The 115,343-nt window shown below is 54.4% G+C and carries 96 protein-coding genes and 2 pseudogenes; 53 read left to right on the top strand and 45 right to left on the bottom strand.

All coding sequences use genetic code 11. From position 1 onward, the window contains the following. Positions 1 to 119: 119 nt before the first annotated feature. Positions 120 to 1,235: a PQQ-dependent sugar dehydrogenase gene (locus COO59_RS01875; RefSeq protein WP_103058129.1), complete on the top strand. Its 1,116-nt coding sequence runs from the start codon at positions 120 to 122 to the stop codon at positions 1,233 to 1,235. Positions 1,236 to 1,289: 54 nt separating this feature from the next. Here COO59_RS01875 and COO59_RS01870 read toward each other — a convergent pair whose 3' ends face one another. After that, positions 1,290 to 1,946, bottom strand: a complete 657-nt coding sequence (locus COO59_RS01870; RefSeq protein WP_103058128.1) for an HAD family hydrolase — start codon at positions 1,944 to 1,946, stop codon at positions 1,290 to 1,292. Between the two features lie 252 nt (positions 1,947 to 2,198). Between COO59_RS01870 and COO59_RS01865 the strand changes: the two genes are divergently transcribed. Next, positions 2,199 to 3,401 carry a serine hydrolase gene (locus COO59_RS01865; protein ID WP_103058127.1) on the top strand — a complete coding sequence of 401 codons (1,203 nt, stop codon included), beginning with the start codon at positions 2,199 to 2,201 and terminating at the stop codon, positions 3,399 to 3,401. A 246-nt stretch (positions 3,402 to 3,647) separates the two neighbouring features. Here the strand turns inward: COO59_RS01865 and COO59_RS01860 are convergent, their stop codons facing one another. The 4 genes from COO59_RS01860 to COO59_RS01845 all read right to left on the bottom strand — a co-directional run bounded on the left by COO59_RS01860 (position 3,648) and on the right by COO59_RS01845 (position 8,678). Further along, positions 3,648 to 4,934 (bottom strand): HAAAP family serine/threonine permease, encoded by a 1,287-nt coding sequence (locus COO59_RS01860; protein ID WP_103058126.1) that lies wholly within the window; start codon positions 4,932 to 4,934, stop codon positions 3,648 to 3,650. Between the two features lie 518 nt (positions 4,935 to 5,452). Beyond that, complete coding sequence (gene ybjG / locus COO59_RS01855) at positions 5,453 to 6,049, bottom strand: undecaprenyl-diphosphate phosphatase (protein ID WP_103058266.1); 597 nt, start codon at positions 6,047 to 6,049, stop codon at positions 5,453 to 5,455. 2 nt (positions 6,050 to 6,051) lie between these two features. Further along, positions 6,052 to 6,789, bottom strand: coding sequence for a phosphatase PAP2 family protein (locus COO59_RS01850; RefSeq protein WP_103058125.1), 738 nt, complete (start codon positions 6,787 to 6,789; stop codon positions 6,052 to 6,054). Between the two features lie 200 nt (positions 6,790 to 6,989). Beyond that, on the bottom strand, positions 6,990 to 8,678 hold the full coding sequence (locus COO59_RS01845) for an aspartate:alanine antiporter (RefSeq protein WP_103058124.1): 1,689 nt from the start codon (positions 8,676 to 8,678) through the stop codon (positions 6,990 to 6,992). Between the two features lie 289 nt (positions 8,679 to 8,967). On the opposite strand from COO59_RS01845, the gene ybjM reads away from it, so the two are divergent. Beyond that, positions 8,968 to 9,342, top strand: coding sequence for an inner membrane protein YbjM (gene ybjM / locus COO59_RS01840; RefSeq protein WP_103058123.1), 375 nt, complete (start codon positions 8,968 to 8,970; stop codon positions 9,340 to 9,342). Positions 9,343 to 9,398: 56 nt separating this feature from the next. Here the strand turns inward: ybjM and COO59_RS01835 are convergent, their stop codons facing one another. Beyond that, entirely contained in the window at positions 9,399 to 9,662 is a 264-nt protein-coding gene (locus COO59_RS01835) for a GrxA family glutaredoxin (protein WP_103058122.1), read from the bottom strand. Positions 9,663 to 9,866: 204 nt separating this feature from the next. Between COO59_RS01835 and COO59_RS01830 the strand changes: the two genes are divergently transcribed. The 10 genes from COO59_RS01830 (at position 9,867) to rlmC (ending at position 18,899) form a co-directional block, all read left to right on the top strand. Further along, positions 9,867 to 10,157 (top strand): YbjC family protein, encoded by a 291-nt coding sequence (locus COO59_RS01830; RefSeq protein ID WP_103058121.1) that lies wholly within the window; start codon positions 9,867 to 9,869, stop codon positions 10,155 to 10,157. Continuing rightward, complete coding sequence (gene nfsA, locus COO59_RS01825; protein ID WP_103058120.1) at positions 10,141 to 10,863, top strand: oxygen-insensitive NADPH nitroreductase; 723 nt, start codon at positions 10,141 to 10,143, stop codon at positions 10,861 to 10,863. The genes COO59_RS01830 and nfsA overlap by 17 nt, the downstream gene beginning before the upstream one ends. A gap of 20 nt (positions 10,864 to 10,883) precedes the next feature. Continuing rightward, entirely contained in the window at positions 10,884 to 11,786 is a 903-nt protein-coding gene (rimK, locus tag COO59_RS01820) for a 30S ribosomal protein S6--L-glutamate ligase (protein ID WP_103058119.1), read from the top strand. Between the two features lie 89 nt (positions 11,787 to 11,875). Further along, complete coding sequence (locus tag COO59_RS01815; RefSeq protein ID WP_103058118.1) at positions 11,876 to 12,361, top strand: YbjN domain-containing protein; 486 nt, start codon at positions 11,876 to 11,878, stop codon at positions 12,359 to 12,361. A 584-nt stretch (positions 12,362 to 12,945) separates the two neighbouring features. Further along, entirely contained in the window at positions 12,946 to 14,058 is a 1,113-nt protein-coding gene (potF, locus tag COO59_RS01810; RefSeq protein ID WP_103058117.1) for a spermidine/putrescine ABC transporter substrate-binding protein PotF, read from the top strand. A 121-nt stretch (positions 14,059 to 14,179) separates the two neighbouring features. Beyond that, entirely contained in the window at positions 14,180 to 15,313 is a 1,134-nt protein-coding gene (potG, locus tag COO59_RS01805; protein WP_103058265.1) for a putrescine ABC transporter ATP-binding subunit PotG, read from the top strand. A 10-nt stretch (positions 15,314 to 15,323) separates the two neighbouring features. Further along, positions 15,324 to 16,268 carry a putrescine ABC transporter permease PotH gene (gene potH, locus COO59_RS01800; protein WP_103058116.1) on the top strand — a complete coding sequence of 315 codons (945 nt, stop codon included), beginning with the start codon at positions 15,324 to 15,326 and terminating at the stop codon, positions 16,266 to 16,268. After that, entirely contained in the window at positions 16,265 to 17,110 is an 846-nt protein-coding gene (gene potI, locus COO59_RS01795; RefSeq protein ID WP_103058115.1) for a putrescine ABC transporter permease PotI, read from the top strand. Before potH ends, potI begins: the two co-directional genes overlap by 4 nt. Before the next feature lie 122 nt (positions 17,111 to 17,232). Then, positions 17,233 to 17,709 (top strand): YbjO family protein, encoded by a 477-nt coding sequence (locus COO59_RS01790; RefSeq protein ID WP_103058114.1) that lies wholly within the window; start codon positions 17,233 to 17,235, stop codon positions 17,707 to 17,709. Positions 17,710 to 17,768: 59 nt separating this feature from the next. Next, entirely contained in the window at positions 17,769 to 18,899 is a 1,131-nt protein-coding gene (rlmC, locus tag COO59_RS01785; protein WP_103058113.1) for a 23S rRNA (uracil(747)-C(5))-methyltransferase RlmC, read from the top strand. Between the two features lie 79 nt (positions 18,900 to 18,978). Here the strand turns inward: rlmC and COO59_RS01780 are convergent, their stop codons facing one another. The 6 genes from COO59_RS01780 to COO59_RS01755 all read right to left on the bottom strand — a co-directional run bounded on the left by COO59_RS01780 (position 18,979) and on the right by COO59_RS01755 (position 23,510). Next, positions 18,979 to 19,710: an arginine ABC transporter substrate-binding protein gene (locus COO59_RS01780; RefSeq protein ID WP_103058112.1), complete on the bottom strand. Its 732-nt coding sequence runs from the start codon at positions 19,708 to 19,710 to the stop codon at positions 18,979 to 18,981. A 150-nt stretch (positions 19,711 to 19,860) separates the two neighbouring features. After that, positions 19,861 to 20,529, bottom strand: coding sequence for an arginine ABC transporter permease ArtM (gene artM / locus COO59_RS01775; RefSeq protein WP_103058111.1), 669 nt, complete (start codon positions 20,527 to 20,529; stop codon positions 19,861 to 19,863). Then, on the bottom strand, positions 20,529 to 21,245 hold the full coding sequence (artQ, locus tag COO59_RS01770; protein WP_103058110.1) for an arginine ABC transporter permease ArtQ: 717 nt from the start codon (positions 21,243 to 21,245) through the stop codon (positions 20,529 to 20,531). Before artQ ends, artM begins: the two co-directional genes overlap by 1 nt. A gap of 4 nt (positions 21,246 to 21,249) precedes the next feature. After that, complete coding sequence (gene artJ, locus COO59_RS01765) at positions 21,250 to 21,981, bottom strand: arginine ABC transporter substrate-binding protein (RefSeq protein WP_103058109.1); 732 nt, start codon at positions 21,979 to 21,981, stop codon at positions 21,250 to 21,252. Between the two features lie 14 nt (positions 21,982 to 21,995). Next, positions 21,996 to 22,724, bottom strand: a complete 729-nt coding sequence (artP, locus tag COO59_RS01760; RefSeq protein WP_103058108.1) for an arginine ABC transporter ATP-binding protein ArtP — start codon at positions 22,722 to 22,724, stop codon at positions 21,996 to 21,998. 243 nt (positions 22,725 to 22,967) lie between these two features. Next, the gene (locus COO59_RS01755) at positions 22,968 to 23,510 is read right to left on the bottom strand and encodes a lipoprotein (RefSeq protein WP_103058107.1); all 543 of its coding nucleotides are present in this window, start codon (positions 23,508 to 23,510) and stop codon (positions 22,968 to 22,970) included. A 108-nt stretch (positions 23,511 to 23,618) separates the two neighbouring features. On the opposite strand from COO59_RS01755, the gene COO59_RS01750 reads away from it, so the two are divergent. Continuing rightward, entirely contained in the window at positions 23,619 to 23,939 is a 321-nt protein-coding gene (locus COO59_RS01750; protein WP_103058106.1) for a heavy metal-binding domain-containing protein, read from the top strand. After that, positions 23,936 to 24,757, top strand: a complete 822-nt coding sequence (locus tag COO59_RS01745; protein ID WP_103058105.1) for an N-acetylmuramoyl-L-alanine amidase — start codon at positions 23,936 to 23,938, stop codon at positions 24,755 to 24,757. Before COO59_RS01750 ends, COO59_RS01745 begins: the two co-directional genes overlap by 4 nt. Before the next feature lie 25 nt (positions 24,758 to 24,782). Here the strand turns inward: COO59_RS01745 and ltaE are convergent, their stop codons facing one another. From ltaE to COO59_RS01710, 7 genes are all read right to left on the bottom strand, one after another. Continuing rightward, positions 24,783 to 25,784, bottom strand: a complete 1,002-nt coding sequence (gene ltaE, locus COO59_RS01740) for a low-specificity L-threonine aldolase (protein ID WP_103058104.1) — start codon at positions 25,782 to 25,784, stop codon at positions 24,783 to 24,785. A 109-nt stretch (positions 25,785 to 25,893) separates the two neighbouring features. Next, entirely contained in the window at positions 25,894 to 27,564 is a 1,671-nt protein-coding gene (locus COO59_RS01735; RefSeq protein ID WP_103058103.1) for a glycoside hydrolase family 13 protein, read from the bottom strand. A 147-nt stretch (positions 27,565 to 27,711) separates the two neighbouring features. Continuing rightward, on the bottom strand, positions 27,712 to 29,367 hold the full coding sequence (locus COO59_RS01730; protein ID WP_103058102.1) for a glycoside hydrolase family 13 protein: 1,656 nt from the start codon (positions 29,365 to 29,367) through the stop codon (positions 27,712 to 27,714). Positions 29,368 to 29,396: 29 nt separating this feature from the next. Further along, positions 29,397 to 30,512: an ABC transporter ATP-binding protein gene (locus COO59_RS01725; RefSeq protein WP_103058101.1), complete on the bottom strand. Its 1,116-nt coding sequence runs from the start codon at positions 30,510 to 30,512 to the stop codon at positions 29,397 to 29,399. Positions 30,513 to 30,605: 93 nt separating this feature from the next. Further along, on the bottom strand, positions 30,606 to 31,451 hold the full coding sequence (locus COO59_RS01720) for a carbohydrate ABC transporter permease (RefSeq protein WP_103058100.1): 846 nt from the start codon (positions 31,449 to 31,451) through the stop codon (positions 30,606 to 30,608). Beyond that, positions 31,451 to 32,455: a carbohydrate ABC transporter permease gene (locus COO59_RS01715; protein WP_103058099.1), complete on the bottom strand. Its 1,005-nt coding sequence runs from the start codon at positions 32,453 to 32,455 to the stop codon at positions 31,451 to 31,453. Before COO59_RS01715 ends, COO59_RS01720 begins: the two co-directional genes overlap by 1 nt. An 89-nt stretch (positions 32,456 to 32,544) precedes the next feature. Then, positions 32,545 to 33,813 carry an ABC transporter substrate-binding protein gene (locus COO59_RS01710; RefSeq protein WP_103058098.1) on the bottom strand — a complete coding sequence of 423 codons (1,269 nt, stop codon included), beginning with the start codon at positions 33,811 to 33,813 and terminating at the stop codon, positions 32,545 to 32,547. Between the two features lie 184 nt (positions 33,814 to 33,997). On the opposite strand from COO59_RS01710, the gene COO59_RS01705 reads away from it, so the two are divergent. Then, the gene (locus COO59_RS01705; protein ID WP_103058097.1) at positions 33,998 to 34,930 is read left to right on the top strand and encodes a LysR family transcriptional regulator; all 933 of its coding nucleotides are present in this window, start codon (positions 33,998 to 34,000) and stop codon (positions 34,928 to 34,930) included. A gap of 33 nt (positions 34,931 to 34,963) precedes the next feature. Here COO59_RS01705 and COO59_RS01700 read toward each other — a convergent pair whose 3' ends face one another. The 4 genes from COO59_RS01700 to COO59_RS01685 form a co-directional block, all read right to left on the bottom strand. Next, a complete protein-coding gene (locus COO59_RS01700; protein ID WP_103058096.1) occupies positions 34,964 to 35,248 on the bottom strand; it encodes a PTS transporter subunit EIIB in 285 nt (94 codons plus the stop codon). 319 nt (positions 35,249 to 35,567) lie between these two features. Then, positions 35,568 to 36,557 (bottom strand): NADH oxidoreductase, encoded by a 990-nt coding sequence (hcr, locus tag COO59_RS01695; RefSeq protein ID WP_103058095.1) that lies wholly within the window; start codon positions 36,555 to 36,557, stop codon positions 35,568 to 35,570. A gap of 3 nt (positions 36,558 to 36,560) precedes the next feature. Next, complete coding sequence (hcp, locus tag COO59_RS01690) at positions 36,561 to 38,210, bottom strand: hydroxylamine reductase (RefSeq protein WP_103058094.1); 1,650 nt, start codon at positions 38,208 to 38,210, stop codon at positions 36,561 to 36,563. Between the two features lie 147 nt (positions 38,211 to 38,357). Next, positions 38,358 to 39,257 carry a LysO family transporter gene (locus COO59_RS01685; protein ID WP_103058093.1) on the bottom strand — a complete coding sequence of 300 codons (900 nt, stop codon included), beginning with the start codon at positions 39,255 to 39,257 and terminating at the stop codon, positions 38,358 to 38,360. Between the two features lie 241 nt (positions 39,258 to 39,498). Here COO59_RS01685 and ytfE point away from each other — a divergent pair, with 241 nt between their 5' ends. Next, the gene (gene ytfE / locus COO59_RS01680; protein WP_103058092.1) at positions 39,499 to 40,164 is read left to right on the top strand and encodes an iron-sulfur cluster repair protein YtfE; all 666 of its coding nucleotides are present in this window, start codon (positions 39,499 to 39,501) and stop codon (positions 40,162 to 40,164) included. 335 nt (positions 40,165 to 40,499) lie between these two features. Here the strand turns inward: ytfE and cspD are convergent, their stop codons facing one another. Next, a complete protein-coding gene (cspD, locus tag COO59_RS01675; protein WP_103058091.1) occupies positions 40,500 to 40,760 on the bottom strand; it encodes a cold shock-like protein CspD in 261 nt (86 codons plus the stop codon). Positions 40,761 to 41,084: 324 nt separating this feature from the next. Between cspD and clpS the strand changes: the two genes are divergently transcribed. Together clpS and clpA are read left to right on the top strand one after the other, a co-directional pair. Continuing rightward, positions 41,085 to 41,405 carry an ATP-dependent Clp protease adapter ClpS gene (gene clpS, locus COO59_RS01670; protein WP_038627080.1) on the top strand — a complete coding sequence of 107 codons (321 nt, stop codon included), beginning with the start codon at positions 41,085 to 41,087 and terminating at the stop codon, positions 41,403 to 41,405. 56 nt (positions 41,406 to 41,461) lie between these two features. Then, positions 41,462 to 43,738 carry an ATP-dependent Clp protease ATP-binding subunit ClpA gene (clpA, locus tag COO59_RS01665; RefSeq protein ID WP_103058090.1) on the top strand — a complete coding sequence of 759 codons (2,277 nt, stop codon included), beginning with the start codon at positions 41,462 to 41,464 and terminating at the stop codon, positions 43,736 to 43,738. Between the two features lie 163 nt (positions 43,739 to 43,901). Here clpA and infA read toward each other — a convergent pair whose 3' ends face one another. The 5 genes from infA to trxB form a co-directional block, all read right to left on the bottom strand. Continuing rightward, positions 43,902 to 44,120 carry a translation initiation factor IF-1 gene (gene infA / locus COO59_RS01660; RefSeq protein WP_002211347.1) on the bottom strand — a complete coding sequence of 73 codons (219 nt, stop codon included), beginning with the start codon at positions 44,118 to 44,120 and terminating at the stop codon, positions 43,902 to 43,904. A gap of 305 nt (positions 44,121 to 44,425) precedes the next feature. Then, positions 44,426 to 45,148, bottom strand: coding sequence for a leucyl/phenylalanyl-tRNA--protein transferase (gene aat / locus COO59_RS01655; RefSeq protein WP_103058089.1), 723 nt, complete (start codon positions 45,146 to 45,148; stop codon positions 44,426 to 44,428). A gap of 33 nt (positions 45,149 to 45,181) precedes the next feature. Continuing rightward, positions 45,182 to 46,912 carry a heme ABC transporter ATP-binding protein/permease CydC gene (cydC, locus tag COO59_RS01650; protein WP_103058088.1) on the bottom strand — a complete coding sequence of 577 codons (1,731 nt, stop codon included), beginning with the start codon at positions 46,910 to 46,912 and terminating at the stop codon, positions 45,182 to 45,184. Next, positions 46,912 to 48,681: a heme ABC transporter permease/ATP-binding protein CydD gene (gene cydD, locus COO59_RS01645; protein ID WP_103058087.1), complete on the bottom strand. Its 1,770-nt coding sequence runs from the start codon at positions 48,679 to 48,681 to the stop codon at positions 46,912 to 46,914. The genes cydC and cydD overlap by 1 nt, the downstream gene beginning before the upstream one ends. A 145-nt stretch (positions 48,682 to 48,826) precedes the next feature. Then, positions 48,827 to 49,795, bottom strand: a complete 969-nt coding sequence (trxB, locus tag COO59_RS01640; protein WP_103058086.1) for a thioredoxin-disulfide reductase — start codon at positions 49,793 to 49,795, stop codon at positions 48,827 to 48,829. 522 nt (positions 49,796 to 50,317) lie between these two features. On the opposite strand from trxB, the gene lrp reads away from it, so the two are divergent. From lrp to COO59_RS01610, 7 genes and pseudogenes are all read left to right on the top strand, one after another. Then, a complete protein-coding gene (gene lrp / locus COO59_RS01635) occupies positions 50,318 to 50,812 on the top strand; it encodes a leucine-responsive transcriptional regulator Lrp (RefSeq protein WP_017347019.1) in 495 nt (164 codons plus the stop codon). A gap of 118 nt (positions 50,813 to 50,930) precedes the next feature. Further along, positions 50,931 to 51,575: pseudogene (locus tag COO59_RS21585) on the top strand (DNA translocase FtsK 4TM domain-containing protein); the annotation flags it as partial. A 1,077-nt stretch (positions 51,576 to 52,652) separates the two neighbouring features. Then, positions 52,653 to 54,530, top strand: a pseudogene (locus COO59_RS21580) (DNA translocase FtsK); the annotation flags it as partial. A gap of 189 nt (positions 54,531 to 54,719) precedes the next feature. Continuing rightward, positions 54,720 to 55,331: an outer membrane lipoprotein periplasmic chaperone LolA gene (gene lolA, locus COO59_RS01625; protein WP_103058084.1), complete on the top strand. Its 612-nt coding sequence runs from the start codon at positions 54,720 to 54,722 to the stop codon at positions 55,329 to 55,331. Positions 55,332 to 55,338: 7 nt separating this feature from the next. Beyond that, positions 55,339 to 56,682, top strand: a complete 1,344-nt coding sequence (locus COO59_RS01620) for a replication-associated recombination protein A (protein ID WP_103058083.1) — start codon at positions 55,339 to 55,341, stop codon at positions 56,680 to 56,682. A 98-nt stretch (positions 56,683 to 56,780) separates the two neighbouring features. Then, the gene (gene serS, locus COO59_RS01615) at positions 56,781 to 58,073 is read left to right on the top strand and encodes a serine--tRNA ligase (protein WP_103058082.1); all 1,293 of its coding nucleotides are present in this window, start codon (positions 56,781 to 56,783) and stop codon (positions 58,071 to 58,073) included. A 277-nt stretch (positions 58,074 to 58,350) separates the two neighbouring features. Continuing rightward, positions 58,351 to 59,502, top strand: coding sequence for an MFS transporter (locus tag COO59_RS01610; RefSeq protein WP_103058081.1), 1,152 nt, complete (start codon positions 58,351 to 58,353; stop codon positions 59,500 to 59,502). 49 nt (positions 59,503 to 59,551) lie between these two features. Here the strand turns inward: COO59_RS01610 and pflA are convergent, their stop codons facing one another. From pflA to ycaO, 4 genes are all read right to left on the bottom strand, one after another. Next, on the bottom strand, positions 59,552 to 60,295 hold the full coding sequence (pflA, locus tag COO59_RS01605; RefSeq protein ID WP_103058080.1) for a pyruvate formate lyase 1-activating protein: 744 nt from the start codon (positions 60,293 to 60,295) through the stop codon (positions 59,552 to 59,554). Between the two features lie 167 nt (positions 60,296 to 60,462). Beyond that, positions 60,463 to 62,745 (bottom strand): formate C-acetyltransferase, encoded by a 2,283-nt coding sequence (gene pflB, locus COO59_RS01600; RefSeq protein ID WP_103058079.1) that lies wholly within the window; start codon positions 62,743 to 62,745, stop codon positions 60,463 to 60,465. 82 nt (positions 62,746 to 62,827) lie between these two features. Then, positions 62,828 to 63,688: a formate transporter FocA gene (gene focA / locus COO59_RS01595; RefSeq protein WP_103058078.1), complete on the bottom strand. Its 861-nt coding sequence runs from the start codon at positions 63,686 to 63,688 to the stop codon at positions 62,828 to 62,830. Between the two features lie 346 nt (positions 63,689 to 64,034). Continuing rightward, the gene (ycaO, locus tag COO59_RS01590; RefSeq protein WP_103058077.1) at positions 64,035 to 65,792 is read right to left on the bottom strand and encodes a 30S ribosomal protein S12 methylthiotransferase accessory factor YcaO; all 1,758 of its coding nucleotides are present in this window, start codon (positions 65,790 to 65,792) and stop codon (positions 64,035 to 64,037) included. Between the two features lie 312 nt (positions 65,793 to 66,104). Here ycaO and serC point away from each other — a divergent pair, with 312 nt between their 5' ends. The 11 genes from serC to kdsB all read left to right on the top strand — a co-directional run bounded on the left by serC (position 66,105) and on the right by kdsB (position 79,108). Continuing rightward, positions 66,105 to 67,190, top strand: a complete 1,086-nt coding sequence (gene serC, locus COO59_RS01585; protein ID WP_103058076.1) for a 3-phosphoserine/phosphohydroxythreonine transaminase — start codon at positions 66,105 to 66,107, stop codon at positions 67,188 to 67,190. Between the two features lie 79 nt (positions 67,191 to 67,269). Next, complete coding sequence (gene aroA, locus COO59_RS01580) at positions 67,270 to 68,556, top strand: 3-phosphoshikimate 1-carboxyvinyltransferase (RefSeq protein ID WP_103058075.1); 1,287 nt, start codon at positions 67,270 to 67,272, stop codon at positions 68,554 to 68,556. A gap of 206 nt (positions 68,557 to 68,762) precedes the next feature. Further along, complete coding sequence (cmk, locus tag COO59_RS01575) at positions 68,763 to 69,446, top strand: (d)CMP kinase (protein WP_103058074.1); 684 nt, start codon at positions 68,763 to 68,765, stop codon at positions 69,444 to 69,446. A 117-nt stretch (positions 69,447 to 69,563) separates the two neighbouring features. Continuing rightward, positions 69,564 to 71,237: a 30S ribosomal protein S1 gene (gene rpsA, locus COO59_RS01570; protein WP_103058073.1), complete on the top strand. Its 1,674-nt coding sequence runs from the start codon at positions 69,564 to 69,566 to the stop codon at positions 71,235 to 71,237. Between the two features lie 87 nt (positions 71,238 to 71,324). Then, on the top strand, positions 71,325 to 71,609 hold the full coding sequence (ihfB, locus tag COO59_RS01565) for an integration host factor subunit beta (RefSeq protein ID WP_038627039.1): 285 nt from the start codon (positions 71,325 to 71,327) through the stop codon (positions 71,607 to 71,609). A gap of 206 nt (positions 71,610 to 71,815) precedes the next feature. Next, positions 71,816 to 74,077, top strand: coding sequence for a ComEC family protein (locus COO59_RS01560; protein ID WP_103058072.1), 2,262 nt, complete (start codon positions 71,816 to 71,818; stop codon positions 74,075 to 74,077). Between the two features lie 35 nt (positions 74,078 to 74,112). Then, positions 74,113 to 75,861 (top strand): lipid A ABC transporter ATP-binding protein/permease MsbA, encoded by a 1,749-nt coding sequence (gene msbA, locus COO59_RS01555; RefSeq protein WP_103058071.1) that lies wholly within the window; start codon positions 74,113 to 74,115, stop codon positions 75,859 to 75,861. Continuing rightward, positions 75,858 to 76,832: a tetraacyldisaccharide 4'-kinase gene (gene lpxK / locus COO59_RS01550; RefSeq protein ID WP_103058070.1), complete on the top strand. Its 975-nt coding sequence runs from the start codon at positions 75,858 to 75,860 to the stop codon at positions 76,830 to 76,832. The genes msbA and lpxK overlap by 4 nt, the downstream gene beginning before the upstream one ends. Before the next feature lie 61 nt (positions 76,833 to 76,893). Continuing rightward, positions 76,894 to 78,114 (top strand): winged helix-turn-helix domain-containing protein, encoded by a 1,221-nt coding sequence (locus COO59_RS01545; RefSeq protein ID WP_103058069.1) that lies wholly within the window; start codon positions 76,894 to 76,896, stop codon positions 78,112 to 78,114. A 68-nt stretch (positions 78,115 to 78,182) separates the two neighbouring features. Beyond that, positions 78,183 to 78,365, top strand: coding sequence for a Trm112 family protein (locus tag COO59_RS01540; protein ID WP_038627028.1), 183 nt, complete (start codon positions 78,183 to 78,185; stop codon positions 78,363 to 78,365). After that, positions 78,362 to 79,108, top strand: a complete 747-nt coding sequence (gene kdsB / locus COO59_RS01535; RefSeq protein WP_103058068.1) for a 3-deoxy-manno-octulosonate cytidylyltransferase — start codon at positions 78,362 to 78,364, stop codon at positions 79,106 to 79,108. The genes COO59_RS01540 and kdsB overlap by 4 nt, the downstream gene beginning before the upstream one ends. Positions 79,109 to 79,223: 115 nt before the next feature. On the opposite strand, the gene elyC is transcribed toward kdsB, so the two are convergent. Then, positions 79,224 to 80,024 (bottom strand): envelope biogenesis factor ElyC, encoded by an 801-nt coding sequence (gene elyC, locus COO59_RS01530; protein WP_103058067.1) that lies wholly within the window; start codon positions 80,022 to 80,024, stop codon positions 79,224 to 79,226. 123 nt (positions 80,025 to 80,147) lie between these two features. Here elyC and cmoM point away from each other — a divergent pair, with 123 nt between their 5' ends. The 7 genes from cmoM to COO59_RS01495 all read left to right on the top strand — a co-directional run bounded on the left by cmoM (position 80,148) and on the right by COO59_RS01495 (position 90,779). Beyond that, positions 80,148 to 80,933, top strand: coding sequence for a tRNA uridine 5-oxyacetic acid(34) methyltransferase CmoM (gene cmoM / locus COO59_RS01525; RefSeq protein WP_103058066.1), 786 nt, complete (start codon positions 80,148 to 80,150; stop codon positions 80,931 to 80,933). Continuing rightward, complete coding sequence (mukF, locus tag COO59_RS01520) at positions 80,930 to 82,252, top strand: chromosome partition protein MukF (RefSeq protein WP_103058065.1); 1,323 nt, start codon at positions 80,930 to 80,932, stop codon at positions 82,250 to 82,252. The genes cmoM and mukF overlap by 4 nt, the downstream gene beginning before the upstream one ends. Then, the gene (gene mukE / locus COO59_RS01515; protein WP_103058064.1) at positions 82,233 to 82,949 is read left to right on the top strand and encodes a chromosome partition protein MukE; all 717 of its coding nucleotides are present in this window, start codon (positions 82,233 to 82,235) and stop codon (positions 82,947 to 82,949) included. Before mukF ends, mukE begins: the two co-directional genes overlap by 20 nt. Next, positions 82,946 to 87,424 carry a chromosome partition protein MukB gene (mukB, locus tag COO59_RS01510; RefSeq protein WP_103058063.1) on the top strand — a complete coding sequence of 1,493 codons (4,479 nt, stop codon included), beginning with the start codon at positions 82,946 to 82,948 and terminating at the stop codon, positions 87,422 to 87,424. The genes mukE and mukB overlap by 4 nt, the downstream gene beginning before the upstream one ends. 146 nt (positions 87,425 to 87,570) lie before the next feature. Next, the gene (ldtD, locus tag COO59_RS01505; protein ID WP_103058062.1) at positions 87,571 to 89,376 is read left to right on the top strand and encodes a L,D-transpeptidase; all 1,806 of its coding nucleotides are present in this window, start codon (positions 87,571 to 87,573) and stop codon (positions 89,374 to 89,376) included. A gap of 184 nt (positions 89,377 to 89,560) precedes the next feature. Continuing rightward, positions 89,561 to 90,109: a peptidoglycan L,D-endopeptidase MepK gene (gene mepK / locus COO59_RS01500; RefSeq protein ID WP_103058061.1), complete on the top strand. Its 549-nt coding sequence runs from the start codon at positions 89,561 to 89,563 to the stop codon at positions 90,107 to 90,109. Between the two features lie 40 nt (positions 90,110 to 90,149). Then, the gene (locus tag COO59_RS01495; protein ID WP_103058060.1) at positions 90,150 to 90,779 is read left to right on the top strand and encodes an MBL fold metallo-hydrolase; all 630 of its coding nucleotides are present in this window, start codon (positions 90,150 to 90,152) and stop codon (positions 90,777 to 90,779) included. Between the two features lie 47 nt (positions 90,780 to 90,826). Here the strand turns inward: COO59_RS01495 and COO59_RS01490 are convergent, their stop codons facing one another. The 4 genes from COO59_RS01490 to pncB all read right to left on the bottom strand — a co-directional run bounded on the left by COO59_RS01490 (position 90,827) and on the right by pncB (position 96,427). Next, positions 90,827 to 92,017: an amino acid aminotransferase gene (locus COO59_RS01490; protein ID WP_103058059.1), complete on the bottom strand. Its 1,191-nt coding sequence runs from the start codon at positions 92,015 to 92,017 to the stop codon at positions 90,827 to 90,829. Between the two features lie 186 nt (positions 92,018 to 92,203). Next, positions 92,204 to 93,325 (bottom strand): porin OmpF, encoded by a 1,122-nt coding sequence (gene ompF / locus COO59_RS01485; RefSeq protein ID WP_276308249.1) that lies wholly within the window; start codon positions 93,323 to 93,325, stop codon positions 92,204 to 92,206. A gap of 300 nt (positions 93,326 to 93,625) precedes the next feature. Next, the gene (asnS, locus tag COO59_RS01480) at positions 93,626 to 95,026 is read right to left on the bottom strand and encodes an asparagine--tRNA ligase (RefSeq protein WP_103058058.1); all 1,401 of its coding nucleotides are present in this window, start codon (positions 95,024 to 95,026) and stop codon (positions 93,626 to 93,628) included. Positions 95,027 to 95,221: 195 nt separating this feature from the next. After that, positions 95,222 to 96,427 carry a nicotinate phosphoribosyltransferase gene (gene pncB / locus COO59_RS01475; protein ID WP_103058263.1) on the bottom strand — a complete coding sequence of 402 codons (1,206 nt, stop codon included), beginning with the start codon at positions 96,425 to 96,427 and terminating at the stop codon, positions 95,222 to 95,224. Between the two features lie 252 nt (positions 96,428 to 96,679). Between pncB and pepN the strand changes: the two genes are divergently transcribed. Next, positions 96,680 to 99,295 carry an aminopeptidase N gene (pepN, locus tag COO59_RS01470; protein WP_103058057.1) on the top strand — a complete coding sequence of 872 codons (2,616 nt, stop codon included), beginning with the start codon at positions 96,680 to 96,682 and terminating at the stop codon, positions 99,293 to 99,295. A gap of 66 nt (positions 99,296 to 99,361) precedes the next feature. Here pepN and ssuB read toward each other — a convergent pair whose 3' ends face one another. Genes ssuB through ssuE form a run of 5 tightly spaced genes read right to left on the bottom strand, consistent with a single transcriptional unit; the run spans position 99,362 to position 103,626 of the window. After that, positions 99,362 to 100,147 (bottom strand): aliphatic sulfonates ABC transporter ATP-binding protein, encoded by a 786-nt coding sequence (gene ssuB / locus COO59_RS01465; RefSeq protein WP_103058056.1) that lies wholly within the window; start codon positions 100,145 to 100,147, stop codon positions 99,362 to 99,364. Continuing rightward, positions 100,144 to 100,932, bottom strand: coding sequence for an aliphatic sulfonate ABC transporter permease SsuC (gene ssuC, locus COO59_RS01460; RefSeq protein ID WP_103058055.1), 789 nt, complete (start codon positions 100,930 to 100,932; stop codon positions 100,144 to 100,146). The genes ssuB and ssuC overlap by 4 nt, the downstream gene beginning before the upstream one ends. An 11-nt stretch (positions 100,933 to 100,943) precedes the next feature. After that, on the bottom strand, positions 100,944 to 102,089 hold the full coding sequence (gene ssuD, locus COO59_RS01455) for an FMNH2-dependent alkanesulfonate monooxygenase (protein WP_103058054.1): 1,146 nt from the start codon (positions 102,087 to 102,089) through the stop codon (positions 100,944 to 100,946). Between the two features lie 15 nt (positions 102,090 to 102,104). Beyond that, complete coding sequence (locus COO59_RS01450) at positions 102,105 to 103,064, bottom strand: sulfonate ABC transporter substrate-binding protein (RefSeq protein ID WP_103058053.1); 960 nt, start codon at positions 103,062 to 103,064, stop codon at positions 102,105 to 102,107. Between the two features lie 10 nt (positions 103,065 to 103,074). Further along, positions 103,075 to 103,626, bottom strand: coding sequence for an NADPH-dependent FMN reductase (gene ssuE / locus COO59_RS01445; RefSeq protein WP_103058052.1), 552 nt, complete (start codon positions 103,624 to 103,626; stop codon positions 103,075 to 103,077). A gap of 244 nt (positions 103,627 to 103,870) precedes the next feature. Between ssuE and pyrD the strand changes: the two genes are divergently transcribed. Continuing rightward, positions 103,871 to 104,881 (top strand): quinone-dependent dihydroorotate dehydrogenase, encoded by a 1,011-nt coding sequence (gene pyrD / locus COO59_RS01440; RefSeq protein ID WP_103058051.1) that lies wholly within the window; start codon positions 103,871 to 103,873, stop codon positions 104,879 to 104,881. Positions 104,882 to 105,077: 196 nt separating this feature from the next. Continuing rightward, complete coding sequence (locus COO59_RS01435; RefSeq protein ID WP_103058050.1) at positions 105,078 to 105,632, top strand: cell division protein ZapC; 555 nt, start codon at positions 105,078 to 105,080, stop codon at positions 105,630 to 105,632. A gap of 13 nt (positions 105,633 to 105,645) precedes the next feature. On the opposite strand, the gene COO59_RS01430 is transcribed toward COO59_RS01435, so the two are convergent. Then, entirely contained in the window at positions 105,646 to 106,755 is a 1,110-nt protein-coding gene (locus tag COO59_RS01430) for a YcbX family protein (RefSeq protein ID WP_103058049.1), read from the bottom strand. 136 nt (positions 106,756 to 106,891) lie between these two features. On the opposite strand from COO59_RS01430, the gene rlmKL reads away from it, so the two are divergent. The 5 genes from rlmKL to pqiC are packed head-to-tail and all read left to right on the top strand — an operon-like array spanning position 106,892 to position 114,408. Further along, positions 106,892 to 109,003, top strand: a complete 2,112-nt coding sequence (gene rlmKL, locus COO59_RS01425; protein ID WP_103058262.1) for a bifunctional 23S rRNA (guanine(2069)-N(7))-methyltransferase RlmK/23S rRNA (guanine(2445)-N(2))-methyltransferase RlmL — start codon at positions 106,892 to 106,894, stop codon at positions 109,001 to 109,003. Positions 109,004 to 109,008: 5 nt separating this feature from the next. Continuing rightward, positions 109,009 to 110,931: an ABC transporter ATP-binding protein gene (locus COO59_RS01420; RefSeq protein ID WP_103058048.1), complete on the top strand. Its 1,923-nt coding sequence runs from the start codon at positions 109,009 to 109,011 to the stop codon at positions 110,929 to 110,931. A gap of 15 nt (positions 110,932 to 110,946) precedes the next feature. Next, positions 110,947 to 112,215, top strand: a complete 1,269-nt coding sequence (gene pqiA / locus COO59_RS01415; protein WP_103058047.1) for a membrane integrity-associated transporter subunit PqiA — start codon at positions 110,947 to 110,949, stop codon at positions 112,213 to 112,215. After that, the gene (gene pqiB, locus COO59_RS01410) at positions 112,202 to 113,842 is read left to right on the top strand and encodes an intermembrane transport protein PqiB (protein ID WP_103058046.1); all 1,641 of its coding nucleotides are present in this window, start codon (positions 112,202 to 112,204) and stop codon (positions 113,840 to 113,842) included. Before pqiA ends, pqiB begins: the two co-directional genes overlap by 14 nt. Further along, the gene (gene pqiC, locus COO59_RS01405) at positions 113,842 to 114,408 is read left to right on the top strand and encodes a membrane integrity-associated transporter subunit PqiC (RefSeq protein WP_103058045.1); all 567 of its coding nucleotides are present in this window, start codon (positions 113,842 to 113,844) and stop codon (positions 114,406 to 114,408) included. Before pqiB ends, pqiC begins: the two co-directional genes overlap by 1 nt. 53 nt (positions 114,409 to 114,461) lie before the next feature. Here the strand turns inward: pqiC and COO59_RS20760 are convergent, their stop codons facing one another. Further along, positions 114,462 to 114,632, bottom strand: a complete 171-nt coding sequence (locus tag COO59_RS20760; RefSeq protein WP_165786471.1) for a hypothetical protein — start codon at positions 114,630 to 114,632, stop codon at positions 114,462 to 114,464. A gap of 34 nt (positions 114,633 to 114,666) precedes the next feature. Between COO59_RS20760 and rmf the strand changes: the two genes are divergently transcribed. Further along, on the top strand, positions 114,667 to 114,849 hold the full coding sequence (gene rmf / locus COO59_RS01400) for a ribosome modulation factor (RefSeq protein ID WP_103058044.1): 183 nt from the start codon (positions 114,667 to 114,669) through the stop codon (positions 114,847 to 114,849). The last annotated feature ends 494 nt before the right edge of the window (positions 114,850 to 115,343 follow it).

The following is a 115,343-nucleotide window of genomic DNA, read 5'->3' as shown; positions in this document are numbered from 1 at the left end:
GGGAAAAGCGCCTTGCCTGGCTTATCCACCTGACGGCTTAAAACATTCACCCACGCGCCTGGCCGCGTAACCTGCTGCTTACTGCTACATTTACTCTGTGTTTGCTGAAGGAGTGTGTGATGTCTCGTTCATTAATTTCTCTGGCATTAAGCGGGGCGCTGCTGTTTTCAGCCCCGCTGCTGGCGGCGCAGGTTACGGTGCAGCAGCTGCAGGATAAGCTCGATCATCCCTGGTCACTGGCTTTCTTACCGGATAATAAAACGATTTTGCTTACCGAGCGGGCGGGTGCGCTGCGCCTGTGGCAGCCGGACAAAGGGCTGTCGCAGCCCATTGAGGGCGTGCCGGAGGTGTGGCATCAGCGTCAGGGCGGCCTGCTGGATGTCGCGCTGGCGCCTGATTTTACGCAAAGCCGCCGCGTCTGGCTCAGCTATAGCGAAGCGGATAAAAATGGCCGTGCCGGGGCGGCGGTGGGTTACGGCAGGCTGAGCGAAGACGGGCGGCGGCTGGCGGATTTCAGGGTGGTGCTGCGCCAGCAGCCGAAGCTTTCCGGCGGCGCTAATCTTGGTACTCGTCTCGCCTTCGATCGCCAGGGCTATCTGTGGATCGCCTTTGGCGATAACTTCCAGAGCGCTACCGCGCAGGATCTGGATAAGCTGCAGGGCAAGCTGGTGCGTCTGAAAAGCGATGGCTCGGTGCCGGAGGATAACCCTTTTATCAAACGTCAAAATGCGCGCCCGGAGATTTGGGCCTATGGCCTGCGCAATCCGCAGGGGCTGGCGCTTAATCCCTGGACGCAGCAAATATGGGAGAGCGAGCATGGGCCACGCGGCGGCGATGAGGTCAATATTCCGCAGCAAGGAAAAAACTACGGCTGGCCGCTGGCAACCTGGGGCATCGACTATAGCGGCGGCAAGGTGCCGGAGTCGAAGGGCGGCGAAGTGCCGGGTACTGAACAGCCGGTTTACTGGTGGAAAAACTCACCCGCTATCAGCGGCATGGCCTTTTATAACAGCGCACGTTTTCAGCCGTGGAAAAACTCGCTGTTTATCGGCGCGCTGAAGGAGAAGAGTCTGATTCGCCTGAGTCTTAACGGCGATAAGGTGATTAAGGAAGAGCGACTGTTGCAGGATCGCGGCGAGCGAATTCGTGATGTGCGCCAGGGGCCGGACGGTTATCTGTATGTGCTGACGGATGAACACAACGGTAAACTGCTGAAAGTGGGTCTGCAGCCCTGAGCCGGGCTGCGACGGGCCAGCCTGAGCCCATGCTGGCGGGCTCAGGCAAGCGGATTATTTCACCCAGTGGGAAACTTCCCAGCCGCGCTGCCGCGCTTCCTGCAGCAGCTGGGTATCAGGATTGATTACGCAGGCGTGATCCGCCTGTGCCAGCAGCGGTAAATCCGTAATTGAATCGCTGTAGGCCCAGGTATGGTGAAAACGTTTTTCCTGCTGCAGCGACTGCCAGTCGGCGAGATGCGTCGCTTTGCCCGCTTGCCCGCTTACGGGACTACACGGCTGACCGCTGTAGCGATCGTTAATAATTTCCACGCTAACCGCCAGCGCGCCGTGCAGGCCAAGCCGTTGCGCAATAGGCGTTAACAGGTGATCGCCCCCGGCGGAAATCAGCATAATGGTGTCGCCGCGCTGCTGATGCCAGGCAAGTTGTTTGCGGGCGGCAGGATAGACGCGCGGCACAATATCGCGCTGAATAAAACGGCGCACCCAGCCGCTGACCGTCAGGGTAGCCATACCGGCCAGCGGCGCCAGCGTCCTGTTCATATAGGCTTCCAGCGAGATCTCTCCCTGACGATACTGCGCCATTAACGCCTGTTCCTCGGCGATTAACGTCTCCGGCGCGTAGCCCTGCGATACCAGCCAGCGCATCCACAGGCTGTTGCTGTCTGCACAAATCAGCGTTTCATCAAGATCGAAAAGCGCTAAATCCATGGTGATTCTCCTCGGAACGGATTTATTCAGATTAGCGGAGTTTTGTGATCGTCTTAATTGATTTATGCAAAATCAGAATCAGCCGCCCTCTCTATGATTTGGGTTAAGGCGCAGGCTAAGATTTATCTAATAAACTCTAATAAACTTTACGAAGCAGCCATTTTAATCAGTGCGCCGACAGGTTAGCGTAGGACGCTGCTTTTCTTATCTTTATGAAACTTATGCTTTTTCCACGGGTTATCTGATTCCAATATGAAAAAATTGCGCCTTCACGCCGGCGTTGGTTCGCTGGCGTTATGCGGCACGCTGCTGCTGCTTCCCGTTGCTGTTAATGCTGTAGAGGCGCCCGCCGCGCCGCAAATTGACGCCAAAGCCTGGGTGCTGATGGATTACGCCAGCGGTCATGTGCTGGCGGAGGCCGAGGCCGATCGGCGTCTCGATCCCGCCAGCCTGACAAAAATCATGTCCAGCTATGTGATTGGTCAGGCGCTAAAAAGCGGCAAAATCACCCGCGACGATATGGTTACCGTGGGCCACGATGCCTGGGCGACCGGCAATCCCATTCTCCAGGGCTCCTCGCTGATGTTTCTCAAGCCCGGCGACCGCATTCCGGTATCGGAGCTGAATAAAGGCATAGTGATTCAGTCAGGTAACGATGCCAGTATTGCGCTGGCCGATTACGTGGCGGGCAGTCAGGATGCCTTTGTCGGGCTGATGAATAATTACGCCAATGCGCTGGGGCTGAAAAATACCCATTTCAAAACCGTTCACGGGCTGGATGCGCAGGGGCAGTACAGCACCGCGCGCGATATGGCGCTGCTCGGTCAGGCGCTGATCCGCGACGTGCCGGAAGAGTACGCGCTGAATAAAGAGAAGTCGTTTACCTTTAATAATATTACCCAGCGCAACCGCAACCGCCTGCTGTGGAGCAGCAATCTGAACGTGGACGGGATTAAAACCGGCCACACCTCAGGTGCGGGCAATAATCTGGTGGCCTCGGCAACCGAAGGGAATATGCGCCTGATCTCAGTAGTGCTGGGCGCAGAGACCGACAGCATCCGCTTCCGTGAAAGCGAAAAGCTGCTGACGTGGGGCTTCCGTTTTTATGAAACGGTTACGCCGCTGAAGGCCGATGCGTCTTTTACCCAGCAGCGCGTTTGGTTTGGCGATCGCAATGAGGTCTCGCTTGGCGTGGCGAAAGATGCCGCCCTGACCATCCCGAAAGGGCAGATGAAAAATCTGAAGGCCAGTTTTACCCTCAGTTCGCCGCAGCTGCAGGCGCCGCTGAAAAAGTATCAGCCGGTGGGGACGATTAGCTTTCAGCTGGACGGGAAAACTATTGCGCAACGGCCGTTGGTAGTGCTGGAGCCGGTACAGGAGGGCAGTTTCTTCAGCCGGATGTTTGATTTTATTATGATGAAGCTGAACGGCTGGTTTGGTCAGTGGCTCTCGTAGGCGCACAGAGGCAGTGAGGCCAGCGGTTTGCCACAAATTATCGCTCAACCTGAAGTGCGGGAAGCCCGGGCAGAAGAGTAAAGCGTCCCGCGCAGGGAAGGCGCGGGCCGAGCTGTCAGGGATGACGCTTTTTGCGTCTTTACGATCGGACTGGACTTCCCGCGCAGGCACCGATTGGTTTGGACCGCCCGCACCCTGAGTTTAGGGAATAGCTGAGGCCAGCGGTTTGCTGGCCTTGATTGCAGATTAGCCCAGCAGGGAAAAGACGATAGCGGAAATGGAAATCAACCCGATGAGTGCCACAAAGATATTGCTCAGCGCACCGCTGTAGCGACGCATCGCCGGAACTTTATTGATGGCGTACATCGGCATCAGGAACAGCAGCACCGCAATAATCGGGCCGCCCAGCGTTTCAATCATGCCGAGGATGCTGGGGTTCCAGGTAGCGACCAGCCAGGTGGTCAGCAGCATAAACAGGGCGGTAAAGCGGTTCAGCTTTTTCTCGTCCATGCTTTTGCCGCGTCCGCGCAACGATTTGATAATCAGACCATTAAAGCCTTCGCGCGCGCCAAGATAGTGGCCAAGAAACGATTTAGTGATCGCGACGATAGCCACAATCGGCGCCATCCACGCCATCATCGGCGTATTAAAGTGGTTGGCCAGATAGGAAAGAATCGAGATATTTTGCGCTTTGGCTTCCGCCAGGTTGGCTGGCGACAGCGACAGCACGCAGCTGAAGACGAAAAACATGACCGTCAGCACCATCATGATATGGCTGAGCGCCAGGATGCGTGAGCATTTTGCTTCAGCCTCTTCGCCATATTCCTGACGTTTGGCTACCGCGAAGGCGGAAATGATCGGCGAATGGTTAAAAGAGAAAACCATCACCGGCAGCGCCAGCCACAGGGTCAGCATCAGGCCGTTACCGCTGCCGCTTAACGAGGCGTGCTGGAAAATCGCCGTAGTCCAGTTAGGGATCAGCCACAGCGCCAGCAGCATCAGCACCGCCACAAACGGAAACACCAGCAGGCTCATGGTCTTCACGATCGCCTCTTTACCAAAGCGCACGATCATCATCAGGCCAACAATCAGCAGCAGCGCCAGCAGCGCGCGCGGCGGTGCCTGCATATGCAGCTGGTGGGTGAGGAAGCTTTCCACCGTATTGGTGATCGCCACGCTGTAAACCAGCAGGATAGGATAAATCGCGAAAAAATAGAGCAGGGTGATGATTTTACCTGCGCCAACGCCGAAATGTTCTTCCACTACTTCGGTAATATCTTCGCCCGGTTTGCTGCCGGAGAGCACAAAGCGGCACAGGCCACGGTGCGCATAATAGGTCATCGGAAAGGCCAGCAGGGCCATAATAATCAGCGGGATCAGCCCACCGATGCCGGCGTTGATCGGTAAAAACAGTACGCCTGCGCCAATGGCCGTGCCGTAAAGTCCTAACATCCACATGGTATCGGTTTTACGCCAGGTGCTAACGCGTGTTGCCGCCTGCCCGTTCTGGATTGCGGTTTGCTGTGAAGCCATTACCATCTCCATGAATAACGTATGAATATAAAACCGTCAGCGCTCAGTTAAAGCCTGCTAAATTTCCGCCGTCGGTAATCAGAATGAATATTGGAATTTTCCATTTTCGCGGCACACTCTACCACCATCTAAATAAGTTAAAAGTGCCAGGAGAGTTCTGTCAGGTGATAACGATCACAATACAAAGAATAAATCAGGGATGATAAGCTGGATGTTTAATTATTTTTAATTTATTTCTCTGGCTTTGTTGTAAAACGTAGAGGATAGGGCTGATATTTCCGTTGTTTAGCGGTTGTAAATAGTGTGGTTTGTTGTCTGTTTTTTAATCGCGTCCGTTTTTATTGCTATTAAAATCAGGCAGTTGCATCTGAGGTGCTTTTTATTTATACCGCTTGCGCAACCTCATTAATTAAAAAGCGCGCCGTTTGCGCAATAAAGCAGGATGGAGATGCAGCAGGCAATAAATAAAAGGGAATAAAAAAACAGGCCTGATAAACAGGCCTGTCAGAGAAGGGAAATTAATTACGTACCCAGCCTTTTCTGATTGGCAGGGAAAAAAGCAGGCGATAAATCTGATGCAGCAGTTTCATTAACGGCTCGCCGTACCACGGCCAGGCCACCTGAGAGAACAGACAGCCCAGTAAGCCTACCAGCAGGCCGCCCAGCATATCCATCGGCCAGTGTACGCCAAGATATATCCGTGACCAGGCAATGGCCGTGCCGATCGCCAGCAGTAAAATGCCAGACCAGATCCGATGCCAAAAGATAAACGCCAGCGCAAAGGTAAAAATAGCGGTGCCGTGGTCGCTGGGGTAAGAGCTATCCGACGCATGCGACAGAAACTGATGGCCCAGCCCAATGGCGAAAGGACGCGAGTGTGGATACAGCTGGCCCACGCACCAGGAAATCGCCAGCGCGTAGAGCAGGGCGATGCCGGTTTTCAACACCAGCACCCGAATCCCGCTATGCGGTCCCCACAGCCAGAGCGCGACGATCAGCAGCGGGACGATGGCGATTAAATCTTTGGCGATAAAGGTCGCCAGTTCCAGTAACCAGGCCGCTGACTGCGGCGTGGCGTTGATCCAGAGAAACAGCGACCGGTTCAACTCTTCCATCATTACTTCTTCCTCGTCTTATTCATCAGGTGCGTTACGCACCCGTAAGTCAACAGCTGCGACAGCCAAACCCACCAGCCTGCCCATAAATTATGAGAAAGAAAGTGCGCGCCGCGCATCATCTGCCCATAACCCATCACTAAGCCCAGCACCATTGCTCCGCTCCAGCACAGCCAGGCAAGGCGGCGGCGCGTCGGCCAGTAAAGAAAAAACAGCGCCATTAAACTGAAGCCGCTTGAGGCATGGCCGCCGGGAAAGCAGCGGCCAGGACCGCTCTCCGCCGGCGTATTGCCCAGCAGCGGCCAGGCAAAGGCTTTGCCGCCGAACTCCACCAGATCCCACGGGCACGAGTGCGCGCTGGTTGCCTTGAGCACGCCTACCACCAGCGGACCGATACCCGTCAGCAACGCCACCAGAACCCAGCGAGGCTGACGACGCAGCAGCCCGGCGAACAGCAGCGTAACGCCGGTGACGATCACCAAATCCTTCAGCAGCCGGTGATTAATTAGATCCAGCCAACGATTATCTTTCCACGGAAAGCGCTGGGTCAGCGGATCGAACCAGTAACCGGTTAGCGCGTTGTCCAGGCTGCCGTCACGAGCGAGCCATAGAAACAGCAGGCCAAAAACCGCCAGTAAAACAGTATGGATAGCGTAAAAGCGCCTGGATAAAGGGTAAAGCGTGTTAATCCTAATTGACGGTAATGTTTCGTGCTGGTTTAACTTTGAAGACAGTTGCATGACCGTGCCCGTGGCTGATTACAGACGGGCTATAGTGCAGAGTGGTGCTTAAGAAAACATTAAGAGGCAGAGAGCAGGCATAAAAAAACCCGCTAATCATCGATTAACGGGCTCCACAATTTGGGATTTCAAAGAAAAGCAGTGGCACTTATTCAGACTGCCCGTCCGTACAGAAGTTCGACGACTGATTAAAATATTTTTTAACCGCCCAGCGCCGGCCAGATAATCACAATAAGCGTCCCCGCCAGCGTCAGCAGAACGTTGGCGATGGCGTAGGTGCCGGCATAGCCAAGCGCCGGGATATTGCTGCGCGCCGTATCGCTGATAATTTCCATCGCTGGCGCACAGGTTCGCGCGCCCATAATCGCCCCGAACAGCAGCGCGCGGTTCATCCGCAACACGTAAGCGCCAAACAGGTAACAGAGCACTACCGGCAGCAGGCTGACCGCCAGGCCGCTCAGCAGCATCAATAAGCCCGTTTCGCCCAGCCCTTTGCCCAGGCCGCTGCCCGCGCTCAGGCCAACGCCCGCCATAAATACCATCAGGCCGAACTCTTTTACCATGGTTAACGCGCCCTGCGGGATATAGCCGAAGGTGGGATGGTTGGCGCGTAAAAAGCCCAGCATAATGCCAGCGAACAGCAGGCCCGCCGCGTTACCAATACCAAAACTGAAGGCGCTGAACTGAAAGCTCACCATCCCGATCATCAGGCCGATAATGAAAAAGGCGCAGAAGGCCAGCAGATCGGTGACCTGACTGTGAATAGAGATAAAGCCGATGCGATCCGCCAGGCTTTTAACGCGCCTGGCTTCGCCGCTTACCTGCAGCACGTCGCCTTTGTTCAGCATAATGCTTTCATCAATCGGCATTTCAATCTGGCTACGGATAACGCGGTTAAGAAAACAGCCGTGATCGGTCAGCTTCAGGTGGCTCAGGCGGCGGTTTACCGCATTGTTATTCTTGACCACGATCTCTTCCGTCACGATGCGCATATCCAGCAGGTCGCGATCGAAAACTTCTTTACCGTTACGGAAGCTGGGATCGAGGCGCGCATGGGCATCGGGATAACCCACCAGTGAAATTTCATCGCCCAGCTGCAGCACCGCGTCGCCGTCGGGACTGGCCAGAATACCGTTACGACGAATGCGTTCGATATAGCAGCCGGTCTGACGGTAAATACCCAGCTCACGCAGGTTTTTTCCGTCGGCCCACGCCACCAGTTCCGGGCCAACGCGATAGGCGCGAATAACCGGCAGATAAACTTTGCGCTGGCTGTCGGCATCCAGACCGCGCTCACGCGCAATTTGCTGGGCGCAGGTCGGCAGATCCTGATGCTGCAGGCGCGGCAGATAGCGCGCGCCAAAAATCAGGCTAACCAGGCCAACCAGATAGGTCAGGGCATAGCCAAGGCTGAGGTGATCCTGCATCTGGCCAAGCAGATGACTGTCGTTCATCGACTGTCGCAGCGTATCGCCCGCGCCGACCAGTACCGGGGTGGAGGTCATCGCACCTGCCAGCATACCCGCCGTCAGCCCAATATCCCAGCCGAACGCTTTACCTAACGCCAGCGCTAATAGCATAGCGCTGGTCACCATTACCAGCGCCAGCATCAGGTAATTTTTACCGTCGCGGAAAAAGATAGAAAAGAAATTGGGACCGGCTTCTACGCCGACGCAAAAAATAAAAAGCATAAAACCCAGGCTAAGCGCATCGGTATTAATTGAGAAATGCTGCTGGCCCAGTAATAGGGAAACCACTAAAACACCAATAGAATTACCCAGTTGCACCGAACCCAGCCGTAATTTGCCCAGGCAAAGTCCTAAGGCCAGTACAACGAATAATAACAATATATCATTCCGGCTTAACAAATCTGCGACGTTTATATTCACGTATTAACTTCTTGTTTACCAGTAACTTGTTGAAAGAACTGAAATTCCAGGCTAACGTTTATCCCTGTAATCGCTATGGTAAGCTGGTCAGGTTACAGTCTGGAAAGGTTTATTCAGGAGTAAGTATAAAGCGGACTTCATTTTATTCATTTATTCCGTATAGCTCCAGCAGAAAGCCTTAGTAAAAAGAAAATATTTATTAACTTTTATCAGTTAATTGCTTAACAGCCCTGGCGGAAATAGTTATTTTTTAACGATCCTGGTTAACAGAAATAAACGAGGAAAAATTATGCTGTTGTATAGCGTCCGCTGGCCGGGCGTAGTTTTTTGTATGACGCTTTACTGCGCAACATTTTTCCTGACTCGTTACGGCGGCGCTGAAGATGCGCCGGGGAACACCTCTGAGCAAACCGGCCTGCTGCTGTTTATGCTGCCGGGCCTGGTGGCGGCGCTGATTAACCGTTATACGCCGCTGGCGCAGGCTTTGCTGGCTGCGGTAGCCGCAACTCCTTGCTGCCTGCTGATCGGCATGAGCGGCGGGTTGATTTCTTCTGCGCCGTTGCAGGAGCTGGCCTGGATGACCAGCGCCATCTTCTGGTGCGGCTTTGGCGCGCTGCTGGTGATGCTGTGGCGCACCCTGGCCGCATCGCATATTACGCGCTAGCAGCCGTAAAAAAACCGGCCCGCTCTGCAGCGCGCCGGTTTTTTTACGCCGGTAATTTACAGCGCGACGCCCAGGTTCGCTTTGCTCCAGGCGTTGAAATCGGTAAAGCCGCCGAGATGTTGCCGATCAACAAAAATCTGGGGAACGGTTTCTACCGGCTTGCCCACGGTTTTTTCCAGATCCGCTTTGGTAATACCTTCCGCCTGAATATCAACGTAGCGGAAAGTAAAATCGTCACGCTCTGCGCTCAGCTTCTCCGCCAGTTCTTTTGCACGCACACAGTAGGGGCAGCTTGGGCGGCCAAAAATAACTGCAAGCATCGTTAACTCCTTTATGTCACATTTTTGTGTGAATTATGTCACACTTTTACGCTCAGTAAACGCATCATGGACCGCAGCCTTCACCATTGTAAAGAAGGCTTTGCCTGTTGGTACAATCTATACAGGCTATGCGCCAGGGTGCCAGCTACGTTTTACTATACAACCCCCGTTACTGCTGCGGGGAGGCCAGAAGGAAACGCTCCGGTGAAATCATTTGTCCGGTTACCAAAACCGCTGCTGATACTGGAAACTATCGGTATTCTCTTGTTGCTAACGGCGTTTTTAGTGGTACAGCAGCTGATACCGCTGCCCGCCGGCTGGTCCGGTCGGCAGGCAGCGACGGCGCTTATTTTTACCGGTATCGTCCTGATGTTGCCCGCCGCCGTTGCGCTGATGTGGCGCACGGCGCAGGCGATAGCGCCTGAACTTTTTGGCCGCCGCCGTGGCGATACTTCATCAAAAACTTCCGGAGATTCACATGACGCCGACCATTGAGCTGTTGCGTACGCATCGTTCGATTCGTGCCTTTACCGATCAACCGATTAGCGATGAACAGCGTGAGGCGATTATCGCCGCCGCGCAGTCGGCTTCCACCTCCAGTTTTTTACAGTGCTCTTCTGTTATCCGCATTACCGATAAAGCGCTACGCGAACAGCTGGTGACGCTTAGCGGCGGCCAGCAGCATGTGGCGCAGGCGGCGGAATTTTGGGTTTTCTGCGCGGATTTTCAGCGCAATCTGCAAATTTGTCCACAGGCGCAGCTGGGGCTGGCGGAGCAGCTGCTGTTAGGCTGCGTCGATACGGCGATTATGGGCCAGAATGCGATGGTGGCCGCCGAGTCGCTTGGGCTGGGCGGCGTGTATATCGGCGGGATCCGTAACAGCATTGAGCAGGTGACCGAGCTGCTGGGCCTGCCGCAACACGTGTTGCCGCTGTTTGGTATGTGCCTGGGCTGGCCGCAGCAGGAACCCGATCTTAAACCGCGCATGCCCGCCACGATGCTGGTGCATGAAAATCGCTACCAGCCGCTGGATCGCCAACAGCTGGATGAATACGATCGCCAGCTGGAAGCTTACTATCAGCAGCGCGACAGCAATCAACGCAGCGATAATTTCAGCAATCATATTCGCCGTACTATCGTACGCGAAAATCGTCCTTTTATTCTTGATTACCTGCACAAGCAGGGCTGGGCAACACGATAATTGGGTGCGGAGACCGTTGGGTGAAAATTGCCATCCTTTCCCGTGACGCAACGCTTTACTCCTGTAGGCGTCTGCATGAGGCCGCGCTGGCGCGCGGCCATCAGGTTGATATTATCGACCCGCTTTCCTGTTATATGAATATCAATCCAGCATCGGCGGCGGTGCATTACCGTGGAGAACCGCTGCCGCATTTCGATGCGGTAATCCCCCGTATCGGCCCGGCAACGACGTTTTACGGCACGGCGGTGCTGCGCCAGTTTGAAATGTGCGGCAGCTATCCGCTGAATGAGTCGGTGGCGATTACCCGCGCGCGCGACAAGCTGCGTTCGCTGCAGCTGCTGGCGCGTCAGGGCATCGATATGCCGGTCACCGGCTTTGCCCATTCGCCTGACGATACCCACGATCTGATTGAGATGGTCGGCGGTGCGCCGCTGGTCGTTAAGCTGGTGGAGGGGACGCAGGGCATCGGCGTAGTGCTGGCGGAAACGCGGCAGGCGGCGGAAAGCGTAATTGACGCCTTTCGCGGGCTGAATGCGCATATTCTGGTGCAGGAGTTTATTAAAGAGGCGCAGGGGCGTGATATTCGCTGTCTGGTGATTGGCAATGAAGTGGTGGCAGCCATTGAGCGCGAAGCGAAAGAGGGCGATTTCCGCTCTAATTTGCATCGTGGCGGCCGCGCCCGTCGCGTCGTGATTACGCCGCGCGAGCGGGAGATGGCGGTCAGGGCGGCCGCCACGCTTGGGCTGGACGTGGCGGGGGTGGATATTTTGCGCGCCCGGCGCGGCCCGCTGGTGATGGAGGTGAATGCGTCGCCGGGTCTGGAAGGCATTGAAAAAACTACCGGCTTAAATATCGCGGCGATGATGATTGACTGGATTGAGCAACATGCTCGCCCCGGTTTCAGTCTGAAAACCGGCGGTTAACCCGCCTTTTTGCTCTGCGGACGTGGTTTTCAGCTTGCTTTTTCCGTAAGCTATTGCGCTTATTTCATCGCGGTATAAGGCAGCAGCATATGGATTCACTCGTCGTTCCAGACTTAGACGTATTACGACGTTGGCTGGATCAGCAAAGCATTACCTGGTTTGAATGTGACGCCTGTCAGGCGCTGCATTTGCCGCACATGCAGAATTTCGATGGCGTTTTCGATGCCAAAATCGATCTGGTCGATAACGTCATCCTTTTCTCCGCCCTCGCCGAGGTTAAGCCGACGGCACTGATCTCGCTGGTGGGCGATCTTTCACAAATCAATGCCGCCTCGCTGACGGTAAAAGCCTTTCTCGATATTCAGGACGATAATCTGCCAAAGCTGATTGTCTGCCAGTCGTTAATGACCAATGCGGGCGTTACCTATGGTCAGTTTGTGCATTTCCTGCGCCAGAGCGAAGAGCAGATCTCTATGGTTATTATGGAAGCCTTCGCCAGTAATCTGTTGATGACAGGTGAAGCCGAAGAAGAAGAGCCGATCGTTCACGATAGCCGCCTGCCTGTTCTGCACTGAGTCTTATTCACGCGCTCCCTTTCGGGGGCGGTGCCACAGCCACCTGCTATGCAGGTGGATGATTTTTATTCAGCTTTCTCTCTATAACCCCGCCGGGACACGTCTCGCTTCCATTAACTCTCACCGCAAACCGAAGGCCAGCTGAGTTCCCTGAAGCAGGCATCAGAGCAGGAAGAAATCGCTTAACGTGCGTTTTCGTTCCGCTGCGCGTCAGCTCCTTTTTTGCGCTTCTTCCCGATATTCTTACCGGGCAAGCGGCGCAATTCACATTTTTATTCTGCATATTGCCCTTTAATGCCAGATATTTCTCGCCGTTTATGCCCTGTCTGGCGTATCACATAGATGAAACATGCATAAATAATCGATAAAAGGCGTTTTTTACTCTAAGGTATGGCCTGTTTGCCACGCTGCGGCTATGCTTGCGGAGCTGCATGAAGTATGCGGTAAACGCCGCAGAGCTGGCAGTTTTTCTGTTATGCCTGCGATGAATAATGATTCACTGTTTCTTTTTACACGCAGGAAACCGTTCGGTTTCTTTTGTTCTGCATCGTTAAGATTGACCCCGTTTCTGGAGGAAGGAAAACATGTTAAACAACCACGGCAAAAAATGGTTGTCTGGTGTGATAGCTGGTGTGCTGATGGCGGTTTCCGCCGGCACGATGGCGGAACAGAAAACCCTGCACGTGTATAACTGGTCGGATTATATTTCGCCGGATACCGTACCGGACTTTGAAAAGCAGACCGGCATTAAAGTGATTTACGACGTTTTCGATTCCAACGAAGTGCTGGAAGGCAAACTGATGGCGGGCAGCACCGGCTACGACGTCGTGGTGCCATCGTCCAGCTTTCTGGCGCGTCAGCTGCAGTCTGGCGTGTTTCAGGAGCTGGATAAAAGCAAACTGCCAAACTATAAAAACCTCGATCCTGAGCTGCTGAAAAAAGTCGAGCAGCACGATCCGGGTAATAAATACGCTATTCCTTATCTCTGGGCGACCACCGGGATCGGCTACAACGTCGAAAAAGTTAAAGCCGTGCTGGGCAAAGACGCGCCGGTCGATAGCTGGGATCTGATACTGAAACCGGAGAATCTTGAGAAGCTGAAAAGCTGCGGCGTCTCTTTCCTCGATGCGCCAGAAGAGATTTTCGCTACCGTGCTGAACTACCTCGGCAAAGATCCGAACAGCAGCGATGCGAAAGATTATTCGGGCGCGGCGACCGATCTGCTGTTAAAACTGCGGCCCAATATCCGTTATTTCCACTCCTCGCAGTACATTAACGATCTGGCCAACGGCAATATCTGCGTGGCGATCGGCTGGGCCGGGGATATTCTGCAGGCGAAAAGCCGCGCGGCGGAAGCGAAGAACGGCGTCAATATCGCCTACAGCATTCCGAAAGAGGGCGCGCTGGCCTTCTTCGATATGATGGCGATTCCAAAAGATGCGAAAAACCTGGATGCAGCCTATCAATGGCTGAACTACATCATGGATCCGAAAGTGATTGCGCACATTTCCGATAAGATGTTCTACGCTAACGGTAACAAGGCCTCGCTGCCGCTGATTAGCCAAGAAGTCCGCAATAACCCAGGCATTTTCCCTGGACCGGAAACCATGTCCAAACTGTTTGTACTGAAAGTACAGGAACCTAAACTTGATCGTGTGCGTACCCGTGCATGGACCAAAGTGAAAAGCGGTAAATAATTCGTCTAACGCGAATCACCATCGCAGGTTAACGACAACAGAGGCGCGGTATCGGCCTCTGTTGTCTCATTTGTGCGGCCGCGTGCCGCGAGTTTCCGCTCAGTGCCGGAGAGAGATGTTAGTGAACGATGCGATCCCCCGTCATCCCCAAAAAGCGGCAAAGGCCCTCACGCCGCTGCTGGAAATCCGTAACCTGACCAAGTCATTTGACGGGCAGCACGCCGTCGATGATGTCAGTCTGACCATCTATAAAGGCGAAATTTTTGCTCTGCTTGGCGCGTCGGGCTGCGGTAAATCAACCCTGCTGCGTATGCTGGCGGGATTTGAAGCGCCTACCCACGGGCAGATCCTGCTGGACGGACAGGATCTCTCCCACGTGCCGCCTTATCAGCGCCCGATTAATATGATGTTTCAGTCCTATGCGCTGTTCCCCCATATGACGGTGGAGCAGAACATCGCCTTTGGCCTGAAACAGGATAAGCTCTCCAGGAGCGATATTGCCGAACGCGTGGCGGAGATGCTGGCGCTGGTGCATATGCAGGAGTTCGCCAAACGTAAGCCGCATCAGCTTTCCGGCGGCCAGCGTCAGCGTGTGGCGCTGGCGCGCAGCCTGGCGAAACGACCGAAGCTGCTGCTGCTGGATGAGCCGATGGGCGCGCTGGATAAAAAGCTGCGCGATCGGATGCAGCTGGAAGTGGTGGATATTCTGGAGCGCGTCGGCGCTACCTGCGTGATGGTGACACACGATCAGGAAGAGGCGATGACGATGGCGGGCCGTATCGCTATTATGAACCGCGGTAAGTTTGTGCAAATCGGCGAGCCGGAAGAGATCTATGAACATCCGACCAGCCGCTACAGCGCTGAGTTTATCGGCTCGGTGAACGTCTTTGAAGGTCTGCTGCGCGAACGCCGCGCGGATGGGCTGGTGATCGACAGCCCTGGGCTGGTGCATCCGCTGAAGGTAGCGTCTGACATCTCCATTATGGATAACGTCCCGGTCTCTATCGCCCTGCGTCCGGAGAAGGTGATGCTGTGTGAACAGGTGCCGGCGGACGGCTGCAACTTTGCCGTCGGTGAAGTGGTGCATATCGCCTATCTGGGCGATCTGTCGATTTATCATGTGCGGTTGCATAGCGGACAGATGATCAGCGCGCAGCTGCAAAACGCGCATCGCTTCCGCGAAGGCGCGCCGACCTGGGGCGATGAAGTTCGCCTCAGCTGGGACGCCAGCAGCTGCGTCGTGCTGACCGTATAAGAGGGCAGATATGAAACAACCCGCTGCCGCTGCGCATTCCGGCAATCTTAGCCGTACGCTGACCCGGCTAAAAACCGCTCACGGGCGCAAACTGATCATCGCGCTGCCTTATCTTTGGCTGGCGCTGTTTTTCCTGCTGCCGTTTCTGATCGTATTGAAAATCAGCTTTGCTGAAATCGCACGCGCCATTCCGCCCTATACCGAGCTGATCTCCTGGGCGGACGATCAGTTGACGCTGGTGTTTAATCTGGCGAATTACCTGCAGCTGACGGACGATCCGCTCTATATCGATGCCTATTTGCAGTCGCTGAAGGTGGCGGCGATTTCCACGCTTATCTGCCTGCTGGTGGGTTATCCGCTGGCCTGGGCGGTGGCGCACAGTAAACCATCGGTGCGCAATATTTTGCTGCTGCTGGTGCTGCTGCCGTCGTGGACTTCGTTCCTGGTGCGCGTTTACGCCTGGATGGGGCTGCTGAACAGCAACGGTATTCTTAACCGTTTTCTGCTGTGGCTGGGAGTGATCGATCATCCGCTGGCGATCCTCTACACCAATACGGCAGTCTATATCGGTATCGTTTACTGCTATCTGCCGTTTATGGTGCTGCCGATCTATACCGCGCTGACGCGCATCGACTATTCGCTGGTGGAAGCTTCGCTCGATCTGGGCGCGCGCCCGCTAAAAACTTTTTTTAGCGTGATTGTGCCGCTGACCAAAAACGGCATTATTGCCGGTTCGATGCTGGTGTTTATTCCGGCGGTGGGGGAGTACGTGATCCCTGAGCTGCTGGGCGGGCCGGACAGCATTATGATTGGCCGTATTCTGTGGCAGGAGTTTTTCAATAACCGCGACTGGCCGGTGGCTTCGGCGCTGGCGGTGATTATCCTGCTGATCCTGATCCTGCCGATTATCTGGTTCCATAAGCATCAAAATAAGACTCTGGGAGAAAAGGCATGAGTAATCTGCCCGCGGTTCGCTCTCCGTGGCGGCTGGTCATCCTGCTGCTCTGCTTCAGCTTTCTCTATGCGCCGATGCTGTTGCTGGTGGCCTATTCCTTTAACAGCTCGCAGCTGGTTACCGTCTGGGAAAGCTTTTCGCTGCACTGGTATAGGGTGCTGTTTCAGGATAGCGCGATGATTAGCGCGGTCACGCTCAGCCTGACCATCGCCGCGCTCAGCGCGACCGCCGCTATGATACTGGGCACCATTGCGGCGGTGGTGATTGTGCGCTTTGGCCGCTTCAAAGGATCAACCGGCTTCGCCTTTATGCTGACCGCGCCGCTGGTCATGCCGGATGTGATCACCGGCCTGTCGCTGCTGCTGCTGTTTGTGGCGATGGGACACGCTATCGGCTGGCCCAGCGATCGCGGCATGCTCACCATCTGGCTGGCGCACGTTACCTTCTGTACCGCTTACGTTGCGGTGGTGATTAATTCGCGCCTGCGCGAGCTGGATCGTTCCATTGAGGAAGCCGCGATGGATCTCGGCGCGACGCCGCTGAAGGTTTTTTTCGTGATTACCGTACCGATGATCGCGCCAGCGCTGGTTACCGGCTGGCTGCTGGCGTTTACGCTGTCGCTGGATGACCTGGTGATCGCCAGCTTTGTTACCGGGCCTGGCGCCACCACGTTGCCGATGGCGATTTTCGCTACCGTGCGTCGCGGTGTGAACCCGGAAATTAACGCGCTGGCGTCGCTGATTTTGTTTGTCGTCGGGCTGGTGGGCTTTATCGCCTGGCGCTTTATGGCGCACGAGGAGAAGCAGCGAGTGCGGGATATTCAGAAAGCGAAACGTAGCTAAAATCCGAAACCTTTGCCACTATAATAACAAGGCTTCACAGGCGGTTAGCCCGGCCCGGTTCTGTTTCCGGGCTGGTCTGCCGCCGTTTTAGTCGCCTTGTCGCAACGGGAGGAGTTCGGTGAATGTCAGAAGTGTTCAGATTCGGTAAGACGGCGGTTCGTCCTCAGCAGGCGCCGGTGCCGGTAATGATTGCCGGCCAGGCGATTATTGCCACCCGCTGTATTAGCGTGCTGCTGCTGATTAATGAACTGGGCTATGACGGCATAGCCGATTTTATTCACCGTAGCGCTCAGGCGTGGGATTCCACGCTCATTTTTATCGCCAGCCAGCTCCTGTTCTTTATCGAGCTGCGCTGCGCGCTGACGCTGATGCGCGGCTCGCGCCGTGGCCGCCTGCTGTATGCGCTAACCCAGGCGATCGTACTGTTCTATCTGTGGGCCGCTTCTGTCGGCTGGATCTATCCGGAGATTTTCAGCATTAGCGGCGCCAGTAATGGAGAAATCTTTCATCGTCTGATTATGCATAAGTCGCCCGATCTGCTGGTGCTGCTGCTGCTGTTTTTTCCTGCCAGCAGTCGGCAATTTTTCCAGCGCCGCTGAGCGACGAGTGCTACAATTCAGCCCCGCATCTGGCATCACCATTCATCACAGGCTAAATCATGCATTGCGCACTTTACGATGCAGACCGCTGTCGTTCCTGTCAGTGGCTGACAACTCCCTATCCTCAACAGCTGCAGATAAAACAGACGCATTTGCAGGCGCTGCTGCAGGAATTCCCCGTTGACGACTGGCAGCCGCCGGTTGATTCGTCGCAGTTCTCCTTTCGCAATAAAGCCAAAATGGTGGTCAGCGGCAGCGTTGAGCGGCCGGTGCTGGGTATTATGCATCGTGACGGCAGCCCGGTGGATTTAACCGCCTGTCCGCTTTATCCTGCCAGCTTCGCGCCGGTTTTTGCCGTGCTGAAGCCGTTTATCGCCCGCGCCGGCCTGACGCCTTATAACGTGGCGCGCCGGCGCGGTGAGTTAAAATTTCTGTTGCTCAGCGAAAGTTCGCTGGACGGCAAGCTGATGCTGCGCTTTGTGCTGCGCTCCACCGCTAAACTTGAGCAGCTGCGCGCCGCGCTGCCGTGGCTACAGCAACAGCTGCCGCAGCTGTCGGTGATCTCTGCCAATATCCAGCCGGTGCCGATGGCGATCCTTGAAGGGGAAGAAGAGATTGCGCTGACGGAAAATCAGCTACTGGCGGAACAGCTTAACCATGTTCCGCTCTATATTCGGCCGCGCAGTTTCTTTCAGACCAACCCCGAAGTGGCGGCGCGGCTGTATGATACCGCGCGCCGCTGGGTCAGCGAGCTGCAGGTTAAATCGATGTGGGATCTGTTTTGCGGCGTGGGTGGCTTTGGCCTGCACTGCGCGACGCCAGAGATGCAGCTGACCGGCATTGAGATCGGCGCAGAGGCGATCGCCTGCGCGCAGCGTTCGGCACAGCAGATTGGGCTGGAAAACGTGCGGTTTGCGGCGCTGGATTCAACGCGCTTTGCCACTGAAGAAGGAGAGGTGCCGGAGCTGGTGTTGGTTAATCCGCCGCGCCGTGGAATTGGCGCTGAGCTGTGTGATTACCTGAGCCGCATGGCGCCGTCATGGCTGCTCTATTCCAGCTGTAACGCCGAAAGTATGGCGCAGGATATTGCGCGACTTGAGCATTACCATATTCGTCGGGTGCAGCTGTTTGATATGTTCCCGCATACCGCGCATTACGAAGTGCTGACGCTGTTACAGCGACGCCAGTAGCAGATCGGAGAAGTCATTTCCCCTCCCGGAGCATGCAGAACCCACGGCAAAGACGCTCTCCGATCCGCCTATTTTACGCTTAGTGGGCAAACCACTTGTCGTTAATTTTTTGCAGCGTGCCGTCCGCTTTAACCGCCGCCAGCGCCGCGTTCAGTTTGGTCAGCAGCGCCTGGTTATCCGGGCGCACCGCGATACCCAGACCGGTGCCGAAATATTGCGGATCGGTTACGGCTTTGCCCACGGTTCCCAGCTGCGGGTTGGCCTTCAGCCACTCATTGACCACCGCCGTATCGCCAAAGACGCCATCGAGACGACCATTTTTCAGATCGAGTATCGCATTCTGATAGCTGTCGTAAGCCACGGTTTTTATTTCAGGATGCTTATCCTGGAGATAACGCTGATGCGTGGTGCCGTTTTCCATACCGATGCGTTTTCCTTTCAGCGCCGCGAGATCCGCATATTTCCCTTTTTCCGCGATCACCACCGCCGAGTTGGCGTAGTAGGGCTGGGTAAAGGCAACCTGCTTGCTGCGCTCTGGCGTAATATCCATGCCGGAAATCACCGCATCATAGCGGCGAAACTTCAGGGCCGGGATCAGGCTATCGAAAGGATTATTGGTAAAGGTACACTCCGCTTTCATTTGCTGGCAGAGCGCCTGCGCCAAATCCATATCGAAGCCGACGATTTTGTTTTCGCTATTCAGGGATTCAAACGGCGGATAGGTGGCTGAAGAGGCGAAACGAATTTTTTCCGCTGCGCCAGCGTTAAGCGCTACGCCTGCCAGCGCGGCGGCCAGTAACCATTTTTTCATCGGGAATGCTCCTGTTTCTCATTATGATTTTTTGCCCAGCGGCGAGAAACAAGATGCCATCGAATGCATTGTTATGCAACATAAGTGGATAAATAATGAAAAAAGGTGGGTTTCCCCACCTTTTTAATGCGCTATCGCTGTTGTTGGCCGCTAGTTGCGGCGCTCAAAGGCCAGCGCGCGATGCTCAATCAGGCGCATCAGCAGCGTGAGCAGGCCGTTGACGCACAGGTAAATCAGACCGGCGGCGGCAAAGACCATAACGTCATAGGTACGGCCATATAGCAGTTGGCCGTGGCCCATCACTTCCATTAGCGTAATGGTGTAAGCCAGCGAGGTGCTTTTAAACACCAGCACCACCTCATTGGAATAGGAGGAGAGGGCGCGCTTAAAGGCGTAGGGCAGCAGAATACGCAAGGTATCACGGCGCGTCATGCCGAGCGCCGCGCAGGATTGCCACTGACCGGCAGGGATGGCGCGTACCGCGCCGTAAAACAGCTGAGTGGTATAGGCGGCGCTGTTTAACGACAGGGCCAGCAGGGCGCACAGCCAGGGCTCGGAAAGCAGATGCCACAGCCAGTCAATTTTCTGCAGGGCGGGAAACTGCCCCGGACCGTAATAAATCAAAAAGATTTGCACCAGCAGCGGCGTGCCGGTAAACAGCGTGATATAGCCTTTCACCAGCTGACTGACCACCGGCGTTTTCAGCGCCAGCACCATAGTAAACAGCAGGGAAAGGATCAGTGCCGCCACCAGCGAAGCGAGCGTTAGCGTCAGGCTGGTCTGTAACCCTTTCAACAGTTCAGGAAGATAGGCCAGCATTAGCTGTTCCCTCGTTCAAAACGCGTGGTGCGCAATTCGATACGTTTCAACACCATCTGGCTCAGCAACGTGATAATCAGATAGATGGCCGCCGCCAGCAGATACCAGGTAAACGGCTCCTGCGTGCGGGTGGCGATACTGCGGGTTTGCAGCATCAGATCGTTTACGCTAATCAGCGAGACCAGCGCGGTATCTTTGAGCAGCACCAGCCACTGGTTGCCCAGTCCAGGCAGGGCGTGACGCCACATCTGCGGCATAATCAGACGGAAGAAGATCGCTGATTTTTTCATGCCCAGCGCCTGGCCTGATTCCCACTGGCCGACCGGCACCGCCTTCAGCGCGCCGCGTAGCGTTTGCGAGGCGTAAGCGGAGTAGAGGAACGACAGCGCAATCACGCCGCACAGGAAAGGGCTGACGTCAAAATTCTCGATCTGCATCTGTACCGGCAGCGTAACCAGGCCCAGGTTAATCACAAAGCCGTCAGAGAGCGTAAGCAGCAGCTGGGAAGCGCCGAAATAGATAAACAGCACCACCAGAATTTCCGGCAGGCCACGGATCAGCGTTACCAGCGCCGTGCCAGCCCAGGCGATCGGACGCCAGCGCACCGATTCCCAACCGGCAAACAGCATCGCCAGGGTCAGACCCACCAGCAGCGCACAGACGGCAAGGCCGACGGTCATCCCGGCGGCGCTTGCAAGAGGAAAGAATTCGTTCATTTAATTACTGCTGGAACCATTTGCTGTAGATGGTCTTGTAAGTGCCGTCAGCTTTGACTTTATCCAGCGCGGCGTTGAATTTCTCCTGCAGCGCGCTGTTGCCCTGACGTACCGCAATGCCCAGACCGGTGCCGAAATAGGCTTTATCGGTGACTTTCTCGCCAACCGCCGCCAGGTTCTGGTTCTGCTTCAGCCATTCGTTGACCACCGCCGTATCGCCAAATACCGCATCAATACGACCATTCTTCAGATCGAGAATCGCATTCTGATAGCTGTCGTAAGGCACGGTGGTGATCTCGCTGTGCTTATCCGTCAGGTATTTCTGGTGCGTGGTGCCGTTCTGAACGCCAACGCGCTTGCCGTTCAGCGCGGCGATATCCGCCACTTTGCCTTTCTGGGTAATAAACAGCGCCGAGTTTTCATAGTAAGGCTTGCTGAACAGCACCTGTTTTTCACGCTCAGGCGTAATATCCATCCCGGCCATTACCGCATCGAAACGGCGAAATTTCAGGCTGGGGATCAGACTATCAAACGCCTGATTGGTAAAGGTACAGGTGGCGTTCATCTCTTTGCACAGCGCGTTAGCCAGATCAACGTCAAAGCCCATAATTTTATTATTGGCATCGACAAATTCAAACGGAGGGTAGGAGGCTTCCGTGGCAAAGCGAATGGTGTCGGCAGCGGAAGCGCTCAGGCTGATACCGGCTAACAGAGCAGCAAGAACAATTTTTTTCATCTTTATGGCCTTACTCAGTGCGAGAGATAATTAGCAAACGCGTCGGTTTGCGGCTGTGTAAATCGGCTGGCATCACCCTGTTCAACAATATAGCCATTTTCCATATACACCACGCGGCTGGCCGTTTTACGGGCGACTTCAACCTCATGGGTAACGATGACCTGAGTGATATTGGTTTGTGCCAGCTCACGAATAATGCTGACGATCTGCGCGGTAATTTCCGGATCGAGCGCGGCGGTAGGCTCATCGAACAGCAGCACCGCGGGCTCCATCATCAGCGCACGGGCAATCGCTACGCGCTGTTGCTGACCGCCGGAAAGCTGCAGCGGAAAACGATCGGCGTGCGGCGTCAGACGCAGACGCTCCAGCAGCTTATCGGCGCGTTGGTGGGCGCGCTCTTTCGACAGCCCCAGCACGCGACAGGGCGCTTCGATCAGGTTCTGCTTAACCGTCAGGTGCGGCCAGAGATTATATTGCTGAAATACCATGCCCACGTTCTGTCGCAGCTCGCGGATCGCGTCATCGCCGGGTTTTTTGCTGAAGTCAAAATCATGACCGGCGATGCTGAGCGTACCGGAACGCGGCATTTCAAGCAGATTTAATACGCGCAGGAGCGAGCTTTTACCGGCACCGCTGGGGCCCAACAGCACCAGCGTTTCGCCTTCCGGGCACGTTAGCTGAATATCGAACAGCGCCTGCTGGGCGCCATAAAAACAATTTATACCGTTAAGTTGAATACTCATGCGCCAAAAATGAATAGCAATTGATGCCGCAAATCTTAACGCCCACAGAATAGTTATGCAATCATTGCGCGTTTAAATTTATTAATGAGTAGCGGAATGGCTAAAGCGTAGCATATGAACCTGGCATGTAGCGCAGCAGAGGTGAATAAGAAGGAAGATGGTATTCTTATCGGATAACCATAGCGCCGCGCGCATGCGGCGCTATGGCTAAACGAGGGTTGATAAGCGCCTGGCCGGAGAGCGTTATTTTTCCAGAAGCTGGCTCAACGCACCGCCGCCAGGACGCTGCCAGTTAGCCACATAACGTACGTCGTCTACCGTCCAGCAGACGCCTTCGCGCACCATTAATACCTCATCCTGCCAGCTAACGCTTTTATCGCCTTCGCGCGTCAGCTCAACGCGCAGCGGAATATTGCGCGCGTCGGTATTGGGAATTTTCGACGCATCGGCCACTTTCGCGCCGGTGGGGCCCTGCGCCAGGCTGGAGAAGAGATCGCCCTGACGCCATTCGGCAGGCTTATCGCTTTGCGCATTGGCTTTCAGCAGGCTTTGATAAAGCTTTTCACTCAGGTAAGGACGGTAGCGCGCCAGCAGCTGGCTGTCCGGTAGGCCCTGGGTTGGCTGAGCGGTGCGTAAATCATAGAATTTTTGCGCTACCGTATCCGGTCCGCCATCCACACAAGGGGCTACGCGCGTACCGATATCTTTATAGGCAGGCTCCACGGTAGTACAGGCGCTCAGCAGCAGAACAGCCGGCAGCAGGGCGGCAATCGCTTTGTTTTTCATCTCATTTTCCTTATGGTCAACGGGTAACGCTTTGTTTTAGCATAAAGTATAGCCGTGCTTTTTAGCCGCACGGACTAAACTGTCGCTGAATCAGAAAAGGAGAAGAGAATGAAATTAACCACTACGCCAACGCTGGAAGGACAAACGATTACCGAATATTGCGGCGTCGTCACCGGCGAGGCGATTCTCGGCGCGAATATTTTCCGCGATTTCTTTGCCGGGATCCGCGACATTGTCGGCGGCCGTTCCGGCGCGTATGAAAAAGAGCTGCGTAAGGCGCGTGAGATTGCGTTTGCCGAGCTGGAGCAGCAGGCGAAAGCGCTGGGCGCAAATGCGGTAGTCGGTATCGATATTGACTATGAAACCGTGGGCAAGGAGAGCAGTATGCTGATGGTCAGCGTGAGCGGCACGGCAGTTAAAATACGATGAACGCACGTTTAGGGCTGAGCCTGCTGCTGTTGCTGTTAGCAGGCTGTACGCCGGGGCTGGAGCAGCGTCAGGGCTATAGCGTTGATACCCGGCTGGCGGCGCAGGGCGCCAGGCCCCGCGTGAAGACGATTGTTATTCATTATACCGCGGAAGATTTCTCTTCCTCGCTGGCAACGCTTATTGATAAAGATGTGAGCGTGCATTATCTGATCCCCACGCAGCCGCCGCAGCATCGCGGCACGCCGCTTATCTGGCAGCTGGTGCCGGAAAAGGAGCTGGCGTGGCACGCGGGAGCGAGCTACTGGCGCGGCGCCACGCGGCTCAACGATACCTCAGTAGGGATTGAACTGGTAAATCCTGGCTACCGCACAACGGCGCAGGGACGGCAGTTTTATCCCTTTGCGCCCGCACAGATTGCCGCGCTGCTGCCGCTGCTGCGCGATTTAATCAGCCGTTACCATATTCAGCCGCAAAATATTGTCGGGCACAGCGATATTGCGCCGCAGCGTAAGCAGGATCCGGGAGCGCGTTTTCCCTGGGCGCAGCTTGCCGTACAGGGAATTGGCGCCTGGCCGGAGCCCGCGCGGGTAGAAGAACTATTGCAGGGGCGCGATCGCCTGCAGCCGGTGGCGCAGGAGGCATTGCTCAGTCTGCTGGCGCGCTATGGCTATGAGGTTAACGCGGCGGTAACGCCTGCGCAGCAGCAGAAGCTGATTGCAGCTTTTCAGATGCATTTTCGGCCCGCCAGCTATTCCGGGCGGGCTGATGCAGAAACGTGGGCTATTGCCCAGGCGCTGGTGGAAAAGTATGGGCGCTGAGGCGATCGGCGCCGGTTATTAATCTCTACTGGGCGGCGAGAAACGCTTTCCATTGGTTCACCACCTGCTGCAGGGCGGCGCGATCAACGTCCAGATGGGTGACCAGCCGCGTGACCGGCCCCACCGACAGCAGAATATTGCGCGCCTGCATCCAGGCCTTTAACGGCGCGACCTGTTCCGGCGGCAGCCGGGCGAAAACCATATTGGTATGCTGACTGACGTTAATATCCAGCTCGCCGAGCTGCTCCGCCAGCCAGCGGGCGTTATCGTGATCCTCTTTAAGGCGCATCACATTATTCTCCAGCGCATACAGCCCGGCCGCCGCCAGAATACCCGCCTGGCGCATACCGCCGCCGGTCATTTTACGCCAGCGCCGCGCGCGCTGAATATATTCCGCATCGCCGCACAACAGCGAACCCACCGGCGTGCCTAACCCCTTCGACAGGCAGATTGTCAGCGTATCGCAATAACGGGTAAGGGAGCCCAGCGGCAGCTCAAGCGCTACGGCGGCGTTGAAAATGCGCGCGCCGTCAATATGCAGCGCCAGCTGATGTTCGCGCGTAAAGCGCCAGGCGTCAGCCAGATACGCCACGGGCAATACTTTGCCGCCAATGGTGTTTTCCAGGCTTAACAGGCGTGTGCGGGCAAAGTGAATATCGTCAGGCTTAATCACCGCCGCGACCTTATCCAGCGGCAGCGAGCCATCTTCCGCCGCCTCTATCGGCTGGGGCTGAATGCTGCCCAGCACCGCCGCGCCGCCCGCTTCGTACTTATAGTTATGCGCCAGCTGACCAACAATATATTCCTCGCCGCGCTGGCAATGGGTCAGCAGGGCGACCAGGTTGGCCTGCGTGCCGGTAGGCAAAAACAGCGCGGCCTGTTTGCCGCTCAGCCGTGCGGCTTCCGCCTCCAGCGCGTTAACGGTAGGATCGTCACCGTAAACGTCGTCGCCCGTACGGGCAGAAACTATTGCCGACAGCATCGCCGGCGACGGGCGGGTGACGGTATCACTGCGTAGATCTATCACTTAGACGCTCCTCAAAAAAAAACGGGCAGCAGCGCCGCCCGTGATAATAGCTTAAGGATGTTTTACCGCAGCCGGTCATTTTATGCCAGACCGATGGCCGCGCCGCCCGTTAAAAGCGGTATACCCGCGCCTCCCAGGGCCGTAAGCGGAGAGGATCCGCAGCAGAAGGGTAGTTCGCCAGCAACGGCGCCGGCCCGTTCGACGGCATCTCCTGTGCGTCACACTCCGCATCTTCGCCGCTCAGGTTGCATACTACCAGCAGCCGATCCTCATCCAGCGTGCGGGTATAGGCATAGATTTGCGGATGCGCCGCCATCAGCAGCTGATAGCGGCCATAGACCAATGTCGGTTCACTTTTGCGCAGGCGGATAAGCGCGCGGTAAAAGTTCAGTACCGAATCTGGCTCCTGCTGCTGGCGTGCTACGTTGATGCGTTCATAGTTAGGGTTCACTTTCAGCCACGGCGTCGCGTTGCTGAAACCGGCATGCTGTCCGGCATCCCACTGCATTGGCGTGCGCGAATTGTCCCGGCCGATGCTGCTCAGAAAAGAGAGGATCTCCGCCTCTTCCATTCCCTGCTGCCGTAGCTGAACGGCGTAATTACGCGCCGAAACATCGTCAAAATCGTCAAGGTTGTCGAAGCGGGTATTGGTCATGCCGATTTCCTGCCCCTGATAGATAAAAGGCGTGCCCTGCATCAGAAAGTACATTGCGGCAATGGCGGTGGCGCTTTCGCGCCAGTAGCGTCCGGTATCGCCCCATTTGGAGATAACGCGCGGCACATCATGGTTTTCCACATACAGCGCGTTCCAGCCACGGTTTTCCAGGGCGTGTTGCCAGCGGGTAAAAATCGCTTTAAGCGCGCCGAGATCGAGCTTATCGACGCTGGTGGTTTCCCACAGCCTGACGTGCTCAAACTGAAAAATCATATTCAGCCGCTCACGATGTTCTCCCACCCATTCTTCGGCCTGTTCTGCGGATGCGCCGTTCACTTCGCCGACCGTCATGATGTCGTAATGACTGAATACCTGAGTACAGATCTCATCGACATAATCAAACAGGCCATCATAGTTAAGATGGCGCTCAAAGGAGGGAACGTAGCGCAGCCCCTGCGGATTAGGCATATCGGCCAGCGTCGGTTCTTTTTTCATATGGCAGATGGCGTCAATGCGAAAGCCATCTATGCCTTTATCCAGCCACCAGCGCATCATGTCGTAAATGGCGGCGCGCATTTGCGGGTTTTCCCAGTTCAGGTCTGGCTGACGGGCGGAGAACAAATGCAAAAAATATTGTCCGGTCGCCTCATCCTTTTTCCATGCCGAACCCTTAAAGATGCTTTCCCAGTTGTTAGGCTCAGCGCCGTTTTTACCGTCGCGCCAGATATACCAGTCGCGTTTAGGGTTATCTTTGGCGGAGCGCGATTCAATAAACCACGGATGTTCATCGGAGGTGTGATTCACCACCAGGTCGATAATCAGGCGCATCCCGCGCAGATGGACTTCCTGTAACAGGCGGTCAAAGTCGGCCATCGTGCCGAACTCAGCCATGATCGCCTGATAGTCGCTAATATCGTAGCCGTTATCATCGTTAGGCGATTTATACATGGGGCAGATCCAGATAACATCGATCCCTAACGCCTGCAGATAATCCAGCTTGCCGGTAATGCCATTCAGATCGCCGATGCCGTCGCCATTGCTGTCCATAAAGCTGCGTGGGTAAATTTGATAGGCCACGGCCTCTTTCCACCAGTTTTTTCGCTGCCGGTTGGTGATTTTACTCATATTCTCTTCCTTATCTGACTGCATGACGGTCCGGATAGCGGGTAACAGGGCGATCCGGTAACGCATCTCAATGGTATAAAAGTTACGGACACGCTGGCGTAGCCCGTAAGTTGAGTTCAGCTTCTGTAATGATTCCGCGCGGCAATCTCAGGGCCGACGCAGCATCAGCATAAACGCTTCCCAGGGTTGCATCGCCAGCTTCTCCTGCCAGCCATCGCGTGGCGCATAGTTGGCGCTCAGGCACTCGCCTGACAGATGTTGCAGCCCCTCCGGCAGATCCAGTTCCAGCGGGTCGCCAGAGAAATTGCCTATCACCAGCAGCCAGCGATCGCCCAGGGTACGCTGGTAAGCAAAGAGCTGCGGATGATCGGCCAGCAGCATTTGATAATCGCCGTACACCAGGATGTCATGTTCTTTGCGCAGCTGGATCAGCCGTTGATAATGGTAAAAAATAGAGTCAGGATCGTGCAGCGCGGCCGCTACGTTAATTTCATGATAGTTGGCATTAACGCCAATCCACGGTTCGCCACGGGTAAAGCCCGCATTTGGCTGGTCGTTCCACTGCACAGGCGTACGGGCGTTATCCCGGCCGTTAGCATAAATACCGGCCATCATCTCCTCGTGAGAGACGCCGCTCGCGAGAAATTCCTGATAGCGGTTGTGGCTTTCAACGTCGCGATAGGCTTCGATGTTGTCGAAGCGCACGTTAGTCATGCCGATCTCTTCGCCCTGATAGATATAGGGCGTTCCCTTAAGCCCGTGCAGCACGGTTGCCAGCAGTTTGGCGGATTCGATGCGATAGCGATCGGGATCGCCGAATTTGGAGACGGCGCGCGGCAGGTCGTGGTTGTTCCAGAACAGCGAATTCCAGCCGCACTCTGCCAGCCCGGTTTGCCATTTATCGATAACCGACTTAAACGTCAGCAGCTCAAACGGTTTGCTGCGCCATTTCCCTAATTTCGCATCCCAGGTCTGAATAATATGTTCAAACTGGAATACCATCGACAGCTCTTCGCGTGCCGGGTCCGAATAGAGCCGCGCGATTTCCGGCGTCGCGCTCCAGGTTTCGCCCACCGTCAACACATCGCGTTGGCCAAAGGTGGCGCGGTTCATCTGTTGCAGTAGCGGATGCAGATTGGCTCCGTTGGCCATAATCTGTTTATCCACTTCCTTACCGATAAGGTCGATAACATCCATGCGGAAGCCCCCGATCCCCTTATCCAGCCACCAGTTCATCATCTGATGAACCTCCTGCTGCACCTTAGGGTTTTCCCAGTTCAGATCCGGCTGCCGACGGGTAAACTGATGCAGATAATACTCCTGCGTGGCCTCATCATATTCCCAGCCGCTGCCGCCGAAATGGGAGCGATAATCGTTTGGCGGACCGCCGTCAGCCGCCGGGCTACGCCAGACATAGTAATCACGGTACGGGTTATCTTTCGATTTTCTGGCCTCGATAAACCACGGATGTTCATCCGAGGTATGGTTGACCACCAGATCCATCAGGATGCGAATATCGCGCCGGGCCGCTTCGGCAATAAGCTGTTCCATTTCGGCCAGCGTACCGAATTCAGCGGCAATGTCCTGATAGTCAGATATATCGTAGCCGTTATCATCCATCGGCGAGCGGAACACCGGGGAAAGCCAGATCACGTTGATTCCCAGCGTCTGCAAATAATCCAGTTTTTCGATAATGCCCGCTAAATCACCAACGCCGTCGCCGTTAGTATCCATAAAGCTGCGTGGGTAGATCTGATAAACCACGGCGTTATGCCACCATTTCTTTTCGGTTACTGAAGTCATTTTGAGTTCCGTTAGCGTTAAAAAGAGGTTTAATGGGTGTGTTCAGAAGAGAGCAGGCGACGAAATGCTTTGCCCTCGCGATCGAACAGGTAGCAGCACTCGACCGGCAGCCGGATGCCGACCGTTTCGCCGGTCGCGATCGTCGAACGATCGGCGTTGCGCACCACCCAGGGGTCGCCGGCGTTGCCGTTATCCAGATACAGGTAGGTTTCATTGCCCATATGCTCGACAAACCTGACCTCGCCCAGATATTCGCACTGCTGCGGATCGCCCCACTGAATATGCTCAGGCCGGATGCCGAGGTTAACGCTTTCGCCTTCGGCCGCAGGCGGCGTGGCCACCGGCAGCAGCAGCTCTTTGCCGTTATCGAGCATCACCACGCTCTGTTGTTCGCCGCTGCGCTTGAGGATGGCTGGGATGAGGTTCATGCGCGGCGAGCCGATAAACTGCGCGACAAATTCATTGGCCGGACGATCGTAAAGCTCCAGCGGCGTGCCTACCTGCTCAATATGGCCTTTGTTCAGCACCACGATACGATCGGCCAGCGTCATCGCTTCCACCTGATCGTGGGTGACATACACAATGGTTGCGCCAAGCCGCTTATGCAGGGCGGCAATTTCCATGCGCATCTGTACCCGCAGCGAAGCATCAAGGTTAGAGAGCGGCTCATCAAACAAAAACAGCTTGGGCTCACGTACGATCGCCCGGCCAATGGCGACCCGCTGGCGCTGACCGCCGGAGAGATCTTTCGGGCGTCGATCCAGTAAAGGTTCCAGCTGCAAAATCCGCGCGCTTTCGCGTACCCGGCTATCAATCTCTTTAGCCGAATAACCCGCCAGCTCCAGCGCAAAGGCCATATTTTTGTAAACGCTCATATGCGGATAAAGCGCGTAAGACTGGAATACCATGCCGATGCCGCGTTCGGAGGGCGTATCATCGTTAACGTAAGCGTTATTGATATACATGCCGCCGCTGCTTATCTCTTCCAGACCGGCGATCATGCGTAGCAGCGTCGATTTGCCGCAGCCGGAAGGCCCGACAATGACCACGAACTCTCCGCTGTTGATGTGTAAATCCAGCGATTTAATCACTTCGGCCGATTTGCCGTAGCGCTTTTGCAATTTTTCCAGGGTTAACTGTGCCATCGATCGCTTCCTGTTTTCTTTGTTCACCGTGCAGGGCGTGGTCCGCTTGCGGGCTGCGCCCGTCTGAAGGGGGATTTCGCCGTTGCTCAACGCTTATCCTTTTACCGCACCGCTGGTAAGGCCGCTGACAATGCGTTTCTGGAAGATAAGCACCATTACAATGATGGGCAGCGTGACTATCACCGACGCCGCCATAATGCTGCCCCAGGGAAGCTCATACTGAGAGGCGCCCTGAAACATCCCGATAGCAACCGGTACGGTGCGCTTGTCGCTGCTGATGATAAAAGTCAGCGCGAACATAAATTCGTTCCAGGCGCCGATAAAGGCCAGCAGGCCGGTAGTGACCAGTGAAGGCCCCATAATGGGAGCAAACACGCGGCTGATAATTACCCAGGTACTGGCGCCGTCAACGATGGCGGCCTCTTCCAGTTCTACCGGGATTGATTTCATAAAGGTGGTCAAAACCCAAATAGTGAAGGGCAGGGAGAAGGTGGTGTAAGAGAGGACTAAAGCGCCCAGCGAGTCATACAGGCCGAGAAAACGCACCAGTTCAAACATACCCGACAGCACTGCGACCTGGGGAAACATAGAGACGCATAAAATAGTGAACAGCAGATATTTACGCCCGCGAAAAGAGATGCGCGCCAGGGCGAAGGCGGCGGTAATTGACACCAGCAGACAGAGGCCCACGGTGATAGTCGCTACCGCCACCGAGTTCAGCAGGCTGCGGGCGATGCCGTTATCCAGCAGCGCCGTAACATAGTTGCCCCAGTGAAAACTGCTGGGCAGATAATGCGCCTGAAACAGCTCCTGGCCCGAACGCAACGAGGTCAGAATGGCATAATAAAAAGGAAAAACACAAACGACGCAGGCGATAAGGGAGCCGAAATAAATCAGTGATTTATGGGCCAGTACGCGTTGTTGATGGCTCAGTTTCATCATTTTTCCTCTTTATCGTTCAGGCGGGAGACATAGAGGAAGCAGGCGGCAACTCCGGCCACGAGCATAAATACCAGTACCGAGGCGGCGGAGCCGGTTCCCATCTCCTGATAGCTCATGATCTGATCGCGGGCATAGCTGGACATCGACTGCGTTGCTTCGCTGTTGGAGGTCAGCACGTAAATCAGGTCGAAAACCCGCATCGCATCCATGATGCGGAAGATCAGCGCCACAATCATGGCGGGCATAATTAATGGCAGCGTGATGCGCCTGAAGCGTTGCCAGGCGTTGGCGCCGTCCACGCGTGCGGCCTCATACAGATCGCCTGGGATCAGTTGCAGGGCGGCCAGCAGCATCAGCGCCATAAACGGCGTGGTTTTCCAGACGTCGGTAATGACCACCGCCCACATCGAGAGCGATGGCTCCGCCAGCCAGGCCGGATGGGCATCAATAATGCCGAACTTATTCAGCAGATCGTTAACCACGCCGTACTGATCGTGGAACATCCAGCCCCACATTTTCGCGGTAACAATGGTGGGAATCGCCCAGGGGACCAGAACGGCGGTGCGAACCAGCGCCTGACCACGAAATTTCTGATTCATCAACAGCGCCAGCAGCATTCCCAGCACCAGCTCACACGATACCGATACCGTGCTGAACCAGAAGGTATTCATTACCGCATGCCACCAGAGCGGATCGGCCAGCACGCCATAGCTGCCGTCGGCGGTAGAAGAAAAGTAATTATCCAGGCCGACGAAGCTGTAATCCTGCGGGGCATCCAGTCTGGCATCGGTAAAGCTAAAAAACAGCGTGCGCAACAGCGGCCAGCCCGCCACCAGCGCCAACAGCGCTAATGCGGGCGTGACCAGCCACCAGGCGATAAGGCTACGCCTTTTTTGATGGTTCAGCTTTTTACGCAGTTTCTTGCGGGCTGGCGCGGCTCCCTGGGGAGCGGCAGCGGCGGCGGCATTGGGAGGGATTAACGTTTGCGTATACCGTTTCATTATACAACTCCAGGCGGTTAACGAAGCAGTGACACTTTGCAGACAGGGACCTGCCCCCTTTGAGGGCAGGCCGGGCGGTTAAGCGAAACTTAATGCCACTGTTTACCTTTGATGCGATTGAGCCGCTGCTGTAATGCGGCAACGGCTTTCTTGCCATCGGTACGGCCGCGCAGCACATCAAAAGTGGCGTTATAAATGGCGTTGGAAACCCTGGCGTATTGCCCTTTGGTCTGGGTGGCCGGACGGGGAGCGGCATCAGCAAAGATTTGCTTAAATTCAGCCAGGTAAGGCGCCCTTCCCAGCACTTCCTTATCGTCGTACAGCGCAACGCGCGTTGGCGAATAGCCCAACAGTTTTTGCGCCATTTTTTGTGATTCGGTATCGCTGACCATTCTTAACAGCGCAATCGCCGTTTCAGGATGTTTGGTTGCCGCATTGATCGACCACTGCCAGCCGCCCAGCGCGCTTACCGATTTTCCGCCTTCTCCTTTAGGCAGCGACATCACACCGACTTTGCCCTTAAGCGCACTGTCATCTCCCTGGCTTAAAACATAGGCGTAGGGCCAGTTGCGCATAAAGAGCGCGTCGCCATTCTGGAATACGGCGCGCGACTCTTCCTCTTTGTAGCCCAGCACGCCCGGCGGCGCTATTTTGCCGATCCAGGCGGCGGCCATATCCAGCGCTTTGGCCGCCTGGGGATTATTGATTGTCACCTTGCCGTCGCTATCGATAAATGAGCCGCCGTTGTGAGAATCGATCCACTCCAGCGCGTTACAGGTCAGCCCTTCATAGGATTTGCCCTGAAAGATCAGTCCCCAGAAATTACTGTGGCCGGCGTCGCGCTCAGCTTTCTGAATGCGGGTGGCGATCCGCGTCAAATCTTCCCAGGTAGCGGGCGGTTTCTCGTTGTATTTCTCCAGCAGATCCTTGCGATAATAGAGGGCGCCGGCATCAAGGTAGGAGGGAACGGCTTTGACCCGGCCGTTCACCATGTCGTTCTGCCAGGCGCCGGGGAAGAAATCTTTTTTAATATCAGCAACATGATCGGTTAGATCGAGCGTGTGCTTATCCAGCAGGCCAATCCATACCGTATCAGACTGGAACAGATCGACGGCGTTTTCATCGTTAGAGGCAAAGAGCTGCTGAAGCAGCGCCAGCTTTTCATCGGATGCGGGAGGAAGGTCGATAAACTGCAGCGTGTTGCCTGGATGCGCCGCCTCAAAGCGGTTTTTAACATATTTACAATATTCTTTTCCTCCCGGCGTGGAAGGACACTCCATGCGCAGCGTATCCGCATGCGCCATGGTGAAAGTGCTGGTCAACACCGCCGCTATCATACTCAATGTCAGTTTTTTCATTTTTCCTCGTCCTGTTCTGTCCAGAAAAGTATGCAGGAAAGGCTTTCGGCTGCGCCGAATGCACCGTGCCGGTGCCTGGGATAAACCGCTCCGGTAAGAAAAGACGTTAACGAATTGTGACAAATGACAGAAATCATATTTCCTCGTTGTGATATAGAAAAAATCTATATCAACAACCTTAAGCGTGATCATGGATAAGATTCTGCGTCAGTTCATCGAAGTCGCCACTTTTAAAAATGTGAGTCATGCAGCAAACAAGCTTTGTCTGAGCCAGCCGACTTTGACCCATAATATGAAAAAACTGGAAGAAAACATGGGGGTAACCCTGTTCGATCGTACGTCGACCGGGGTAAAGCTGACGGAGTATGGTGAGTTATTGCTGGAGCAGGGACGCATGATGCAGCGTATTTATGATAATACGCTGGTTAAAATCGCTTTTATTAAGGAACGCCAGGAGCAAAGCCTGAGAATGGGCACCGGACACGCCTGGTGGCATCTGTTTGTTAAGGATACCTTTGACGTTCACCGGCAGCGCTATCCCACCGCCAATATTCATATAGATTTAGGCAATCATCTGTGGCTTATGGAGCTGCTATTAAGCGGCGACATCGATCTGTTTATCGGCCATGAGATTCAGGGGCTGAATCCGAAGGCGGGTATCAGCTTTTTGCCGTTATTCAGTACCGCTAATAGCCTGTTTGTGCGTGCCGGTCATCCCTTGCTGAGCCTGCCGGTCGAGCCGGAAAAATTAGTCGATTATCCCTATGTGATGATGACCCCGGATGCGGTACGCCATCAGCATATCGTTGATGATATGCAACCGAAAAAACGTGAACGTAACCAATATCATCTAACGGAAAGGGTAATTTATTCCACCAATTGCATGCTGGCCGCTATCGATATTGTTAATAGCTCCGATGCGGTTATGCCTTATCCTGCCTGTGTGGCAGGCTATTTTAGCCGTTATGATATTGTGCCTTTGGCTTTATCTCAGGAGAGCAGCAGAGCAATGGTCGGCATTTACCTGCGGCGGGAAAATGCGGATGCGCCGCATATAAAACAGGCAATAAAGCTAATTTATCAGCATTTGCAGCAGCACGCTGATTTGCTGCGGTAAACAGGGCTGGAATATGCCCTGTTCCGGTCTGTTTTACCGATCGACCGCCAGATTTTCCAGCCCGCCGGCGGCAACAATTTCCTGATAAAAGGTTTTAGCGTTGCCGGGACCCATTACCAGCTGATATTCGGTTTTTTGTTGCTTATCGACGCTGACTATAGCTTTTACGCCTGCTATATCAGCAACACTGGTTTTATCAAGCAGGGCGTCATTGCGCAGCTGGACACGGACGCGGCTGGCGCAATAGACCAGATGCGTCAGATTATCGGCTCCGCCCAGCGCCTGCAGTAACCGTTCTGCCCGTTGTTTCATTTCCATGCCTGTCTCCCTAAAAATGACATTAATAAAAGTATACTGAGGTGGCGCTAAGGAAAGGAAATCGATTTTCGTCGCGTTGATATAGTTAAAATCTATATCCAACGGCTGGCATCAAAACAGGAAGGGAATAGCGTTAGCCCGGCTATGTGGTTCAGATGATTAAGGGAATCCCTGGATTCCCTTAGCTGTTTAACTGCGCGACCCGTATGGCAACGGTTTGCTTTAGCGTGGCGCTTTGTTGCTGGCGGCGCATGGCAACAGACGATAAAAAGCCTGCTCAACGCGCCGCAAAGCGGGTGAGCCACGATGAAATTCGCCGTCAGGCCAGCTCAATATCGCCCGTCGGCTGACAGCTACAGGCCAGCACGTAGCCTGCCGCGATCTCTTCTTCCGTCAGGCCAACCATACTGCTGGTCTGATATTCGCCGCTGACCACGCGCGTTTTACAGCAGCCGCATACGCCAGCGCGGCAAACCGCGTCAACCGGCAGCTTATGCTGCTCCATCGCCGACAGCAGCGACCGGCCCGCCGGAAATGCAGCGTTTTTCAGCCGTTGTGAAGCGCTGCTCAGATGGTAGCGCACGCCGTTATCCTCTGTTTCATCAGGCGCGGCAGCGGTAAACTGCTCGCGTAACAGATGAACGGCGCCCAACGCGCGCACGTCGCTTTCCGCCCGATCCATATAGGGCTGCGGGCCGCACATCATTACCGTCCGCCGGGCGATGTCCGGTACCTGCTGCGCCAGAATTTCTGCGCTCAGGCGGCCCGTCAGCATCTGCGCTTCCGCCTGCTGTTCAGCAATAATCGTCAGCTTCAGCCACGGGCGCAGCGCCTGCAGTTCGGCGGCAAAAATAACATCATGCGGCGAGCGGACGCTGTAGATCAGATGCACATCGGTTTCCGGACGATGGCTGTGCAGCCAGCGCGCCATTGACATCACCGGCGTAATTCCGCAGCCGGCCGCCAGCAGCAGATAATACGCAGCGGGATGCTGTTCACAGCTGAAGCTGCCCTGCGGATCGGATAACCAGACGTAGTCGCCGGGCTTCACCTGGCGGGTTAGCCAGCCGGAGCCTTTGCCCCGTTCGATATAGCGGATCGTCAGGGTGATAAACCGGCTCTGGCCCGGCGTCGAGGAGAGGGTATAGGCGCGCACCTCGTCGCCGTTGCCAATGCGCACCAGCGCGAACTGACCGGCCTGCCAGCGGTAGAAATCATGGTCAATGAGCGCCAGCGTCCAGACATCCGGCGTTTCCTGCGTAATATGGTGAACCTGCATGCGCCAGGGGCAAAGTGTCGTGATGTTCATGTTTTACTCCTGTGGCGGCAGAATAGCGGCAAGATCGTTTTCAACAGTGGTTACCGGGATCATGCCAAACTCTTTTTCCAGAATGGCAAGCAGGTTATCGGTGAGAAACGCCGGGGCGGTCGGGCCGGTGCGGATATTTTTCACGCCGAGCGACAGCAGCGTCAGCAGCACCACAATCGCTTTTTGCTCGAACCATGAAAGGATCAGCGACAGCGGCAGATCGTTAACGCCGCAGTTCAGTTTTTCCGCCAGCTTGACCGCCAGCACAATCGCGGCGTAGCTGTCATTGCATTGACCCACGTCCAGCAGGCGCGGCAGCCCTTCCAGCGTGCCGAAGTCGAGCTTGTTAAAGCGGTATTTACCGCAGGCGAGCGTCAGGATCAGGCAGTCGTCCGGCACCGCCATCGCCAGATCGGTATAGTAACTGCGTTTGTCACGGCTACCGTCACAGCCGCCTACCAGGAAGACGTGCCGCAGTTTTTTCTGCGTGGCAAGTTCAATAATAGAATCGCAGGCGTCCAGCAGTACGCGACGGCCAAAGCCAACGGTAATTTCATGCGGGATTTCACTCCACGGGAAGCCTGCCATCGCTTGCGCCTGCGCGATCACCGGCGTGAAATCATCGCCGTCAAGATGGTTAACGCCCGGCCAGCCGACAATGCTGCGTGTCCAGATACGCTGTTGATAATCGCCTGGGTTCGGATCGATAATGCAGTTGGAGGTCATCACAATGGGGCCCGGGAAGCGGGCAAACTCGGTTTGCTGGTTCTGCCAGCCGCTGCCGTAGTTGCCTACCAGGTGAGGATATTTATTCAGCTCCGGATAACCGTGCGCAGGCAGCATTTCGCCGTGGGTATAGACATTAATTCCGGTGCCGACGGTTTGCTCCAGCAGCAGCTGCAGATCTTTCAGATCATGGCCGGAAATCAGGATCGCCTTGCCGGTCACCGGACGCACGTTAACCTTAACCGGCTGCGGATCGCCGTAGGTCGTCGTCTGCGCTTCATCCAGCATCGCCATAATGGTGAAGTTCATTTTGCCGATATGCATCGCTTCCGCCAGCAGCGTTTCGATATTGTTCGGACGCGTGCCAAGCCATGCCATGATCTGATGATACTGGTGATAAATCTCGTTATCGTAACGGCCATGCACGTGCGCATGTTCCATATAGGCGGCGGCGCCTTTCAGACCATACAGACACAGCAGACGCAGACCGACCACATCTTCATGATCGTCACCGGCATTCAGCGCAAACGCGTGCGCCTGCTGCTGTAAAACTTCGGCATGGTGGCCGTTCAGAGACAAATCGCTCAGCGGATGCTGCGGCGCACCGAGGCCCAGTACGGCGCAGCGGGCTTTTAAATTATCGCGATAGCTTTGCGCCTGAATGGCGTAATTAATGATGCGATCGGAGTCGAAGTTAACGTTGGTCAGCGTGGAGAAAAAGGCGCGAGGCGCGAAACTGTCGATTTCATGCTCGATAATGCTGCCGGTGCGCGCGTGCAAAGCCCATGCGGAAAGGCTTTGTAAGACGGCGATCAGCAGATCCTGTAAATCGGACGTTTGCGCGGTTTTACCACACATCCCCTGCGCCCAGGAACAGCCGTTACCCGCCGGAGTGCGGATTGTTTGCTCACATTGCACACAAAACATAATAGTATCCCTTTATAAGTAGTATTTTAAATGCAACTTTAAAGAGAAGCGCGACTGGCAGGCAAGAGGAGCCTGAAATAATTAAGAGCGGATTGATCTAAAGCAAAAAGAAAAGGGGAGGCGGCCTGGTTTTGCGCCGCCATATTGTCATGAAGAAAAGAGAGCGATCAACACAGGCGAAGCCAGACTGAGGGCAAAGCCGTGTACGATTGCAGCGGGCACCATTTCAACGCCGCCGGCACGCTGCAACACGGGAAGCGTAAAATCCATAGAGGTGGCGCCGCACAGCCCCAGCGCGCTGGAACGATGATGACGGATCAGTAGCGGGATCAACATTATCGCCAGCAGTTCGCGCAGCAGATCGTTGAAGAATGCCGCGCTGCCGATAACCGGTCCGAAGCTTTCCGTCATTAAAATGCCAGAGAGCGAATACCAACCGTAGCCGCTGGCCAGCGCCAGCCCGGTAGTCAAGGGTAGCCCCAGCACCAGCGCCGCCAGGATGCCGCCAACAAAAGCGCTTATGCAGACCACAAATGCGACCATCATCCCACGCCGGTTCAGCACAATCTGACGCAGCGTCATTCCGCTGCCGCGCAGCTGCAGGCCAACCAGAAACAGCAGCAGGAACAGCGCATATTCACTTGCCTGGGTGGCGTGATGCAAAAATGTCCAGCCGGTCAGGCCCAGTAAGAAACCCAGCACCACTACGCCCAGCAGCTTAAGCGATTCCAGCGCCATATGAAGACGCGAAGGCAGCGCTTCCTGCTGGTGATGGTGGTGCCAGGGGCGGTGTTTTTCCAGCAGGCGCAGCGCCACCAGATTACAGGCCAGAATGGCAATAACGCTGACGCTGGCGATATGTAAAATAGCCAGCAGGTTAGCCGCCAGATTATCCAAAAACGCCAGGCTGATGCCCATAAAAAACAGAATAACGTAGACCATCCAGCTCAGCAGACGATTAATCAGGCGTTGCAGAGCGGGGGATTTAAGCGGTAGCAAATAACCGATAACTAATGGCAAAAGAATGATCAGCAATCCTGAATACATATCCCTGTGAAATCCATAAGCAAATTTGACGAACTTCACGCTAACCAAAAAAGGCAAACTCGTAAAGTCCGACACGAAATTTGTTGGCTACCGCCGCTGAAAAGCGCTCCCGGCCAGGAAAAAGCTGGGGCCGTCGTTTTTCCATAAGAGCTGTTTTATAAGGCGAAAGAAAAATAGAGTGGCTTTCCGTCAAAAGATGTATTTAAAATGCAACTTATGATTTCAGCAAAAGGTAAAAGCAATGTCCTTACGTACTACTACTCTGGGAGAGCTGGCTATCGCTATCCCTGGTTCAACCGCTCTGTTTCATAAATACGATCTCGACTTCTGCTGTGGCGGTAAACATACGCTGGAAGAGATGGCTGCCAAACGCGGCCTGGAGATTGGACAGCTTGAGCAAGAATTACAGCAGCTGACGCAACAGAAAAGTGAGGAAGAGAACTGGCTTAATGCGCCGCTTTCTGCGCTGATTGAACATATTATTAACCGTTACCATAACGTGCATCGTCAGCAGCTGCCCGACCTGATTACGATGGCCGAAAAGGTTGAGCGCGTGCATGGCGCAAAATCAGCCTGTCCGCACGGTCTGGCCAGTACCATTCAGGCTGTCTGGCAGCATCTCAGCGAACATATGATGAAAGAAGAACGCGTACTGTTCCCTATGATTGAGCAAGGCCTGGGCGCCCATGCTGGCAATCCTATCGCCGTGATGGAATTCGAACATAATGAAGCGGGCGAGCAGCTGGAAATCATTAAATCTCTGACCAATAACCTTACGCCGCCCGAAGGCGCCTGTACTACCTGGCGCGCCCTGTACAGCGGCATTGACCAGTTTATTAAAGATCTGATGCAGCATATCCATCTGGAAAACAACCTGTTGTTCCCACGTGCGCTGCGCGGCGAGTGAGCCAGCCTGACGGATGCTGAAGAAAAGGCCTGCCTGAACCGCAGGTCTTTTTGTCATTTTGAACGGGGAAAATTAAAAAATTATTCTCTACAGTGGGTTAATGCTCCGAGGCACAAATGGTTTAGCCTGAAATTGTCCAGCCACTATTCTTTGCTCTGCGCTTCAGGCGGGTTCACATCGTAGCCGTAGCGCCGTTAGCGTTAAGGGCGCAGGCCAGGGTTGAAAAACATCCTGTCAGCCCCACCTGTTAAAGGTGACCAAAATGTTTAATAAAAATGCCAGCATCCGTAGCTGGCATTTTTCAGTCGGGTTGTACAGAATGTGTTAACACGGGTTCAGGCACGGATACCTTCGACCGCCTCCACCGGAACAATGCGGATGCCTTCGGCCGTCTCCACCGGAACAATAAGGCTGGCATGATTGCCCTTCGGGCCTTGATGAACATCAAACTGCACGTGTTGTCCGGCTTTGAGCGTCCTGTATCCCTCCATTTGGATTGAGGAATAGTGGGCAAAGATATCATCGCCGCCGCCGATCGGGCAGATAAAGCCGAATCCTTTGGCGTTGTTGAACCATTTAACTGTACCCTTCTCCATACTTCTGGTTCCCTCGCAAGACGTTTTTTTACTATGTAGGTGAGGTAGTGAAAGCCGTATGGAGCTGTTTAAAACTCCATCAGCTTGTGCTTGTAGAATGTAGAGGAACGAGGGTAAGCGTCAAGCCATCGGCCGGTTCAGGCATCGATAAAATCGCTAAACTTTGAGGTAGTTAACGCTATTGCCAAATTTGTGATAGCGGTCGCGCCTGTAGCACAGCGGATATTTTTTTACCTGCGCGAAGCCAGATGGCGCGCGTGTTACACTGATAATATGGCATGCGGCTTTCGTGCCAGTGCGCAACACAGATTACGACGGAACATTATGGGAAACACTAACGACTGGCTTAACTTTGAACATCTTGCAGAAGAGAAACTGCGCGAAGGTCTCAAGCCGCCTTCGATGTATAAAGTTATACTCAACAATGACGATTATACTCCTATGGAATTTGTCATTGACGTTCTGCAAAAGTTCTTTTCTTATGATATTGAGCGTGCAACGCAACTGATGCTCAAAGTGCATTATCAGGGTAAAGCGATTTGCGGCGTGTTTACTGCCGAAGTGGCGGAAACCAAAGTAGCGCAGGTGAATCGCTACGCTAAAGAGCATGAGCATCCGTTGCTGTGTACGCTGGAAAAAGCCTGAGCGGCGTTGTGCTATTCTGGCATAAACCGTAGGGCGATAATTGGGGGAGGTGCCTAATGCTCAATCAAGAACTGGAACTCAGTTTAAACATGGCTTTCGCCAGAGCGCGTGAGCACCGTCATGAATTTATGACCGTCGAGCACCTGTTGCTGGCTTTGCTCAGCAACCCGTCGGCCAGAGAGGCACTGGAAGCCTGTACGGTGGATATAGTGGCTCTGCGCCAGGAGCTCGAAGCCTTCATCGAACAAACCACGCCGGTGCTGCCGGTAACGGAAGAAGAGCGCGATACGCAACCGACGCTCAGCTTTCAGCGGGTTTTGCAGCGTGCGGTTTTCCACGTTCAGTCGTCCGGGCGCAGTGAAGTCTCAGGCGCAAACGTGCTGGTGGCCATTTTCAGCGAACAGGAGTCGCAGGCGGCCTATTTGCTGCGCAAGCATGAAGTCAGCCGTCTTGATGTGGTGAACTTTATTTCCCACGGGACGCGTAAAGATGAACCGGGCCAGGCGCAGGGGCCGGAAAATCAAATTAATGAAGAGCAGGCAGGCGGGGAGGAGCGTATGGAAAACTTCACCACCAATCTTAACCAGCTTGCTCGCGTTGGCGGTATCGACCCGCTGATCGGCCGCGACAAGGAGCTGGAGCGTACCGTTCAGGTGCTGTGTCGTCGCCGTAAAAATAACCCGCTGCTGGTGGGGGAATCGGGCGTCGGTAAAACCGCTATCGCTGAAGGCCTCGCCTGGCGCATCGTGCAGGGCGACGTGCCGGAAATCATTAAAGATTGCACCATCTATTCACTGGATATTGGTTCGCTGCTGGCCGGCACGAAATACCGCGGCGATTTCGAAAAACGCTTTAAGGCGCTGTTAAAACAGCTGGAGCAGGATGAGAGCAGTATCCTGTTTATCGATGAGATTCATACCATCATCGGCGCCGGTGCGGCTTCCGGCGGTCAGGTCGATGCGGCTAATCTGATCAAACCGCTGCTGTCGAGCGGGCGTATCCGCGTGATGGGTTCAACCACCTATCAGGAATTCAGTAATATCTTTGAAAAAGATCGTGCGCTGGCGCGCCGTTTCCAGAAAATCGATATTACCGAGCCGAGCGTGGATGAAACGGTACAGATCCTTAACGGACTGAAGCCGAAATATGAAGCGCATCATGATGTACGCTACACCGCGAAGGCGGTACGTGCCGCGGTTGAGCTGGCGGTCAAATATATTAACGACCGTCATCTGCCCGATAAGGCGATTGACGTCATTGATGAAGCGGGCGCACGCAGCCGCCTGATGCCGGTCAGCAAGCGCAAGAAAACCGTTAACGTGGCTGATATTGAGACGGTAGTCGCCCGTATCGCCCGTATCCCGGAGAAAAGCGTTTCTGCCACCGATCGCGATACGCTGAAAAACCTTGGCGAACGGCTGAAAATGCTGGTGTTTGGCCAGGATAATGCGATTGAAGCATTAACCGAGGCGATTAAAATGAGCCGCGCCGGTCTGGGACATGAGCGTAAGCCGGTGGGTTCTTTCCTGTTTGCCGGCCCTACCGGGGTAGGTAAAACCGAGGTCACGGTACAGCTGGCGAAGGCGTTGGGCATTGAGCTGCTGCGTTTTGATATGTCCGAGTATATGGAGCGTCATACCGTGAGCCGTCTGATTGGCGCGCCTCCGGGCTACGTTGGCTTTGACCAGGGTGGTTTGCTGACCGATGCGGTTATCAAGCATCCGCACGCCGTTGTGCTGTTGGATGAAATCGAGAAAGCGCATCCGGATGTCTTTAACCTGCTGCTGCAGGTGATGGATAACGGGATGCTGACCGATAACAACGGGCGCAAGGCGGATTTCCGCAACGTGGTTTTGGTGATGACCACCAACGCCGGCGTGCGTGAAACCGAGCGTAAATCTATCGGCCTTATCCACCAGGATAACAGCACCGATGCGATGGAAGAGATCAAAAAGATCTTTACGCCGGAGTTCCGTAACCGTCTTGATAATATCATCTGGTTCGGTCACCTCTCCGCTGAGGTTATCCATCAGGTCGTTGATAAATTTATCGTTGAACTGCAGGCCCAGCTGGACGCGAAAGGCGTTTCGCTGGAGGTCAGCGATGAAGCGCGTGAATGGCTGGCGGAGAAGGGTTATGACAAAGCGATGGGCGCACGTCCGATGGCGCGCACCGTGCAGGAAAACCTGAAAAAACCGTTAGCTAACGAACTGCTGTTTGGTTCGCTGGTGGATGGCGGATCGGTTTCGGTCACGCTTGATAAAGAGAAAAATCAGCTGGCCTATCATTTCGTTAGCGCTGAGAAGCGTAAAACGGAAGGCACGGTGCACTAAGCGCAGCAGAAAAGCAAAAGGCCGGATTAATCCGGCCTTTTTTTCGTCCGCGCATCGGTAAGAAGAGCAGAGCGCGCATTAAAGCATCGCAAAAGCAAAAGGCCAGATAATCTGGCCTTTATTATCAGTCAGGCGTTAATGTTCAGATTAACGCAGGACGTTATTAACGACTACGGAAGACAATGCGGCCTTTGCTCAGGTCGTACGGGGTCAGCTCAACAGTGACTTTGTCGCCCGTCAGGATGCGGATGTAGTTTTTGCGCATTTTACCGGAGATATGAGCGGTAACCACGTGTCCGTTTTCTAATTCCACGCGGAACATGGTGTTAGGTAACGTATCAAGTACGGTACCCTGCATTTCAATATTGTCTTCTTTGGCCATCGAATCCTCTGGGTGGACTTCCAAGTTTTGAACCGGCAAGATAATGCCGAATTCCACGTATTATGTAAAGAATTGTTGGTTATTATACCAACGCCCGCATGCACCTGTAGCGCAGCATACAGGCATAACTTTCGTCGTCTGATGACAATGACGTTAGCGAGGGGGAATAGCGGCTAAGAATCTATTAACCGGCCACAGCCAGAAAACAGTTCTGAAGATGCGTGGTGATTCCCAGCCTGGTAATTCCGATGCGCTTACGCAATAAACGGACGACATACCAAACTTTCCTATTATACCACCATTCCTCACCGTTGCGTGCAAAACATCGGCTCAGGGGGAAAAAGCGTATCAGTACACCAGCAGGCTTCGTTAACCGACGCTTTCGCCAGGCGGCTAAGCGCCAGCAAATAGTCGGTACGCGCCATCTCTTTTGCCCCGAGCGATGCGGTATGCGGATTTAACACCTGACAATCAATCAGCTGGCCGCCGTGTTGGGTAAAATGCTGACAAAATACCAGCAGCGCGGTTTTGGATGCGTTTTCACTACGGCTGAACATCGACTCGCCGCAAAAAATCTGCCCCAGCGCCAGGCCATACATTCCGCCGACCAGTTCCCGATCGCGCCAGACTTCGATCGAATGTGCATGGCCCAGATCGTGCAGACGCCACCAGGCGCGTTTTACTTCCGGGGTGATCCAGGTTCCTTCGTCACGATCGCTGGCACAGCCCTCAATCACCTCAGCAAACGCACGATTCATGGTGATGCGATAAGGCGAGCGACGATGAAACCGCTGCATGCTACGGCTGCAATGAAACGCATCTGGAATTAATACCGCACGCGGATCGGGCGACCACCATAAAATCGGGTCGCCTGGTGAAAACCAGGGGAAAATCCCGCGATAGTAGGCGTTTAGTAAACGTGCAGGACTCAGATCGCCGCCCATCGCCAGCAGGCCATTTGGTTCACGCAGCGCCATTTCCGGCGGCGGAAAGTTAAGCGATTCACGTGACAGCTGAATCAGTCGCATTTTCCGAAAACCCCGTAGTCTCAGAAGCTATGACTATAGCGTAAACCGCTGCTGAAAATGCCAGTAGCGTCCGCCTTTTGCCATTAATTCCGGGTGAGTTCCCTGTTCGATAATCTCACCCTGATCCATTACGTAAATCCGATCGACCTTATCCAGCCCCTGCAGGCGATGCGTCACGATAATCACCGTTTTGTTGGCGGTAACCTGAGCCAGCAGCGCCAGGATATGCTGCTCCGTCTCGGCATCCAGCCCTTCGGTAGGTTCATCCAGCAGCATAATCGGCCCGTTGTGCAACAGCGCCCGTGCGATAGCCAGACGGCGTAATTCGCCGCCGGACAGCTGGCGGCCGCCTTCACCCAGCCAGGCGTTTAACCCTGCGCCGTCCAGCAACTTTTCCAGACCAACCTGTGCCAGCACGGCGCTCAGGGCTTCATTGCTACTGCCCGGCGCGGCCAGTAATAAATTATCGCGTAATGTCTGGTTAAACAGATCAACCCGCTGGCTGACCACGCTAATTGCCGCGCGTAAAGCCGGTTCGCTCCACTGACCTAATGGGATGCCCTGTAGCCAAATCTCGCCCTGCTGCGGATCCCATGCACGCGTCAACAGCTGCAGCAGCGTGCTCTTGCCACAGCCGGTAGGGCCGAGCAGCGCAATAGTCTCGCCGTTGTTAACCTTCAGCGTCAGGCGCTGCAGGGCAGGGGAAACCGTATCCGGATATGAAAAGGTGACCTGTTTTAACGCCAGCGTACCGGGTGCAGGAATATCATCGCTTTGCTTAGCTGGGAACTGTACCGCGGGCGTTTGATCGATAAGCTGGCTGATACGCTCAGCGGAGGCAAAAACCTGTCCAAGGTGCTGAAAGGCCGTGCCAACCGGCGCTAACGCTTCGAATGCCGCCAGGCTGCAAAAAACCAGCAGGGCAATCAACGCGCCGGGCTGCGGCCAGTCACCCACGCCGCCAGCGCTAAGCCAGAGCAACAAAGTTACCGTCGCGCCGCTAATCAGCAGCAACAGGGCCTGCGACAGCCCCGTCAGGCTGGCCTGCCTGCGCTGCGCTTGTTGCCAGCGTTGTTCCACCGCATCCAGCTGCGAACGCCAGGCTCTAACGCTGCCATACAGCGAAAGCTCTGCCTGCGCCTGCAGCCAGTGGGTCAGCTGCAGACGATAACGCGCACGCTCAGCGGTAATGATCTCGCCTGATGACCGCCCGGCGCGATAAAACAGCGGTGGAAGCAGCAGCAGCGTCAACAGCATACTGGTGCCCAGCGTCAGCGACAGCGAGACATCCAGCCAGCACAATCCCAGGGTGACCACTATGATGACCACCAGCGCACCGCAGAACGGCGAAATAACCCGTAAATAAAGGTGATCGAGCGTATCGACATCGGCAACGAAACGGTTCAGTAAGTCACCCTGGCGCAGGCGGGTAAGCCCTGCGGGCGATAGCGGCAGCAGACGGCTAAAGGTAAAAACACGCAGGTGCTGCAACACGCGAAACGTCCCGTCATGGCTGATCAGGCGTTCAAAATAGCGCGCGACGGTGCGGATAATGGCCGCGCCGCGCACGCCTGCTGCGGGCAGCATATAGTTAAAGCTGTAAAGCCCCGCAGTGCCTGCCAGCGATGAAGCCGCTAAAAACCAACCCGAAAGCGTTAGCAGCCCCGTACTGGCCAGCAACGTTACAATAGCCAATAACACGCCTGCCAGCAGACGCCAGCTATGACGGCGATACAGCCGTAGAAAAGGGCGTAATTTTGCCATCAGGCTATTTCTCCCTGACGATGTGTCAGCAGTTGGGCAAAGGGTCCAGCCTGGCTGGTTAGCTGCTGCCAGCTGCCCTGTTGAATAATGCGACCATCGCGCATGACCCAGATTTCATCCCACTGCGCCAGCTCATTTAACTGGTGCGTCACCAACAGCGTTGTTTGCTGATGTGAGGCGGTCAGCAGCGCCCGCATCACATGCTGTTCACTACGCGCATCCAGACTGGCACCCGGTTCATCCAGCAATAACAGCTGACAGGGTTTTAATAGCGCACGCGCCACGGCGATCCGCTGCGCCTGACCGACCGACAGGCCTGCAGCCCGATCGCCCGTTTCGCTCTCCAGCCCCAGCGGAAGCCGGGAAATAAACTCATCGACGCCGGCTAACGCGAGCACTTCCTGCAAGCGCGCCGCAGAAACCTGCTGGCCGTTGAGAATATTGTCGCGCACCGTAAGAGCCGGCAGATGGGGATTTTGGCCTACCCAGGCGAGAAGCCGATGCCAGTCGTGACGTTGAAGATCGCGTAGCTCGAAACCATTAATCCGTAACGAACCCTGATAAGGCAGAAAGCCCAGCAGCACATTGATTAGCGAGCTTTTTCCTGCGCCGCTTTGACCAACCAGCGCCACACGCTGGCCTGGCGGCAAAGAGAAATCCAGCGGCCCAGCAAGCACGGTTCCGTTCGGAGCTATAATCATTAACCCGCTGGCGTCGATCCGGAGCGGCTGATTAAGCGGCAGCGCTTGCTTACCCTCCGTTATCACGGCCTCTTGCCGGGAGGAGAGAAAAGAATGCAGCGCATCGGCCGCGCCTACCGCCTGGGCTTTAGCATGATAAAAAGTGCCCAGATCGCGCAGCGGCTGGAAAAATTCCGGAGCCAGAATTAACGCCAGAAAGCCGGCAAACAGCGTAACGCTGGTGCCATAATGACCAAAATTCAGCTCGCCCAGATAGGTAAAGCCAAAATAGACGGCAACAATAGCGATAGAGATCGAGGCGAAAAATTCCAGCACCGCCGATGACAAAAAAGCCAGCCTGAGCACCTCCATCGTGCGCTGCCGGAAATCCTCAGAAGCGGCGGCAATCGAACGCGTTTCCGCCGCGCCGCGATGAAACAGACGCAGCGTATCTAAGCCACGCAGCCGATCGAGAAAATCGCCGCTAAGCCGCGCCAGCGCAAGGAAATTACGCCGGTTCGCATCGGCGGCCCCCATGCCCACCAGCGCCATAAACAGCGGGATAAGCGGGGCCGTGGCCAACAGAATCAATCCGGCGGCCCAGTTCACCGGGAAAATCACCAGCAGGATCAGGCCGGGGATCAGAACGGCTAACGTCATCTGCGGCAGATAACGCGCATAATAGTCCTGCATCTCTTCCGTCTGCTCCAGCAGCAGGCTTGCCCAACTGCCGACGGGCTTTTCCTGAACCCAGGCGGGGCCCAGCTGCTGTAAACGGTCGAGCACCTGTTTGCGTAGGGTGCGCCGTATTTGCTCTCCCGCCCGATAGCCCGCCTGTTCACGTAGCCAGCTAAGCAGGGCGCGCGCCGCAAAACAGAGCAGAAGCAGGAACATGGATGTCAGCCATTGAGCGCGCGGCTGTTGCTCGCTAATCAGATGATGCATCAGGGTTGCCAGCAGCCATGCCTGAGCAATAATCAACAGGGCGCTTAATAAGCCCAGCAGCGTAGAAATGGTAGTCCAGGGGCGGGCGTACAGACGTTGCTGACGCAGCCAGCGGGTGAGTTGGTGTTGACGTTTCTTTTCCATCCGGGGCCGTTTCCCAAGAAAAACAGGCTGGCCAATATCGCCAGGGAATATGCCAGTAGAGGCGCAGGCAATGTAGCATGGCGGGAAGAAAAAAGGCGACTGTTGAACCGTCGCCTCAGAAAAATAAGATCAGTTAATTAACAAGTTACTTATCGTTTTTAACCAGACCATCTAAATAACGTTCTGCATCCAGCGCAGCCATACAGCCCGTACCGGCAGAGGTGATCGCCTGACGATAGGTATGATCCATCACATCGCCGGCGGCAAAAACGCCCGGAATGCTGGTTTGCGTTGCGTTGCCCTGCAAACCTGACTGCACTTTAATATAGCCATTTTCCAGCTCCAGCTGACCGGTGAAAATAGCGGTGTTCGGGCTGTGGCCGATAGCGATAAACAGGCCCGCTACCTCCAGCTCTTCCGTCATCTCGCTGTTTTGCGTGCCACGCAGGCGCACGCCGGTCACGCCCATCTGATCGCCCAGCACTTCGTCCAGCTCGCGATCGGTGTGCAGCACGATATTGCCGCTGCTCACTTTTTCCATCAGGCGGTTAATCAAAATTTTCTCGGCGCGGAACGTATCGCGACGGTGAATCAAATGAACTTCAGAGGCGATATTAGAGAGATAAAGCGCCTCTTCAACTGCCGTATTGCCGCCGCCGACCACGGCAACTTTCTGCTTACGATAGAAGAAACCATCGCAGGTTGCGCAGGCGGAAACGCCTTTACCCTTGAATGCTTCCTCGGAAGGCAGACCCAGATAGCGGGCGGAAGCGCCGGTAGCGATAATTAAGGCATCGGCAGTATATTCGCCGCTGTCGCCAACCAGACGGAACGGACGGTTTTGCAAATCAACCGTATGAATATGATCGAAAATAATCTCGGTATTAAATTTCACCGCATGTTCATGCATACGTTCCATCAACAGCGGACCAGTTAGATCGTTAGGATCGCCAGGCCAGTTCTCAACGTCGGTAGTGGTGGTTAGCTGGCCGCCTTTTTCCAGGCCGGTAATCATTACCGGATTCAGGTTAGCGCGTGCAGCGTAGACGGCTGCGGTATAGCCCGCCGGACCAGAGCCCAGGATAAGTAATTTACTGTGTTTGGCCGTGCCCATGAGATCCTCATTAGTTAACTGGCAACATGGAGCAAGATTGTAGGGAATTTAACGCTGCAAAAAAAGCGTTCTGCGATTTTGTTAACAATTGATGCAACAGGTTTCATCGATAAAGTGCGGCAGGCACAGAGAGAGCGCTCAAAAATCGCCTTCAAAAATTAAATTGCAGGCAAAACGCGCAAAATAACCGGTTAAAAATGGCCGTGTCCGCTGAGGGTTGGCATGTTCTCCTGATTTTCAATGTTTTGCTTTGACAATCGCCTGCGCTTTTGCGAAAACATTGTGGGAAGCAGAGAATATTTGGGCTATGTAAACAGAGTTTCGTACCAGCTTTTGCGTACAACGCCGAATAAACTCAGTCTGTCATTCGTAATGACGCATGGTGTGGACAGACAGCATGCGTCATGCGGATGGGCGCTGCAACAGCAACAGGCTCTATGTCTTCACTGACGAAAGACCCTGCACATTGATTTCGTTCAGGGTATGGCAGGTAAAGGGAAGGAATGAAGAGAGACAATAATAATGGTAGACAATAAAAAACGCCCCGGAAAAGACCTCGACAGAATCGACAGAAATATCCTGAATGAGCTGCAGAAGGATGGTCGTATTTCTAACGTTGAGCTTTCAAAACGCGTCGGCTTATCGCCCACGCCATGCCTTGAACGCGTACGCCGCCTGGAACGTCAGGGCTTTATTCTTGGCTATACCGCGTTGCTCAATCCTCACTATCTTGACGCATCGCTGCTGGTTTTCGTTGAGATTACTCTGAATCGCGGTGCGCCTGACGTGTTTGAACAATTTAACGCCGCCGTGCAAAAACTTGAGGAAACTCAAGAGTGTCACCTCGTTTCCGGTGATTTTGACTACCTGCTGAAAACCCGCGTACCGGATATGTCCGCCTACCGTAAACTGCTGGGTGAAACCCTGCTGCGCCTGCCAGGCGTGAACGATACGCGTACTTATGTGGTGATGGAAGAAGTCAAACAGAGTAACCGTTTGGTTATTAAAACGCGATAACACAGGACAGGTGCAAAACCTGGTGGTATTCGGTACACTCCTGTGAATTCATACAGGCACAGCGTCGGTTAGCCCGGCGCTGTTTCCTTCATAGTTTACAGGTACCTGGAGTGTTCTCTTGAGCCAGGAATATACAGAAGATAAAGAAGTGTCACTTAAGCCGCTTAGTAGTGGTCGCCGTCTGCTCGAAGCGTTGCTGATCCTTGTTGCGCTGTTTGCTGTCTATTTGATGGTGGCGCTGGTTAGTTTTAATCCTTCCGATCCCAGTTGGTCTCAGACCGCCTGGCATGAACCCATCCATAATCTGGGCGGCAGCGTCGGCGCCTGGCTGGCCGATACGCTACTGTTTATTTTTGGGGTGATGGCGTACGCCATTCCGCCCGTGATCCTTGGCCTGTGCTGGATTACCTTCCGGCAGCGCGATCGCCAGGATTATATTGACTATTTCGCAGTCGGCCTGCGTCTGATTGGCGTGCTGGCGCTGGTGGTGACCACCTGTGGGCTCGCCGCGCTTAATGCTGATGATATTTGGTACTTTGCCTCAGGCGGGGTAATCGGCAGTCTGGTCAGTAACGCTATGGCGCCCTGGTTGAACGGCGCTGGCGGAACGCTGGCCTTGCTGTGCCTTTGGGCGGCGGGATTAACCCTGTATACCGGTTGGTCCTGGCTGACGATTGCCGAGAAAATCGGTGCGGTCGTGATGGGCGTGCTAACTTTTGCCAGCAATCGTTCGCGCGCTGATGAAGCCTGGCATGAAGATGATAACGATCGTCCAGCCCCCACGATTAAACGTGCGGTTCAGCTGGATGAAGACGATGATATTCTGCTGTCGCCGCCGCGTAAGCTACATCCCGTTGAAAATGACGCGGAAGAGGCGGAAGACGATCCCCTGTTTGCTAAAGCGCCGGTTGCCGCCAGCGCTGTGGCCGCTCAGCCCCACGCCGGAGTTTCGGCGCCCGCTCAGCCGTTAGCCAATGCTGCAGCGCAGCAGGTCGCTGCTGTGCCGGCACTGGCAGAACAGCAAAACGCGGCACAGCCGGTTGCGCCGACACGCGATAGCGCAGCGATAGTGACAGCTTCCCCGGCGCCGCACGCGGTCGCCCAAACGGAAAGCGCAGGTGCTACGCCGCCGCTTTATCGATTTGAAATGCCTCAGCAGTCTACCGCCGCTTTCATGCCGGCAGTAGAAGAGGATGGCCCGCAAATGGGTGACTGGCAGGAGGCGACAACCTCATCGCCAGCGCAGAGTGCAGCTGCCACCGCCGCCGCTACGCAAAGCGTCGCCGCTCCCTTTATGCCTGTCAGCGCGCCCGAAGAAATTAATCCCCAGATTAAACAGGGCATCGGCCCTGAGCTTCCGCGCCCCAAACCGGTTAAATTGCCTACGCGCCGTGAGCTGGCCTCCTGGGGCATTAAGCTGCCTTCCCAGCGGCTGGCAGAGGAGAAAGCTAAGCAGGAGGCTCAGCAACAGGCGTCGTCCCAGCCTGACGATGAACAGATAATGGCCGACGACGAAAATCAGTTACGCGATGCGTTTATGGCGCAGCAGCAGGCGCGTTACGGCACAGGCTATGCCGCTGAAGAGGATGAAAGTGCGTCGCAGCAGGCGGCACTGGCGCAGCAGTTCGCGCAGCAGCAGCAGCAGCGTTACGCGCATCCTGAACCGGCTAACCCGGCGCTGCCTGACGCGCAGCAAGAGGCTAACGTTCAGCAACGTTATGTTCAGCCAACGCAGCCCGACGTCACTTATCAACATCAGCCGCAGAATAATGCGCTGCAGCAGCGTAATGAACCGTCGGCTGAGGTTCCTGCGCAGGAAGCCGCAACGCCGCCGCATGATGCCCCAGCCTTTACGATCGATCCCGCTGCCGCTTTCGATTTTTCTCCGGTGGAAGATCTGATTGATGATGGCCCAGGCGAGCCGCTATTTACCATTGCCGCGACGCCTGAGCCAGCAATGCCGGTAGCGGAGCCGCAGTGGCAGCAACCGGCGGCAGAGCCGCGTTATGCCTCTCAGCCGACGGGCATCCCGGTGCCGCAGGTGCCGCAACCGATCGAACCGGTTCAGCGCGTAGCCGAGCCGCCCGCTTCTCAGTGGCAAAATAGCGCATCGTCAGCCTTTACGCCTGCCGCCGCCGACGTTGCGCCACAGCCTGAAAGCAACGAATCGCTGGCGGATAGCCTGATTCATCCTTTCCTGATGCGTCATGAGCAGCCAACGTACAAACCGACTACGCCATTGCCGACGCTCGATCTGTTAACATCGCCGCCAGCGGAAGAGGAGCCGGTAGATATGTTTGCGCTGGAACAGACTGCCCGTCTGGTTGAGGCGCGCCTGGCCGATTATCGGGTCAAAGCAGAAGTGGTGGGCATTTCGCCTGGCCCGGTCATTACCCGCTTTGAACTGGATTTAGCCCCTGGCGTCAAGGCTGCGCGCATTTCTAATCTGTCGCGCGATCTGGCCCGTTCGCTTTCAGCGGTCGCGGTGCGCGTGGTCGAAGTTATTCCTGGCAAGCCTTATGTCGGCCTCGAACTGCCGAATAAACATCGTCAGACCGTCTACCTGCGTGAAGTGCTCGACTGCGCCAGCTTTCGTGATAATCCTTCGCCGCTTTCTGTGGTGCTGGGTAAAGATATTGCGGGCCAGCCGGTGGTGGCCGATCTGGCAAAAATGCCTCACCTGTTGGTGGCCGGTACCACCGGTTCCGGTAAGTCGGTAGGCGTGAACGCGATGATCATCAGTATGCTTTATAAAGCGACGCCGGAGCAGGTGCGCTTTATCATGATCGATCCGAAAATGCTGGAACTCTCCGTTTATGAAGGTATTCCACATCTGCTGACGGAAGTGGTGACCGACATGAAAGATGCGGCTAACGCGTTGCGCTGGAGCGTTGGCGAGATGGAGCGTCGTTATAAGTTAATGTCGGCGCTCGGCGTACGAAATCTGGCGGGCTACAACGAGAAAATCGAGCTGGCGGAGGCGATGGGACGCCCAATCCCGGATCCGTTCTGGAAGCCTGGCGACAGTATGGATACGCTGCCGCCGACGCTGGAGAAGCTGCCATATATCGTAGTCATGGTCGATGAGTTTGCCGATCTGATGATGGCGGTAGGCAAAAAAGTGGAAGAGCTGATTGCGCGTTTGGCCCAGAAGGCGCGTGCCGCGGGGATCCATCTGGTGCTGGCAACGCAGCGGCCGTCGGTAGACGTTATTACCGGTCTGATTAAGGCCAACATTCCGACACGTATCGCCTTTACCGTCTCCAGCAAAATTGACTCCCGCACCATTCTCGATCAGAGTGGCGCTGAATCCCTGCTGGGGATGGGCGATATGCTCTATATGCCGCCAAACTCCTCGATTCCGGTGCGTGTTCACGGAGCTTTTGTGCGCGATCAGGAAGTGCATGCGGTGGTGCAGGACTGGAAAGCGCGCGGTCGGCCGCAGTATATTGAAAGCATTACCGCCGGTGAAGAAGGCGACGGCGGCGGCCTGGGGCTGGATGGCGGCGATGAGGAGCTGGATCCGCTGTTCGATCAGGCGGTCTCGTTTGTGGTGGAAAAACGCCGTGCTTCGATTTCCGGCGTTCAGCGCCAGTTCCGTATCGGTTATAACCGCGCAGCGCGCATTATTGAGCAGATGGAAGTCCAGGCTATCGTCTCTGCGCCTGGGCATAACGGTAACCGTGAAGTTCTTGCGCCGCCGCCGCACGAAATGTAATAAAACGGCGTTTGCGCTGTCAGAAGTTATACGGGCCGGCTTTTACCGGCCCGTTGTTTATTTAAGCATCAGAGGCGGCTGGTCGTGACCCTTTCAGTATTTTCTCCTGTCAGGAAGCGTATTGTCAGTCTAATGTGTAATAAGGCCGCCTGATGCGGAATATAACGACTTAAAAAGGAATCGGTAGTCATGAAAAAATTAGTACTTGCTTGCGGTTTACTTACCGCGTTGACCTCCGCTGGCGCGCTGGCCGATGCTTCCAGTGAATTACAGCAGCGTCTGGATAAAGTCAGCAGCTTTCATGCCAGCTTTAGCCAGAAGGTTACCGACAACAGCGGATCGAATGTTCAGGAAGGTGAAGGGGAACTGTGGGTAAAGCGTCCCAACCTGTTTAACTGGCATATGACCGCGCCGGATGAGAGCGTTATTATTTCAGACGGTAAAACCCTGTGGTTTTACAATCCGTTTGTTGAGCAGGTAAGTGCGACCTGGCTGAACAGCGCCACCAGCAATACGCCATTTATGCTGATTGCCCGTAATCAGCGCAGCGACTGGAAACAGTACAATGTAAAACAGCAGGGCGACAATTTTGAACTGACGCCGAAAGCGGATGCCGGTAACCTGAAACAGTTTATGATTAATGTTTCTGGTAACGGCACAATTAATCAGTTCAGCGCCATTGAACAGGATGGGCAGCGCAGCAGCTACGTGTTGAAAAGCCAAAATAACGGGCCGGTCAGCGCGGATAAATTCACCTTTACGCCACCGAAAGGGGTGACGGTAGACGATCAACGTCAGTGAGGTTGAGTTGAGTAATCTCTCCCTTGATTTTTCTTCCGAACAGTTTCAACCGCTGGCCGCGCGTATGCGGCCAACCACGCTGAAACAGTATATCGGCCAGCAGCATCTGCTGGCCCCGGATAAGCCGCTAACGCGCGCTATCGAAGCGGGCCATCTACATTCAATGATCCTTTGGGGGCCGCCCGGCACCGGGAAAACTACGCTGGCCGAGCTGATTGGCCGTTACGGCAATGCGGACGTTGAGCGCATCTCGGCCGTTACCTCCGGTATTAAAGAGATTCGCGAGGCGATTGAACGAGCGCGTCAGAATCGTCAGGCAGGCCGACGCACCATTCTGTTTGTTGATGAAGTGCATCGATTTAATAAAAGCCAGCAGGATGCATTTTTACCGCATATAGAAGATGGCACTATCACTTTTATTGGCGCGACGACGGAAAACCCATCGTTTGAGCTGAACTCCGCGCTTTTATCGCGCGCGCGCGTTTATCTGCTGAAATCCCTGACGGCGGACGATATTGAAACGGTATTGCAGCAGGCGCTAACCGATAAAGAACGCGGGCTGGGCAAGGAAAATATCGTCCTGCCTGAATCCACCCGCCGGATGATTGCCGAGCTGGTTAACGGCGATGCGCGCCGGGCGCTTAATACGCTGGAAATGATGGCCGATATGGCTGAAAGCGATGCGCAGGGCCAGCGGGAATTAACGCCTCAGCTGTTAAATGAGGTATCCGGCGAACGTGCGGCGCGCTTTGATAATAAAGGCGACCGCTATTACGATCTGATTTCAGCGCTGCATAAATCGGTGCGCGGTTCTGCGCCAGACGCGGCGCTGTACTGGTATGCCCGTATTATTACGGCAGGCGGCGATCCGCTGTACGTTGCGCGTCGTCTGCTGGCTATCGCTTCTGAAGATGTAGGAAACGCCGATCCGCGCGCGATGCAGGTGGCGATTGCCGCATGGGATTGTTTTACGCGCGTCGGCCCGGCGGAGGGCGAACGCGCTATTGCCCAGGCGATTGTTTATCTTGCCTGCGCGCCGAAAAGCAACGCGGTCTATACCGCCTTTAAAGCAGCAATGCGCGATGCGCGTGAAAAACCAGATTTTGATGTACCGGAGCATCTTCGCAACGCGCCGACGAAGTTAATGAAAGAAATGGGGCTGGGTAAAGCCTATCGCTACGCACATGATGAACCGAACGCCTATGCCGCAGGCGAAGACTATTTCCCCGCTGAGATGGCGCAAACGCGTTACTATCAGCCCACCAGCCGCGGGCTGGAAGGCAAAATTGGCGAAAAGCTCGCCTGGCTTGCGGAACAGGATCAAAATAGCCCGACAAAACGCTACCGCTAACCCAGACGTTGCGGTAAGGTTAGCGCAAAGCCAGGTGGACCCTGAAGGAACGCTTTGGTTCAAAACCTTTTTTTAATCACAGTAAGCACAGGATAAGCATGCTCGATCCCAATCTGCTGCGTAACGAGCCAGACGCAGTCGCAGAAAAACTGGCACGCCGAGGATTTAAACTGGATGTGGAAACGCTGCTCTCCCTTGAAGAGCGCCGTAAAGTGCTGCAGGTAGAAACGGAAAACCTGCAGGCCGAGCGTAATGCGCGTTCCAAATCTATCGGGCAGGCTAAAGCACGCGGGGAAGATATTGAGCCACTGCGTCAGGAAGTCAACGCGCTGGGCGAGCGTCTGGATGCGGCTAAAGCCGAGCTGGATGTCCTGCAGCAGCAGATCCGTGATTTTTCGCTGGCTTTGCCAAACCTGCCTGCAGATGAAGTGCCGCTGGGTAAAGATGATACGGAAAATCAGGAGATCCTGCGCTGGGGCGAACCGCGTCAGTATGATTTCCCGGTGCGCGATCACGTTGACCTCGGCGAGATGGCAAAAGGGCTGGATTTCGCCGCGGCCGTTAAGCTGACCGGCTCCCGTTTTGTGGTTATGCAAGGGCAGATTGCACGTCTGCATCGCGCCCTGGGCCAGTTTATGCTCGATCTGCATACGCAGCAGCATGGCTATACCGAAACCTACGTGCCTTACCTGGTTAACCATGCGACGCTGTTTGGCACCGGTCAGCTGCCCAAGTTCGGCGAAGATCTGTTCCACACCCGGCCGCTGGAAGAAGAGTCAGACAGCAGCAACTATGCGCTGATCCCGACCGCCGAAGTGCCGCTGACCAATCTGGTGCGTGATGAAATCGTTGAGGAAGAATCCCTGCCGATTAAACTCACCGCACATACGCCTTGCTTCCGCGCTGAAGCGGGTTCTTATGGCCGTGATACGCGTGGTCTGATCCGCATGCACCAGTTCGATAAAGTTGAGATGGTGCAGATCGTTCGTCCGGAAGATTCCATGCAGGCGCTGGAAGAGCTGGTTGGCCATGCGGAAAAAGTACTGCAATTGCTAAACCTGCCGTACCGTAAAGTGCTGTTGTGCACCGGCGACATGGGCGCCAGCGCAGCGAAAACCTACGATCTGGAAGTCTGGCTGCCGGCGCAGAACACTTACCGCGAGATCTCTTCCTGCTCTAATATGTGGGACTTCCAGGCGCGTCGTATGCAGGCGCGCTGCCGCAGTAAAAATGATAAGAAACCGCGTCTGGTTCATACGCTGAATGGCTCTGGCCTGGCGGTGGGTCGTACCCTGGTTGCGGTACTGGAAAACTATCAGCAGGCTGATGGCCGTATTGAAGTACCGGAAGTGCTGCGCCCTTATATGGGCGGATTAACCATTATCGGTTAATTATCGCTATGAACTATCAGGCCCGCCGCAATTTCCGGCGGGCTTTTTTATTAAAATAAATATATCGTTATCAGCCGCTTCTTTATATTTAACTTTTTGATTTTACAGTATAAATTCCCGTTAGCGTATGAAATTTATGCAGTGAAACTCTCTCCAGGATAAAAATATTAAATCGGCCCGCGGCAAATTGTGCGGCGCGCAAATTGGGCAGATTGACTTTAAAAACAAGAGTGGCAATATTCGCGCACTTTCTTCTTGCTTCCCTGTGATTTAGCCAATGTTCACCTGGTCTCGTCCCGTTGTGCTGTTGCTCTGCGGCCTGCTGCTGCTGACGGTTTCTATTGCCGTGCTTAATACCCTGGTTCCTTTGTGGCTGACGCACGATAATCTGCCCACCTGGCAGGTAGGCGTAGTGAGCTCATCCTATTACACCGGTAACCTTATCGGGACGCTGCTGGCGGGCTGGCTAATCAAGCACTATGGATTTAATCGCAGCTTCTATTTTGCTGCGCTGGTTTTTGCTATCGCTACGGTGGCGCTGGGCCTGAATGAGGGCTTCTGGAGCTGGACGCTGTGGCGTCTGGTAGCAGGTATTGGCTGTGCCTGGATTTGGGTGGTGGTGGAAAGCGCATTACTTTGCAGCGGCACGCTACGCAACCGCGGTCAGCTGCTGGCTGCTTATATGATTGTTTACTATCTCGGCACGGTTGCCGGTCAGCTGCTGGTGAGCAAAGTATCTACCGAGCTGTTGAACGTTTTGCCCTGGATTACCGCCGTGATTGTCGCTGGCGTACTGCCGGTTATCTTTATGAAAATTACAACTGCCGCGCATGAGGAAGATGGCGCACCGGGCCGCATGTGGCCGATGCTCCGTCGTCGTAGCTCACGGCTTGGCATCAACGGCTGCATTATTTCCGGCATTGTACTGGGCTCTTTATATGGTCTGATGCCGCTCTATCTTTCTCATCAGGGCATCAGTGATGCTAACGTCGGCTACTGGATGGCATTGCTGGTGAGTGCGGGCATTGTAGGGCAGTGGCCGGTAGGGCGTATGGCCGATCGCTACGGCCGGTTGCTGGTGCTGCGCGTGCAGGTATTTATTGTGATCCTCGGCTCGATTGCCATGCTCAGCAATATGGCGATGGTCCCGGCGCTGTTTATTCTGGGCGCAGCCGGCTTTACGCTTTATCCGGTGGCAATGTCGTGGGCATGTGAGACGGTTAAGCAGCATGAACTGGTGGCGATGAATCAGGCGCTGCTGCTGAGTTACACTATTGGCAGCCTGGCGGGGCCGAGTATGACGGCTCTGCTTATGCAGAGCTATTCCGATCGGTTACTGTTTGTCATGATAGCTGCCGTTGCGCTGATCTATCTGGTCATGCTGCTGCGTAAGGCAGACCATCATATTACGCCGGTGGCGCAGGCCTAATCAGCGTTAAAAAAGGCGATACCGTCGCCCTTTTTTGGCTGGTTACAGGTTAATACATTACCTTATGACCGTAACCTTCCAGAATATGCTTTATGCGTTCCATGGTGTCAGCCTTTGGCGGTTTGACGCCATCCAGCTTATATTCCTCACCCATAGCAATCCATTTATGCTTGCCTAACTCATGATAGGGAAGCAGTTCAATCTTTTCGACGTTTTGCATATCGCGGGTAAATTCGCCAAGGCGATGCGCAGAATCATCATCATCTGTGTAGCCCGGTACGATGACGTAACGTATCCAGGTTCGAATGCCCTTTTTGGCGATATAGCGGGCAAAATCCAGGGTGCGATGATTAGAGACGCCAACCAGAATTTGATGTACATCGTCATTGATCTGTTTCAAATCGAGCATCACCAGGTCGGTGACCTCCAGCAGCTCATCAATCACCGGATCGTAACGACGCACGAAGCCGTTGGTATCAAGACAGGTATGGATGCCTTCCGCTTTACAGGCGCGGAACCAGTCGCGGACAAAGGCGGCCTGCAGTATCGCTTCGCCACCGGAAGCGGTTACGCCGCCTCCCGATGCATTAATAAAATGACGATACGAAAGAACATCTCTCATGAGCTCTTCTACCGTCACTTCTTTACCACCATGCGTATCCCAGGTATCACGGTTATGGCAATAAAGGCAGCGCATCAGGCAGCCCTGAAAAAAAGTAATGAAGCGGATGCCTGGGCCATCAACGGTGCCACAGGATTCGAATGAGTGAATACGACCGACGGATGATGACATTGCGATGAGTTCTCCAAAATAAACCTGCCTGGCAGGTGACGCAGTCTTTAGAGGCTGCTGCGTTAAGTTGAGTCTGTTTTGCCAGATGACCTCAGTATAGATCTCTGGCAAACCAGGCTGTTGGTAAAAAGGCTCCCGCAGGAGCCTTTTATTAGCGTGAGGAACGATTACAGCGACTGGGTGAAAGTACGCGTAATGACATCCTGCTGCTGTTCTTTCGTCAGCGAGTTGAAACGTACCGCATAACCGGAAACGCGGATCGTCAGCTGCGGATATTTTTCCGGGTGATCCATAGCGTCCATCAGCATCTCACGGTTCATGACGTTAACATTCAGATGCTGACCGCCTTCAATCGCCGCTTCGTGATGGAAGTAACCATCCATCAGGCCAGCCAGGTTAGTTTTACGCACATTGTCATCTTTACCCAGCGCGTTCGGTACGATAGAGAAGGTGTAAGAAATACCATCTTTAGCGTAAGCAAACGGCAGCTTAGCAACAGAAGTCAGCGATGCAACGGCACCTTTCTGATCGCGGCCATGCATTGGGTTAGCGCCAGGTCCGAAAGGCGCACCGGCACGGCGACCATCCGGGGTGTTACCGGTTTTCTTACCGTAAACCACGTTGGAAGTAATGGTCAGCACAGACTGAGTCGGAACGGCGTTGCGGTAGGTATTCAGTTTCTGAATTTTCTTCATGAAACGTTCAACCAGGTCACAGGCCAGGTCATCAACGCGCGGATCATTATTACCAAACTGCGGATATTCGCCTTCGATTTCAAAGTCTGTTGCCAGACCATCTTCATCGCGAACCGGTTTAACTTTGGCATATTTGATGGCGGACAGCGAGTCTGCCGCTACGGACAGGCCGGCAATACCACAGGCCATGGTGCGATAGACATCGCGGTCATGCAGTGCCATCAGCGCCGCTTCATAACTATATTTATCATGCATATAGTGAATGATATTCAGCGCGGTAACATACTGTTTAGCCAGCCAGTCCATAAAGTGGTCAAGGCGAGCCATTACGGTAGCGAAATCCAGTACGTCATCCATAATCGGCGCTTCTTTCGGGCCGACCTGCATTTTCATTTTCTCGTCAATGCCGCCATTGATTGCGTACAGCAGCGTTTTGGCAAGGTTGGCGCGCGCACCGAAGAACTGCATCTGTTTGCCGACAATCATTGGGCTTACGCAGCAGGCGATAGCATAGTCATCGTTATCAAAGTCCGGGCGCATCAAATCGTCGTTTTCATACTGGACGGATGAGGTATCAATAGAGACTTTAGCCGCATACTTTTTAAAATTAATCGGCAGCTGTTCTGACCATAGAATGGTCATGTTCGGCTCCGGAGACGGCCCCATGGTGTACAGGGTGTTCAGGAAGCGGAAGGTGGTTTTTGTGACCAGCGTACGACCGTCGGTGCCCATACCCGCCAGGGATTCAGTAGCCCAAATCGGGTCACCGGAGAAGAGCTCATCATATTCCGGCGTACGCAGGAAGCGGACCATACGCAGCTTCATGACCAGATGATCGATCAGCTCTTGTGCTTCCAGCTCGCTCAGTTTACCTGCCTGTATGTCGCGTTCGATATAGACATCAAGGAAAGTAGAGACGCGGCCAAAGGACATCGCTGCGCCGTTTTGTGATTTCACTGCCGCCAGATAGGCGAAGTAGGTCCACTGTACCGCTTCACGTGCATTCGTTGCCGGGCGAGAAATGTCGCAGCCATAGGACGCCGCCATCTCTTTCAACTGACCCAGCGCACGATGCTGTTCAGAGATTTCTTCACGCAGGCGGATGGTGGCTTCAAGATTAACGCCGTTTTCCAGATCGCTCTGCAGAGAGCTGAACTGAGCAAACTTATCCTTCATCAGATAATCGATACCGTACAGCGCTACGCGACGGTAGTCACCGATAATACGGCCACGGCCGTAAGCGTCCGGCAGACCGGTCAGAACGCCAGATTTACGGCAACGCAAAATATCCGGCGTGTAAACATCGAACACGCCCTGGTTATGCGTTTTACGGTATTCGGTAAAGATTTTTTTCAGCTGCGGATCCAGCTCGCGGTTGTACGCTTTGCAGGAGCTTTCCACCATTTTAATCCCGCCAAAGGGGATAATGGCGCGTTTCAGCGGAGCGTCAGTTTGTAAACCGACAATTTTTTCCAGGCTTTGCTCGATATAGCCTGCATCATGTGAAGTAATGGTTGCCGCAACGCGGGTATCGAAATCAACCGGCGCATGGGTACGGTTTTCAATTTTGATGCCTTCCAGCACTTTGTTCCATAGCTGAATGGTGGCATCGGTAGCACCGGCCAGGAAGGATTCATCCCCTTCGTATGGCGTATAGTTTTTCTGAATGAAATCGCGAACGTTAACTGATTTTTGCCATTCGCCTGCGGTAAAACCTTCCCAGGCGGCAACCAGTTTTTCATTGAGCTCGGTCATAATATACCTACCTTCTGATAAAAGTTCTTTTTTTGAGCCGCCAGACAAACCTCTGTCGGCTCGAATTCGTGTACAGTTGCTGCTAGTGCGCCGCCGTGTTGCCGCGCAGATAAATAAACCAGTAAGTTAACCCTACCAGCAGCCCACCACCGATAATGTTGCCAATGGTGACGGGGATCAGGTTATCCATGATGAAATGGCTCAGCGTCAGGTTTGGAAACTGAGCGGCGGTTGCACCTGTCGCCTGCCAAAACTCCGGCGCCGCGAAATCATGAATAACGATAGCCATTGGGATCATGAACATATTAGCGATGCTGTGTTCAAAACCGCAGGCAACGAACATCGCAACCGGCAGGGCCATGGCCAGCATTTTGTCTGTCAGGCTGCGGCCGGAATAGCTCATCCAGATTGCCAGGCAAACCATTAAATTCGCCAGCGTGCCGAGACAAACGGCCTCAATAAAAGAGTGATGCATTTTATGATCGGCGGTTTGTAAGACATTTAATCCCCATGCGCCGTTAGCCACTTCATGTTCGCCGGAAAACCAGATAAGACCGACAAAAAACAGCGCGCCAAACAGGTTGCCGATGTAAACGTTGATCCAGTTGCGCGCCAGCTGACCCCAGCTAATGCGTCCGCTGGCTTTCGCCACAACAATCAAAACGGTTGACGTAAACAGATCTGCGCCGCAAACCACTACCAGCATCAAACCCAGAGAGAAACAGAGGCCGCCGACCAGTTTCGCCAGGCCGTAAGGAATATCAGCCGTTCCTGTGGTGGCGGTAATATAAAAAACGAAGGCGATAGAGATAAATACGCCAGCGTTAATAGCCAGAAAAAAGGTAATTAACGGGTGTTTATTCGCTTTATAAACGCCGGCGTCTTCAGCGGCTTTCGCCATTGCCTGCGGCAATAATAAATTGAAAGGGTTGTCAGTATTCATACTAACGCACTCCCATAAAATATCGTCGCAGGGATACTAACAAAGGAGTATTTAGTGAAAATTGATATAGATCATATTGGACGAGCGACTGTAGAGGTGAGATGGCAATATATATTGGATTTTACTGGTTAACTTTTTGATTTTTATGGATAAAATTTATTTTAATTTATATATTTAAAATTGAAATTGGCATTTAATGTACAAACGGGAATGACTTTAAAAGGATCTGGTTTTGATTAAATGTTATCAAAGCGGAATTTAAAATATCCTGTTGGTAACATTTGGCTAACTAAAAAAGCCAGCTGAGGTTAAACAGCTGGCGCAAAATTTACGGATGTTCGGTTATTTACTTCCAGTTATTACGCTTGGCCTGTTGCAATTTCTCATACGCAGCCAGCAGGGCCTGATGAGCAGGAAAAGCCAGCAGGTCAAGATCAACGGCTTGCAGGCCATAAAAAGGCGCTTCGCCATTTATGGCGGCTGACGCTGCTTCAACGGCCTCAGCACCATACATACGTACAAATGCGTGATAATACTGCGTCGGATCGCGTTCTTCTTCCTGGGAAAGCAGCAGGAGCGTTTGCAGGCAGCGATAGTAGTTAGCGCGTTCAGCAGTAAAGACCGAACCATTGAACTCCATCGTCCATTCAGTCCAGATCAGGGCCTGATCGAGATCGCCGCCCGCCAGCGCCAGCATCGCTTTCAGCTCGCCGATACGCAGGGTATACCAACCATTATCTTTACCGGTAGCCAGGCCAAGCAGCTCCCGTACCCGGGTAAAATCATCGTGGCCTTCTTCATCTAACTGCTCGATCAATGCCAGATAATCTGCTTTATCCCATTGGCTGTCAGGCAGCGCCAGCAGCGTTTCACGCAGGCCTGCGCCCATATTGTTATTGGCCAGCAGCAGATCTTCAGCCGGATAAATATCTGACATGCCGGGAACAATAATACGGCAGGCGTAAACGTCCAGATGTTCATAATCCGCAATATAAACTTCTTGATCTTCGGCCTTAAAAATGGCCATAAGCGTAGCGAATTCTTCTTCTGTGCTGCCATCAAAGCGCCAGTCTACAAACGGATAATCGGCTTCTTCTTTGAACAAATCCCATGAAATCGAACCGCTGGAATCGATGAAGTGCGTTTCCAGGTTGGCATGTTCCGCCACTTCTTCATCATCAAAAGTCGGCGGCGTAAAGACATCCAGATCTTTGAGACTACGCCCCTGCAGCAGTTCAGTTACGGTACGCTCCAGCGCCACGCCAAAATCAGGATGAGCGCCGAATGAAGCGAAGCAGGTGCCATTGGTCGGATTAAATAACACCACGCAAATAACCGGATATTTGCCGCCTAACGAGGCGTCATAAGCAAAAATCGGGAAGCCTTCAGCCTCAAGGCTGTTAATGGCTTCTACCACTCCTGGATAGCGATCCAGTACGTTCTGCGGGATAGCCGGCAGACTGATCGCTTCCGCGATAATGCGGTTTTTTACATAGCGCTCAAACACTTCAGACAGGCCCTGTACGCGCGCTTCATTACGCGTATTACCTGCGGACATGCCGTTAGAAACATACAGGTTGCCGATGATATTCATGGGAATATACACCGTCCGATCGTCAGACTGGCGGGTGAAAGGCAGGGCACAAATCCCGCGATCGGCATTACCTGACTGCAGATCGATAAGATCGCTGGCGCTCAGCTCATTTTCCGGATCGTAAAACTGGCGCAGGCGGGGATCCAAAATGCCTTCCGGCAGGCTGTCGTCATCCGGCAATGGGAACCATTTTTCATTGGGATAATGAACAAATTCGCCGTTGGCGATGGTTTCGCCTAACCAGAAGTCAGCGAAGAAGTAGTTCGTCGATAAGCGTTCGAAATACTCACCCAGCGCGGAAGCCAGCGCAGCCTTCTTACTTGCGCCTTTACCATTCGTAAAGCAAAGCGGGCAATCGCGGTCGCGAATATGCACCGACCAGACGTGGGGCACAGGATTTAGCCAGGAGGCTTCTTCAATATTGAAGCCAAAGTCCTGCAGCTTCTGTTGGAAGCGTGTAATAGAATCTTCCAGCGCGGCGTCTTTGCCTGGGATAAAGGTTTGAGTCATGTAGCCTACTATATGATGTTGGTTGAGCGTAAAGCGCGCAATGATACGTATTTTCTACCGCTGGCGCTATTAGCGGGCGGCGATTTCATTCCCGGTATGGTGGCAAAATTATTATTTTCTTTCTGGTTCCAGCGTTTCGCTCGGCGTGGAACCTCATAAAATATCGTACCGCTTTGCTTTCGCCATACAAGCTGTTGCGGCAGGAGGCTGGAAAATGTGATCGCGCCCGGATAAATGTTTGCAGCCTGCCGGTGGCAGTGATAAAACCGATAGCCTATTCATAATCAACCGATCTGACAGTGGTGACGGGAAATGACGCAGATTTATAATTTTAGCTCCGGCCCAGCAATGCTGCCGGTAGAAGTGCTTCGTCGTGCAGAACAAGAGCTTTGCAACTGGAATGGACTGGGAACCTCCGTGATGGAAATCAGCCATCGCAGCAAGGAGTTCATTCAGGTGGCAGAAGAAGCAGAAAAAGATTTACGCGATCTGCTGAAAATCCCCGATAATTATAAAGTTTTATTCTGTCAGGGCGGCGCACGCGCGCAGTTTGCTGCGGTGCCGATGAACCTGTTGGGCGCGGCAAAAACCGCAGACTATATTGACGGCGGCTATTGGGCGCATAGCGCTATCCAGGAAGCGCAAAAATACTGTACGCCTAACGTGATTGACGCGAAGACCCAGGTTGATGGCAAGCGCGCTTTACTGCCTATGCGCGAGTGGGCGTTGAGCAACGATGCTGCCTATGTCCATTTCTGCCCTAATGAAACTATCGATGGCCTTGCCATTGATGAACAACCTGATTTTGGCGATAAAGTTGTGGTGGCCGATCTCTCTTCCACTATTCTTTCTCGTCCGCTGGATATCAGTCGCTACGGTGTTATCTATGCCGGAGCGCAGAAAAATATTGGCCCAGCCGGATTGACGTTGGTTATCGTACGTGACGATCTGCTGGGCAACGCGCAGCAGGCGCTGCCATCGGTGCTGAATTATAAAACGCTGGCGGAAAATGATTCTATGTACAATACCCCGCCGACGTTTGCCTGGTATCTTTCAGGCCTGGTATTTAAATGGCTGAAAGAGCGTGGCGGCATCAGCGAAATGGATAAAACGAATCAGGCCAAGGCCGATTTGCTGTATGGGGTCATCGACCGTAGCGATTTCTATCGCAATGATGTCGCCGTCAGCAACCGCTCACGAATGAATGTGCCTTTCCAGCTGGCTGATGCCGCGCTGGATAAACTTTTCCTTGAAGAATCTTTTGCCGCCGGGCTGCATGCTTTGAAAGGGCATCGCGTTGTTGGCGGTATGCGCGCTTCTATTTATAACGCTATGCCGTTGGAAGGCGTAAAAACCCTGACCGATTTTATGGTTGATTTTGAACGTCGGCACGGCTGATTCCCGGTTTAATATTGTTTAGAAACCTCGCCCTGGCGCGAGGTTTTATTGTACTGGCTTTACGGAGAGAAGTTTTCATATGCAGGAATCCCTGACACTACAACCCATAGCCCGCGTTGACGGTACGGTAAACTTGCCTGGCTCAAAAAGCGTCTCTAATCGCGCTTTACTGCTGGCTGCGCTGGCTCAGGGAACGACACGTCTGACCAATCTCCTGGACAGCGATGACGTTAAACATATGCTTAATGCGCTTGAGGCATTAGGCGTCGGCTATAGGCTGTCAGCGGATCGTACCGTCTGTGAAGTTAACGGCACCGGGGGACCACTAAAAGCAGAAAAGGCGCTGGAACTGTTCCTTGGCAATGCCGGAACCGCTATGCGTCCCCTGGCGGCGGCACTCTGTCTGGCCAGCAATGATATTATTCTGACCGGTGAGCCGCGCATGAAAGAGCGTCCTATTGGTCATCTGGTTGATGCGCTGCGTCAGGGCGGCGCGCAAATTGATTATCTGGAGCAGGCCGACTATCCCCCGTTACGCATTCACGGTGGTTTTACCGGCGGCGAGGTTAGCGTAGACGGTAGCGTCTCAAGCCAGTTTTTAACGGCCCTGCTGATGGCTGCACCGCTGGCGCCTCAGGACACGCATATTGCCATTAAAGGTGATCTGGTATCGAAGCCCTACATTGATATTACGCTGCACCTGATGAATACCTTTGGCGTAACGGTAGAAAACAATAATTACCAACGCTTCTCGATCCGTGGACAGCAGCGCTATGTCTCACCCGGCAGCTATCTGGTTGAAGGCGATGCCTCTTCTGCGTCTTATTTTCTCGCCGCCGCCGCAATAAAAGGCGGCACGGTGCGCGTTACCGGCGTGGGCCGCAACAGCGTACAGGGCGATATTCGCTTTGCTGACGTGCTGGAAAAAATGGGCGCTAAAATTGAGTGGGGCGATGACTATATCGCTTGTACGCACGCTAAATTACACGCTATCGATCTGGATATGAATCATATCCCCGATGCGGCAATGACCATTGCGACCGCGGCATTATTTGCTGAAGGCACGACAGTATTACGCAATATTTATAACTGGAGAGTTAAAGAAACCGATCGGCTGTCAGCGATGGCCACCGAGTTGCGTAAAGTCGGCGCTGAGGTGGAAGAGGGGCATGACTTTATCCGTATAACGCCTGGGCAGCACCTTACTTCGGCGAGCATCGGCACCTATAACGATCACCGTATGGCGATGTGTTTTTCGCTGGTGGCGCTCTCGGATACAGCCGTGACCATCCTTGATCCGAAATGTACCGCTAAAACCTTTCCGGACTACTTTGAACGCCTGGCGGCTATCAGTACTTTAGCCTGAAAAAACGCCGTTACCGCTGACTTAAGGCGTGACGGCTAACGCATTTCGTCATTTTAGCTTTTAGCGGAAGTTCTTAAAAATAACAATATTTAGCAGCTGTCTATGCTTAAAGATAACGTTCTGAATGATTGCAGCGTATAATATGCCGCGACTTGTGAATGAATGCAGGTAGCCATAAGAACGACCAGCAGCGACAGGAGAATAAAATGACGGCAACAGCCCCGGTAATTACCATTGATGGTCCAAGCGGTGCGGGCAAAGGCACGCTCTGCAAGGCAATGGCTGAGGCGCTGCAGTGGCATCTGCTTGATTCTGGTGCTATTTATCGCGTATTAGCGCTGGCAGCCCTTCATCATCAGGTAGATATCGAATCAGAAGAGGCGCTGGTGCCTATCGCCGCGCATTTGGATGTGCGCTTTATTTCTACCGATGGTGAAATGGCGGTCATTCTTGAAGGCGAAGACGTAACGGGTGAAATCCGCACGCAGGAAGTGAGCAACACGGCGTCAAAAGTGGCGGCTTTTCCACGGGTGCGCGAGGCTTTATTGCGGCGTCAACGCGCGTTTCGCGATATGCCCGGCCTGATTGCCGACGGCCGCGATATGGGCACGGTGGTGTTCCCCGATGCGCCAGTAAAAATTTTTCTGGACGCCAGCTCCGAAGAGCGAGCGCACCGCCGTATGCTACAGTTGCAGGAAAAGGGCTTTAGTGTTAACTTTGAACGCCTTTTAGCCGAGATAAAGGAGCGCGACGAGCGCGACCGTAATCGGGCTATCGCACCGCTGGTGCCCGCGCAAGATGCGCTAGTGCTGGATTCAACCAGCATGAGTATTGAGCAGGTGATTGATACCGCGCTCAATTATGCCCGTGAAAAGCTGGCATTATCGTAGGCTGGCGGCTGAACAGATGTAATAACCTGGTGATAAGGAACGTCATCAGGCATGTTAAACAACCCCATCCGGCAGGAAGTCAGGTGGACGTTAAATTTACCTATCTAAAGATTAAATATGACTGAATCTTTTGCTCAACTGTTTGAAGAATCCCTGAAAGAAATCGAAACCCGCCCGGGTTCCATCGTTCGCGGTGTTGTTGTTGCTATCGACAAAGATATCGTACTGGTTGACGCCGGTCTGAAATCTGAGTCTGCCATTCCGGCTGAGCAGTTCAAGAACGCCCAGGGCGAGATTGAAATCCAGGTTGGTGACGAAGTTGACGTTGCTCTGGACGCAGTAGAAGACGGCTTCGGTGAAACCCTGCTGTCTCGTGAGAAAGCGAAGCGTCACGAAGCATGGCTGATGCTGGAAAAAGCTTACGAAGAAGCTGCAACTGTAACTGGCGTGATCAACGGCAAAGTCAAGGGCGGCTTCACTGTTGAGCTGAACGGTATTCGTGCGTTCCTGCCGGGTTCCCTGGTTGACGTGCGTCCGGTGCGCGATACGCTGCACCTGGAAGGCAAAGAGCTTGAGTTCAAAGTAATCAAGCTGGATCAGAAGCGCAACAACGTTGTTGTTTCTCGTCGTGCCGTTATCGAATCTGAAAACAGCGCAGAACGCGATCAGCTGCTGGAAAACCTGCAGGAAGGCATGGAAGTCAAAGGTATCGTTAAGAACCTCACTGACTACGGCGCCTTCGTTGATCTGGGCGGCGTTGACGGCCTGCTGCACATTACCGATATGGCCTGGAAACGCGTTAAGCATCCGAGCGAAATCGTTAATGTTGGCGACGAAATCACCGTTAAGGTACTGAAGTTCGATCGCGAGCGTACCCGTGTATCTCTGGGCCTGAAACAGCTGGGCGAAGATCCGTGGGTAGCTATCGCTAAACGTTATCCGGAAGGGACTAAACTGACCGGTCGCGTAACCAACCTGACTGACTACGGCTGCTTCGTTGAAATCGAAGAAGGCGTTGAAGGCCTGGTACACGTGTCTGAAATGGACTGGACCAACAAAAACATCCATCCGTCCAAAGTTGTTAACGTTGGCGACGTGGTAGAAGTGATGGTTCTGGATATTGACGAAGAACGTCGTCGTATCTCTCTGGGCCTGAAACAGTGCAAATCCAACCCGTGGCAGCAGTTTGCGGAAACCCATAACAAGGGTGACCGTGTTGAAGGTAAAATCAAGTCAATCACCGACTTTGGTATCTTCATCGGCCTGGAAGGCGGCATCGACGGTCTGGTTCACCTGTCTGACATCTCCTGGAACGCGACTGGCGAAGAAGCGGTTCGTGAGTACAAAAAAGGTGACGAAATCGCCGCGGTGGTTCTGCAGGTTGACGCAGAGCGCGAGCGTATCTCCCTGGGCGTTAAGCAGCTGGCAGAAGACCCGTTCAACAACTACATCTCTCTGAACAAGAAAGGTGCAATTGTTACTGGTAAAGTAACTGCAGTTGACGCTAAAGGTGCTACAGTTGAATTAGCAGACGGCGTTGAAGGCTACCTGCGCGCTTCTGAAGCTTCACGTGACCGTATCGAAGACGCTACTCAAGTGCTGAATGTGGGTGATGAAGTTGAAGCTAAATTCACCGGCGTCGATCGTAAAAACCGCGTTGTAAGCCTGTCTGTACGTGCTAAAGACGAAGCTGACGAAAAAGATGCTATCGCTACTGTTAATAACAAACAGGAAGAAAGCAACTTCTCTAACGCTATGGCTGAAGCATTTAAAGCCGCTAAAGGCGAATAATCGTCTTCGGGCTCCGGGTTGCCTTTTGGCGCCCGGTTCCTGTAGCAAGCTGTCAGACCATTCCCACAGGGATTAACCGGAGGACTAATGACCAAGTCAGAACTTATTGAAAGACTTGCGGCCCAGCAAACTCATATCCCGGCGAAAGCCGTAGAGGATGCGGTAAAAGAGATGCTTGAGCATATGGCCACTACGTTGGCTCAGGGTGAACGCATCGAAATCCGGGGGTTTGGCAGTTTCTCTTTGCATTACCGTGCGCCGCGCGTTGGTCGCAACCCTAAAACTGGCGATAAAGTGGAACTGGAAGGTAAGTACGTTCCACATTTTAAACCGGGTAAAGAATTGCGCGATCGTGCGAACATTTACGGCTAAGGCAAAATGACGACAGATAAAAAACGACACTTTGTGTCGTTTTTTTTTTGCGCCTGATTTAACTAATGCGCGCCTGCTCACAGCAAGCCGCCGACGTTTGTAAACAGTAAAATCTCTTTGCGTCATCGCTTCCGGCGATGCCAGCAGCCCTCTGCGCTTAGCGTATCAATTCGGCATACTCATCCTTCGTTTATAAGGATGAAACTATGCCATATCCTCTCCCTGTGCTGGCTTTATTAACCACGCTTGCGACGCTTCCCTTACTCTTTTTATCGCAGCTGCCAGAACGTAATAGCCTTGTGTATCTACTCATCGCAGCGCTGGTAGCAATCATGCTGCCGCAGCGGGCATTACGCTATATGGGAATAGGGGGGATGTTAATGGTCTGGGCATTACTGGCCGCACGCCAGACCATAGAACCGCTCGTTAAGTTATCCGCAAGGGCCATTGAAGTACGTACTGAAATCACCCAGGTCTTACATGATAAAGGGCGGCTGATAGTAAAAATAGTTGAGCATGAGGATAAGCGGATGTTTCCTCCGGTTTATGCCAGCGTAATGACAGGTAGATTTGAAGAGACGTGGTGTGCGGGTCAACGTTGGGAAATGAAACTCCGCTTGCGTCCGGTGCACGGGCGCCTGAATGAAGGGGGTTATGATGCTCAGCGTTTTGCTCTGGCTAATAATACCCCGCTACAGGGCAGGCTGCTGGCTGGCCGCCCGCTCAGTACTGGCTGCTCATGGCGTCAGCGCCTGATGTCTTATGCTCAGCAGCAGTATCAGCATTTACCCTGGCATGGCGTAATGACCGCCTTACTTTTTGGCGATCGACAAGAGGTTGCCGCTGAAACACGTGCTCTGCTGAGAGATACCGGTATTGCGCATTTAATGGCGATTTCCGGTATGCATATCAGCCTGGCCGCCTCGCTGGGATGGATAGCAGCCAGAGGATTACAGTTTTTGCTGCCGACATGGCGTATACGTTATCCGTTGCCGTTATTGTTTAGCCTGAGCGTAGCCGCAGCCTACTGCTGGCTGTCAGGTAACAATCCACCGGCAGTCAGGGCGATGACCGCGCTAACATTATGGGCGCTGGTGCGCTTTCAGGGGATCAACTGCAGCAACTGGCAGATTTGGCTGGTTTGCCTCGGCGGGATCCTGTTTATTGATCCCGTTGCGATACTGTCGGATAGCTTTTGGCTCTCCGTCGTGGCGGTAGCCATTTTGCTGTTTTGGTTCCAGTGGTTTCCATTGCCTGTGCGCTGGCGCTATCGTAAGCGCTGGATGCTTTTACAGCTAATGCATCTACAGCTGGGGATGCTGCTGCTCCTCATTCCCATCCAGATTTTTATCTTTCATGGAGTCAGTCTGACATCGCTACCGGCGAATATGCTGGCCATACCGATCGTCTCTTTTATTACGGTTCCGGCATTGCTGTTTGCATTGATTATGCCTGCCGGCTGGCTTGCCTTACCGCTCTGGTGGGTGGCAGATCGCTCACTGGCGCTGACCTTTCATCTCTTAACTTTCCTGCCGGAGGGATGGCTATGGCTGGGAAAAGAGGCGCTGATCGCCAGCCTTATCGTATGGTTATTATTCGTCGCTTTTCGCCTGGGCTGGTGGCAGCGCGCGCCAGCAGCGTTAATCGCCGCCTGCTGTCTGCCTGGGCTGTGGCATATCACCCGCGTTGAGCCTGAATGGCGGCTTGATATGTTAGATATTGGTCATGGGCTGGCGATGGTTATCTCGCGTAACGGACATGCCCTGGTTTATGACACCGGCAACCGCTGGCCAGCAGGAAGCGCTGCCCGACAAACCCTGCTGCCATGGTTAAACTGGCACGGGCTATCGGTGGATACAATAATTATCAGCCACCAGCACCTCGATCATATCGGCGGATTAGCCGATATGCAGCGGGCCTGGCCCGAAGCCGTGGTGCGTAGCGCGCTCACGTTGCCAGGCCATCAGCCCTGTATTGCGGGAGTGCGATGGCAATGGCAAAAGCTGAACTTTAATGTACTTTGGCCACCGGCGGTTAGCACGCACGGCAATAACAATGATTCCTGCGTTGTGCGGGTTGATGATGGCCGTTACCGGGTACTGTTAACGGGCGATTTGGAAGCTGAAGCTGAAAAACAGTTGCTGCGACGCGATCGTTTAGCGCTAAAGGCCGATCTTATTCAGGTACCGCATCACGGTAGTAAAACCTCATCGACCGCAGCGCTGCTACGCAATGTTAAAGGTAGCGTAGCGCTTGTTTCGGTAGCGCGTTATAACGCCTGGCGTTTGCCTTCTGCCCGGATTATCGAACGCTATCGTAAAAATGGCTATCACTGGCACGATACCTCGCGCTCCGGGCAGCTTAGCGTAGGGTTTTATCGTGATGGATGGCAAGTCAAGGGGTTAAGAGAACAAATAATGTCCCGCTGGTATCATCAGTGGTTTGGCGTACCGGATGAATCCAGGTAAAATAAGCGGCTATTTCAAACAAAGCTGGTTAAATAATGCATCAAGATAAAGATCTCTCAACATGGCAGACCTTTCGTCGCCTTTGGCCGATGATCGCACCGCATAAAGCGGGGCTGATTGTGGCAGCCGTAGCGCTGATTATCAACGCGGCAGGCGATACCCTCATGCTGTCATTGCTGAAACCTTTACTGGATGAAGGCTTTGGTAAGGCCGATAAATCGGTCTTAATATGGATGCCGCTGGCCGTAATCGGCCTGATGCTGATTCGCGGCGTGACCAGTTATGCTTCAAGTTACTGTATTTCATGGGTTTCCGGCAATGTCGTAATGAATATGCGTCGCCGTTTATTCACCCATATGATGGGAATGCCGGTCTCTTTTTTCGACCAGCAGTCTACCGGGACGCTGCTGTCGCGTATAACCTATGACTCTGAACAGGTTGCCTCCTCTTCTTCCAGCGCTCTGGTCACCGTAGTACGTGAAGGCGCGTCGATTATCGGCCTGTTCATTATGATGTTTTACTACAGCTGGCAGCTGTCGCTGATCCTGATAGTACTCGCGCCGGTTGTTTCTATGGCTATTCGCACCGTCTCCAAACGTTTCCGCAGTATCAGTAAAAATATGCAGAACAGTATGGGACAGGTCACCACCAGCGCTGAGCAAATGTTGAAAGGGCACAAAGAGGTGCTTATTTTCGGCGGACAGGATGTAGAAGCTAAGCGTTTCGATAAAGTCAGCAACCACATGCGCCATCAGGGAATGAAGCTGGTTTCCGCTTCGTCTATTTCCGATCCTATTATTCAGCTGATCGCTTCTCTGGCCCTGGCTTTTGTTCTATATGCCGCCAGCTTTCCCAGCGTAATGGATACCCTGACGGCAGGGACTATTACCGTGGTCTTTTCTTCAATGATTGCGCTAATGCGTCCGCTGAAATCATTAACTAACGTTAATGCTCAGTTTCAACGAGGAATGGCCGCCTGTCAGACGCTGTTTTCTATTCTTGATAGCGAACAGGAAGTGGATACCGGCACGCGCGAAATTGAACGGGCGCAAGGGAAAATCGAATTCCGTAACGTCACCTTCAACTACCCTGGGCGCGATGTTCCGGCGCTGCGTAATATTAATCTGACCATTCCGGCCGGTAAAACCGTGGCGCTGGTAGGGCGATCCGGCTCGGGTAAATCGACCATCGCCAGCCTGCTGACGCGTTTTTATGATATTCAGCAGGGGGAAATCCTTATGGATGGCCACGACCTGCGGGAATATACCCTGCGTTCCCTGCGTAATCAGGTCGCGCTGGTCTCGCAAAATGTCCATCTGTTTAACGATACCATCGCTAACAATATCGCCTACGCGCGCAACGAGGTTTACAGCCGGGAAGAGATCGAGCAAGCCGCAGAGATGGCGCATGCCATGGACTTTATCCGCAAAATGGATAACGGCCTGGATACCGTTATTGGTGAAAACGGCGTCCTGCTTTCCGGCGGCCAGCGTCAGCGTATCGCTATCGCCCGCGCTCTGCTGCGTGATAGCCCGGTCCTGATTCTGGATGAGGCTACCTCGGCGCTGGATACCGAATCTGAGCGTGCTATCCAGTCAGCGCTGGACGAACTGCAGAAAAACCGCACCTCGCTGGTTATTGCGCATCGCCTGTCCACCATCGAAAAAGCAGATGAAATCGTGGTGGTTGAAGATGGACAAATTATTGAGCGCGGTACGCATGATGAACTGCTTAGCCAGCGGGGCGCCTATGCGCAACTGCATAAGATGCAGTTTGGTCAATGATTGAGCGCATCTGGAGCGGCCGCTCGGCGCTGTATCTGCTATTGCTGCCGTTCAGCCTGCTGTATGGGCTTATCGTCACCCTTATTCGGCTTAGTTATCGGCTTGGCCTGCGCCATGCCTGGCGTGCGCCGGTGCCGGTGGTGGTGGTGGGGAATCTTACCGCAGGCGGCAACGGCAAAACGCCGGTCGTTATCTGGCTGGTGGAGCAGCTGCAACAGCGCGGGCTGCGCGTGGGAGTGGTCTCACGCGGCTATGGCGGCAAGGCCGATCGTTACCCACTGCTGCTGAACGCCGCGATCTCGACGCTGGAAGCCGGAGATGAGCCGGTACTGATCGCTCAGCGTACCGGCGCGCCGGTTGCAGTAGCGCCGGTGCGCCGTGACGCCGTTAAAGCCTTGCTCGCCGCCGGTCCGTTGGATCTGATCGTTACTGATGATGGTTTACAGCATTATGCTTTGGCGCGGGATATAGAAATTGTCGTGGTAGATGGCGAACGGCGCTTTGGCAACGGCTGGTGGTTACCTGCGGGCCCGATGCGTGAGCGTGCCGGCCGGCTACAGCAGGTTGATGCCATCATTATTAACGGCGGAGAGGCCGGGAAAGGCGAGCTTGCGATGGCGCTACAGCCAGGCGAAGCGATAAACCTGAGGACGGGCGCCAGCTGTCCGGCGTCTGACTTATCGCCGGCGATCGCGATGGCGGGTATCGGCCACCCGCCGCGCTTTTTTTCTACGCTGCGTCAGCATGGGGTCGAGGTTGTTCAGGCCGTACCGTTTGCCGATCATCAGGCCTACAGCGAAGCGAGTTTAGCGGCGCTTACGCCAGGCAATGAACCTTTAATCATGACGGAAAAGGATGCGGTGAAGTGCCGGGCTTTCGCCCATGACAACTGGTGGTATTTGCCGGTTGAAGCACGGTTATCCGCGGCTGCTGAACCTTTACTGCAAAAAATTATTGCGCTGTGCCGCTAGCTGTTTCACAGCACTGAGCAGAGCCACTAAACTGGTGCTATCCGAATGAAAGGAAAAGCTGATGGCACCCGTTTCTCTTTCCCGCCAAACTGCCCGTAACCTGCATCTTGCCGCGCAGGGCCTGCTGCACCCACCTAAACGCCAGGCTACCTACAGCGATCTGCTGGCGGTTATCAGACGCATGTCGCTGCTGCAAATCGATACCATTCATGTCGTCGCGCGTAGCCCTTACCTGGTCTTATTCAGTCGTCTGGGTGACTATCCCCCAGGCTGGCTGGAGCAGGCGCTGGCTTCAGGCAGCCTGTTTGAATATTGGGCGCATGAAGCCTGTTTTATTCCGGCCGAAGATTACCCGTTATTGCGCCACCGGATGCTGCAGCCGGAAAAAATGGGCTGGAAATATAACGCTGAATGGATGGCGCAGCACGCCGATGAAGTTGCTCACCTGTTACAACATATCGCCGCGCACGGTCCGGTACGTTCAGCTGATTTTGCGACGGCTCCCGGACATCAGCCTGGCTGGTGGTCATGGAAGCCTCATAAGCGACACCTGGAAAACCTGTTTACCGCCGGGGAGCTGATGGTTATTGGACGGCAAAACTTTCAGCGCATTTATGACCTGCGTCAGCGGGTGCTACCGGAATGGGACGATGCTTTGCATCTGCTTAGCGAAGAACGCGCGCAGGAACAGATGTTGCGCAACAGCGCGTGTAGCCTGGGGCTGTTTCGCGCCGAGTGGTTACCGGACTATTACCGTCTAAAACGCGTGGCGCTCAAAGAGGTGTTAGCGCGCTGGCAGGAAGAGGGCTTTGTCGTACCCGTAACGGTAGAAGATATGGGCGAGATGTGGCTGCATCATGAGGGGCTGGCGCTGCTGGAAAAACCGCTTAAGGCCAGCCATACGGCTATTTTGTCTCCTTTTGACCCGGTCGTCTGGGATCGACGCCGCGCGCAGGCGCTCTTCGATTTTAACTATCGGCTGGAGTGCTATACGCCTGAGCCAAAACGTCGTTATGGTTATTTCACTTTGCCGCTGCTGCACCGTGGCGCATTAAAGGCGAGGCTGGATGCTAAAATGTTACGCCGTGAGCGCTGCTTGCAGATTAAAAATTTGTGGCTGGAAGAAAAAACAAGGGTTGGCGCAGGCCTGGTGAACGACGTGCGTAAAGCCATCGATCGCTTTGCCCGCTGGCAAGGGGCTGAGCAGGTTAGGGTAGAAAAAGGGCCCGATAAACTGTTACAAATCATGGGAACAAACTGGTCGCTGCCGAATGAAGCGTGACATTATCGCCCATTCAGCGGCTGTGTTATGCTTGCCATCCTGAGGCTTCGGTCCATTACGGAGGAAACATGGATCACCGTTTACTTGAAATCGTTGCTTGTCCGGTCTGTAACGGCAAGCTCTACTACAACAAAGAGCAGCAGGAACTGATCTGCAAACCAGATGGCCTGGCATATCCGGTTCGCGACGGTATTCCGGTTCTGCTGGAAAACGAAGCCCGCACGCTATCCGCAGACGAGATACATCCATGAGTTTTGTCGCCATCATTCCGGCTCGCTTTGCATCAACGCGTTTACCCGGTAAACCGCTGGTTGATATTCACGGTAAACCGATGGTGGTACATGTGATGGAGCGAGCGCTACAGTCTGGCGCCGACCGGGTAATTGTTGCTACCGATCATCCTGACGTGGCGGCGGCCGTTACGGCGGCAGGCGGCGAAGTATGCCTGACGCAGCCCGATCATCAATCCGGCACCGAGCGGCTGGCCGAGGTGATCGAGCAGTATCAGTTTGCCGATGACACTATCATTGTTAACGTGCAGGGCGATGAGCCATTAATCCCCCCTGAAATTATCCGTCAGGTTGCTCACAATCTGGCAGGTTCAGTGGCGGGCATGGCGACGCTGGCAGTGCCGATTACCCATGCTGAAGAAGCCTTTAATCCCAACGCGGTTAAGGTAGTACGCGATGCGCAGGGGCATGCGCTTTATTTCTCGCGCGCCACCATCCCCTGGGATCGCGAGCGTTTTGCGCAGTCGCATGACAGCATTGGCGACAGCCTGCTGCGTCACATTGGTATTTATGCCTATCGGGCAGGTTTTATTCGTCGCTACGTAAGCTGGGAACCCAGCCAGCTGGAACAAATCGAACTGCTGGAGCAGCTGCGCGTATTATGGTACGGCGAAAAGATACACGTCGATGTAGCAGAGACGACGCCAGCAGCGGGCGTCGATACGGCTGAAGATCTGGCGCGCGTCCGCGAGGCATTACGCTAACCAGCGTTTTTCAGTTAACGAGAGGAGCTTTCGGGCTCCTCCCTGCAATGCCCGACCATCCTAAAGCGGGATAAATCCCGATATGGACGGCCAGCCATTTCCGTCCTTTTAACGGTCAGGGCGCAGCCTGGTTCTGCGGCGTCGCGGCATCAGCGGCGGTTTTCCCATTGATGCTCTGCCACAGAGCGCCCAGCCCTTCATAGACCGCGCGTTCGCTATGGCTTAGCCACAGCGGCGCAGGCAAGGCTTTCTCCCACCCGTTAAGCGGCGAATCAATCGCCATCTGATTTGCCGGAGCGGCAATCGGCATTAAACCCTGATGATGGAAAAACGTCATGGCACGAGGCATATGATTAGCGGATGTCACCAGCAGAAAAGCGCGTTGTCCGACGATCTGTTTAACCGCCATCGCCTCATCGTCAGTATCCCGTGGCCAATCGAGTTGGATAATAGCCGCCGACGGCACGCCCAGTGATATGGCGACCCTGGCCGCCGCTTCAGCGTTGCTAACCGGATTGGTGGATGCCGGACCGCCGGTAAAAATCATTTTAGCGCCCGGATGCATCCGCCATTGCCTTACCCCTTCCGTTACGCGTGGCAGGCTGTTGCTAATCAGATTAGAGCTGGGCGCCCATGCCGGATTCCAGGTATAACCGCCGCCGAGTACGACGATAAACTCCACGGGGGCGGTTTCATTATAGGTGGGGTAACGCTGCTCCAGCGGGCGCAGCAGACTATCCGCCACCGGCTGCAGGCTAAGACAAAAAAGAATCATCCAGGCCGCTGAAACGAGGGTTTTCCCGCTTTTTTGCCAACGGCTGAACCAAAGCAGCAAAAGCCCGAACGCCATCAGCAAAAGCAGGAGCGGCAAAGGCAGCAACAGGCCGCCAGCAATTTTTTTTAGGGTAAAAAGCATGTCTGCGGATTCCTTTTGTCCGAAAAAACATCATCTGATAGCCAGACTTTGCATCAAAGGTTCATTCTGCGCCGGGGTATGACAAAATAGGCGCCCTGAAACAGCAATCCCCGGAGCTGACGCATGCAGGATCGTAACTTTGACGATATTGCCCATAAGTTTGCGCAAAACATTTACGGTACCACCAAAGGGCGTATTCGTCAGGCTATCCTGTGGCAGGAGCTGGATGCGTTACTGACAACCTTGCCGGATCGGCCGCTGCGCATTGTGGACGTTGGCGGCGGTCAGGGGCAAATCGCCTGCGGGCTGGCCGCGCGCGGCCATCAGGTTTTACTGTGCGATATTTCTGGTGAAATGCTGCAGCGTGCCCGCGAACATGCGGAACAGCAGAACGTAATTGCCAATATGCAATTCCAACAAATTAGCGCGCAGCAGGTGGCGCAATACTTGGATAAGCCAGCGGATCTGGTATTGTTTCACGCGGTGTTGGAGTGGGTCGCCGAGCCAGAAGCGATCCTGGCTACGCTGTACGAAGCGCTGGCGCCGGGCGGCATATTATCGTTGATGTTTTACAACCTGCACGGGCAGATATTGAGTACGGCGGCGCACGGTAATTTCGGCTGGCTGGAAGTCGGCATGAAGAAAGGCAAAAAGAAAACGCTTTCGCCTGATTACCCGCGCGATCCCCAACAGGTCTATCAGTGGCTGCAATCCTGCGGCTTCATTATTGAACGCCGCGCCGGCATTCGGGTATTTCACGATTATATGCACGATAAACAACGACGAATAGATGAATTTGATCGGCTGTTGGCGATAGAAACTCACTATTGCCGTCAGGAACCCTTTATCAGCCTGGGGCGTTATATTCATGTCACGGCGCGCAAACCCGGCCCGAAGGATCTACTATGAGTGATTTTTCCCAGACTGTCCCGGAGCTGGTCTCCTGGGCGCGGAAAAACGATTTTTCCGTTTCGTTACCCACCGAACGTCTGGCGTTTCTGCTGGCTATCGCCACGCTAAACGGCGAGCGAATGGATGGGGAAATGAGCGAGGGCGAGCTGACAGATGCGTTTCGTCACGTCAGCGACGCCTTTGAGCAAACCCATGAAACCGTCGTGGTACGCGCCAATAATGCGATAAACGATCTGGTGCGCCAACGCCTGCTTAATCGCTTTACCAGCGAACTGGCGGACGGCAATGCGATCTATCGTCTGACGCCGCTGGCGATCGGCATTACCGATTACTATATCCGTCAGCGTGAATTTTCCACTCTGCGTCTCTCTATGCAGCTTTCGATTGTTGCCCAGGAGCTGAAGCGGGCGGCGGATGCGGCGCAGGAGGATGGCGATGAGTTTCACTGGCACCGCAACGTCTTCGCGCCGCTGAAATACTCGGTCGCGGAGATTTTCGACAGCATCGATTTAACGCAGCGTCTGATGGATGAGCAACAGCAGTCGGTTAAAAACGATATTGCCGCGCTGCTTAATCAGGACTGGCGCGCCGCCATCTCCAGCTGTGAACTGCTGCTCTCGGAAACCTCCGGCACCCTGCGCGAGCTGCAGGATACGCTGGAAGCCGCGGGCGACAAGCTGCAGGCGAATCTGCTACGTATTCAGGACGCCACGCTCGGCAGTCCGGATCTCGGTTTTGTCGATAAGCTGGTGTTCGATCTGCAGAATAAACTCGATCGCATTATTAGCTGGGGCCAGCAGGCGATTGACCTGTGGATCGGTTATGACCGCCACGTCCATAAATTTATTCGTACCGCCATCGATATGGATAAAAACCGCGTCTTTGCCCAGCGCTTACGCCAGTCGGTCCAGAACTATTTTGAACAGCCCTGGGCGCTGACCTGCGCCAATGCCGATCGCCTGTTCGATATGCGTGACGAAGAGTTGACGCTGCGTGACGAAGAGGTCACCGGCGAGCTGCCTTCAGAGCTGGAGTATGAAGAGTTTAATGAAATCCGTGAACAGCTTGCAGCGATGATTGAAGAAGCGCTGCAGATTTACAAAACGGAAAATAAACCGCTTAACCTCGGTGAGGTGATGCGGGATTATCTGGCGCAGTATCCACGGGCCCGTCATTTTGACGTGGCGCGCATTGTCATCGATCAGGCGGTGCGTTTAGGCGTGGCGGAAGCTGATTTTTCCGGGTTGCCGGCGCAATGGCAGCCCATTAATGATTACGGAGCCAAGGTGCAGGCACATGTCATCGACAAATATTGAACAAGTGATGCCAGTTAAAATGGCTCAGGCACTGGCGAATCCGCTTTTTCCCGCGCTGGACAGCCAGCTGCGTGCGGGACGACATATTGGTATTGAAGAGCTGGACAACCATGCTTTTTTAATGGATTACCAGGAATATCTTGAAGAGTTTTATGCGCGCTATAACGTCGAGTTAGTGCGCGCGCCGGAAGGTTTTTTCTATTTACGTCCGCGTTCTACCACGCTTATTCCGCGCTCGGTGCTCTCTGAGCTGGATATGCTGGTGGGAAAAATTCTCTGTTATCTCTATCTCAGCCCGGAACGTCTGGCGAATGAGGGAATTTTTACCCAGCAGGAACTGTATGACGAACTGGTGAGCCTGGCGGACGAAGGTAAACTGCTGAAGGTGGTTAACCAGCGTTCAACCGGCTCCGATCTCGATCGCCAAAAGCTGCAGGAAAAAATGCGCGCGTCGCTTAATCGCCTGCGCCGTCTTGGCATGGTTTGGTTTATGGGCAACGACAGCAGCAAATTTCGCATTATGGAATCCGTTTTCCGCTTTGGCGCCGACGTTCGCAGCGGCGACGATCCGCGCGAGGCGCAGCTGCGCATGATTCGCACCGGCGAAGCCATGATGCTGGAAACGGCGGAAAACAGCGAAGAAGAAGCGGATAGCCAGCAGCGCCAGACAGACATGGCGGAGGATGAAGAGGAATGATTGAACGCGGAAAATTTCGCTCGCTAACGCTGATTAACTGGAACGGTTTTTTTGCGCGTACTTTTGAGCTTGATAACCTGGTCACCACGCTTTCTGGCGGCAACGGCGCCGGTAAATCTACCACGATGGCGGCATTTATTACGGCGATGATCCCCGATCTGACGCTGCTTCATTTCCGTAATACCACCGAGGCGGGTTCCACCAGCGGATCGCGTGATAAAGGGCTGCATGGAAAGCTGCGTCCGGGCGTCTGCTACTCCGTGCTGGACGTGGTTAATTCACGCCATCAGCGTGTCGTTGTCGGGGTGCGCCTGCAACAGGTGGCCGGGCGTGATAAAAAGGTGGATATTCGTCCGTTCAGCATCCACGGTCTGCCAACTTCTCTGCATCCTACTGAAATGCTTACGGAAACGGTGGGCACTCGTCAGGCGCGCGTCCTGCCGCTTAACGAGCTGAAAGATCGCGTTGAGGCACTGGAAGGGGTGCAGTTTAAACAGTACAACTCCATTATTGATTACCACAGCCTGATGTTTGAGCTGGGTATTGTTGCGCGTCGCCTGCGCTCGGCCAGCGATCGCAGCAAGTTTTATCGTCTGATTGAGGCCTCGCTGTACGGCGGGATCTCCAGCGCCATTACCCGCTCGCTGCGTGATTATCTGCTGCCGGAAAATAGCGGCGTACGTAAAGCATTTCAGGATATGGAAGCGGCGCTGCGGGAAAACCGTATGACGCTGGAAGCGATTCGCGTCACCCAGTCCGATCGCGACCTGTTTAAGCACCTGATCTCTGAAGCTACCAACTATGTGGCGGCGGATTATATGCGTCACGCCAATGAACGCCGCATCCATCTGGACGGCGCGCTGGTGTTGCGTAATGACCTCCTTGCCAGTCGTAAACAGTTGGCTGCTGAGCAGTACCGGCACGTGGAAATGGCGCGTGAACTGGCGGAGCACAGCGCGGCTGAAAGCGATCTGGAAACCGATTATCAGGCTGCAAGCGATCACCTTAATCTGGTGCAGACGGCGGTGCGTCAACGGGAAAAAATTGAGCGCTACGAAGCCGATATTGATGAGCTGACCTATCGTCTGGAAGAGCAGAATGAGGTGGTGGCCGAAGCGCGTGAAGTGCAGGAAGAAAACGAAGCGCGTCGGGAAGCGGCCGAGCTTGAAGTTGATGAGTTAAAAAGCCAGCTGGCGGACTATCAGCAGGCGCTCGATGTCCAGCAAACGCGCGCTATTCAGTATCAGCAGGCGCTGCAGGCGTTGCAGCGCGCTCAGGAGATTTGTCGCCTGCCGGAGCTCAGTATAGATAACGCGGAAAGCTGGCAGGAAACTTTTCAGGCGCGTGAGCAGGAGACGACGGAAAATCTGCTGATGCTTGAGCAGAAAATGAGCGTTGCCGAAGCGGCGCACAGCCAGTTTGAGCAGGCGTTTGAACTGGTAGGTAAAATTGCCGGGCCGGTCAGCCGTAGTGAAGCCTGGCAAACCGGACGGGAGTTGCTGCGTGACGCGGCTAACCAGCGTCATCAGGCCGGGCAGCTCGCTTCGCTGCGGATGCGCTTGTCTGAAATGGAACAGCGTCTGCGCGAGCAGTATGAAGCCGAGCGTTTGCTGAACGAGTTTTGTAAGCGTCAGGGCCAGCAGTATGAGGCGCATGAGCTTGAAGCGTTGCAGCATGAGCTGGAAGCGCGCATTGAACAGCTGTCGCAGAGCGTAGCCGATGCCGGCGAGCAGCGAATGATGATGCGCCAGGAGCTGGAACAGCTGCGTGAACGCATTACGCAGCTGACTGCCCGCGCGCCGCACTGGCTGGCGGCGCAGGAGATCCTGACCCAGCTTAGCGAACAGACCGGCCAGCCGCTGGAAAACAGCCAGCAGATTACCGAGTTTATGCAGCAGCTGCTGGAGCGCGAGCGTGAAACCACGGTCGAGCGCGATGAGGTTGCGGCGCGTAAGCGTGAAACGGAACAGCAGATTGAGCGTTTAAGCCAGCCTGGCGGTTCTGAAGATCCGCGCCTGAATGCGCTGGCCGAACGTTTCGGCGGCGTGCTGCTGTCGGAAATTTATGACGACGTCACCTTTGAAGATGCGCCTTACTTCTCGGCGCTGTATGGGCCGTCGCGTCATGCCATCGTGGTGCCCGATCTTTCGCTGGTACGCGAACAGCTGGATGGCCTGGAGGAGTGCCCGGAAGATCTCTATCTGATCGAGGGGGATCCTCAATCCTTTGACGACAGCGTTTTCAGCACCGAAGAGCTGGAAAAAGCGGTAGTAGTGAAGGTTGCTGAGCGCCAGTGGCGTTACTCTCGCTTTCCTAAAGTGCCGCTGTTTGGCCGCGCCGCCCGTGAGAAGCAGCTGGAGCTGCTACATGCCGAACGTGAGCAGCTGGCGGAAACCTACGCCACGCTCTCCTTTGACGTGCAGAAAACCCAGCGTTTGCATCAGTCCTTTAGCCGTTTTATCGGCAGCCACCTGGCGGTGGCGTTTGAAGAGGATCCTGAGGCGCAAATTCGCCAGCTGAATGCGCGCCGCGGCGAAATCGAACGCGCCCTTAACGCGCACGAAAGCGAAAACCAGCAGCAGCGTCAGCAGTTTGAACAGGCAAAAGAGGGCGTCGCGCAGCTGAACCGTCTGCTGCCGCGCGTGAGTCTGCTGCTTGATGAGACGCTGGCGGATCGCTGCGAAGAGCTGCGTGAGTTGATGAGTGAAGCGCAGGAGGCGGCGCGCTTTGTTCAACAGCATGGTAATCATCTGGCCCGCCTTGAGCCGCTGCTGGCGGTGCTGCAGAGCGATCCGCAACAGCATGAGCAGCTAAAAGCGGGCTATCAGCAGGCGCAGCAGGCGCAGCGTGAAGCGCGCCAGCAGGCGTTTGCTATTACCGAAGTCGTACAGCGTCGCGCGCATTTCAGCTATGTCGATTCCGCCGGTATGCTAACCGGAACCAGCGATCTGAATGAAAAACTGCGCCAGCGTCTGGAGCATGCGGAAGCGGAGCGTGCGCGAGCGCGTGAACGCCTGCGCGAGCATCAGCTCACGTTAACGCAGTATTCGCAGGTTCTGGCCTCGTTAAAAAGCGCTTACGATGCCAAGCGCGACATGCTGAAAGAGCTGCAGCAGGAGATGCAGGATATTGGCGTTCAGGCAGATTCCAGCGCCGAGGAGCGTGCCAGAATCCGGCGTGATGAATTGCATAATGCGCTCAGCCATAACCGTTCGCGTCGCAATCAGCTGGAAAAACAGCTGACATTCTGTGAAGCGGAAATGGATGGCCTGCAGAAAAAGCTGCGTCGTCTGGAGCGCGATTACCATATCAGCCGCGAGCAGGTAGTCAGCGCCAAAGCGGGCTGGTGCCTGGTGATGCGCATGGTGAAAGATAACGGCGTAGAGCGGCGTCTGCATCGTCGTGAGCTGGCCTATCTGGGCGGCGATGAGCTGCGTTCAATGTCGGATAAAGCGCTGGGCGCGCTGCGTCTGGCGGTCGCCGATAATGAACATCTGCGAGACGTGCTGCGTCTCTCAGAAGATCCCAAACGCCCTGAACGTAAAATTCAGTTCTTTATCGCCGTTTATCAGCATCTGCGCGAGCGTATCCGCCAGGATATTATCCGCACCGACGATCCGGTTGAAGCAATTGAGCAGATGGAAATTGAGCTTAGCCGTCTGACTGAAGAGCTGACCGCTCGCGAACAGATGCTGGCCATCAGCTCGCGCAGCGTGGCGAATATTATTCGCAAGACGATTCAGCGCGAACAAAACCGTATCCGTCAGCTTAACCAGGGATTGCAAAGCGTGAGCTTTGGCCAGGTCCGTAGCGTGCGCCTGAATGTTAACGTGCGCGAAAGCCATGCAACGCTGCTGGACGTGCTGTCTGAACAGCATGAGCAGCATCAGGATTTGTTCAACAGTAACCGGCTTACTTTCTCCGAGGCGCTGGCTAAACTCTGGCAGCGTCTCAATCCGCAGATTGATATGGGACAGCGCACGGCGCAAACCATCGGCGAGGAGCTGCTTGATTACCGTAACTACCTGGAGATGGAAGTTGAGGTTAATCGTGGTTCGGATGGTTGGCTGCGTGCTGAAAGCGGGGCGTTGTCAACCGGTGAGGCGATCGGTACCGGGATGTCGATTCTGGTGATGGTCGTGCAGAGCTGGGAAGAGGAAGCGCGCCGCCTGCGTGGCAAAGATATTAGCCCGTGCCGCTTGCTGTTCCTCGATGAGGCCGCGCGTCTGGATGCCAAATCAATAGCGACGCTGTTTGAACTCTGTGAACGTCTGGAGATGCAGCTTATCATCGCCGCCCCGGAAAATATCAGTCCGGAAAAAGGCACCACCTATAAACTGGTCCGTAAAGTCTTCAACAATACGGAACATGTTCATGTGGTTGGCTTGAGAGGCTTCTCTGCCGATCCTCTGCCGGGCACGACGGTATTGCGCGCGGAGCAGGACCAGCTTAAGGATGAAAAAACGCAGGTATAAATGTAGTAAAACTGTTGCCTCGCGTTTAATCTAATCAACGGCATTTGCTCTATGAGACAAATGCCGTTGTTCGTTTATATACTTATTATAATAATTAACAGTCATGACGGTTTGTTAACCGCCGACAAAGCAGGCAGGGGGCAAGGATGTTGCTGGCACAATATAAGGCACTGAAAAAAACAACGCTGGCTTGGGCAGTTGCAATCAGCCTGATACAGATCTCTACCGCCGGGGCGGCGATTATTACGGCTGTACCGGTAGAAAGAGCCGGTGAAACCATGAGCGCGGCCGCAGGACAACAGCAAATGTTGGCCGCACTGCCGCAGGGCGTTAAGCCTTTTTATACCGGAACGCTGGCATCCTTATACGCTGCGCGCCAAATGCAGCCTGTCTGGCAGGACAGAGAAGCCGTACAGCACTTCCAGCAGCAGCTGGCCGAAGTGGCGATTTCAGGGGTTCAGCCGCAGTTTACCCAGTGGGTACAGCTATTAACGGATCCCAATATTACCGGTATGGCGCGCGATATTGTTTTATCGGACGCTATGCTTGGCTACCTGCAATTTGTCGCAAACGTACCTAAGAAGGGTGAAAGCTGGCTATATAGCCGGGTTCCTTACAAAATGGCGCTGCCGCCGCTTGCGGTGACTAACCAGTGGCTGAAGGCGGTTGATGCCGGGCAACTGACCCGTTTCGTTAACTCTTTAGTTCCTCAACATCCCCAATATAGCCGTATGCACAATGCGCTGAAGCAGATGCTGGCGGATAATCATCCGTGGCCGCAGCTGAAAGATAAACAGACGCTACGTCCCGGCCAGGTCAGCGATGATGTTCCGGCGTTAAGAGAGATTCTGCAGCGTACCGGTATGCTGTCGGCTAAAGACGCGCCAGCGCCAAATGAGGATGCGGCAACCGCTGACGCCGTCAGTCAGAACGATCGGTTGGCTACCGTAAGCCCTTCCGCCACTGACGTTACTGACGTGCCGGCCTCAACCCCGGCTAATCCGGGCAACGTTGCCTCTTCACAGCCGGTGGCGACAGACGACAATATTTATGGCCCAACGCTAATCGAAGCGGTGAAGCGCTTTCAGCGCTGGCAAGGTCTGGAAGCTGACGGGGCGATTGGCCCACGCACGCGCGAATGGCTAAACGTGTCGCCACAGCTGCGTGCCTCGCTGCTGGCGCTCAATATCCAGCGTTTGCGGCTGCTGCCGGATGATATGCGTAATGGCATCATGGTCAATATCGCCAACTATTCGCTGGTCTATTACGCTAACGGCAATGAAATATTATCGTCCCGCGTAATCGTGGGCCGTCCCGATCGTAAAACGCCGCTGATGCGTAGCGCTTTAAATAATGTCGTGCTGAATCCACCGTGGAATGTTCCCACAACGCTGGTCCGGCAGGATATTATTCCCAAAGTTAAACGCAACCCGTCTTATCTGTATCAGCATGGTTATACCTTGCTTTCCGGCTGGAGCAACGATGCCGAGGTTATCGATCCCAGCATGATTGACTGGAGTATGGTCTCGGCGGCTACATTCCCGTATCGCATACGCCAGGCACCGGGGGCTAATAACTCGCTGGGGCGTTTTAAATTCAATATGCCCAGCTCCGACGCTATTTATTTGCATGACACGCCAAATCACAATCTTTTCCAGAAAGATATTCGCGCGCTGAGTTCTGGTTGCGTACGGGTAAATAAAGCCTCGGAGTTAGCCAATTTACTACTGCAGGATGCGGGCTGGAATAATGCGCGCATATCCAGCAGCCTGCAGCAGGGAGATACGCGCTATGTTCCTATTCGTCACCGTGTCCCGGTAAATCTGTTTTATCTTACCGCCTGGGTAGCAGATGACGGTAAGACACAGTTTCGCACAGATATTTACAATTACGATACCACCGCTCAGTCAGGCACGCGCATTCTGGCTCAGGCTGGTCAGTTAATGCTTTAATCATTGATTCACTAAAGTTTTTCCCGGCTGTCTGTTACTACAGGCAGCCGGACCAGCTGTGGCGTTTACGTTTATCCTCACATTCCTGCCGTTTAGTATCTTGACGTCATCCAGAGTGGCGGTTAAGGTGCGGCTTGTGCACTTTTTGCACGGTTCGCTTTCTTTTCGCAGGTAAACGCAATTTATGACTAATTTTGATTCCCAACGTCGTAAGCTGCTGGTTTTAGGTGGTGCGGCAGCAGGGCTTGCGCTGCTTCCAGGCTCAGCTCTTGCCTCAGTTTCGACTTCTCGTCCTCGCGTCCTTACGCTCAATAATCTTCATACCGGTGAAACGCTTAAAACCGAGTTTTTTAATGGGAAAAGTTACGATCAGGATGAGCTGACGCGGTTGAATCACTTTTTCCGCGATTATCGGGCTAATAAAATTAAAAGTATCGATCCAACGTTATTTGATCAGCTTTATCGACTACAGGCGATGCTGGAAAATAGTAAACCGATCCAGCTTATTTCTGGCTATCGTTCGCTGGCAACGAATAATATGCTGCGTGAAAAAAGCAGCGGCGTAGCAAAACATAGCTACCATACGCGTGGACAGGCGATGGATTTTCATATTGAAGGTATTTCTCTTAGCAATATACGCAAAGCGGCGCTGAAAATGCGCGCTGGTGGTGTAGGATATTACCCACGTAGTAACTTTGTGCATATTGATACCGGGCCGGTGCGCCACTGGTAATGCAGAGATCGCCCACCGGCTGTGTGGGTCACGGAGCTTTATGGATTATCATATTATTCCCGTCACGGCATTCGCGCAGAACTGCTCGTTGATTTGGTGCGGTGAAACGCATGAGGCAGCGCTGGTCGATCCTGGCGGCGATGCGGAACTGATTAAACAACAGGTTAAAGCGCAGAACGTTACGATAACAGCGGTACTGCTTACGCATGGCCATCTTGATCATGTGGGGGCCGCCGCCGAGCTGGCCGCTTATTATGGCGTACAGATTATCGGGCCGCAAAAGCAGGATGCCTTCTGGCTGGACGCGCTGCCGATGCAAAGCCAAATGTTTGGTCTTGCGGAATGCGCGCCGTTAACGCCCGATCGCTGGCTGGAGGAAGGAGAAACGGTACAGGTAGGTAAGGCAACGCTGGACGTTTTGCACTGTCCCGGCCATACGCCCGGTCATATCGTCTTTTTCCATCGCGCCGGAAATTTATTAATTTCGGGCGACGTTATTTTTAACGGCGGCGTAGGGCGCACTGATTTTCCACAGGGTAGCCACCAGGCGCTGATTGATTCCATTAAAAATAAGCTGCTGCCGCTTGGCGATAATATTACCTTTATTCCCGGTCATGGGCCGTTATCCACCTTAGGCCGTGAGCGTATCAGTAATCCTTTTTTAATCTGACCAGTAAATAAAAAATGGGCCAGCAGGCCCATTTTTTTACGTTGGTCTTATAAAACGGCAACAATCGCTTCGCACAGGGCGGCCATATTATCTGGCGTCATGCCCGCTACGTTAACACGCCCCGAATTCACCGCATAAACGCCAAACTCTTCGCGTAAACGAATAACCTGATCTTTATTTAATCCGCTAAAAGAGAACATCCCGTTCTGGCGAATAATAAAGCTGAAGTCGCGGTTAGCGCCTTTTTCCTGCAGCGTATTCACAAAAAGCTGACGCATGCGATGAATACGCTGACGCATATCCGTTAACTCCTGTTCCCAAATAGCACGCAGCGCGTTATTACCAAGAATTGTGGCAACGACGGCGGCACCGTGTGCAGGAGGATTAGAGTAGTTTGCGCGAATGGTATATTTTACCTGGCTGAACGCGGTATCGGCTACGCTGGCGTCTGCGGCAACCAGCGTAAAGGCGCCCACACGCTCGTTATACAGGCCAAAATTTTTGGAGTATGAGCTGGCGACAATCAGTTCTTTATGGCTGGCGGCAAAAATCCGCAGCCCTTCAGCATCTTCTTCCAGACCACGAGCGAAGCCCTGATAGGCAAAATCGAACAGCGGCAGCCAGCCGCTCGCCTTTGACAGTTCTGCCAGCTGGGACCACTGTTCTGCGGTAGGATCAATGCCGGTTGGGTTATGGCAGCAGCCGTGGAACAGGACTACGTCACCGGCTTTTGCGCCGCGCAGGCTGGCCAGCATCGCGTCAAAATCGAGCTGGTGGTTTTCAGCATCATAATAATCATATTCGCAGACTTCGAGTCCGGCGGAATTAAAGACGTTTTTATGGTTCGGCCAGCTGGGATGACTGATCCAGACGCGTTTTGCAGCGGTTTGCGTCGCCAGGAAATCGGCGGCTACGCGCAGGGCGCCGGTTCCGCCGGGCGTCTGCGCCGTGCGGGCGCGTTTCTCGCTAAGAATGGCGTTATCCTGGCCAAACAGCAGAGCCTGAGTGCAGCGAGCAAAATCGGCCAGGCCATCAATGCTGAGATAGTTTTTTGTGGTTTCGTTTTCCAGCAGGTACTGCTCGGCTTTTTTTACGCTGGTTAATACCGGCGTTTGCCCGGTTTCATCTTTATACACGCCGATGCCAAGATTAATTTTATTCGGGCGGTCATCGGTGCGGTAAAGATCGGCTAAACCAAGAATAGGATCGGCGGGTGCAGCAGTGATATTTTCAAACATGTGAGAGGTCCGTAAGCTTCAAAAAAAGCGAAATGGAGCTTCAGGTTAACGCCAGAAAGTTAAAATGCCAACCGTTTGCGAGAAAAAGAATAGTGAATAAATTTGCTGAAAGAAGGGAAATAAAAACGGGGCCAAAGGCCCCGTTTTTTAACCTTAGCAGAGCATCACGCCCCGCAGCAGGCTGACTTAGAACTGGTAAACCAGGCCCAGTGCTACGGTGTCACCAGAACCCAGACCTAAACGGTTATTGTCATCTATCTGGTTAATGATGTAGTCAACGTAGGTAGACATGTTTTTGTTGAAGTAGTAGGTTGCGCCCACTTCAAAATATTTAGTCAGATCAACGTCGCCGATGCCTTCAACATCTTTCGCTTTAGACTGAACGTAGGCGATAGACGGACGCAGGCCGAAGTCGAACTGATACTGGGCAACAACTTCAATCTGCTGAGCTTTGTTTGCGAAGCCGGTAAAGCCGGAAGTTGCGTTGCCGGTAGTTGTATCTTCGATGAAGGTTGAGTTACGGGTTTCGCTGTACATGGCTGCCAGGTAAATGTTGTTGGCATCATATTTCAGCGCGGTAGCCCACTGCTCTACACGCTCGCCACCGTTACCGAAGAAAGCAGCCTGCTGACCGTTGGTACGATCGCCTGAACCGTATGCAGCAACGAAACCGATACCGATCGGAGAGGTATAGCTAGTAGAAATTGCGTAGCCGTCACCGTTAGCTTGCTGGATACCACGGCTGGTCGCCTCTACGCCGTCATCATTTTTGCCCTGGTACTGTACGGCAAAGTTCCAGCCTTCAACCAGGCCGAAGAAATCAGTATTGCGATAGGTTGCCAGACCGTTGCTGCGGCCAACAAAGAAGTTATCAGAGTAACCTGAATCACCGCCGAACTCCGGCAGCATATCGGTCCAGCCTACTGCATCATAAACTAAGCCATAGTTGCGGCCGTAATCGATTGAACCGAATTCGCCAAATTTCAGACCCGCAAAGCCCAGACGCGTTTTGTTGCCTTCCTGAGCGTCGCCGCCGCCTTCAGAGTGGTTAGCCTGAACGTTGTATTCCCACTGGCCGAAACCGGTCAGCTGGTCATTAATCTGGGTTTCGCCTTTAAAGCCGAAACGAATATAAGTTTTGTCACCGTCGCTGGCATAGCCATCGTTATCAGAGAAGTAGTGCAGGCCTACCGCTTTACCATACAGATCCAGCTTGTTGCCGTCTTTATTATAAATTTCCGCTGCATTTGCTGCTCCGGCAGCTAACAGAGCAGGAATAACCACTGCCAGAATATTGCGCTTCATCATTTTTTATTACCCTCATTGGAGTTATTTGGACACCTGCCACTGCCGTCAAGTATTCTTTACAAAAGCTTGATCAGAGTTTGGTGTCTTCCTGTGTCTGCAGGCATCTTTCCATTCGCCGCCAGGTAATTCTACTCCGAAAATGCTACTAAACCCTAATAGTAGTTTCTAAAAGAAAGTATGTATTACAAAATGTAAAAATCAGGGAACTTTGTGAGATATCTCAAGATTTACAAAAATAAAAAAAGGCTGACAGGGTCAGCCTTCGTATATATATGAATTTCTTATATTTAATGCCAGATGTTAGAAGCTGGCATTGCGCGGCGTGCGTGGGAAAGGGATAACATCTCTTACATTTTGTACGCCGGTGACATAGGCGATTAAACGTTCGAAACCTAAACCAAAGCCGGAGTGGGGCACGGTGCCATAACGACGCAGATCGCGATACCACCAATAATCTTCTTTATTCAGGCCCATTTCACTGAGACGACGATCCAGAACATCCAGTCGTTCTTCACGCTGTGAACCCCCGATAATTTCACCAATGCCCGGCGCCAGTACATCCATCGCCGCCACGGTTTTACCATCTTCATTAAGGCGCATATAAAAAGCCTTAATGTCTTTGGGATAGTTTTTCACCACTACCGGCGCCTGGAAATGTTTTTCCGCCAGATAACGCTCATGCTCTGAAGAGAGATCGATACCCCATTCAACCGGATTTTCGAACGTCTGGCCGCTGGCCAGGAGAATATCGACAGCATCGGTATAATCGACGCGGGCGAAATCCGCCGTGACGAATTTTTCCAGGCGACTAACGGCTTCTTTATCAACGCGCTCAGCAAAGAACGCCATATCGTCTGCGCGCTCGCTTAATACCGCTTTAAATGCGTACTTCAGCATGGCTTCCGCCAGATCCGCCGCGTCATCCAGCGAGGCAAAAGCAATTTCCGGCTCCAGCATCCAGAATTCCGCCAGGTGACGGCTGGTATTGGAGTTTTCTGCGCGGAACGTTGGGCCAAACGTATAGATTTTTGATAAGGCGCAGGCGTAGGTTTCGCCATTAAGCTGGCCGGAAACCGTCAGGAAAGCTTCTTTACCAAAGAAATCTTCATTGAAATCGACTTTGCCCTGCGCATCACGCGGCAGGTTTTCTAAATCCAGCGTGGAAACGCGGAACATTTCACCGGCGCCTTCGGTATCGGAGGCGGTAATCAGCGGTGTGGAAACCCAGAAATAACCATTTTCATGGAAAAAGCGGTGCAGCGCCTGAGCCAGCGTATGACGCACGCGCGCAACGGCGCCAATGAGATTGGTACGCGGACGCAGGTGAGCGACTTCGCGCAGATACTCAATGCTGTGGCGTTTTGCCGCCATCGGATAGGTATCGGGATCTTCTACCCAGCCCACCACCTCAATAGCCGTCGCCTGAATCTCAAAACTCTGTCCCTGGCCCGGAGATTCAACGACGTTGCCCGTGATGATAACGGAACAACCGGTCGTTAAACGCAGCACTTCGCTCTGGTAATTAGGCAGAGAATTATTGACGACAGCCTGAACGGGATTAAAGCAGGAGCCGTCATACACGGCGACAAAGGAAATACCGGCTTTTGAATCTCTTCGGGTACGTACCCAACCGCGCACGGTGACTTCTTCGCCAACCGCAACCTGGCCGAGCAGTACGTCCGCTACAGGCACTACGCTCATAAAGTTCTCTCTTTATTAGTTCGAAAATAAACAGGTTAACCCCGAATTTAGGGCTAATCTATGTTACTTGCCGTCCGGCAGGACACAAGCAGAATTCACCGTTAGGGACAGTTTTCTTTTTATTTGGCGAATTAATCGATATGAGGGAGAGAAACGATCGCCAACGCGCTGAAAAATCGCGCTGACGATGGTCAGTTAGCTGGCTTTTTTGACTAAAGGAAGATCGAAGGCTTTACGCAGCGCGCGTACAAAGGCTTTATCCTGGCAGATAGTTTTGCCTGGGCTGTCGGAGAGCTTAGCGACCGGTTTCCCGTTGCACTCCACCAGCTTAATCACAATATTGAGCGGCTTAACGCCGGGAATATCGCAGGTCAGACGGGTGCCGATACCGAAAACCACGTTGGTGCGCTGGCCAAAGTGGCGATAGAGATCGACCGCTTTGGTAAAGTCGAGGTTATCGGAAAACACCAGCGTTTTACTGTGCGGATCGATATCCAGCTTTTGATAATGCGCCAGCGCTTTTTCGCCCCATTCCACCGGATCGCCTGAGTCATGACGCAGCCCCTGATAACGGGTGGCGAAGCCGGGCCCAAAATCACGCAGAAAAGCGTCCATGGTGATGCAGTCCGTCAGGGCAATCCCAAGCCGATCGTCATATTCATCCAGCCAGGCCTGGAGCGCTGCGCGTTGGCTATTGGCCAGCACCGGACTGATTTGCTGATGCGCCTGAAACCACTCATGCGCCTGCGTGCCTACCGGCGTAATCCCAAGCTGACGGGCAATATCGTAATTGCTGGAACCGACCAGCCAGGGGAAATCGCGCTGTAGCGTACTTACAATAGCCCACTGCACATCGCGTGAAAAACGGCGGCGGGTACCAAAATCCATCAGGCGGAAGCGCGACAGATCGATATTCTGCGTCAGCTGCTTAAAGCTGCTGATTTTTTCCAGCAGGCGTTCCACGGCCATTTCCGGCGTCGCCTGCGGCGAGCGATGACGATGAACCACTTCGCTAATCAACGCCAGCAGCGGAACTTCCCACATAATGACTTCGCGCCACGGCCCGCTGATACGAATATCCAGCTTGCCCGCATGGTTGCGCACTTTTACCTGTTCCGGGTTATAGCGGAAGGCCTTCAGCCAGTCGAGGTAGTCAGCTTTAAAAAACGGCAGCCCGGCCAGCCAGCTATATTCGTCATCAGTCAGCGCCAGCTGGCTCATCAGCGCTATCTGGGCGCTAATTTCATCGGCATAAATACCTAACAGATCGTCGCCCCGGCAACGAAACTCTGCGGTAACGGTCACGTCGTGATAGCGATGAAACACAGCCTGCTGCATATGAAGCTTGTAGGCATCGGTATCAAGCATCGTGGTTAAAATTGGGGAAGCGTATCGTGTCATGGTGCGTTTCAGCATCCTCTCGCGCGGGGCGTTTCCGTAGGCGTAAACAGGTCGTAAAGATAAAAAGTATAACCTGCCAGCAAATTAATAGAAGCCGATCACAACATAAAACCCGCTAAGAGGTCGAGCAGAAACGTGCCATTGTAAACAGGATGTAGCATTAACTGCGAAAAGCTGGGTTTCAACATGGCAAGCCGAGCGCAACCGGAATAGACTTAGCGGGTTAAACCATTGTTGATACGAGAAGAGTTTATGACGCAAAAGCCGCAAGTAAAGTACCGCCATGACTATCGGGCTTCAGATTACACCATCACAGATATTGACCTGACCTTTAATCTGGACGCCGGCGCGACCCGCGTCACCGCTGTCAGCAGGGTTAAACGCCTTGGCGAGAATCAGGCCGAGCTGCGTCTTGACGGCGGTGAACTCACGCTGGTCTCGCTGACGGTTGATGACCAGCCGTGGGAGGCTTACCGCCTGGAAGAGGGCGCGCTGGTGCTGACTGGCCTGCCGGACAATTTTACGCTGCAAATCGTCAACGATATTCACCCGGATAAAAACAGCGCGCTGGAAGGATTATATCAATCCGGCGAGGCGCTTTGTACGCAGTGCGAGGCGGAAGGATTCCGTCATATTACCTGGTATCTGGATCGCCCGGATGTGCTGGCCCGCTTCACCACCACGCTGATTGCCGATCGGGCGCGTTATCCCTTCCTGCTTTCGAACGGTAACCGGGTTGACGCCGGACAAATGGATGATGGTCGTCACTGGATTAAATGGCAGGATCCTTTCCCTAAACCCTGCTATCTGTTTGCGCTGGTCGCCGGTGATTTTGATGTGCTGCGCGACAGCTTTACCACGCGCTCTGGCCGCGATGTCGCTCTGGAGATCTACGTCGATCGCGGCAACCTCGACCGTGCTGGCTGGGCGATGACCTCGTTAAAAAACAGCATGAAATGGGACGAGGAACGTTTTGGCCTGGAGTACGACCTTGACGTCTTTATGATCGTCGCGGTGGATTTCTTTAATATGGGCGCGATGGAGAATAAAGGCCTCAACATCTTTAACTCTAAATATGTGCTGGCGAAGGCAGAAACCGCGACCGATAAAGATTACCTCGGCATTGAAGCGGTTATCGGCCACGAATATTTCCATAACTGGACCGGCAACCGCGTCACCTGCCGTGACTGGTTCCAGCTCAGCCTGAAAGAGGGGCTGACGGTGTTCCGCGACCAGGAGTTCAGCTCCGATCTCGGCTCGCGCGCGGTAAACCGTATTGATAACGTGCGTATCATGCGCGGCGCGCAGTTTGCCGAAGACGCCAGCCCGATGGCGCATCCGATTCGTCCCGATCGGGTTATCGAAATGAACAACTTCTATACGCTCACGGTGTATGAGAAGGGCTCGGAAGTGATCCGCATGATGCACACGCTGCTGGGCGAAGAGAATTTCCAGAAAGGGATGCAGCTCTATTTTGAGCGTCATGACGGCAGCGCCGCCACCTGTGATGATTTTGTGCTGGCGATGGAAGAGGCTTCTCATATCGACTTAACGCAGTTCCGCCGCTGGTACAGTCAGTCCGGTACGCCGGTGCTGACCGTGCGTGACGACTATAATCCGGAGCTGGAGCAATATACGCTGCACGTTACGCAGATGACGCCGCCTGGCGCCGAGCAGCAGGAAAAGCTGCCGCTGCATATTCCGCTCGATATTGAACTGTATGATGATAAAGGCGAGCCGATTCCGCTGCAGCACAACGGTGAGCCGGTCCATCATGTTCTGAACGTGACGGAAGAGTTCCAGACCTTTATTTTTGATAAGGTCTGGCACCAGCCGGTGCCCTCGCTGCTGCGTGAGTTCTCCGCGCCGGTAAAACTGGATTACAGCTGGAGCGATACCCAGTTGACGTTCCTGATGCGCCATGCGCGCAATGATTTTTCGCGCTGGGATGCGGCGCAAAGCCTGCTGGCGACGCATATTAAGCTCAACGTCGCGCGCTTCCAGCAGGGGCAGCCGCTATCATTGCCGCTGCACGTGGCTGATGCTTTCCGCGCGGTGCTGCTGGATGAGCATAGCGATCCGGCGCTCATGGCATTAATTCTTACGTTACCGAGCGAAAATGAGATTGCCGCCCTGTTCGATATTATCGACCCGGAAGCCAACGCCGCGGTGCGCGATGCGCTGATGCGTACCCTGGCCGTTGAGCTGGCCGATGAGTGGCTGGCGATCTATAACGCCTGTCACACGCCGGAGTATCGCGTCGAACATAGTGATATTGGCAAACGCGCGCTGAAAAATGTCTGCCTGAGCTATCTGGCGCTGGGCGACAGTACGCTGGCAATCCGCCTGATACAGGCGCAATATCAGCAGGCCAATAATATGACCGATGCCCTGGCGGCGCTTTCGGCGGCGGTCATGGCGCAGCTGGACTGCCGTGATGAGATGCTGAGCGCATGGGATGAACGCTGGCATAAGGATGGCCTGGTTATGGATAAATGGTTTACGCTGCAGGCCACCAGCCCGGCGCTGGATGTGCTGACGCGCGTGCGCTCGCTGCTAAATCATCGCTCCTTTAGCATGGGCAACCCGAACCGCGTCCGCTCCCTGATTGGCGCTTTTGCCTCTGCTAACCCGGCTGCTTTCCATGCGAAAGACGGCAGCGGTTATCGCTTCCTGGTGGAAATGCTGACCGATCTCAACAGCCGTAATCCACAGGTGGCGGCACGGATGATTGAGCCGCTGATTCGTCTGAAACGTTATGACGCCGACCGTCAGCGTATGATGCGCGAAGCGCTGGAGCAGCTGCGCGATCTGGAAAACCTGTCCGGCGATCTGTATGAGAAAATCAGCAAGGCGTTAAGCGCGTAATAACGTTAGCAGGCACGTTTTTATGTGTTTGAAGGCAGCGTCAGCTGCCTTTTTTAACCCCTGAGTTTAGCGTTGGGCATAGCGCGGCAGATCGCCCGTCGGCCGATCGCGTTGCATAACCCGTTCCAGCACTTCGGCCTCCAGCTCCGCCAGACGCGCAGAGCCGCGGCGGCGCGGACGTGGCAAATCAATCGCTAAATCCAGCCCGACTTTTCCCTCTTCAATCAGTAAAACCCGATCGGCTAAGGCCACCGCTTCACTGACATCGTGCGTCACCAGCAGAACGGTAAAATTCTGCTGATGCCAGAGGTTTTCAATAAGCTCCTGCATTTCAATGCGCGTCAGCGCATCCAGCGCGCCCAGAGGCTCATCCAGCAACAGCAGGCCAGGGCGATGGATCAGCGCGCGCGCCAGCGCCACGCGCTGTCGTTGTCCGCCCGATAAGGCGGCGGGCCATTCCTGGGCGCGATCGGCGAGGTTTACCGCTTCCAGCGCCTGCAGCGCCGCCGGACGCCAGTCGCCGCCCAATCCCAGCCCAACGTTATCAATCACCCGCTTCCACGGCAGCAGGCGGGCATCCTGGAACATCAGACGCGTCTCTTCGCGCGCCGAGGATAGCGGCGCCTGGCCCGCCAGCAACTCGCCTTCGCTGAGCGTTTCCAGTCCGGCAAGCAGGCGCAGCAGCGTGCTTTTACCACAGCCGCTGCGCCCAACCACTGCGACAAACTGACCGGCAGGAATATGCAAATCAACTCCCTGCAGAATGGATCGATCGCCAAAGCGTTTGCTGACGCCCTGTAATCCGACTGGCGTACCAATATTAAGCCGTGACGGCGTTGCGATGGCATTCATACTACGGCCTCCTTCAGTTGATAAGCCGGATGCCAGCGTAACCATACGCGCTCCAGCAGAACGGCGCTAACGTCGGCCAGCTTGCCCAGCAGCGCATAAAGAATAATGGCGACCACGACCACATCCGTTTGTAAAAACTCACGGGCGTTCATCGCCAGGTAGCCGATGCCGGAGTTCGCTGAAATGGTCTCTGCGACGATCAGCGTCAGCCACATCAAGCCGAGCGCAAAGCGTATGCCGACCATAATCGAGGGCAGGGCGCCGGGCAGCATGACCTCACTAAACAGGCGCCAGCCGGAAAGGCCGTAGCTGCGCGCCATCTCCACCAGCCCGCGATCGATATTGCGGATGCCGTGAAAAGTATTGAGATACACCGGAAACAGCGTGCCGAGAGCAACAAGAAAAATCTTGGCTGTCTCATCAATGCCGAACCATAAAATAACTAACGGGATCAGCGCCAGGTGCGGAATATTGCGTAGCATCTGTACCGATGTATCCAGCAGGCGCTCGCCCCAGTGGGAGGCGCCGGCGATCAGGCCCAGCGCCAGGCCAATGGTGGTGCCGATGGCAAAGCCGGTTAGCGCACGCCAGCTGCTGATCGCCAGATGCTGCCACAGCTCGCCGCTGGCGCTGAGATGCCAGAACGTCAGCACCACGCTCTGCGGCGCTGGCAGAATCCGGGTGGAAAGCCAGCCGGTTTGCGAAGCGATTTGCCAGACAATCAGCAGCGCGGTCGGCAGCAGCCAGGGCACCAGCGGATGCCGAGAACTCAGTTTATTGCTCATCAGCGGCTCCTTTAGCTTTGCGACACTTTTTGCGGGGCGAAATCATGCGCCACCGCCTCGCCGTGCGCCTGAATTTTGCGCGGCGCGGGTATCTCCGGCACCGCCAGATCCAGATGCGGGAACAGCAGCTCGCCTACCCGATACGCCTCTTCCAGGTGGGGATAGCCGGAGAGAATAAAGGTCTCAATGCCGAGATCGGCATACTCCTGCATACGCGCCGCCACCGTTGGCCCATCGCCAACCAGCGCCGTACCGGCACCGCCGCGCACCAGGCCGACGCCCGCCCACAGGTTAGGGCCGATCTCCAGCTTATCGCGACGGCCCTGATGCAGCGCGGCCATGCGCTGCTGGCCAACCGAATCGGTACGCGCCAGCGCCGCCTGCGCTTTAGCAATAGTGGCATCGTCCAGATGTGATATAAGCCGTTCCGCGGCCTGCCAGGCCTCGCTGTTGGTTTCGCGAACGATCACATGCAGACGAATACCGAAGCGTACCCGGCGGCCCTGCGCCGCGGCTTTCGCACGTACCTGTTCGATTTTTTCTTTTACCAATGCTGGCGGTTCGCCCCAGGTCAGATAGACATCTACCTGTTCCGCCGCCAGATCCTGGGCCACCGCTGAAGAGCCGCCGAACCACAGCGGTGGGCGCGGTTGTTGAATGGGTTTAAACATCAGCCTGGCTCCCCGTACCTGCAGATAGTCACCCTGATAATCCACGGTTTCGCCTTCCAGTACGCGCCGCCAGATGCGGGTAAATTCGGCGGATTCCGCGTAGCGTTCGGTGTGATCGAGAAAAATGCCGTCGCCCGCCAGCTCTTCCGGATCGCCGCCGGTAACCAGATTAAACAGCGCGCGCCCGTTGGAGAGCCGATCCAGGGTTGCCGCCTGCCGGGCAGCCTGGGTAGGCGAGATCACGCCGGGACGCAGCGCCACCAGAAAGCGCAGCCGTTGCGTGACCGGAATCAGCGACGCGGCCACCAGCCAGGCATCTTCACAGGAACGCCCGGTTGGGATTAGCACGCCGCCAAAGCCTAAACGATCCGCCGCCTGCGCAATCTGTTGCAAATAACCGTGGTCAACCGGGCGGGCGCCTTCCGCCGTGCCCAGATAGTGACCGTCGCCATGGGTAGGTAAAAACCAGAATACGGATAACGCCATGATAATTCTCCTTACTCACTGAACGGTTGCACCGCGCCAGATGCGGCTGGTGACGTCGAGCTTCACGGGAAGCAGGTGGTTTTGATAGAACAGATCGGCGGTATGCTGCTGCGCCTGAACGGTCGGCTCGCTAACCGGCAAAATGCGGGCGGGCGAACGATGGTCGAGATAGCTGCTGACCACGCTTTCCGGCACGCTCATACTTTGTGCCAACAGCTTGATACTCTCTGCCCGCTGGCTTTGGGTTAATGCATCCGCCTGGCTAAAAATATCCAGCACCGACTGAATAAAGTCGCCGTGGGCCTCGGCATAGCTACGCGTAGCCAGATAAAAAGAGCCGGTGAGATTGAGTGCGCTGCCATCGGTAAGCACCCGTACTTTGCTCTGCTGCAGCGCAGCGGAATAGTAAGGATCCCAGATGGCCCAGGCATCGACGTTGCCCTGCTGAAAAGCGGCGCGGGCATCGGCAGGCGTCAGCCATACCGGCTGAACATCCTTAAAGCTCAGCCCGGCTTTTTGCAGCGCGCGCAGCAGCAGATTATGTGAGCTGGAGCCTTTCTGCAGGGCGACTTTATGCCCTTTCAGGTCCGCCACCGTTTTGATCGTGCTGTTATCAGCAACCAGCAACACTTCGGCCTGCGGCTGCGGCGGCTCTGCGCCGACATACAGCAGGTCGGCGCCTGCCGCCTGGGCAAACAGCGGCGGAATATCGCCGGTACTGCCCAAATCGATACTGCCAACGTTCAGCGCTTCCAGCATTTGCGGACCGGCAGGAAACTCAATCCAGCGAATGTCGGTATGGGGATAACGCTGCTCCAGCAAATGGTGGGCTTTAGCCAGCACCATGCTGACCGACCCTTTTTGATAGCCAATACGAATGGCATTTGGCGCCTGGCTGGCGGCCTGCAGCGCGGTACTGATGCTGAGCAGCGCGATTAACAGCGCGCCGGCGAACGGTCGGGATAAACGTATCATGTGCGCCTCCTTAAACCACTTGAGCCAGGCGTGCTTCACGCCGCTGCAAGGCAAACCAGAACGTCGTCAGAGCTTCGTTCAGGCGTACAGAAAGCAGATCGCTCAGCTCCGGTTGCCGGTCGTAATGGGTAATCTGGCTGTCATCGGCAAAAATGCCGTGCAGCACTTCCTGCGCCTTCAGCGCGTTAAGGACCGGCTTTAACGCATAATCCACCGCCAGCATATGGGCCAGCGTGCCGCCGGTTGCCAGCGGCAGCACCACCTTATGTTCCAGCGCGCGCTCCGGCAGCAGATCCAACAGGGTTTTCAGCGCACCGGAAAAGGAAGCTTTATAAACCGGCGTGGCGACAATCACGCCATCCGCAGCGGCCAGATCCTCTTTCATTGCCAGCAGAGCGGGGGAATCAAAACGCGCGTAAAGCAAATCCTCCGGCCGAAAGTTATGTAAATTCCAGGGCGTAACCTCAACGCCGCGCTGTTCAAGCGCCTGCTGACACAGCGTTAATAACGCCGTGGACCGCGAAGGAAAACGCGGGCTTCCCGCCAGAGTAATAACGCGCATAGCCACTCCTTATAACACTTAGTTATTGATGAAAGATTATTGAGAACTTATGGATGTATACTGACAGAGCCTGCGGCGGCCTTTAAATGATTTATCCGGCAATAAAATGCTGTTTTTGCGCTAAGGCAGCGCAGGAAGGATAAAAAGAAGGTTAACTGAGGCGCCAGTTTAACAATTCTGGCTTTTTATGGCGGTTATACCGGATAATACCGCCCCGTTTGCCACCGGGAATTCAGGAGAGTCCATGTTTTACCCCCTCGCACGTAAAGCCTTGTTCCGTCTCGACGCTGAACACGCCCATGAACTGACGCTGCAACAGCTACGTCGCATTGGCGGCACGCCGCTGGAAGGATTAATACGTCAGCGTTTGCCTGCACGCCCCGTTAAATGTATGGGGCTGACCTTCAAAAATGCGCTTGGCCTGGCTGCCGGGCTGGATAAAAACGGCGAGTGTATTGATGCTTTCGGCGCGATGGGCTTCGGCTTTGTTGAAGTGGGAACCGTAACGCCACGTCCGCAGCCGGGTAATGATAAGCCGCGTCTGTTCCGCCTGATTGAAGCCGAAGGGATTATTAACCGGATGGGATTTAATAATCTGGGCGTGGACCAGCTGGTTGAAAACGTAAAGCGCGCCAGATTTAATGGCGTGCTGGGTATCAATATTGGGAAAAATAAAGATACGCCGGTAGAGCAGGGTAAAGATGATTATTTGGCCTGTATGGGAAAAGTCTATCCTCACGCGGGTTATATTGCCGTTAATATCTCCTCGCCGAATACGCCGGGTTTAAGAACCCTGCAATATGGTGAGGCGCTGGACGATTTGCTGATGGCAATAAAAGCGCAGCAGAAAATTCTGGAAAAGCTTCACCTGAAATATGTTCCCGTCGCGGTAAAAATTGCGCCCGATCTTTCTGAAGAAGAATTGGTGCAGATTGCCGATAGCCTGGTTCGTCATCAAATTGATGGCGTCATCGCCACCAATACCACCCTGGATCGCTCCCTGGTCAGCGGATTGAAATATAGCGAAGAGGCCGGCGGTCTTAGCGGACGTCCGGTGCAGCAGCGCAGTACCGAAGTGATTCGCCGTCTGGCGCAGGAACTGCAAGGAAAGCTGCCGATTATTGGCGTTGGCGGGATCGACTCAATGATGGCGGCCCGCGAAAAAATAGCGGCCGGCGCGACGCTGGTGCAAATTTATTCCGGCTTTATTTATAAAGGCCCGGATTTGGTAAAAGAGATTGTGACTCATCTCTGACCTTTTTGAAGAATCTGGCCGGGGGCTTTTAATCTGTTTCCGGCTGGTTTATATTTTGTCTATTCCTTGTTCGTTTCAGGAAAATATTATTCGCGGCAGGTTAATACCTTTTTATGCCCTGTCCGATGTTGGTTGATTTGGCGTCGGGCAATAAATCAGCCTGTTTTTGCAACCCTCAACTGTAGTAAGGCAAACCATGAAGATAAAACCTGACGACAAATGGCGTTGGTTTTTCGATGCAGAGCAGGATCGTATGATGCTCGACTTAGCGGATGGTATGCTGTTTCGCTCCCGTTTTTCCCGCAAAATGTTAACGCCGGATGCCTTCAGCGAGGCTGTTTTTAATGTTGACGACGCGGCGCAGTTTTTCACCTGGCAGGAAAGCTGCCGTGAAACGGCGCTCAGCGAGGAACAGTGCGATGAGCTGCTGCTGAATGCGCTGGTGGCCTGGCGCTTTATGAAGCCGCTGATGCCGAAAAGCTGGCATTTTCGCGTTTGCCAGCGTCATTACTGGCAGCCCGGTAGCAGCGATCTGGTGACGGTCACGCTGGAAGAGAACGGCGAAGAGGCGAGGATGTTGGTTATCGAGGCGGGAGAAAGCGCGGCGCTTTGCGTGCTGGCGCAGCCTGAGCTGCAAATCGCAGGTAAATCCATGATGCTGGGCGATGCGATTAAAATTATGCACGATCGCCTGCAGCCGTGGCAGGCGGAGCAGGCGGAGCAGGCGCAGCGTTACGCCTGGGCCGGTTAACCGACCCGGCGCCTTACGCCAGCTCTATATCTCCGTCCGGAATACAGCTACAGCTTAAAACGGTGCCGTCGTTACGGACAGCATCCTGCTTTAGCGCTTTGACCTTGCCGGAAACCAGCTGCATTTTACAGCTGCCGCACAGACCGGCGCGGCAGGAATAGGGGATACGGTGCCCCTGCATTTCCAGCTGTTCCAGTAACAGCTGCTGATTATTTCCGCTAAACCGACTGCCGCGGTAATCAATGGTGACGCGTTGCTCCGCTTCCTCTGGTACCGTCAGCGTTTCGACTATCCGACCCGCGCCATACTGGCGCGCCGGCTGCGTTGCGACGACTTCCAGCGTATCGCCAGTGCGTATCACGCCGCTGTTGCAGGCCAGCAAATTCAAGCCAAAGTCCACATCGCCGCTGCCATCCTGCGCGCTGCGGAAGCTTTGCAGCGTTTTAAGCGGTTCGCCGTCAGGATGTTTTTGTCCGCGCTCCGGGCTGATAGTGGTAAAGATACAGCGGCTGCAGGGCTTGGCGACTTCAAACTCCACCTCGCCGATACGTAAGCGCTGCCAGCTATCTTCTTCCCAGGGACGTGCGCCGGTGACCACCAGATTAGGGCGGAACTGTTCCAGCCGAACGCTGGCCGGGCAACGCTGCTGCAGATCGTAGAGTGAGGCCTCATTCACCAGTAAAAAAGGATAGCCGTCGGCAAAGCCAAGGGGCACCTGCGGACGACGCTTAACCCGCCGGGTCATTTCCGGGCCGGTCCAGCGTAGCTGCACCGGGATCGGGAAAAAGCCGCTCAGCCAGTCATTGATCGGCTGCGGAGCGATACGGGCGGTAAAGTGATTGCCCCAGACTTCGGTTTCAGCCTCCTGCGGCTGAAAGTCGGTAAAGCGCAGGGCGGCGCTGCTGTTATCCGGAGCCTGTAGCCACACTCCGTCAGGGATCAGAGCCGGAATAAACTGCACCAGCTGCGGATACTGGCGGGCAGTAATAAAGGTGCCGTCATGCGTCGTCAGCATAAACAGGCGGTCAAAAGCCGGCCCGCTTTCTTGTACCTGGACATGCGAAAGCTGTAGCCCGCGCATCGATTTAACCGGATGAATAAACAGGCGTGACAGGACGATCATAAGACTCTCCGTGCTGGACTGCCGCGGCGCCTGGCCACGGCAACAGGAATCTGCGGCTAAAGGAAGCTAACTTTATGACATGCGGCGGTGATTAGCTATAATGCGCAACAATTTTCCCAATACTGTAAGTGACGATATGAATTCTCTGTTTGCCAGTACGGCGCGTGGGCTCGAAGAGCTATTAAAGAGTGAACTGGAAACGCTGGGGGCGCAGAACCTACAGGTTGTCCAGGGCGGCGTACATTTTCAGGGAGACGATCGTTTAATGTACCGCAGTCTGCTGTGGAGCCGGCTGGCGTCGCGTATTCTGCTGCCGCTCAGCGAATGCCCGGTATACAGCGATCTGGATCTCTATCTCGGCGCGCAGGCGATTGACTGGACTAACCTGATTGACGGGACGTTTGCCGTGCATTTCAGCGGCACCAACGAAGCGATTCGTAACAGCCAGTTTGGCGCCCTGAAAGTAAAAGATGCGATTGTCGACAGCTTCACCCGTAAAAATCTGCCGCGTCCGGATGTCGATCGCGAGCAGCCGGACGTGCGTATTAATGTCTGGCTGAATAAAGATACCGCCAGCATCGCGCTCGATCTGAGCGGAGAAGGGATGCATCAGCGCGGCTATCGCCAGCAAACCGGCCTGGCGCCGATGAAAGAAAACCTGGCGGCGGCTACGGTGCTGCGCTCCGGTTGGCAGCCGGGGACGCCGCTGCTCGATCCGATGTGCGGCTCCGGCACGCTGCTGATCGAGGCGGCGCTGATCGCCAGCGATCGCGCGCCAGGTCTGAATCGCCGTCACTGGGGCTTTCACGGCTGGAAAGCGCATCAGCCTGAGCTGTGGCGTGAGCTGATTGATGAAGCGCAAACCCGCGCCCGCCAGGGAATTGCGCAAACCACCTCGCGCTTCTTTGGCTACGATAACGATGAGCGCGTGCTGGAGCGCGCACGCGGCAACGCCCGCCGCGCTGGCGTTGCTGACCTGTTCACCTTTGCCGTACAGGATGTCGCGCAGCTAAGCAATCCGCTGCCGCAGGGACCGACCGGCACCGTTATCAGCAACCCGCCGTACGGCGAACGTCTGGAAAGCGAGCCGGCGCTGATCGCCCTGCACAGCCTGCTGGGACGCGTAATGAAAAGCCAGTTCGGCGGCTGGAATCTCTCGCTGTTTAGCGCCTCGCCGGATCTGCTGAGCTGTTTACAGCTGCGTGCCGATCGCCAGTTTAAAGCGAAAAACGGCCCGCTGGAGTGCGTACAGAAAAACTATCAGCTGGCGGTGACCAGCGGAGACGGCGTTCCGGCCCAGATGGCGGAAGATTACGCCAACCGCTTACGAAAAAACATGAAGAAACTGGATAAATGGGCGCGTCAGGAGGGCATTGAATGCTATCGCCTGTATGACGCCGATTTGCCGGAATATAATGTGGCCGTTGATCGCTATGCCGACTGGGTGGTTATCCAGGAATATGCGCCGCCGAAAACCATTGACGCCATGAAGGCGCGCCAGCGTCTGTTTGACGTGATTAGCGCCACGCTTACGGTGCTGGAACTGCCGGCGAACCGCCTGGTGCTGAAAACCCGCGAAAAGCAGAAAGGCAAAAGCCAGTATCAAAAGCTGGGTGAAAAAGGCGAATATTTTGAAGTGCGCGAGTTTAACGCCCGCTTTTGGGTGAATCTCACGGATTATCTGGATACCGGCCTGTTTATCGATCACCGACTGGCCCGCCGTATGCTGGGACAAATGAGTAAAGGCAAAGATTTCCTTAACCTGTTTGCCTATACCGGCAGCGCCAGCGTTCATGCCGGGCTGGGCGGCGCACGTTCCACAACCACCGTGGATATGTCGCGCACCTATCTGGAGTGGGCGGAGCGCAATATGCGCCTGAACGGCCTCAGCGGTCGTCAGCACCGGCTGATGCAGGCGGATTGCCTGAGCTGGCTGCGTGAGAGCAACGAACAGTTTGATCTGATCTTTATCGATCCGCCTACGTTTTCCAACTCAAAACGCATGGAAGAGAGCTTTGACGTTCAGCGCGACCATTTGCAGCTGATGCGCGATCTTAAGCGCCTGCTGCGCGCTGGCGGCACCATTATGTTCTCGAATAACAAGCGCGGTTTCAAAATGGATCATCAGGGGCTGGCCACGTTCGGCCTGCACGCTCAGGAGATCACCGCTAAAACGCAGTCGCAGGATTTTGCCCGCAACCGTCATATTCACAACTGCTGGCTGATTACTCACGCCGGTAAGGAATAAGCTGTATGTCACTTATTAGTATTCACAATGCCTACCTTTCGTTCAGCGATGCGCCGCTGCTGAATTATGCCGAGCTGCATATCGAAGAGAACGAGCGCGTTTGTCTGGTCGGGCGCAACGGCGCCGGTAAATCCACGCTGATGAAAATCATCAACGGCGAGCAGCCGCTGGACGATGGCCGCATTATTTATGAGCAGGATCTGGTGGTGGCGCGTCTGCAACAGGACCCGCCGCGCAACATCGCCGGCACGGTGTATGATTTTGTGGCCGAGGGCGTGGCCGAGCAGGCTGAGCATCTGAAAGCCTATCATGCGATTTCGCACGTGGTGATGAACGATCCGAGCGAAAAAAACCTCAATGAGATGGCGCGCCTGCAGTCCCTGCTGGATCACCATAACCTGTGGCAGCTGGAGTCGCGTATTAACGATGTGCTACAGCAGATTGGCCTGCAGCCGGAAGTTGAGCTGTCGTCACTTTCCGGCGGCTGGCTGCGTAAAGCCGCGCTGGGACGCGCGCTGGTCAGTAATCCGCGGGTATTGATGTTGGATGAGCCCACTAACCACCTGGATATTGAAACTATTGACTGGCTGGAAACCTTCCTGAAAACGTTCCAGGGCAGCATTGTCTTTATTTCGCATGACCGTTCCTTTATCCGCAATATGGCGACGCGCATTGTCGATCTCGATCGCGGCAAGCTGGTTTCCTGGCCGGGCGACTATGACAAATATCTCGAAGGAAAAGAGGAAGCGCTGCGCGTTGAAGAGATGCAAAACGCTGAGTTTGACCGCAAGCTGGCGCAGGAAGAGGTATGGATCCGCCAGGGTATTAAAGCGCGTCGTACCCGTAATGAAGGCCGCGTACGCGCCCTGAAAGCGCTACGCCATGAACGCTCGGAACGCCGCGAAGTGATGGGCAAAGCGCAGATGCAGGTCGAAGAAGCCTCGCGCTCCGGCAAAATCGTGTTTGAGCTGGAAAACGTCAATTACAGTATCGGCGGCCGCACGCTGGTCAGAGACTTTAGCGCGCAGGTACAGCGTGGCGATAAGATTGCGCTGATTGGCCCGAACGGCTGCGGTAAAACGACGCTGCTGAAGCTGATGCTGGGCCAGCTGAAGGCGGACAGCGGTCGCGTACACAGCGGCAGCAAACTGGAAGTGGCCTATTTCGATCAGCATCGGGCGATCCTCGATCCGGACCGCACGGTGATGGATAACCTCGCGGAAGGCAAACAGGAGGTGATGGTAAACGGTAAGCCGCGGCACGTTCTGGGCTACCTGCAGGAGTTCCTGTTCCATCCGAAGCGGGCGATGACGCCGGTCAGAGCGCTTTCTGGCGGAGAGCGCAACCGTCTGCTGCTGGCGCGTCTGTTCCTGAAGCCCAGCAACCTGCTGATTCTCGATGAGCCGACCAACGATCTGGATGTTGAAACGCTGGAGCTGCTGGAAGAGCTGATTGATGGCTATCAGGGCACCGTGCTGCTGGTCAGCCACGATCGTCAGTTTGTGGATAACACCGTCACCGAATGCTGGATCTTTGAAGGCAACGGCGATATTGGCACCTTTGTCGGCGGCTATCATGATGCCCAACAGCAGCGCGCCGCATCACGTCAAAGCCGCGCCGTGCCGGTGAAAACCCCGACGGCCGGGGAAAAATCGGCAAAAAATGAATCGGTTAAAAGCGAAGCAAAGCCATCCGGCACTAAGCTAAGCTATAAGCTGCAGCGTGAGCTGGATCAGCTGCCGCAGCAGCTTGAAGCGCTGGAAAAGCAGATAGAACAGCTCACGCTGCAGATGACGGATGCTGACTTTTTCACCCAGCCGCATGAAAAAACGCAGCCGGTGCTGACGGCGCTGGCGGCGGCGGAGCAGCAGCTGGAAACTGCGTTTGAACGTTGGGAATACCTTGAATCGCTGAAAAACGGCGGCTGAAATCGGGAGTAGGGTATGTGTTCAGCTGAACACCCGCAACACTGGATGCTTTGTCCACAGTGTGACCTGATGACGCAGTTGCCATCGGTCGCGCCTGGGCAGAAAGCCAGCTGTCCGCGCTGTCATACTACGCTGACCGCTAACTGGAGCGAGCCGCGCAAGCGGCCCTCCGGCTATGCGCTGGCCGCGCTGTTTATGTTGCTGCTGGCTAACCTGTTTCCTTTCGTCAATATGCACGTGTCCGGCCTGAGCAGTGAAATCACCCTGATGGAAATTCCACGGGTGATGGTCTCAGAGGATTACGCCAGCCTCGCCACGCTATTTATGCTGTTTGTACAGGCGGTGCCGGCCTTTTGTATGGTGGCAATTCTGCTGCTGGTCAATCGGCTGCCGCTGCCGCAGAGTGTGCAAACGGGTATCGCACGCATTCTGTTTCAGCTCAGAAGCTGGGGGATGGCGGAAATCTTTCTCGCTGGCGTGTTGGTCAGTTTTGTTAAACTGATGGCGTATGGCGAGATTGGCATCGGCACCAGTTTTCTGCCCTGGTGTTTATTCTGCGTGCTGCAGCTGCGCGCCTTTCAGTGCGTCGACCGGCGTTGGCTGTGGCGTCAGATTGCGCCTGAACCGCCGCTGCCAGCTGCACCGCGAGCCGGTATCAGCGGGCTGAAGCAGGGACTGCGATCCTGCCCGTGCTGTACGGCGGTGCTGGCGGCCGATCGTTATCTCTGTCCGCGCTGCGGTACGGCGGGCTACGCGCGTCGTCGGCATAGTCTGCAATGGACGCTGGCGCTGCTGTTCACTTCCCTCATCATCTATATCCCTGCCAATATTCTGCCGATTATGGTCACCGAAGCGCTTGGCGACAGGATGAACTCCAATATTATGGGCGGGGTGATCCTGCTGTGGAGCGATGGCTCTTATCCGGTGGCGCTGGTGATTTTTATCGCCAGTATTATGGTGCCTTCGCTGAAAATGCTGGCGATCGGCTGGCTGTGCTGGGATGCCCAGGGCCACGGCGGGCGTGACAGCGAAAAAATGCATCTGATTTATGAGGTGGTGGAGTTTGTGGGCCGCTGGTCAATGATTGACGTTTTCGTTATTGCGGTACTGTCCGCGCTGGTGCGTATCGGACAGTTAATGAATATCTATCCAGCACCTGGCGCACTGCTGTTTGCCGCCGTGGTCATCCTGACTATGTTTGCTGCAATGACCTTCGATCCGCGTCTTACGTGGGATCGCGAACCAGAAAATAAGCTGAAGGAGCCGAGCCTTGACGGAAAATAATCACGGCGTTGCGAAGGTCGAACAGATCAAACGCTGGTCGCCGGTATGGATAATTCCCATTGTTACCGTACTGATTGGCGGCTGGATCCTGTTTTATCATTTCAGACATCAGGGGCCGGAAGTCACGCTAATGACCACCAACGCCGAAGGCATTGTCGGCGGTAAAACGGCGATTAAAAGCCGCAGCGTTGACGTGGGCGTGGTGGAAAGCGCGGTGTTAACTGACGATCTGCATCATGTAGAAATTAAAGCCCGGCTTAACGCGGGGATGGAAAAGCTGCTGCATGGCGACAGCGTTTTCTGGGTGGTTAAACCGCAGGTAGGACGCGAAGGCATTACCGGTCTTGGCACCTTATTATCCGGCGCTTACATTGAGCTTCAGCCCGGCAGTAAAGGTGAAAAGCCCGGACATTATACCCTGCTGGATTCGCCGCCGCTGGCGCCGCCGGATGCGAAGGGGATCCGTATCGTACTTGACAGCACCAAGGCGGGCCAGCTTAATCCTGGCGATCCGGTGCTGTTCCGCGGCTATCGCGTCGGCTCGGTGGAAACCAGTAGCTTTGATGCCGATAAGCGCGCTATGCAGTATCAGCTGTTTGTCGCTGCGCCTTACGATCGTCTGGTTACTTCAAATGTACGTTTCTGGAAAGATAGCGGCATTGCCGTGGAGATGTCTGCCTCCGGGATGCGCGTTGAAATGGGCTCGCTGACTACGCTGTTCAGCGGCGGCGTCAGTTTTGACGTGCCTGACGGCTGGGAGCTGGGCAGGGCGGCAGAGAACCAGGCGGAGTATCATCTGTATGACGATCAGCGCAGCATTCAGGACTCGCTTTATACCACCCATCTCGATTTCCTGATGTTCTTTAGCGATTCTATACGTGGGCTGCAGCCGGGCGCGCCGGTCGAATTCCGCGGCATCCGCCTTGGTACGGTCGCACAGGCGCCTTATACCGTGCCGGGCTGGAACCAGTCGCTGAATACCGATTATCGCATTCCGGTGCTGGTGCGTATTGAACCCGATCGTTTTGTTAATCGTCTGGGCGGTGACTTTGATGTGCGACAGCATCTGCGCGACGGCAGAAAACGCGGCCTGCGGGCTTCGCTAAAAACCGGCAATCTGCTTTCCGGCTCGTTGTATATCGATCTCGATTTTTACGATAACGCGCCGCAGTATAAAGGGCCGGATAAGGTAGCCGGGCTGGAAATCATTCCGACCGTTAGCGGCGGCCTGAGCCAGATTCAGCAGAAGCTTATGGATGCGCTGGATAAGATTAATAAACTGCCGCTGAATCCTATGATTAACCAGGCCACCGGCACGCTGAAAGAGAGCCAGCGAACCCTACGTGAGCTGCAAAAAACGCTGGATAACGTGAATAAAATCACCGCCAACCCGTCGATGCAGCAGCTGCCGCAGGATATGCAGCAGACGCTGCGCGAGCTGAACCGCAGTATGAAAGGCTTGCAGCCGGGTTCTCCAGCCTATAGCAAGCTGGTCGGCGATATGCAACGGCTGGATCAGGTGCTGCGTGAACTGCAACCGGTGCTGAAAACGCTCAATCAAAAGAGCAACGCGCTGGTATTCGAAGCTAAACCGGGCGAAGACCCACAGCCGAAGAGGGCGAAATAATGATGAAATGGATGCCATGGCTGGTTCTGGCGCTGAGCGCCTGTAGCAGCAGCACGCAAACCACCATGTATCAGCTGCCGGCGGGAACGCCGGTTAGCCAGCGCGCGCCTGGGATAAATAATCCATTGCCGATCTGGATCGAGCGCGTTTCAGTGCCCGATTACCTGGCTGGCAATGGCGTGGTTTACCAAACCAGTGACGTAAAATACGTTATCGCCACCAGCAATTTGTGGGCCAGCCCGCTCGATCAGCAGCTACAGCAAACGTTGGTCACTAATCTGAGCAATGCGCTGCCGGGCAGGCTGATTTCCGCCGCGCCGCTGGGCGAGCAGCACGATACGTTGAACGTTAACGTAACCGGCTTTCACGGACGTTTCGATGGTCAGGTGGTCATTAGCGGCAGCTGGACGCTGGAGCATAGCGGGCAAATTACGCGTCAGAATTTTAACCTGACGCTGCCGCAGCAGGAAAATGGTTATGATTCGATGGTCAGAACCCTGGCGCAGGGATGGCAACAGGAAGCGGAGCGTATGGCGACTGCTTTTAGCGCAATAAGAAATAATTAATTTTCCTTAACGGTAGTTTCCGGTCCGGTGACCTGTTCGCTGGCCGGAATTTTTTATTGCAGAATCATCCCTTTACTCAACCCGCCAATCTGCGCCACGGAAAAACCTTTAAAAATAGCCTTTTCATATGACAATGGCGTGAAATTTGCGCATTGATCTTTTTCAGCGATGGGGGTAGAAAAGAGGAGTGGTTGCGCATTTTGTGACCATTGTTTTCTTTCCACCAGTTCCACCATACCTGAATGAGGGAAATGAGGCATGAAGAGACAGAAACGAGATCGCCTGGAACGAGCACATTCACGAGGCTATCAGGCTGGCATTACCGGGCGTTCAAAAGAAATGTGTCCTTATCAAATGATTGAGGCTCGGTCTCACTGGTTGGGAGGTTGGCGAAAAGCCATGGAGGACAGGGCGGTTAGCGTAAGTGCCTCGCTGGCCTGACGGCCTGTCAGAAAAAGGATAACCTCCGCATTTGCGGAGGTTTTTTAATGGCTCTCTCTGTGAATTTACCTGTCCCTGCCCATCATTATCTTTCACTTAATTGTCAATCACGCGCTATATCACGCATGGGTGAAATAAATAAGCTCAGCGGCAAAATCACCTGTCTCCAGAATTAAACAGACCCTGTGCTTGCGCCAGAGGTTCAACGTGGCGTCGTAAATGAGCTGCTTACCACAGAATTTACGGGTAGAAACACCGGCTTCAGCCACAGGTAAGTTGCTTATGATCGGTTGACTGGAAAAAGCTTCTTCATGGGGATGGTCCTTGTGCTGTTGGTGAAATCATCACTGACATTACGGGGTGTTAATCAACGGGAGCTGCTCATATTAGCTGCCGGATCTTTTCAAGTTACCCAGACATAAAAAGCAAAAATTGCCGCGCCCAGGAAAAGAAAACGGTAAATATCACTAATAAATTTAATTATATATAATTAA

Origin of the sequence: Mixta theicola (genome assembly GCF_002895925.1) — a bacterium.
Taxonomy (GTDB): domain Bacteria; phylum Pseudomonadota; class Gammaproteobacteria; order Enterobacterales; family Enterobacteriaceae; genus Mixta; species Mixta theicola.
Note: the sequence above shows the minus strand (reverse complement) of the source record. Positions and strands in the feature narration are given on the sequence as shown.

What these genes read in the sequence shown, in the direction of transcription:
- clpS (WP_038627080.1), top strand. Translation starts at nt 41,085, where the DNA reads ATGGGAAACACTAACGACTGGCTTAACTTTGAACATCTTGCAGAAGAG.
- pepN (WP_103058057.1), top strand. Translation starts at nt 96,680, where the DNA reads ATGACGCAAAAGCCGCAAGTAAAGTACCGCCATGACTATCGGGCTTCA.
- focA (WP_103058078.1), bottom strand. Translation starts at nt 63,688, where the DNA reads ATGAATACTGACAACCCTTTCAATTTATTATTGCCGCAGGCAATGGCG.
- COO59_RS01875 (WP_103058129.1), top strand. Translation starts at nt 120, where the DNA reads ATGTCTCGTTCATTAATTTCTCTGGCATTAAGCGGGGCGCTGCTGTTT.
- pflA (WP_103058080.1), bottom strand. Translation starts at nt 60,295, where the DNA reads ATGTCATCATCCGTCGGTCGTATTCACTCATTCGAATCCTGTGGCACC.
- hcp (WP_103058094.1), bottom strand. Translation starts at nt 38,210, where the DNA reads ATGTTTTGTGTGCAATGTGAGCAAACAATCCGCACTCCGGCGGGTAAC.
- ssuC (WP_103058055.1), bottom strand. Translation starts at nt 100,932, where the DNA reads ATGAGCAATAAACTGAGTTCTCGGCATCCGCTGGTGCCCTGGCTGCTG.
- aat (WP_103058089.1), bottom strand. Translation starts at nt 45,148, where the DNA reads ATGCGACTGATTCAGCTGTCACGTGAATCGCTTAACTTTCCGCCGCCG.
- COO59_RS01735 (WP_103058103.1), bottom strand. Translation starts at nt 27,564, where the DNA reads ATGAGTAAAATCACCAACCGGCAGCGAAAAAACTGGTGGAAAGAGGCC.
- COO59_RS01610 (WP_103058081.1), top strand. Translation starts at nt 58,351, where the DNA reads ATGTTCACCTGGTCTCGTCCCGTTGTGCTGTTGCTCTGCGGCCTGCTG.
- ldtD (WP_103058062.1), top strand. Translation starts at nt 87,571, where the DNA reads ATGTTGCTGGCACAATATAAGGCACTGAAAAAAACAACGCTGGCTTGG.
- lolA (WP_103058084.1), top strand. Translation starts at nt 54,720, where the DNA reads ATGAAAAAATTAGTACTTGCTTGCGGTTTACTTACCGCGTTGACCTCC.
- COO59_RS01685 (WP_103058093.1), bottom strand. Translation starts at nt 39,257, where the DNA reads ATGTATTCAGGATTGCTGATCATTCTTTTGCCATTAGTTATCGGTTAT.
- ytfE (WP_103058092.1), top strand. Translation starts at nt 39,499, where the DNA reads ATGTCCTTACGTACTACTACTCTGGGAGAGCTGGCTATCGCTATCCCT.
- pflB (WP_103058079.1), bottom strand. Translation starts at nt 62,745, where the DNA reads ATGACCGAGCTCAATGAAAAACTGGTTGCCGCCTGGGAAGGTTTTACC.
- COO59_RS01435 (WP_103058050.1), top strand. Translation starts at nt 105,078, where the DNA reads ATGAAGATAAAACCTGACGACAAATGGCGTTGGTTTTTCGATGCAGAG.
- pqiC (WP_103058045.1), top strand. Translation starts at nt 113,842, where the DNA reads ATGATGAAATGGATGCCATGGCTGGTTCTGGCGCTGAGCGCCTGTAGC.
- kdsB (WP_103058068.1), top strand. Translation starts at nt 78,362, where the DNA reads ATGAGTTTTGTCGCCATCATTCCGGCTCGCTTTGCATCAACGCGTTTA.
- mepK (WP_103058061.1), top strand. Translation starts at nt 89,561, where the DNA reads ATGACTAATTTTGATTCCCAACGTCGTAAGCTGCTGGTTTTAGGTGGT.
- ssuB (WP_103058056.1), bottom strand. Translation starts at nt 100,147, where the DNA reads ATGAATGCCATCGCAACGCCGTCACGGCTTAATATTGGTACGCCAGTC.
- COO59_RS01750 (WP_103058106.1), top strand. Translation starts at nt 23,619, where the DNA reads ATGAAATTAACCACTACGCCAACGCTGGAAGGACAAACGATTACCGAA.
- asnS (WP_103058058.1), bottom strand. Translation starts at nt 95,026, where the DNA reads ATGAGCGTAGTGCCTGTAGCGGACGTACTGCTCGGCCAGGTTGCGGTT.
- ycaO (WP_103058077.1), bottom strand. Translation starts at nt 65,792, where the DNA reads ATGACTCAAACCTTTATCCCAGGCAAAGACGCCGCGCTGGAAGATTCT.
- cydD (WP_103058087.1), bottom strand. Translation starts at nt 48,681, where the DNA reads ATGGAAAAGAAACGTCAACACCAACTCACCCGCTGGCTGCGTCAGCAA.
- rmf (WP_103058044.1), top strand. Translation starts at nt 114,667, where the DNA reads ATGAAGAGACAGAAACGAGATCGCCTGGAACGAGCACATTCACGAGGC.
- COO59_RS01540 (WP_038627028.1), top strand. Translation starts at nt 78,183, where the DNA reads ATGGATCACCGTTTACTTGAAATCGTTGCTTGTCCGGTCTGTAACGGC.
- ybjM (WP_103058123.1), top strand. Translation starts at nt 8,968, where the DNA reads ATGCTGTTGTATAGCGTCCGCTGGCCGGGCGTAGTTTTTTGTATGACG.
- cspD (WP_103058091.1), bottom strand. Translation starts at nt 40,760, where the DNA reads ATGGAGAAGGGTACAGTTAAATGGTTCAACAACGCCAAAGGATTCGGC.
- serS (WP_103058082.1), top strand. Translation starts at nt 56,781, where the DNA reads ATGCTCGATCCCAATCTGCTGCGTAACGAGCCAGACGCAGTCGCAGAA.
- COO59_RS01730 (WP_103058102.1), bottom strand. Translation starts at nt 29,367, where the DNA reads ATGACTTCAGTAACCGAAAAGAAATGGTGGCATAACGCCGTGGTTTAT.
- COO59_RS01430 (WP_103058049.1), bottom strand. Translation starts at nt 106,755, where the DNA reads ATGATCGTCCTGTCACGCCTGTTTATTCATCCGGTTAAATCGATGCGC.
- artP (WP_103058108.1), bottom strand. Translation starts at nt 22,724, where the DNA reads ATGAGTATTCAACTTAACGGTATAAATTGTTTTTATGGCGCCCAGCAG.
- rlmC (WP_103058113.1), top strand. Translation starts at nt 17,769, where the DNA reads ATGCATTGCGCACTTTACGATGCAGACCGCTGTCGTTCCTGTCAGTGG.
- COO59_RS01815 (WP_103058118.1), top strand. Translation starts at nt 11,876, where the DNA reads ATGGATTCACTCGTCGTTCCAGACTTAGACGTATTACGACGTTGGCTG.
- COO59_RS01755 (WP_103058107.1), bottom strand. Translation starts at nt 23,510, where the DNA reads ATGAAAAACAAAGCGATTGCCGCCCTGCTGCCGGCTGTTCTGCTGCTG.
- COO59_RS01865 (WP_103058127.1), top strand. Translation starts at nt 2,199, where the DNA reads ATGAAAAAATTGCGCCTTCACGCCGGCGTTGGTTCGCTGGCGTTATGC.
- aroA (WP_103058075.1), top strand. Translation starts at nt 67,270, where the DNA reads ATGCAGGAATCCCTGACACTACAACCCATAGCCCGCGTTGACGGTACG.
- pncB (WP_103058263.1), bottom strand. Translation starts at nt 96,427, where the DNA reads ATGACACGATACGCTTCCCCAATTTTAACCACGATGCTTGATACCGAT.
- COO59_RS01700 (WP_103058096.1), bottom strand. Translation starts at nt 35,248, where the DNA reads ATGGAAATGAAACAACGGGCAGAACGGTTACTGCAGGCGCTGGGCGGA.
- hcr (WP_103058095.1), bottom strand. Translation starts at nt 36,557, where the DNA reads ATGAACATCACGACACTTTGCCCCTGGCGCATGCAGGTTCACCATATT.
- COO59_RS01495 (WP_103058060.1), top strand. Translation starts at nt 90,150, where the DNA reads ATGGATTATCATATTATTCCCGTCACGGCATTCGCGCAGAACTGCTCG.
- COO59_RS01545 (WP_103058069.1), top strand. Translation starts at nt 76,894, where the DNA reads ATGGCACCCGTTTCTCTTTCCCGCCAAACTGCCCGTAACCTGCATCTT.
- mukE (WP_103058064.1), top strand. Translation starts at nt 82,233, where the DNA reads ATGTCATCGACAAATATTGAACAAGTGATGCCAGTTAAAATGGCTCAG.
- potH (WP_103058116.1), top strand. Translation starts at nt 15,324, where the DNA reads ATGAAACAACCCGCTGCCGCTGCGCATTCCGGCAATCTTAGCCGTACG.
- cmk (WP_103058074.1), top strand. Translation starts at nt 68,763, where the DNA reads ATGACGGCAACAGCCCCGGTAATTACCATTGATGGTCCAAGCGGTGCG.
- COO59_RS01720 (WP_103058100.1), bottom strand. Translation starts at nt 31,451, where the DNA reads ATGAAACTGAGCCATCAACAACGCGTACTGGCCCATAAATCACTGATT.
- COO59_RS01450 (WP_103058053.1), bottom strand. Translation starts at nt 103,064, where the DNA reads ATGATACGTTTATCCCGACCGTTCGCCGGCGCGCTGTTAATCGCGCTG.
- COO59_RS01490 (WP_103058059.1), bottom strand. Translation starts at nt 92,017, where the DNA reads ATGTTTGAAAATATCACTGCTGCACCCGCCGATCCTATTCTTGGTTTA.
- mukF (WP_103058065.1), top strand. Translation starts at nt 80,930, where the DNA reads ATGAGTGATTTTTCCCAGACTGTCCCGGAGCTGGTCTCCTGGGCGCGG.
- nfsA (WP_103058120.1), top strand. Translation starts at nt 10,141, where the DNA reads ATGACGCCGACCATTGAGCTGTTGCGTACGCATCGTTCGATTCGTGCC.
- clpA (WP_103058090.1), top strand. Translation starts at nt 41,462, where the DNA reads ATGCTCAATCAAGAACTGGAACTCAGTTTAAACATGGCTTTCGCCAGA.
- serC (WP_103058076.1), top strand. Translation starts at nt 66,105, where the DNA reads ATGACGCAGATTTATAATTTTAGCTCCGGCCCAGCAATGCTGCCGGTA.
- COO59_RS01710 (WP_103058098.1), bottom strand. Translation starts at nt 33,813, where the DNA reads ATGAAAAAACTGACATTGAGTATGATAGCGGCGGTGTTGACCAGCACT.
- elyC (WP_103058067.1), bottom strand. Translation starts at nt 80,024, where the DNA reads ATGCTTTTTACCCTAAAAAAAATTGCTGGCGGCCTGTTGCTGCCTTTG.
- cmoM (WP_103058066.1), top strand. Translation starts at nt 80,148, where the DNA reads ATGCAGGATCGTAACTTTGACGATATTGCCCATAAGTTTGCGCAAAAC.
- ybjG (WP_103058266.1), bottom strand. Translation starts at nt 6,049, where the DNA reads ATGGAAGAGTTGAACCGGTCGCTGTTTCTCTGGATCAACGCCACGCCG.
- COO59_RS01870 (WP_103058128.1), bottom strand. Translation starts at nt 1,946, where the DNA reads ATGGATTTAGCGCTTTTCGATCTTGATGAAACGCTGATTTGTGCAGAC.
- ssuD (WP_103058054.1), bottom strand. Translation starts at nt 102,089, where the DNA reads ATGGCGTTATCCGTATTCTGGTTTTTACCTACCCATGGCGACGGTCAC.
- pyrD (WP_103058051.1), top strand. Translation starts at nt 103,871, where the DNA reads ATGTTTTACCCCCTCGCACGTAAAGCCTTGTTCCGTCTCGACGCTGAA.
- cydC (WP_103058088.1), bottom strand. Translation starts at nt 46,912, where the DNA reads ATGGCAAAATTACGCCCTTTTCTACGGCTGTATCGCCGTCATAGCTGG.
- COO59_RS01715 (WP_103058099.1), bottom strand. Translation starts at nt 32,455, where the DNA reads ATGAAACGGTATACGCAAACGTTAATCCCTCCCAATGCCGCCGCCGCT.
- lpxK (WP_103058070.1), top strand. Translation starts at nt 75,858, where the DNA reads ATGATTGAGCGCATCTGGAGCGGCCGCTCGGCGCTGTATCTGCTATTG.
- ompF (WP_276308249.1), bottom strand. Translation starts at nt 93,325, where the DNA reads ATGATGAAGCGCAATATTCTGGCAGTGGTTATTCCTGCTCTGTTAGCT.
- lrp (WP_017347019.1), top strand. Translation starts at nt 50,318, where the DNA reads ATGGTAGACAATAAAAAACGCCCCGGAAAAGACCTCGACAGAATCGAC.
- COO59_RS01420 (WP_103058048.1), top strand. Translation starts at nt 109,009, where the DNA reads ATGTCACTTATTAGTATTCACAATGCCTACCTTTCGTTCAGCGATGCG.
- rpsA (WP_103058073.1), top strand. Translation starts at nt 69,564, where the DNA reads ATGACTGAATCTTTTGCTCAACTGTTTGAAGAATCCCTGAAAGAAATC.
- infA (WP_002211347.1), bottom strand. Translation starts at nt 44,120, where the DNA reads ATGGCCAAAGAAGACAATATTGAAATGCAGGGTACCGTACTTGATACG.
- COO59_RS01835 (WP_103058122.1), bottom strand. Translation starts at nt 9,662, where the DNA reads ATGCTTGCAGTTATTTTTGGCCGCCCAAGCTGCCCCTACTGTGTGCGT.
- COO59_RS01745 (WP_103058105.1), top strand. Translation starts at nt 23,936, where the DNA reads ATGAACGCACGTTTAGGGCTGAGCCTGCTGCTGTTGCTGTTAGCAGGC.
- rlmKL (WP_103058262.1), top strand. Translation starts at nt 106,892, where the DNA reads ATGAATTCTCTGTTTGCCAGTACGGCGCGTGGGCTCGAAGAGCTATTA.
- potI (WP_103058115.1), top strand. Translation starts at nt 16,265, where the DNA reads ATGAGTAATCTGCCCGCGGTTCGCTCTCCGTGGCGGCTGGTCATCCTG.
- artM (WP_103058111.1), bottom strand. Translation starts at nt 20,529, where the DNA reads ATGCTGGCCTATCTTCCTGAACTGTTGAAAGGGTTACAGACCAGCCTG.
- COO59_RS01560 (WP_103058072.1), top strand. Translation starts at nt 71,816, where the DNA reads ATGCCATATCCTCTCCCTGTGCTGGCTTTATTAACCACGCTTGCGACG.
- potF (WP_103058117.1), top strand. Translation starts at nt 12,946, where the DNA reads ATGTTAAACAACCACGGCAAAAAATGGTTGTCTGGTGTGATAGCTGGT.
- pqiA (WP_103058047.1), top strand. Translation starts at nt 110,947, where the DNA reads ATGTGTTCAGCTGAACACCCGCAACACTGGATGCTTTGTCCACAGTGT.
- artQ (WP_103058110.1), bottom strand. Translation starts at nt 21,245, where the DNA reads ATGAACGAATTCTTTCCTCTTGCAAGCGCCGCCGGGATGACCGTCGGC.
- COO59_RS01860 (WP_103058126.1), bottom strand. Translation starts at nt 4,934, where the DNA reads ATGGCTTCACAGCAAACCGCAATCCAGAACGGGCAGGCGGCAACACGC.
- msbA (WP_103058071.1), top strand. Translation starts at nt 74,113, where the DNA reads ATGCATCAAGATAAAGATCTCTCAACATGGCAGACCTTTCGTCGCCTT.
- trxB (WP_103058086.1), bottom strand. Translation starts at nt 49,795, where the DNA reads ATGGGCACGGCCAAACACAGTAAATTACTTATCCTGGGCTCTGGTCCG.
- COO59_RS01780 (WP_103058112.1), bottom strand. Translation starts at nt 19,710, where the DNA reads ATGAAAAAATGGTTACTGGCCGCCGCGCTGGCAGGCGTAGCGCTTAAC.
- ssuE (WP_103058052.1), bottom strand. Translation starts at nt 103,626, where the DNA reads ATGCGCGTTATTACTCTGGCGGGAAGCCCGCGTTTTCCTTCGCGGTCC.
- mukB (WP_103058063.1), top strand. Translation starts at nt 82,946, where the DNA reads ATGATTGAACGCGGAAAATTTCGCTCGCTAACGCTGATTAACTGGAAC.
- COO59_RS01850 (WP_103058125.1), bottom strand. Translation starts at nt 6,789, where the DNA reads ATGCAACTGTCTTCAAAGTTAAACCAGCACGAAACATTACCGTCAATT.
- COO59_RS01725 (WP_103058101.1), bottom strand. Translation starts at nt 30,512, where the DNA reads ATGGCACAGTTAACCCTGGAAAAATTGCAAAAGCGCTACGGCAAATCG.
- artJ (WP_103058109.1), bottom strand. Translation starts at nt 21,981, where the DNA reads ATGAAAAAAATTGTTCTTGCTGCTCTGTTAGCCGGTATCAGCCTGAGC.
- ihfB (WP_038627039.1), top strand. Translation starts at nt 71,325, where the DNA reads ATGACCAAGTCAGAACTTATTGAAAGACTTGCGGCCCAGCAAACTCAT.
- COO59_RS01790 (WP_103058114.1), top strand. Translation starts at nt 17,233, where the DNA reads ATGTCAGAAGTGTTCAGATTCGGTAAGACGGCGGTTCGTCCTCAGCAG.